The sequence below is a fragment of the Sorangium aterium genome (genome assembly GCF_028368935.1).
Taxonomy (GTDB): Bacteria; Myxococcota_A; Polyangia; order Polyangiales; family Polyangiaceae; genus Sorangium; species Sorangium atrum.
The window spans coordinates 864240-979582 of sequence record NZ_JAQNDK010000005.1 but is presented as its reverse complement, the minus strand read 5'-3'; the positions used below and the strand labels follow the sequence as shown (position 1 = coordinate 979582).

Below are 115343 nucleotides of genomic sequence, written 5' to 3'. Positions count from 1 at the left end.
TCGAGGCCGAGGTGGTTGAGATCGCAGAGCTCCTCGGGGCCGCACTGGGTCCCGCACGGGTTCACGGCAGCATCGCCCCCGCCGCCGTCGTCGTCGCCGGGGGCAGCCCCGCCAAGGCCGTCATCCGGAACGAAATCACCGCTGCCGCTGCCGCCCTCGGACGCGCCGCCGCCGCCCGCGCCGCCTCCGCCGCCCCCGGGCGCGCCGCCGCTCGCGCCGAGCTCGGGGCGCGGGCCCGAGGCATGGCAGCCGACCGCGACGAACACACCCGATGTCGCGGCCCCGAGAAATGCGAGGAGCGCAGAGGAGACGCCGAGATGACGCATGAAACCTCCATGTCTCGCCAGCGCGCGGTGGTGCGGCTCGGGCAGGCAGGCGCGCCCGGCGAGACACCGGCGATGAACAGCGAGGTTCCTGGTTTAGCAGACTTGGCGAGATACCAAAGCTCGCACGAGCGTAATCAAAGCACGCTCGTGAGAACGGATGTCCCGACGCCCTCTCCGGGCATATGTCGCCGGACGGCGGGTGTCAGTCCGTCGCGCGCGGACCCCTCGCGGCCTCGGCCGCGAGCGCCGCCTGCGCCGCGGCGAGGCGGGCGATGGGGACGCGGAACGGGGAGCAAGACACGTAGTCGAGCCCCGCCCTCTCGAAGAACGCAATCGAGCTCGGATCGCCGCCGTGCTCGCCGCAGATACCGAGCTTCAGCCCGGGCCGCGCCGCGCGCCCTCGATCCCGCCCGATCTCGACGAGCTCTCCGACGCCGGGCACGTCCAGCGACTGGAACGGATCCTTCGCGAAGATGCCGGCCTCGACGTACGCGCCGAGGAACCGGCCCGCGTCGTCGCGCGAGATGCCCAGGGCCGTCTGCGTGAGGTCGTTCGTGCCGAAGCTGAAGAACTCGGCCTCCTCGGCCAGCTCGCCGGCCCTGAGCGCGGCGCGCGGGAGCTCGATCATCGTCCCGAACCGGACGTCGACCCGCCGCCCCTTCTCGGCGAAGACCTTCTCCGCGACCCCCTCGACGAGCGCGCGCGTGAGGGCGAGCTCGCGCCGGGTCATGCTGAGCGGGATCATGATCTCCGGCTCCACCTCGATGCCCGCCGCCGCGACCTCGCACGCCGCCTCGAGGATGGCGCGCGCCTGCATCTCGTAGATCTCCGGCGACGTGATCGCCAGCCGGCAGCCGCGGTGGCCGAGCATGGGGTTGTACTCGGCGAGCTCCGCGCTCTTGCGCTGGAGATCCTCCGCGGAGACGCCCGTCGCCCGCGAGAGCTGCTGGAGCTGCGCCTCGTCCTGCGGCAAGAACTCGTGCAGCGGCGGATCGAGCAGCCGGATCGTCACCGGCAGCCCGGCCATCTCCCGGAAGACGCCCACGAAATCGCTGCGCTGGAACGGGAGCAGCTTCGCGAGCGCGCGCCGCCGCCCGAGCTCGCCGTCCGCGAGGATCATCTCCCGCACCGCCTGGATGCGCTCCTCGTCGAAGAACATGTGCTCGGTGCGGCAGAGCCCGATGCCCTCCGCGCCGAAGTTGCGCGCCGTCCTCGCATCGTGCGGCGTGTCGGCGTTCGACCGCACCCTGAGGCGCCGGACCGCGTCGGCCCAGGCCATGAGCTCCTCGAACTCGCCGCTCAGCGCCGCCGGGATGGTCGGCACCGCCCCGAGGTAAACGGTGCCGGTGCCGCCGTCGAGCGTGATCAGGTCGCCGTCCTTCACCGTGATGGTGCCGGTCGCGCGCCCGTGATCGTCGTAGATCGTCACGGCCATACGGCCCTGGCTCACGCTGATGGCCGAGCAGCCGGCGACGCAGCTCTTGCCCATCCCCCGCGCCACCACGGCCGCGTGGCTCGTCATGCCGCCGCGGGCCGTCAGGATGCCGCGCGCCGCCTTCATGCCGTGGATGTCCTCCGGCGACGTCTCGGAGCGCACGAGGATGACCGCCCTGCCCTGGCCGGCGCGCCGCTCCGCCTCGTCCGCGCTGAACACCACCTGCCCCGTCGCCGCCCCGGGGCTCGCCGGCAGGCCGCGCGCGAGCAGCTCCTTCGGCGCGCTCGGGTCGATGCTCGGGTGCAGCAGCTGATCGATCGAGCCCGGATCCACCCGCAGGATCGCCTCCCGCTGGCTGATCAGGCCCTCCTTGGCCATCTCGACCGCGATGCGCACGGCCGCGCGGCCCGTGCGCTTGGCGGTGCGGCACTGGAGCAGGAAGAGCTCGCCCTGCTGGATCGTGAACTCCAGGTCCTGCACGTCGCGGAAGTGCTGCTCGAGCTTGCCCTGCACCTCGACGAGCGCCGCGTACGCCGCGGGCATCCGCGCCTCGAGCGAGCTCTCGTCACCTACACCGCCGCCGCCCTCGCCAGTGCCGATGATCGACAGCGGGTGCGGCGTGCGCACCCCCGCGACGACGTCCTCGCCCTGCGCGTTGGGGAGCCACTCGCCATAGAAGCGCCGCTCTCCGGTCGACGGATCGCGCGTGAACGCGACCCCCGTGCCGGAGTCGTCACCCAGGTTGCCGAACACCATCACCTGGACGGTGCAAGCCGTCCCCCAGGCCTCCGGGATATCGTGCATCTTCCGGTATACCTGGGCCCGGTGGTTCTTCCAGCTATCGAATACGGCGCCGATCGCCCCCCAGAGCTGCGCGTAGGGCTCGTCGGGGAACGGGCGGCCCGTCGCCCCGAGGACGATATCCTTCTGCCGCTGGATCAAGGCCGCGAGCGACTCCGGATCGAGCTGGGAGTCGGGCACCTTGCGCTCGAGCTCGGCCGAGTTCAGGCGCGTCGCGTCGACGCCGAGCTTCGCGGCGGCCTGCCTGCGCGCGCGGCCGAGCGCCTCCTCGAAGCGGTCGCGGGGCACGCCGAGCACGATATCGGCATACGCCAGGATGAACCGCCGATAGGCGTCGAGCGCGAATCGCTCGCTGCCCGTTCGCCGCGCGAGCCCCCGCGCGATCTCGTCGTTCAGGCCGAGGTTCAGGATGGTATCCATCATTCCCGGCATGGACGCGCGCGCGCCCGAGCGGACCGACACGAGCAGCGGCGCCTCGGGGCTGCCGAACCCCGCGCCGCGCAGCGACTCCAGCCGGCCGATCGCCGCCTTGATCTCGTCCTCGACGCCGGCGGGGAGCGCCTTCCCTGAAGCGTAATAGGCGTTGCAGACCTCGGTGGTGACCGTGAAGCCCGGCGGCACGGGGATGCCGAGGCGGGTCATCTCCGCGAGCCCCGCGCCCTTTCCGCCGAGCAGATCCTTCTGCTGAGCGTCCCCGTCCGCCTGCCCTGCGCCGAAGAAATATATCGATCTCCCCATGGCGGGCGCACGCTAGACCGTCCTCGCAGTCAGGTCGAGATCCCTCGAACCGCGGAATGGAGGCCCGACGGACGGCCGGCCGCCGACGTCCCCTGTCGGATCCACATCCGTCGGAACCACGGCGTGCACCTCACAAAAATACCGGCCCTCGACGGCAGACGAGCTATGAAGCCGCGCATGAAGCGCTTTTCCCTCGTCCTCGTTGCGATGCTCGCCGTCCCCCTCACCGCGTGCGACCCGAAGCCTGCCTCACAGGCGACCGCCGACGCGCCGGTGAGCGTCTCGGTCAACCAGGCCCCGCCGCCGCCGCCCACCCCTGAGCCCCCCGCCGCGCCGCAGCAGCCCGAAGAGCCCGCCGGCCTGCCCGCGCCGCCAGACGTCGCGGCGCCGCCCGCCGACGCGCAGAAGACCGCATCGGGCCTCGCGTTCAAGGTGCTGGCGCCGAGCAAGGAGAAGGCGCATCCCGGCCCGGACGACAAGGTGACGGTCCACTACACGGGGTGGACCACGGACGGGAAGATGTTCGACAGCTCCATCGTCCGCAACGAGCCGGCCACCTTCCCGGTGGGCGGCGTGATCAAGGGGTGGACGGAAGCGCTCCAGCTCATGAGCAAGGGCGAGAAGCGCCGCCTCTGGATCCCCGGGGACCTCGCCTATGGCGACAAGCCGACCCGCCCGGGCGCCCCGGCCGGAATGCTGGTGTTCGACGTCGAGCTGCTCGACTTCGCCCCCGCGCCGAAGCCGCCGCCCGCGCCGAAGGACGTGAAGGCGGCGCCGAAGACCGCGACGAAGACCGCCTCCGGGCTCGCCTACCAGGTCCTGCAGAAGGGCACGGGCACCGAGCACCCGAAGCCGACGAGCCGCGCCACCGTCCACTACACGGGCTGGACGACCGACGGGAAGATGTTCGACAGCTCGATCGTCCGCGACGAACCGGCCACCTTCCCGGTGGGTGGCGTGATCAAGGGGTGGACCGAGGGCTTACAGCTGATGGTGAAAGGCGAGAAGGCGCGATTCTGGATACCGGCCGACCTCGCTTACGGCGACAAGCCCACACGCCCCGGCGCGCCCGCCGGCATGCTCGTATTCGACGTCGAGCTCATCGACTTTCGCTGAGCCGTCGGCCGGCGCTTTACAACCGGCCGACTGCCTGGTCACATGATCGCTGCGAGCGGCCAGGCATGCTGACATCTATTCGACTCAGGAACTTCAAGAGCTTCGCCGATCAAACGGTGGAGCTGGCCCCCTTCACGCTGCTGCTCGGGGCCAACGGCTCCGGGAAGAGCAACTTCCTCGACGCCCTGCGTTTCCTGCAGGGCGTCGGGCTGGATCTACCGCTGTGCGACATCTTCCGCGGCCGCGTCGACGGCAAGCGCGAGGTGTGGCCGGGCCTGCGCGGCGGCACGCAAGGGGCCACGCACAGGGGCGCCAAATCGTTCACCATCGAGAGCCGATGGGCGATAGGGAAGGAGGAGCTCACACACAAGATCACGTGTCAGGTCGAGCCTGACGTGATCGTGGAGCACGAGTCGCTCGAGGCGAGGTCGGCCGGGGGCACGCTCTTCGACACGCCGGCGTCGGCGCTGAAGGGGCTGGAGGGGTTCGCCTCGGGCGGAGTGATGAAGGCGGCGTCGAAGAAGGGCCGCTCGATGCGGCTCGCGTCGATGGATCGCAACCCCGCGCGGCGCAGCCTGCTCGGCCAGATAGAGCACCACCGCGGGCGCGGCGACGACGTGAGCCTCTCGGACGTCATCGCGCTCTGCAACGCGCTCCAGGTCGCGATGCGGAGCACGCTGTCGCTCGACATCGATCCTTCGCGGATGAGGGGTTACGTGCCGCACGAGATAGAGAACCTCGGCGCCGGCGGGCAGAACCTCTCCGCCGTGCTCCGCTGGCTCTGCCAGGAGGCCGAGCACAAGGCCGATGTGCTCGGCTGGGTGCGCTCGATCTTCGCGCCCGAGATCGAAGATATCGAGTTCGCGGAGACGGGCCTCGGCGACGTCATGATGGTGCTCGTCGAGAAGGGCGGCGCCCGCGTCCCGGCGCCGAGCCTCCCGGACGGCGCGCTGCGCGCGCTCGGCAAGATCGCCGGCGTGCTCACCGCGCCGGAGGGCTCGCTCCTCCTCGTGGAGGACCCGGACGCCGGCATGCACCCCGAGCGCGCCGGCCTGCTCGCGCAGCTCCTCGAGGGGGCGGCGCGGCCCTCCGTCTGCCAGATCGTGGCGACGACCCACTCGCCCGCGCTGCTCCGGGGGGTGTCGAAGCAGGGCCTCAGCCGCGCGATCGCGTTCCAGCGCGACCCCGAGACCTCCGCCACGACGACGCGCCGCCTCGCCGACCTCCCGCGCTTCGAGGACATGGCCGAGCGCGATCCGGGAGAGCTGCTCTCCTCGAAGGCGTTCTCCGCGTAGAGGCGACGAACCAATCCCTGTACAGCTCTATCATTGCATTGCAGTGTCGCGAGCTCGCGATAACGATAAGCATTTTCATTTTCTGAAATGCGTTGTGGATGGTAACGATGCCATCTAGGGTCCTCCGCGAGTTGACGGCGCGGCTCTCGCCGCGCGAACACAGCGTCAAAGAGGTCCTCACATGCTTTCCCAGAAAACTGCACTTCAACTGGTCCTCTGTCTGACCATCGGGTTCTCGGCGGCTGCCTGCTCTGACGACGGTGGCGAGACGGGCAACAGCACAAGCACCTCGACAAGCACCTCGACCAGCAGCGGCAGCAGCAGCAGCAGCAGCTCGGGCCAGGGCGGCGGCGCCGGCGGGACCGACGGCCAGGGCGGCGCCGGCGGCGCGGATGTCGGCACGGGCGGCCAGGGCGGCGGCACCGGCGGCGCGGATGTCGGCACGGGCGGCCAGGGCGGCGGCACCGGCGGCGCTGGCACCGGCGAAGGCGGCTCCGCCACCCCAGGCGATCCCGCGTGCGGCGCGGACACCGCGACCTTCGCTGATGTGCGGCCGATCCTGCAGACGAACTGCGCGGGGTGCCACGGCAATAACGGCCCTGCGCCCGGCGGCCTCGATCTCCGCGCGAACGCGGCCCACGACGGGCTCGTCGAGCACGACAGCGCGACCTGCGACGGCAGGGTGCTCGTCGTGCCGGGCAAGCCGAGCGAGAGCTACATCATCAACCTGCTGCACGGCCAGAACCTCTGCGCCGAAGGCAAGCGCATGCCCCCGCCCCCGAACCAGGCCCTGTCTGCGGCCAATATCAAGAAGATCAACGACTGGATCTGCGCCGGCGCTCCCGAGTGAGCCCCTCTGCCCAGCGCAGCGCCTGTCCCGACGGCGCAGGCTCTCAGTAGACCTTGCAGCGCGCGCCGCCCGCGGCGCGCGCATACGGGATCTTCGCGCTTCTCCCCTTCACGTAGATCGCCCCGCCCGGAGCGGGCCTCGGGATCACGGCGCCTGTCGCGAGCGGCCGTCCGGTGGGCAGCTCCTCGACCTCGATGACGATATCGTTCCCTTCCTGATCGACCGCCGAGATCGAGGGCCGCCGGCTCTCCTCGTCGGCGGCGCCGCCCGGGCAGGGCACCCCGCGCGCGCTCAGGGCGATGGCCAGCGTATTGGCCGAGGTCTCCGGCGCGCCGGCCGCCCACTGGAACCTGGGGTCGCGCGCCTCCCCCACCTCCACGGCCAGGCAGCTGCAGCGCTCCTTGCGCGACTCGGCGCGCGCGAGCGAGAGATCGTGCCGCACGCCCACCCACGACGAGGGCGCCCGCTCCTCGGGCGTGGACGGGGCGCCACCGAAATCGTCGGGCTCGCCGAAAGCCCTGCGCGGCGCCTTCTTCTTCGCGCCCGCCTGATCCTCCGGCGCGGCGGGATCGACGGCGTTGCCCTCCCAGAACGCCGCGGCGCCCGCGTGCTGGTTGCCGCCGCAGGCGGCGAGGAGGAAGACTCCGGAGAGGAGCGCAGCGAAGCGTGCAATCTGGACGCCCGAGGGGAGCATGCAGTGCGATCTTCGCACCGGCGCCGCCGGCGGCCAAGGTTTGTGCTGAGTCGAAGGGAGAAGAGAGAGAGAAAGGCTAGGCGGGGCGCATCTTCGTGCGCTACGGGCTCATCCGCGTCGTTCGGCTCGCTGCGGCGTACTTACGTACGCCTCACTCACCTGCCTAGCGGCTGAGCCCGTATCACACGAATCTGCCCCCCGCTCTCGGCGGGGACACACACGCTGCGCGCCGGAAGCCCGGCGCGCAGCGCAGCGGCCTTCACTTCGGCTTGATCTCGGTCAGGACGAGCAGGTAGTCCGGCGAGTTGTTCGGCGACAGCTTCGCGTACGGGTTCTCCTTGCTGGGCCACCCGACGAAGCGCTTCGTGCTGTACTCGCCCCAGGACGGGTTCTTGAACAGCGGGATGACCGGCACCTGCTGGGCGTAGATCAGCTGCAGATCGTCGACGATGGCCTTCTGCTCCGCCGGATCCGTCGCGGCCGCGAACTTCTTGAACAGCGGCTCGGCCTCCTTGGCGGCGAAGCGGTGCCAGTTGCGGTTCGAGACCTCGTTGACGGGCTTCACGAACTCCGGGGCCATGAGATCGCGGTAGTAGTTGAACGGCGTGGGCTCGGTGTTGGTCCAGCCCATCGACATGTCGAACGTGCCCTTCTGGAGCGCCTCGAAGAACGCGCTGAAGTCGTAGGTCTTCAGCGTGGCATCGATGCCCACGGCCTTCAGGCTCTGCGCGGTGATCTGGACGGCGCGCACCCAGTCGGACCAGCCGGTCACGACGTTGATGTCGAACTTCAGCGGCTTGCCGTCCTTCGCGCGGATCCCGTCGGCGCCCTTGGCGTAGCCGGCCTCGTCGAGGAGGGCGTTCGCCTTGGCCACGTCGAAGGTCGTCCAGTCGCCGGCCGCGGCAGCCTTGTCGCTGCGCCAGCGCCCGTAGGCGTCGTCGAGCCCGGTCCCGTCCGCGCCGACCGTGTAGCCGTTGACCGCGACCTTCGCGATCTGGGCGCGGTCGATGGCCATGCTGATGGCCTTGCGCAGCTTGATATCGTCGAACGGCTTCTTCGTGGCGTTCGGGTAGAGCGTCACGGTGCCGCCGACGAGCGGGAACCAGTAGTGGTTGTTCTCCGGGTCCTTGGCGACGTAGGTCTTGTCGATGTCGGGCACGAAGTTGCCGGCCCAGTCGACCTCGCCGTTGATGAGCGCCAGGTTCGCCTGGTCGTTGCCCGGGTACGCCGGGAAGCGGAGCCCCTCGACCGCCGGCTTGCCCTTCTGCCAGTAGTTCGGGTTCTTGCCGAGCTCGTAGATCTGGTTCTGGAAGGTCTTCACCTCGGTGAAGGGCCCCGTCGCGACCGGGTTCTCGTTCGTGAACGTGACCGGGTCGGCGACGTCCTTCCACTTGTGCTCCGGCACGATCGGCTGATGGCCGATGTAGGTGAGGCCGGGGACGAACGCCTCCTTGAAGACGAACTCGACCGAGGTGTCGCTCTTGGCCTCGACCGAGTCGATGAGCTTCCACACGCCCGTGAGATCGAGCGCCGGGAACTTCTTGAGGAGCCCGAACGTGAACGCGACGTCCTTCGCCGAGAAGGGTTGTCCGTCAGACCACTTGACTTCGGAGCGGGTCGTGAAGGTGAGCTTCTTGTTCGAGTCGCTCCACTCGTACTTCGTGGCGAGCCACGGGACGTACTCGCCCTTCATCGTGTTGTACACGATCATGGGCTCGTAGATGCCCGCGACGGTGGGGAAGCGCGTGGCCCCCTCGCCGAGCAGGGGGTTGAAGTTACGAACCCAGGACGCCTGCTGCTCCCTGGAGATGGTGACGAACTTCGCGCCGCCCTTCGCGTCGCCCTTCGCGCCCGCAGCCCCGGCAGCGGGCCCGGCCGAGCCAGCGGGCCCCGCGGCACCGGACTCGGGCCCCTTGTTGTCGCAGGCCGCCGTGGCGCCGACAGATAGGACGAGCGCCGAAAGGGCAAAAATGCGGCGCGACATGGATCGACTCTTCATAAGCTTGCTCCCTACGCGGCGACCTCGGTCGCCCACGACGATCCTCTTTCTCGACCGACAGCTCGCAGCGCCGCAGCGCAGCGACAACAGCAGACCGTACGGCGGCGCCACGGATGAGCCGCGACTGCGGCAACCTGACGCCGGCGCACTCTACCGGCCGACGTAGAGAAGTGTCAACCTGACGAATCAAGGGGTTCCCCGGCCCCCACGCCGCCCGCAACCTGATCGGATGCGCACGCCGGGGCCCGCGGCGCACCGCAGCAAGCGGCGCGCGCTCCTTCCTGTGCGCTCCTACCCGAGCGATCCCGCGCGATCCCGCGCGCGCTCAGAACTCGGCCGGATCGCTGTAGGTCCCCAGGACGTCGCGCAGCACGTCGCAGATCTCCTGCTCGGTCGCGTAGGCGCTGGCCGCCGCGATGAGGGGCGGCATCAGGTTATCGCGGCCCCGCGCGGCGCTCCGCACGTCGGCCAGGGCGCGCCGCACGCGGTCCTGGTCGCGCTGGGCCTTGACCCGGGCCAGGTTCTCGCACTGAACGCGCTGCACCTGCTCGTCGATGCGGAGGAGGGGGATCGTCTTCTCGCCCGCCGCGGCGTAGCGGTTGACGCCCACCGTGATCCGCTCGTTCGATTCCAGCTCTCGTTGAAACCTGTAGGCAGAGGCGGCGATCTCGCGCTGCGGATACCCCTTCTCGATGGCGGCCACCATCCCGCCCATCTCGTCGATCCGCTGGATGTAAGCGAGGGCCTCCTTCTCCAGGCGGTCTGTGAGCCACTCCACGTAGTAGCTGCCGCCGAGCGGATCGATGGTGTTCGCGACCCCGCTCTCGTGGGCGATGATCTGCTGGGTCCGGAGGGCGATGGTCACGCTCTCCTCGGTCGGGAGCGCGTACGTCTCGTCGAGCGAGTTCGTGTGGAGCGACTGGGTGCCGCCGAGCACGGCGGCGAGCGCCTGGAGCGAGACGCGGACCACGTTGTTGTACGGCTGCTGCGCCGTCAGCGACACGCCGGCTGTCTGCGCGTGCGTCCGCAGCTTCATGCTCTCGGCCTTCTTCGCCCCGTACCGCACCTTGAGGAACCGCGCCCACATGCGGCGCGCGGCGCGGAACTTGGCGATCTCCTCGAAGAAGTCGCTGTGGACGTCGAAGAAGAACGACAGGCGCGGCGCGAAGGCGTCCACGTCGAGGCCGCGGGCCACGCAGCTCTCGACGTAGGCGAGCCCGTCCGCGAGCGTGAACGCGAGCTCCTGCGCGGCGGTCGAGCCCGCCTCCCGGATGTGGTATCCGCTGATCGACACCGAGTTCCACCGCGGCACCTCGCGCGCGCAGAACTCGATCATGTCGGTCACGATGCGCATCGCCGGGCGCGGGGGGACGAGCCAGGCGTGCTGGGCGATGAACTCCTTGAGGCAGTCGTTCTGCACGGTGCCGCCGACGCGGCTCCGCGGGATCCCGCGCTTGTCGGCGAGCGCGATATAGAACGCGAGCAGCACGGCGGCGGGGCCGTTGATGGTCATCGACGTCGTCACCTGGTCGAGCGGGATACCGTCGAAGAGCACCTCCATGTCGCGGAGCGTGTCGACCGCGACACCGCACATCCCGACCTCGCCGAGCGACCGCGGAGAGTCGGAGTCGTAGCCCATGAGGGTCGGGAAATCGAAGGCGGTCGACAGGCCCGTCTGGCCCTCTGCGAGCAGGTATTTGAACCGCGCGTTCGTCTGCTCCGGCGTGCCGAAGCCCGCGAACATCCGCATCGTCCAGAGCCTGCCGCGGTACATCGTCGGCTGGACCCCCCGCGTGAACGGGTACTCCCCGGGCAGCCCGAGATCCGCCGCGTGGTCGACCGGCGCGTCGGCCGGGGTCGCGAGGTCGGGCACGTCGATGCCGCTCCACGTCGTGAACCGCTCGCTCCGCGGCGGGAAGCGCGCCGACGCCTCGGCGACCGGGCCCGCGCGCCACGCGGCCACCGCGCGCCGGAGCGCCGCGAGCCCTGCCTCGTCGAGCCCGAGCCCCTCTCCGCCCCCGCCGTTCGTGGAACGGAGCGCGTCGCCGCCGCGCTCGCCGGCGTTTTCCGGGGACCCGACCGCGCGATCCGCCGCCGTCTCCGGAGGGGGGGTGAGCTCTCGAGGCGCCATGGCCGGCATTTTAGCGCGGCGCGCGCGCGATGGCGCCCGGCAACGCGCCGGTGCGGCGCATCACGGACAGTCCGCGTGGAACACCGCGGAGGCGACCGGCGTCGCCCCGTCCTCCAGCGAGTCCTCGATCGCGCCCGTGATGCGGATCCCCTCCGCGGCGCAGAGCGCCGCCGCGGCGTCGGCCGGGAGCGTCCCGCCCTGAGCGCCGGTATCGACGGTGAACACCACGGTGACGTCGCTGTCCGGAGCGACCTCGACCGGAAGCGCCGCCGTGGTCTCGGCGGGGAGCGGCTCGACGATCGAGGTCTTCTGATCGGCGCTCGTGATCGCGAAGGTGCGCACCGCGACGCGGCTGGGCCCGCTGGCCCGCGCGCTCAGGTGGAGCTCCAGCGCGAAGCTCGCGGTCAGGCCGGTCCCCAGCGCACTCGAGGAGACGGTCGCCTCGGGCGCCGCGATGGACGGGTCGACGAACACGGCAGCGTCGGTGTTGATGCAGCCGCTCGCCACCATGGCGAGCGCTGCTGTTGCGGCGCTCGACATCATCGACATCATGGCGAGCGCCGCGGCGGCGAGCGTGGTGGCGGCGGAGCGGCTGGCTCGGGCCTTCATGGGCCCACTCTCTCCCGGCCCGACCCGTCCTGTCCAGATCGGCGGCGCCGCCCTTCCGCTCAGGGCGGCGCCGCACCTCCGCTCAGGGAGGCGGCGGGTTGACGCCCTTGGATCGGGCCAGGGCGCAGCCGAGCTCCACGTTGGTCGGCCCCTTGTCGGTCCGCACGACCTTGAACTCGACGCGCCGGTTCTTCTCCCAGGCGGCCGCGTTGTGGGCCGGATCGATCGGGCAGTACTCGCCGTAGCCCATCGAGCGAACGCTGTCCTTGTTGACGCCGCGCTGCGCGAGCGCCGCGGCGACAGCGTCCGCGCGCGCCTGGGTCAGCTTGAGGTTGTACGCGTCGGCCGAGCGCTCGTCGGCGTGCCCCTGCACCTCGATCATCGTGAACTCCGGGTGGTGCTTCAGCGTCTCGGCCACCGCCTGCACGATACCGAACGACTCCGGGAGGATCTCAGCGCTGCCGGTCGCGAACTGGATCTTCTCGAGGATCACGATGTTGTTCTCCTCGATCACGACGCTGCCCTTGTCCGGGCAGCCGTCCTCGTCCTCGAGGCCGTTGAACGTCTCCGGATCGTTCGGGCACTTGTCGGCCACGTCCGGGATGCCGTCCCTGTCGTTGTCGGGCTCCGGGCACCCGTCCTCGTCCTCGAAGTCGTCCTTGTCCTCGGGGTCGTTCGGGCACTGGTCGGACTTGTCCGGGATGCCGTCCTTGTCGTTGTCCGGATCCGGGCAGCCGTCCTTGTCCTGGAAGCCGTCGCGATCCTCCGGGTCGTCCGGGCACTTGTCGCGCGAGTCGAGGATGCCGTCGCCGTCGCGATCGCCGTCGCTCCCCTCCGGGCAGCCGTCGTCGTCCTCGTCGCCGTCGCGGTCCTCCGGGTTGTTCGGGCAGCGGTCGTCGACGTCGAGGATGCCGTCCTCGTCGTTGTCCGGATCCGGGCAGCCATACTTCCCCGGGGGCGAGTCCGCCTTCGTGTCCTGGAAGCCGTCGTAGTCCTCGGGCTCGTCGGGGCAGTCGTCCTGATCGTCCTTGATGCCGTCGCCGTCCCGATCGCCGATCGACGGCTCGAAGACGAACCCGATGGTCCCGCGCTGCGCCGCGGCCTGGAACCCGGGCGTGTACCCGACCCCGAAGCCGAGCATGAGGAAGCTGTTCCGCTCGATGAAGAGCTTGATGCCCCCCATCGCCTCGGCCGACAGCTTCTGCTCGGCGCTGTCGCCGCCGCCGACCTGCTGGGTCAGGTAGGTCTCGACCACGAGGTCGAGCGGCGTGAGGACGCGGTAGCTCATGCCGGCCCCGGCGGTGATCAGGTCGGAGTACTCGAGGTCCCCGTGCTTGAGCTGGAAGGTCGTGCCGTCCTGGCGCAGGCCGAACACGGGGTTCTTCCCGGCGTGGCCGCGGTAGCCGACGTTCGCCGCGATCCGGAACGGGTTGGTCGTGCCGAGCCGCTTCTCCAGCACGAGCTGCGGCCAGAAGAAGAACCCCGGATCCGACGCGAAGTCCTGGGTCCCGCCGACCCCGATCCCGGCCTGGGCGATCACCGCGAGCCCGATCACGTCCTGATCGGGGCGGAGGATGCGCGCCTTCGCGTGGATCGCCAGGTTGCCGAGCGCCTGCGCGTCGAGCGAGTCGTCGTTGTAGTTGGCGCTGCCGCCCGGGCCGATGTCGTCGACCGGCTTGCCCCCGTTGAGCACCACCGGGACCGAGAGCCCGACGACCAGGAAGTTGGCGATGCCGTAATCGAACTGGAACGTCCCCTGGAACGCGTGATTGAGCATCACGTCCGTCCCCCGGTCGTTCTTCGTGAGCGGCAGGATGTTGTGCCCGTAATCGAGCACGAGCCCCAGGCTGATGTCGTTCGCGCCGAGGATGTCTGCCCCGTTGACGGAGAAGAGCCCCTTGGAGTCGACCGCCGGCCTGAACAGGTGCAGGTCCATGCCGTCGCCGTTGGTGCCGTCTCCCGTGCGCGTCTGGGCCGCGGCGTCGCCCGCGGTGGCGGCGGTCATCGCGGCGCCGAGGACGAGGGAGAGCAGCCCGGCGCCCAGGCGGGAGGCTCGGCCGGGGCGCGCCTGGGCCGGGAGCGCCGGGAGCCGGGCGTCGTTCGCCCCAGGAGCGCCTGGGAGCGGTTCGGCGGGGAGCAACGGGGAACGAGGCGTCATGGGAGGGTCCTCGAGATCGTGTGAGGTCGCTATCAGGCCAGCGCGTGGGGCGCCCAGCGCCACGTACCATCGCGCGAATTCCGGTGTCAAACAGACGGCGCGGGGAGCTCGCGGCGCGAGCGACGGCGGCGCCCCGCCGGACCTGGCGCACGCCCGGCGCCGGGCGCCTGGCCCGGGAGCGGCGCGCGCCCGACGCGCCCTCGCGGGGGGCCCGCGATTCGCCGGGAATCCTGAGTCGATGCGCGTCGATGCGCGCTGACGTGCTGCGCGGCCGAACGCCGGGACGTCCGGGTAGGGCGAAGTTGTCCGGACGATCGGAGCGGAGTATTCCGTGGAAGGTTGGGGCAACAGGTGCTCGGCGCGCGCTCGGGGGTCGAGGGGAGGCCCCCGTCGCCCGCGGACCTCGCTCCTGGAGGAACAGATGCTGTTAACGAGGTGGACTGGGGCGGCCGCGGTGATCGCGGCCACGGCGCTGCTCGCGTGCGAACGTGAAGGCGCGAGCGACGGCGACGGCGGGGGCGGCGGATCCGGATCGAGCACGAACGGGTCGAGCGCCGTGTCGAGCACGACGACGGCGGGCTCCGGCGGGGTTTCGGGCGCGGGTGGCGCAGGCCCGGGCGGCGCGGGTGGCGCAGGCGACGGCGGCGAGGGCGGCGGCAGCGGAGGCGGCGAGTGCGGCGACGGCGCGGTGGGCGGCGCGGAGGCCTGCGACGACGGCGGCACCGCGGCAGGAGACGGCTGCGACGCGGGCTGCGCCGTCGAGCCCGGCTACACCTGCGCCGGCGCGCCGAGCACGTGTTCGACGATGTGCGGTGACCGCCTGGTGCGCGGCGCCGAGGCCTGCGACGACGGCAACGTCCGGAACGAGGACGGCTGCAACGCGGTCTGCGTGATCGAGGCCGGCTACGAGTGCAACGGCGAGCCCAGCGCCTGCGGCCCGCTCTGCGGCGACGGCCTGCTCATCGGCAACGAGGGCTGCGACGACGGCAACACCGTCGACGGCGACGGCTGCAGCCCCGATTGCGACGTCGATTACGGCTACCTCTGCACCGGCGAGCCCAGCGTCTGCGCCCCCATCTGCGGCGACGGCGTAGCGGCGGACCCGGAGGAGTGCGACGACGGCAACACAGCCAACGGCGACGGCTGCAGCAGCACGTGCCACGTCGAGAGCGACTGACGTCACGCCCCCGCTGATTCGCCGAGCGGGTGCGCCCCGCTCGCTCAGGGAGTTTTGGTCTTGAGGCTGTCGATCGCGTGGACGGGCGCCTGGTCGCCGGCCATCAGGTGGGCGATCGCCCCGTAGACCAGCCGCTGGCTCTCCAGCATGCTCTTGCCGGCGAACACCGGCGACGTCACGACCAGGTTGAAGTGGCCCCCGCCGCCGGTCACCTCGGCGGTGGAGCCCTCGATTTTCGCTTCGATGGCCTGTTTCAGGGCCTCGGGGATCGACCCCTGAAAGGTCGTCAGGTGGCTCGGCATGGGCCATCTATAGGCCATCGCCCCGCCGCGGGAAAGCCGGAGCGCGGGGCTCGGGCCGCGGCGGGGCGCGCTGTCGACGGGATCGACTCGAAGGGATGGGAGAGGTGGGATCAGGCGCGCGCGGCCGCGCCGGCCAGCTCGATCAGGCCGGCCGCGCCCATGCCGCCGCCGATGCACATCGTCACGACGGCGTACCGGCCGCCGCGCCGGCGCAGCTCGTAGAGCGCGGTCGCGGTGAGCTTCGCGCCGGTGCACCCGAGCGGGTGGCCGAGCGCGATCGCGCCTCCGTTCACGTTGAGCTTCTCCTCGGGGATCTCGAGCGTCCGCTGCACGTAGACGGCCTGCGAGGCGAACGCCTCGTTGACCTCGAAGAGGTCGATGTCGGCCATCTTCAGCCCCGTCCTCGCGAGCAGCTTGCGCACCGCGGGCACCGGGCCGATGCCCATGATGGCGGGGTCGACGCCGACGGTCACGAACGCCCGGAAGTACCCGAGCGGCTTCACGCCGAGCGCGTCCGCCTTCGCCTTGCTCATCACGAGCGCCGCGGCGGCGCCGTCCGACAGCGGCGAGCTGTTGCCCGGCGTGACGCTCCCCTTCGCCGAGAACGCCGGCTTCAGCCCCGCGAGCGCCTCCGCCGTCGTCTCCTTGCGGATCAGCTCATCGGTGCGGAAGTCGAAGGTCGCGCGCTTGCCGTTCTCGAAGCGCACCCCCTTCACGGTGACGATCTCGTCCTCGAAGCGCCCGGCCGCGCGCGCCGCCGCCGCCTTCTGGTGGCTCTTCAGCGCGAACGCGTCCTGGTCGGCGCGGCTCACCTGGAAGCGGTTCGCCACGTTCTCCGCGGTGATGCCCATCGGCGTGTACACCGTCGGACACCGCTCCATCGCCTCCGGCGACGCGCTCAGCTTGTTGCCGGTCATCGGCACCATCGTCATCGACTCGACGCCGCCGGCGACGGCGATGTCGAGCGACCCGATCGCGATGCTGCCCGCCGCGCTCGCGATCGCCTGCAGCCCGCTCGAGCAGAAGCGGTTGATGGTGATCGCGGACGCATCCTGCGCCATCCCGCCGAGGAGCGAGACGACGCGCGCGACGTTGAGCCCCTGCTCGCCTTCCGGCATGGCGCAGCCGAGGACGAGGTCCTCGACGTCCTCCGGCTTCACCTGGGGGACGCGCTGGAGCAGCGCGGCGACGACCTCGCCGGCGAGCTCGTCGGGGCGCTTCAGCGCGAGCGACCCTTTGTGGGCCCGGCCAACGGCCGAGCGGACGGCCTCTGCAATTACGACGTCGACCATGGCGTTCACCTAGTTCCGGAGGGGCTTGTTGTTCATCAGCATGTACTGCATACGCTCGGCGCTCTTGGGCTCGCCGCACAGGCTGACGAACGCCTCGCGCTCGAGCTCGAGGATCTCGTCCTCGGTCACCTCGCGCGCCCCGCCGCCCGCGCCGCCGCAGAGCACCTCGGCGAGCTTGCGCGCGATCTTCGCGTCGTGCTCGCTGGCGTGGCCGCCGGCGACGAGCGTGTCGATCATCATCTGCAGCGTCGCGATCCCGCTCTCGCCCGGCAGCTTGTAGGCGCGCGGCACGGGCGCGTGGTACCCGGCCTCGGCCAGCCCGATCGCGCGCGCCTTCACCTCGTACAGCTGGCGCGCGCGGTCGAACGAGACGCCGTCCGTCTTGCGGAAGAAGCCGAGCGCCTTCGCCTCGTCCGCGCTGGTCGCCACCTTAGCGAGGGCGATGTTCTTGAAGACCTGCGTCACGATGTCGTACGTCGGCACCGTCACGCCCTCGGGGATCCCCTCCAGCGCGCGCCAGAGCATGTTGAGCGTCCCCGCGCCGCCCGGGATCAGGCCGACGCCGACCTCGACGAGCCCCGCGTACGTCTCGGCCGCGGCCTGCACCGCGTCGCAGGCGAAGCAGAGCTCGAGGCCGCCGCCGAGGGTCATCCCGTAGGGCGCGGCCACGACCGGCACGCTCGCGTACTTCAGCCGCTGGGTCGCGTCCTGGTACGCCTTCACCATCTTGCGGATCGCGTCCCAGTCCTTGTTGCCCGCGGCCATGGCCACGAGGAACAGGTTGGCGCCCACGCAGAAGTGCTCGCCCTGGTTGAAGACCACGAGCGCGCGGAAGTCCTGCTCTGCCTTCTCGGCGGCGAGCGAGAGCATCCCGATCGAGTCCGGATCGAGGCTGTTCGCCTTGGTCTTGAAGGTGACGCCGAGCACGCCGTCGCCGAGGTCCCAGGCCTCCGCGCCGTCGTTGGCGAGCACGGCCTTCGCGTCCCTCGCGGTCGCCCGCGCGCCGGCCAGCGTCACGTTGCGCGGATCGACGGGCCGGGCGACGTACTCGCCCTTGAGCAGATCGAACACCGCCCCATCGGCGCGGTAGAACGACGTCGCGCCGCTCTGCTTCATGCGGAGGATCGACTCGGGCAGCTTGATGCCGTCCTTCTGCATGCGCTCGACGGTCTCGGCGAAGCCGAGCGCGTCCCAGGTCTGGAACGGCCCGAGCTCCCAGTTGTACCCCCAGCGCATGGCGTCATCGATCGCCACGATGCTGTCGGCGATCTCGCCGACGCGCCGCGCCGTGTACGCGAGCGAGCGGGAGAGCACCTTCCAGGCGAACTGCCCGGCCTTGCCGGTGTCGCTGGCGAGCTTCTTCACGCGCGCGGCGGGGTCTTCGATCTTCTCGCACGACCTCGTGGCCTTCTTGATCGCCTCGTCGCCGCCGTGGGGGCGGTACTCGAGCTTGGCCGGGTCGAGCGTCTCCAGGCCTTCCTTGGCCTTGCGGTAGAAGCCGCCCTTGGTCTTGTCGCCGAGGAGCTTCGCCTCGATCATCTTCCGGATGTAGGCGGGCACCTTGAAGACGTCGCGGTCCTCGTCGCGCTCGAGCGCCGAGTAACAGTTGTCGGCGACGTGGGCGAAGGTGTCGAGCCCCACGATATCGCCTGTCCTGAAGCTCGCGCTCTTCGGGTGGGCCATGGCGATGCCGGTGATGGCGTCGACGTCTTCGGGCGCGAGGCCGTCCTCGATCATGAGGTGGATGGCGGTCAGCATCGCGTGGGTGCCGATGCGATTGCCGACGAAGTTCGGCGTGTCCTTGCCGAAGACGAGGCCCTTTCCGAGCACGTCCTCGCCGAGCTTCCGCACGCGGGCGACGACGGCGGGATCGGTGTCGGGCCCGACCACGAGCTCGAGGAGCTTCATGTACCGGACCGGGTTGAAGAAGTGCATGACGAGGAATCGCTTGCGGAAGTCCGCGGAGCGCCCTTGCATCATCTCCTCGATGCGCAGCCCGGACGTATTCGACGCCACGACCGCGTCGGGCCGCAAGACCTCTTCGAGCCGCGCGAAGAGGGCGCGCTTGGGCTCCATCTTCTCGATGATGGCCTCGATAACGAGGTCGCATTGGGCGAGCTCGGCGAAGTGGTCTTCGGTGTTGCCGGTGCGCACGAGGCGGGCGTTCGACGGGTGGAAGAACGCGGCGGGCCTGGCCTTGAGGGCCTTCTCGAGCCCGCCTGCGGCGAACCTGCTGCGGGCGGCCGGGTCCTTCTTTTCGGCGTCGGTGAGGTTCGGGGGCACGATATCGAGGAGCAGGACCTCGATGCCGGCGTTCGCGAAGTGGGCGGCGATGCCGCTGCCCATGACGCCCGCGCCGATGACGCCCGCGCGGCGGATTGGTTTCGTCATGCAGATCCTCCGGAGAGATGAATGGGGCGCAAACCATTGACGGAAAGGGCCCCGAGCGCAAGCGTATCCGAGGTGGACGGCCGCGCGGGAGAGCGAGCAAGGTCACGCGTCGCCGTCGAGGGCGCGCGCTGATCGGTGAGGCGCGGCGGGTCGCCGGGCGGACCAGCGCGGGTGTGCGACACGGAGCGACAGCTACAATGAGAGGCGGCGCACGTGGGATACCGCACGGGCCAGCGCGGGTGTGTGGTGCGAACGGCAGCTGCGATCGATGAGGGGCGGCTCACCGGAATGAGGGTGGCGCATCCAGGGCGGACGCGGGAGCGTCCCCTGGACTACCGACGACCCGCGCGTTCCAGAGATTGGCTATCTTCGGTGGGCTTCCGTTTCCGGGCGAGCGGGGGAGATGGGGAGTTGGCTGCTGGGACGACCTGTCCAGGGCGCCCGCCTGCAGCGAGGGCGTGCTCAGGTGAGGCCGCGAGGGCGCATCGGCTGGTGTCGGCCGCTCAGTGCCATGCTTGAGCGGACTGAACTGGCTGTCCGGTGCGGTCGTGCTCGGCGAGGAGGCGCTTCGAGATCTCGACGCACTCGATGCAGGTGGGGAAGCGCGACTTGTGCAGGCACTGGATCCAGGTCGCCGATCCTTGCGCCAGGAACTCCTCCGGATCGAGGTGCTTGCCGCAGGCGACGCAGTGGATGTGCTTGTGCTCGTGAGGCTGCGCCGGGCGCGCGGGCGCGAGCGCCTTCCGCTCGCGCTTGGTCAGTCGCTTCTCTCGCTTCATGGTCTCCTCGATGACGGGTGGCCGCACGGCCTCGTGCGGGCGCGGGTGAAGCTACCACGCGCCGCTGGGCGAGGGTTCCGGACGGCGGCGCGGAGGGCGGCGGCGCGGCGGTGCGGGACGGACCAGCGCGACATCCATCGCGGGCGGCGGCGCCGTGTGGGCGTGTGTAGCTTGACTTCCTTCAGATGGTGTGCGTGCAGCGACAGGCTACGGCGCACCGGGACCCGCGCAGCGATCCGGATGGCGCTGCGAGCGCGGCGCGGACTGCGGGAGCGGCGTGGGTGCTGGGCGGGCGCTTGCGAGGCGCCGCGCGCATCGACGGCGCGAAGAACAGCGGCGAGCGCGGCATGGATTGAGGAGGGGATGCGACGCGGAGTGCCCAGGCTGACCGTCAAGACCATGGGAGGTAGCGGCCGCGGCGATCACTTCCAGAACTCCCACCATCGCTTGGCGGCTGCCGCCATACGAGCTGCCTCCGCGAAGATGACGGAGGGGACACGCTCGACCTCTGGGCCCTCCTCGAAGACCAGCTGTTCGTCGTCCAGACGGTACAGCTGAAATACGTTGTACGACTCCCCCGACACGAGCTCGACCACGACCTGAACCGCGTCGACGTCCTCCAGTGCGCCGCGCGGCCGCACGCGCACGTCCCGGTAGACGGCGGCCGCGCGGAGGTTCTCTGCCACGGCCTTTTGCCTCAGCCGGGTGATCAGCAGGTTCGATCCATCGGAGCCGCCCTGCGCCGCGACCCCGATGTCGTACTTCCCGTTGGGCTGGACCGCAATGAATCCGGGGAGAAACGAGCCCTCTTGAAGAAGCGCACACTTCGCCAAATCGAGCGACCGCTCGACGAGCCGCTGGATCTCGAATCGCTTGGCGTGAGGATCTTTGCTCATGGATCGTGTCTCCTGTCTCCGATGATGGATCCACCTGCCTGCGGATCCGATGGCGCCGCGAGTGAGGCGGGCAGGTCGTTACATCATCATGGATACCCAGCAAGAAGAGGGCGCCGGCTCGGAGCGGCGAGAGCACGCGGTGCGTCTAGATCACCGACGCTCTCACCCATGGCGCCCTACTCCCGGGAGTGTCGTGTTCAGGGGAGAGCGCTCTGCTTCCTCCCAATCGGACGCACTGGCAGCGCTCGTCCCCCCTTCGTCGGGCTGTAGCGGGAAGCTCGTCAGGGGGGCAGCGCGACGGGCGAGCTCTTCCCCCGTGGCGGCGCGGACAGGGCGCGGTGGCCGGAGCTGCGGCAGGGCAGGCGGCGGGAGCTCCGCCCGCGAGCTTCTGGCCGCGAGCTCGGGAGGCGGCACCACGGGCGGAGGAGTGTCGAGCGCGCGGGGAGGTATCGGGGGCGGCGTCGGCGACGCCGAGCGCTCACGCTTGGTGACGGGCTCGCCGACCTGGACCACCACGGTCTCCTCCGCGTCCGTTCGGCGGTCGTCGTGCAACCGCCACAGGCGCTCCCAGTACCGCGCCGGCGTGCCGGTGAAGGTCTCCAGCTGCCGCGCGAGGCCGGGCGTCATGGGCAGGTCGCTCCTCAGCAGCCGCTCCACCTCCCTCGGTTCCAACCCCGTGCACTCGGCCAGCTTTCTCCTCCACGAAGGCGTCGTCGCACAGAACGACTCGAGGACCCTTCCCGGCCAGGGGACGGGGCGCCCTCGGGCGTCTCTCAGCTCGGCGAGCGCCGCATCGACGTGACAGTCCAGGAGGCGCCGGTAAAGGTCCCGCTCCCCCGCTGCCTGCTCCTTCGCATCGGTGAGGGCTGCCTCCTCTTCATCATGCGCCTGCTCGCGCGCCTCACGAAACCCCCGCTCGCGTCCCAGCGCTTCGCGCGCGGTAACCGCGAAGCCAATCGCGACGCACGCGATCATCGCGAGCCCGATCGGCGAGACGAGCCACATTGCACCCAGCATGTCCTCCATGTTCCCTCCTGAAACGTGAGCCTTCTTGTCCGGTGCACCGCGGAGCCCGGCCTTGTGCTGCCCGACCCAAGGCATCTCCTCGAATCCGCCCTTCGTCGCGCCTGCCACAGCGCGCCGTCTCGCCCCGCCTCCCAGGCGCGCCAGCACGCACCTCACCGTGCCCGCCGTGCTCGGCTTCTCCCCGTCCACACCCATCTCTGCGCCATCGCTCATCACGTCACCCGCTTCCCAGGCGTGCCAGCACGCACGTCACGTTGTCCGGCCCGCCGTGCTCGTTGGCGATGTCGACCAGCAGGCTCGCCGTGAGGCTCAGGTCGCGGTGCCTCCCGAGCACGCGCTCAATCCGCGCCTCGGGCACAGGGCCCCACAGCCCGTCTGAGCAGACGAGGAAGACGTCGCCCGGTTGGGTCGGCTCGACGCGCGACTCGATCTCCACGTTCTTGTCGCACCCGAGAGCTCGGGTCACCGCGTCCGCGCGCCCGCTCAGTGCCTTGAGCGCGCGCGCTCTCGCCACCGTGGAGCAGTTCCTCCAGCAGCGTGTGATCCCGGGTCAGCCGCTCCAGCTTGCCGCCGCGCATGCGGTAGACGCGCGTGTCGCCGACGTGCGCGATGTACGCCATCCCCGCTCCGAGCAGCACGCCCGCGAAGGTCGTCGCCATGCCGCGTGTCCGCTCCTGCCGCTGGCTCGCGTCGTAGATCGCGCGGTTGGCGCGGCGGACGCTCATTACCAGCCGCACCTCGTCGCGGTCGTGCGAGCTCCCCGTGCCGTAGGGCCAGGTCTCCTCGAGGTCTTCGGCCACTTCGAAGCAGCTCTTGACGACCTCGATGGCCATGCGCGACGCGACCTCGCCGGCCGCGTTGCCGCCCAGCCCATCGGCCACCATGAAGAGCCCGAGGCAGGGGAGCGCGGCGAAGCTGTCCTCGTTGTGGCTACGGCGCCGGCCCACGTCCGAATGCGCCGCCGCCTCGATGGCGAGCTGTGGATACACCTTCGTCCTCCTCGCGTGCTCGTCGCCAAGACGAGCCGAGCCATGGCGCGCCGCATATCGCGGCTCGCTCAATCCTCCTCACGACCACCTCAGCGCACGAGGCGCTGGCTCCCGCTCAGCGCGCGTGGGCCACGCCGGCGCACGCGCGCACGGCGTTCGCTCGTCCCCGTCAGGCGCCGGGCCCCAAACGGGTCCGCTTCTCCCGAGCTGCTGCCAATGGCCTTTGGATAGATATCCCGACTATAGGCCTAACGAAGCAGTGGAGGATTTCAGCAGACCACCGGCCCACCCGCCCGACACCCACGCTTTCTCAGCAGTGTTGTTAGCCCCGAGCAGCCCACCGACCCGCGTTGCCGCAGCACGCCGGAAAGTACTGCCTGGGCGCTCTCTACGTCCAGCCTCCTGAAGCGATGTTGCCCTTGATTTCTCGGGAGAAGCTCATTGCCTCCAGGGCTCTTCAATTTTCACACGATCGACCTGACCCGAAATCCCAGCAAACCCCGTTCACACCCGGCGCCCCGGCGCTCTCCGGCGGACCGACGGGCGCGGCGCTGCCGCCGTCGCCGGCCGTACCGGGGGTGAACTGCACCGCCGGCGCTTCGCCCGGACCCGCCGCATAGGCGATGCCCACCGCGTGGCCGCCTCGACCGCCGGCGCCGGGGCCACCATCGCCGCCTCGACCGCCTCGACCGCCATCGCAGCCGGGGATTGAGCCCACCTTGCCGGAAGCCTGACCGCCCGTCCCGCCACTGCCTCCAGTGCCACCGGGTACGCCGACCACTCCATCGCCGCCCTTGCCCGCCTTGCCCACGGCGACGGTCACGTCGGTCAGCACCAGCTTCGTGCCCAGGCTGAGGATCCCGACGCTCGACCCGCCCGCCTTGCCTCCGCCTCCTCCTTTACCTCCGCACCCGCCGGCGCCGCCGCCTCCGCCGCTGGCGCCGGGGCCCTCCACGGTGCCCGCGTCGACCGCGCAGAACAGGCCGGCCCTGGCGCCACCGCCGCCACCTCCCCCTTGACCTCGCTTCCCGGATATGCCGTTGCCACCGTCACCGCCGACGATGCCGGTCAGCGTCAGCGTCGTGCCGTTGCCGGCGGCGCCGACCGTGCCGGGATCGCCGCTCTTGCCGTCCTCGCCACGTCTGCACTCCTCAACGGCATCCGTTTGACCGATGCCACCGAGCCCCTTGTTGTTTGGGTTCGGGTCCGGCAACGGCGCGCCGTCCTCCCCGCGTAACCCGTTGCCGTCCTCCAGCCCCGGGGTGCCACCGCGCCCGCCTCGGCCGCCGCTGGTGTCGCCGTCGTCGCACGTGGTCACGCCGGGTTCGCCACCGAGGACGAGGCCGCACGCGTTCCCCACCGCCCCCGCGCTCGCGCCTGCCTGCGGCGCCTCCGCCGGCGTCTCGCCCTTCGCACCGTCCGTCGCGTCGCCCGCGGTCACGTCCACGTGCGCCAGCTCCGCCTCCACATCCGCCACCGCCACGCCGATCGACGACCCGCCCGGCGCCATCGCGCTCGCCGCGCGCACCGCGAAGCTACGCACCTTCGCCCCGCTCGCGCCCTCCGTCAGCGCCAGCGCGATCTTGTCCGCGGGCGCCTCGATCGCGCTTCGCGCCTCTGCGCTCCACGTCCACGCCGCGCCGCAGTCGAAGCCCCCGATCACCTCGACGCCGACCTCGATCGTCACGCTCTCCGCGAACGCTCCGCTCGCGCACGCCAGCACCCGCTTGCCGTTTGCGTTCGCGATCGCCTCCCCGAGCGACGCGTACGGCTTCGCCTTCGTCCCATCCCCACCCGCCTCGGCGCTCGCGCTCGCAAACACCGCGCACTCCTCCGTCACCGTGCTCGCGTCCTCGGTCGGATCCGCCTCGCACACAGCGTTGCCGCCGCCGCCACCTCCCTCACCGCTGCCTACGTCGCACACGAGCGTGAGCGTGCAGTCGTCCGGCATCACATACGGGAAGCATCCCAGCGGCTGGCTGCCCGCAACCATCACCCCCAGAATGAGCACCGAGACACCGCGAGCAGTCCGACGCATGCTTCTCTCTCCTCGATCCCCTACGCCCTGCTCAGAAGCCACCGCGTACTCCAATCCCGAGGCCGTTCGACCCGACGAGAGGCGCTACATGCACGCGCCGCTCGTTCACCGGGGAGCGCGAGATGAGGCCATAGACGAGTGTTCCGACCCCGACCGTCCCCGCACCGACGAAGCTCCAGAACGCCGCGTTGCTGAAGTCGTAGCGAGCGGCGACGGCGTCCTTCAGCTCCGTGCATCGCGGAGGTGCTCCGGGAGCCTTACACGCATCCAAGCCGCCCTCTTGGTGCAGCAGGCTTCGCTGCTCTTCCGCGTCGCTGGCGTTCGCGTTCGCCAGCACCGTGAACACCACCCCCGCCACCACCGCCGCCCCCGCCGTCGCCGCGCCGCCGATCAGCAGCGCCGTCCTTGGATCGCGGGCGTGCTCCTCGGCGCCGCGGGCCAGCGGCGCCATGGTCGTGTCCAGCCGCTTCGGCGGTGGTGCACCCGCCGATCTCTGCCGAAGCTCTACCCCATTCTCGATCTGCCCGCCGGCCACGAGCTGCACCGTCATCTTCTTCGTCTCGTAGTCCTCGTGCTCCACCGAGATCGTGTGCGCCCCCGGCTCGACGAACAGCGGATCCGCCAGCGGCGTCAGCCCCCGCAATGTGCCGTCCACGAACACGCGCGCCCCGTCCACCTTGGTGCGCACCACCAGCGTCCCCACCTTCGCCCGCGCCTCCGCGTACGCCGCTTCCCCTCGGGCGCGCTCCTCCGCCGTGCTCGTCGCGTCCTCCGCCATCTCCCGCACGCACCTCGCCAGGTGCTCCGTCGCGTCTCGATAACGGCCCAGCTTCAGCTCCGCCGCGGCCAGGTTGCCGCGGATCGTGTAGTGGCCGTTCAGCGCCAGCGCCGCCAGGAACGCCGCCCGCGCCTCCGCCCAGCGCGACTGCTCGAACGCTGCCACGCCCTCTTTGAACAGCTTCCGTGCCTGCTCCGTCATCGCCACCGTCTCCGCCTCCCCCGGCTGCGTCCTGCCCGGCGCTGCGCAGCACACCAAGGCCACGAAGCTGGCGATCGGAGCGCCACGACGAAGGATGGATGCCCACCCCCGGTCCGTGCTCGGCGCTTCGCGCCTGCGCGCGGCCCGCCCCTCCCATGTCCCGCGCTCCGCGCGGGACGGGAGGGGTGCGTCCCTCGCAACCACCTCAGCCACCTCCCAGCCGCGCCAGCACACACGTCACGTTGTCCGGCCCTCCGTTCTCGTTCGCGATATCGACAAGCAGGCTCGCGGCGAGGCTCAGGTCACGGTGCCTCCCCAACACCCCCTCGATCCGCGCCTCGGGCACAGGGCCCCATAGCCCGTCCGAGCACACCAGGAACAGATCGCCCGGCTTCGTCGCCTCCACACGCGACTCGATGTCCACGCTCTTCTCGCATCCCAGCGCCCGCGTGACCACGCTCGCACGCTCGCTCAGCGCTTCGACCGCCTCCCGCGCTCCGTCGCTGTCGCCGAGCAGCTCTTCCAGCAACGTGTGATCCCGCGTCAGCCGCTCCAGTCGGCCCCCGCGCATCCGGTAGACGCGCGAGTCGCCCACGTGCGCGATGTACGCCATGCCGCGCCCGAGCAGCACGCCCGCGAAGGTCGTCGCCATGCCGCGCACCTCCTGCTGCTGGCTGGCCTCGTAGATCGCGCGGTTGGCGCGCCGCACGCTCAGCACAAGCCGCACCTCGTCCCGATCGTGCGGCGTCGCTGTGCCGTACGGCCACGTCTCCTCGAGCTCTTCGCCCTCCTCGAAGCAGCTCTTGACGACCTCGATCGCCATGCGGGACGCCACCTCTCCGGCCGCGTTGCCGCCGAGCCCATCGGCCACCATGAACAGCCCCACGCACGGCAGCGCCGCGAAGCTGTCCTCGTTGTGGCTACGGCGCCGGCCCACGTCGGAATGCGCTGCCGCCTCGATGGCGAGCTGTGGATACACCTTCGTCCTCCTCGCGCGCTCGTCTTCGGGACGAGCCGAGCCATGGCGCGCCGTAGACAGCGGCGCGCGTTCGTTCAGATCGGAGAAGGCCGCGCCACACGCGGCCTTCGCTACGTCGCTACCTCAGCGCAGCCGCAGCACCGCCAGCACCACGCCGCACACCACCGCCAGCACGAAGAGCACCGCGCCGAGCAGCGCCAGGCGCGAGCTGCGCCGCTCGGTCTCGCCCTTGTCCGGCACCGCGCTCACCCACGCCTCGTCGTCCGCCTCCTGCATGGTGGCTCGCTCCTCGGTGGCCCACTGCTCCACCTGGCTCGCGAGCCGCACGAGCAGCGCCTCCATCCGGGGGTCCTCGACCCCATAGATCTCCATGACCCGTCGGGCACGCTTCTCCGCGAGCCGCTGCTTCTCCGCCGGCGGCGTCGTCGCGCACCACACCGGATCCATCCACCGGTCGAGAGAGGCGTCCGGGGCCTTCAGAGCGGTTCGGATGTGGTTCGGTGCGCTCATCGTGCTCATCCTCCACACGGCGCTTGCGCCGAGAAATCCCAGCAAACCCCGCTCCCACCCGGTGCGCCGGCGCTTGCGGGCGGACCGCCCGGCGCGGCGGCGCCGCCGTCGCCCGCCGTGCCCGCGGTGAACTGTACCGCGGGCCCTTCGCCCGGCCCCGCCGCATAGGCGATGCCTACGGCGTGGCCGCCTCGACCGCCCGCGCCGAAGCCCCCACGGCCGCCGTCACCGCCATTTCCTCCCTGACAGCCGCGCCTCGAATCGCCTTGTCCGGAGCCTTCCCCACCGGCCGCGCCTGCACCACCAGCCGCACCAGCCTTGCCGGCCGCGCCATCCCCGCCCTTTCCCGCCTTTCCGACCGCCACGGTGACGTCCGTCAGCACCAGCTTCGTGCCCAGGCTGAGGATCCCGACGCTCGACCCGCCGGCCTTACCGCCGCCGCCGCCTTTCCCACCGCACCCACCGGCACCGCCTCCGCCGCCGCTGGCGCCCACGCCATCGACGAGGGTCGTGTTGAGCAAGCAGAACGTCCCCGACTTGGCACCGCCGCCGCCTCCGCCCCCTTGACCACGGCCGCCGGTGATGCCCGCCATCTCCGCCGCTGATCCCGGCGAGCGTCAGCGCCGTGCCGCTGCCGGCCGACCCGGGACCGCCAGGCGCACCCGGCGCGCCCTCCACACCGCTTCGGCAGTTGCCTGAAGGATCTGTTTGCCCGCGCCCCCCGAGCCCGTACTCCTCCGGATTCGGCTCCGGCATCGGCTCTCCATCGCGCCCCGCCTGCCCGTTGCCCTCCTCCGTCCCCGTGATCCCTCCGGTCCCACCGTCTCCGCCGCGCGTCTCGCCGTCCTCGCACGTCGTCGCGCCCGCGGTCCCGCCGATGACCTGGTTCGGCGCCTTGCACGCGTTCGACGCGCTCATCACCGGTGCGCTCGCTCCCGCCACGGGCGCCTCCGTCGGCGTGGTTCCGCTCTCGCCGTCCATCCCGTCGCCCGCGGTCACGTCCACCTGCGCGAGTTCCGCCTCGACGTCGGCTACCGCCACGCCGATCGACGAGCCGCCCGGCTCCGTCGCGCTCGCCGCGCGCACCGCGAAGCTACGCACCTTCGCCCCGCGCGCGCCCTCCGTCAGCGTCAGCGCGATCTTGTCCGCGGGCCCCTCGATCACGCTCCGCGCCTCGGCGCTCCACGTCCAGCCGGCGTCGCAGTCGAAGCCGCCGATCACCTCGGCCTCCGCCCCGATCGTCACGCTCTCCGCGAACGCCCCGCTCGCGCACGCCAGCACCCGCTTGCCGTTCGCGTTCGCCACCGCCTCCGCGAGCGACGCGTACGGCTTCGCCTTGGTGCCGTCGCCGCCCGGCATCGCGCTCGCGCTCGCGAACACCGCGCACTCCTCCGTCAACGTGCTCGCATCCTCCGTCGGATCCGCCTCGCACGCGGCGTTGCTGCCGCCGCCACCTCCCTCGCCGGATGGCAGCGCATCCAGGCACATCCCGAGCATGCAGTCTGGCGCAGCGAAGAAGCAGCCCCCAACGTGAGCTCCGAGCGTTACGCCCGCCACGATCAACATCGCAGAGGTCCACAACCTGTGCTGCATCGTATCTCTCCCCCAGGACGAACAGCCGCCGGCCGTCATCACGTGCCCCTGTCGGCGCTCGGCGCTTCGCGCCTCCGCACCACCGGCCCCTCCCGCATCCCGCAGTTGGCGCAGGACGGGAAGGGAACCCTTGCTGTCCGTCTTGCTGCTCATCGTTCCCATCGCTGCCCTCGTCCCACGCCTTGCCCTCGACACGCCGCACGCTGCCGCACGGCACACCTCACCTGTGCGCGCGCGATCTGCGCCCGCGTCTCCACCTCACCTCACACCACGTCACGCCGCGATGTCGGCGTCGCGCTTCACGGCGCTCGGCATGCCCGCACCAGAGCGCTCACGGAAGCTCTCGCTCCGCAGCCGTCACGCCGTCAGCTCCGCCGTTGCTCGCCACGTTGTTGCTCCCGCCAGGCCCACCCGCCCCCGGCGTACCGGCCATCAGCACCGTCTTGCCTTCCTGCTTCACCGGCTCACCGCGGAACGCGATCGCAAGCGACGGTCCTCCGAGACCTCCGCCGCCAGGGCCGCCGTTGCCGCCTTTGCCTCCCCTGCCGCCATCGCATGCGGGGTTCGAGCCGCCAACGCCCATGCCGCCGAGTCCACCCACGCCGCCGGATCCACCCGGCTGCAGATCGCCGCCCGCGCCTCCCTTGCCTCCGCTGCCCGCCTTCAGCGAGCAATCCGTCAGCGTCACCTTTCCCTCCACGCTCACCAGCGGGATGCTCGCGCCGCCGGCTCCGCCGCCTCGTCCAGGAAGCCCGCCGCAGCCGCCGGCGCCGCCGCTTCCGCCGCTCGCTCCGGCTCCAGTCGCGGCGCCTGGACAGATGGCCCCGCCCTTCGCGCCGCCACCTCCGCCACCGCCCTGTCCGGGCTTGCCTGCGCCACCCGCGCCACCGCTCACGCCCGCATAGCCGGAGGCGCTCAGCGTCCCGTTGCCGCTCGCCCCGACGCCGGCGTCGCCAGCGCCACCGCTCACTCCGGCGTCGCCGCCACCGTTGGGCTCGGCGCCAGCACAATCCCAGGCGCCCGTGACCGATTCGCCGAGCCCGCCGCGTGCGGTCTCCGCGGTGCCTTGACTTGTCGCGCCATCACTTCCGTTGCTCACGTTGCCGACGCCGCCCGCACCGCCTATCGACAGCGCGCCGTCCCCGCATACGCTCTCGACCTGAGCTCCTCCCGCGAGCGTCTCGTCCGGTGCGCCCGACGCATCCAGATCGCTGCACGCGCTGGCTCCGTCCTCTCCTCGCGGCCCCTGCATCGCCGCCTCGCTCGGCGCGTCCTCTCCGTCCGCGCCGTTGGCCCCGTTGCCTGCGATCAGCTCGCACCGCGTCAACTCGACCGTCGCGCCAGCCGCCAGCACCGCGATCGACGAGCTCCCTGCCGCCTGCGCATCCGAGGCGCGCACCGAGAAGTCTTCGATCCGCATCGCGCCCTCGCCTCGCACGAGCTTCAGCGGGATCGCCTCCACCCCCGGCGCCACGATCGTCTTCTTCTCCTCGCCGATCCAGCGCCACCCGTTCGCGCAGTCCAGCCCGCCGAAGAGCGTCGCGCTCGCGGGCACCTCGACCACCTCGGCGAACGCCTCGGCGCATGCGTACACGGCCGTCCTCTGGTCCGCCGCTCGCGCGATCGCCTCGGTCAGCGTCTTGACAGGCTCCGCCTTGGTCCCCGCGCTCCCGTCGTTCCCGCTCGCCGCGACGAACACGCCGCACGCATCGCTCACGGCGTCCGCGCTCTCGCTCGGCACGCACCCTGCGTGTGGCCCGCTACCGCTGCTGGCCGTCGGGCGGAAGTGCTCGCACGTGAGCATCTCCTCGCAGTCTCCGGCGATGTCGCTCCAGAACGACGCGCACCCGCTGCTCAAGATGACAAGAACCACGCCGACCAAGCACCGGTGCCTTCTCCGCATCCTCATGGCATCCTCTCGCAGCGCATCAAAACGCACCGAACACGGTGATCCTCGCGCCGTCCGCGCGCACTTCCGGCAGCACGGTTCCCGATACGAGCGCATCGGCGCGCGGCCACAGCAGATACGTCGCCGCAGCGGCGGCGAGCGCGCCTGAGGCGATGAACGCAACGCGCGCCCCATTGCCGAACGTGTCGGCACGCGATCCCGTGCTGCGCAACGCCTTGCATCGCTCGACGAACGCCGCCGAGGGCTCAACGCACTGCCCACCCTCTCGCAAAATGCCCTTCTTCCGCTCGTCCTTCTCCGCGCTCGCATCGTTCGACGCCACCGTGAATCCCACCGCTACGCCGAGCCCGACCACGCTCGCCGCTCCCAGCGCGATCGCCGGCACCCAGCTCCGCGCTGCCGGCGGCGCTGCGGTGGTCTCCGGCCGCTTCGCTGGAGGCGCGTCGCTCGCCGCCCGCGGCCCCGCCGCTGCCGGCGCGCCCGCTGCGGCGGGCGCCTCCGCATCCCTTCGGGCCAGGTGCAGCGTGATCCCGCCCGCGTGGCCCGCCGCCGGCTCGATCTGCTCCTGCCCCGGCTTGTACCCGTCGAGCTCCGCGCCGATCACGTGCCGTCCTGGCTCCAGGAACACCGGCAGCGCGAGCGGCGTCCGCCCGACCGCGGCCCCGTCGACCTTCACCTCCGCGCCTTCCGGCTCCGTGGTGATCGTGATCGCCGCGACCTTCGCCAGCGCTTCCTTCAACAATATCTCGGCGCGCTGCCGCTGAGCCGTCCTCTCCTCGGGCGCCTCGCGCAGGTACCACGACAGGTGCTCCGCGGCGTCGCGGTGCTTGCCGAGCCGCAGCTCGGCCACGCCGAGGTTCGACGCGATCTGGTAGTGCTGCTTGATGCGCCATGCCGCCAGGAACGCCGCGTGTGCCTCGGCCCATCGCGATCGGTTGAGGGCCGCGAACCCCTCGTCATACAGCTGCCGCGCCTTGTCCGTCAGCGCCTCCGTCTCCGTCGCGCTTCGCGCCTCGGCGCCGGATTGGGCGCTGCTGGCGGGTGCGAGCAGCGCGATCGCCAGGCCGAGCGAGCACAGCAATACAGGCTTCTTCATGGTCAGAACTCCGGGATTCCTTCGACGTAGGATGGCGGTTGCGACGGCGCGGCCGGCGGTGACATGGGCGGTTGCGATGACGCAGGCATCGAGGGCCCCCTCTGCCCCGTGGTGGCGCCCTCGGAGTGCTTGAGCGAAGGCTGCGCGGTCGGCGCCTGCGCTTCGGGCGTCCTCGGCGCCGGTGAGTGCGTCTCGGGAGCGGGCCGCCGGCGCGCGGTGCGCACGGCTTCATCGCGATCGGAAACCACGGCAGGCGCAGCGCGTTCGGCGGACGCCTCGGCCTGCGCTCTCTCGGGCGCGCTCTCCGCGACAGTTGGCGGTGCGCTCTCCGTAGGCGCGCTGCTCGCCGCCGCATCGCTCGCTGCGCCGTGCGCCACGGCCGCATTGCTTACTGCGCCGCTCCGCGCCGCCGCGCTCGCCACGGCCGCGCTCCCCGCCGGCGCCCGCTCCTTCGCCCCGCACATCGCCGCGGCACCGATCCCCGCCGCCAGCGCCAGCATCGCCGCCACCGTCCCGGCGCGCCGCGCCTTCCCCGGCCTGGCGTCGGTCTCGCCGCCGTCCTTCTCCTCCGCCGCCTCGCTCCTCGGCCGGTGCGCCGACGGCAGCGCGCTCTTGTCGATCACCGCCGCCGCTGCCGCCGCATCCGCCGCCCACGGGCTCCCCCCGCCGCTCTTCTCCCCGGCGCTCTCCCCAGCGCCGCTCTTCCCTCCGCCCCGCTTCGCCGCTCCCTTGCGCGGCGCCATCGCCTCGCGCAGCCGCGCCGCCGTGCTCGGCTTCTCCTCGTGGTCCACCCGCACGTTCACGCGCGGCTCCCGCGGCGGCGGCCCGTGCTTCGTCCTCTCCCACGCCGCGTACGCCTTCCAGTACGCCTCCACCTCGTCGCGCAGCTCCGGCTCGATGTAGATCACCCCCGTCCGGAACGCCGGGTGCGACACCAGCTGGTTCGGCATCGGCGCCGGGCTGGCCGGCGCGCCGGCATCCGGCTCGCTCGCCGCGCCTCCCTCCGCCTCGCGCTCCCCGCGCTCGTCCCGGTCCTCGTCCTTCACCGCCTCGCCTCCTGTCCGTGCCGCCGGCCCCTCACCGCGATCCATCGTCCCTGCGCGCGCGACTTCTCATCTTTCTCATCCCCGATCGACCCGCCCGCCCGCCGCCCGCTCACAGCTCGTCCTCGCGCGGCGGCGGCTCGGTCACTCCGGCCGCGCGCAGCAGCTTGCCGAGCCGCACGATCGCCCGGTCGTGGACCCGGTACGCGCCCGGGTGCGGGATCCGGAGCGCGCCGCCGATCTCCGCGAGCGGCCGCCCCTCCACGTAGCGCATCGACAGCACCTCGGCCTCGCGCGGCGTCAGCCGCTCCAGGGTGCGCCGCAGCAGCGCGTGCGCCCGGCCGTGGCGCTCGCGCCGCGACAGCGCCTCCTCTCCGGTCTCCGGCGTCGCCACGCCGGCGGCCGTCGCGAAGACGCTCGCCGCGAGGCCGTCGACATGGTCGAGGAGCCGCTCCTCCGCCTTGCCGTCGACGTCGGTCATCACGTCGCCGGACCGCCGCTGCCGCGCGATGTAGTCGTACCCGCCCTGCAGGCAGAGCGCGACCACCCGGTCCTGCTCCCGCGCCTCCCGGAGGTACCCGTCGAGCATCGCGCCCCGGATACGGTGCCGTGCGAAGCGCGGGAAGCTGTCGTCCCGCGCCGGATCGTAGGCGAGCGCCGCCTCGATGAGCCCCGCACGGCCGAGCGACATCAGCTCGTCGAACGAGAGGTGCCTTCGCAGCCTCGGCGAAAGCCGGCGCGCCGCGCCGCTCACCTCGTGCAGCGCCGACGCCGCGAGCGCCTGCTGCGCCGGCGTGAGCCTCGCCTCGGGGTCAGCCATTGTCGCCGCCCCCCGCCTTGCGCCGGGGCTCCACGGCGCCGTCCCGGGCCGCCACGCCGCTCCCGAGCGGCGCCGCGCGAGGCCGCGCGCGCTCCAGGAGGTCCCGCCCGACCTCGTCCTCGGTGAGCGCCTCCACGAGCAGCTCGCGCATGGTCTCGATCACGTCGTGCGACGCGATCCCGCGGTAGCGCGCGAGCGTCCGCTCGACGACCTCGTCGAGGAAGGGATCGGTCGCGCTGGGCTCGTCGTTCGACATGTCTTCGCTCCTTGGTCGTTGCTCTGCGCTCACCCTCAGAAATTGGGCTTGTTCCCGAACGGCAGCTCCTCGTGTCGTCTCTCCCGGGGCGGTGCCGGCCGGGCCGGCGCCGGGGCGCGCCCGCTCGAGGGCATCGGGTAGATGTCCTCCTCCTCGTCCGGGGAGATGTCCTTCTGCCCGCCCCGCCCCTTCGACGTGAGAAGCCAGTCCCACGGGCGCCGTGCGGGCGCTCGCCCCGCCCCCGCGACCGGACGCGCCCGTGTCGCCGGCGCGCTCGGCGACGCCGGCACGCTCGGCGGCGCCGGCACGCTCGTCTGCGCCGGCGTGCTCGCCTCCGCAGGCGCGCTCGCCTCCGCAGGCGCGCTCGCTCGGGCCGCCGTTCCCGTGGATTCGGCGGGAGGTGACAGCGCGGCCTCGGACGCCTCGACGCCGAGGGGTTCGGCTGCGCTCTCCGGCACGCGCGCCTCCGGCGGCGCCCCGGTCTCGTGGGCGGCGCGCGTGGCGTGCATGGCGTTGGAGCGCGCCGGCGCCGCCGGCGCGCTCGCGACGACCCCGCCGGCGGACGCGGCCGGCACGGCCCCGCTCTCGGAGGCGGCCATCGCAGGGCGCTCGCGGCGCACATGGATGTACAGCGCTGTCGCGGCGCCCGAGACGGCGATCGCCAGCACCGCCGCGACGGCGCAGCGGCGCAGGAGCTGCATTCGCCAGCGCCGGTCGGCGACGCGGTCCGTCGCCGGCAGACCAGGTCCCACGAGGCTCGCTCCCTGGGCTCCCGGGGACGATCGCACCGTGACCGGCCCGGGGGTCACGAGCAGCGGCCAGCCCGGGTCGGCCCCCGGCGGCACGCTCGGCGGCGGGTGCCACGGAGGAGCCGAAGGCTGCGCCGGCCACGCCGTGCCCTCCTCGCGCGCAGCGTGCGCCGCGTCCTCCTCGCGCGCCGCCGGCGCCGTGTCCGCGTCCTCGCGCGCATCGCTCCCGCCGAGCTCGGCCGAGGCTGCCGGCCCGGGGACGATCACCCGACTCTCGTCGGGCTGCGGCGCCGTGATCAGCCGCTCGGGCGATCGCGGACCGTGGTGCTCCCGCCGGGCCCCGGGCGTCCCTGGGTCCGGCCCCGCGGCGAGCCGGCCGGCGCGCACGTCCGACAGGTAGCGCTCCCGGAGCTCGCGCAGCGCGCTCGCCGCCGCGCCGGCGTGCCTGAAGCGCTCGGCCGGCCGCTTCGCCAGGCCGGTCTGGACCACCGGCCAGACGTAGTCCGGGATCGACGGCACGATCTCGTGCACTGGCACCGGCATCCGCAGCATGTGCGCCGCGACGAGCTGGCCCTCGCTGGGCATCCCCGAGAGACCCCGGCCCGTGGCGAACACGTAACGGCCGGCCAGGAGCTCGTAGATCACCAGCGACAGCGCGTAGACGTCGCTCGCCGGCGAGCACGGCTCTCCCCAGCACTCCTCCGGCGCCGTGTACGCCGTCGTGCCGAACCGCTGGCCCGGCCGGGTGCTCGGCAGACCGTCGACCCGGATCTTCGCGATGTTCAGGTCGAGCAGCTTGACCTCGCCGTGCCGGTCGACGAACACGTTCTCCGGCTTCACGTCCCTGTGCACGATCCCGAGGTCGTGCGCCGCCGCGAGGCCGTCGGCGATCTCGATCCCGACGTGGAGCGCCCGCGCGATTGGCAGCGGCGATTCCACCTGGCAGATCCGGCGGAGCGACTGGCCCTCCAGGAGCTCCATGGCGATCCAGACCGTGCCGTCGGGCAGCGCGTCGGCGCTGTGCACGGCGACGATGTTCTTGTGCCGCAGCCGGCAGAGCGCGATGGCCTCCTTGTGGGCGCGCTCGCGCACCTGCTCGGAGCTCGCGTAATGCGGGAGCAACAGCTTGAGCGCGACCCGCCGCTGCGTGAACTCGTGGACCGCCTCGTAGACGACGCCGACGCCGCCCGCGCCGATCATCCGCACGAGCCTGTGGCCCGCGACGGTGCTCCCCGGAAGATAGGTCGCCGGCGGCGAGGACGTCCCGGCGTCGTCGTCTCGCGTGCTGAGCTCGCCCTGACTCATCCAAGCCACCCCCGCATCAAGAGCGCGCCGACCATACCAAAGAACGCCGCGGTCGCGGCGACGGCGAGCCAGCTGGCCACCGGCGCTGGCGGACGCGGAGCGAGCGCCCGCGCGGAGCACGCGCGCCCCTCCGTCGGATCGGAGCGTGGAGCCCGGCGGACCGGAGGACAGGGCACTTCGATCACGATGGGTCGCGTCACGATGGGTCGCGTCACGATGGGTCGCGTCACGATGGGTCGCGTCACGACAGGTCGCGTGACGGCCGCCGGTGCGACCGGCGCGAACGGCGACGGCGCCGTCGCCACGGGCACCGGCGCCGTCGCCACGGAAGCGGGCGGCGCCTGGGACGGCTGCCACGGAAGAGGCGAATCCGGGCGAAACGACACGGGAAGCGGCGCGGTGATCAGCGGGGCCCGAGGGGGCGCGACGCGACCCGGCGGCCCGGCGGCGCCCTCGCCGGCGCGAAGGACCTCGTCCAGGGGCACAGTCGCGAGCGAGCATTCGATCGAGCTGCGGGCGGTCACGGCCAGGTTCCTCTCCAGCAAGCGCGGGCATGAGCGCAGGCATGAGACGGCGGCGGCGACGGATCCCGGGCGTGACATCCGAAGGGGGTCGTCGCTCTCCTGCCGTCCACGGGTACCATCGACCCTGCGCGCCCGATTTCTCAGAAAAGTGATCGGTCTCGAGAAAATCATGGGCGCCTGCGGGTGCGGCTGCGCTCCCCGAGAGCATGGCTGCGCAGGCGGGAGCCGTGGCTGCACGCTCGGGGGCCATGGCTGCAGGAATGGCTTTCTCCGGCCTGGTCCGCCGCGTGTCATCACGTGTCATCACGTGTTATCGCGTGTTATCGTATCGCGCGTCATCGCGTGTTATCGAATCGAGCGCTCTCGTTGATGGTGCCGCCGGATCCATGGAGCGCTGACCATGCCGAGCCGGTAGAGCAAAAAACCGACGGTTGCTCAGCCGCGCGCGCGCAACAATCCTCTTCCAATCGTCGAAACACCCATTGTAGCTTCTGTTCTCATTGCCGCCGTCCGGATCCCCCGGTCGGCAGGGAGGAACTCAGCATGGATTATTCGGACGAAGTCCTCGAGACGACGCCGGAGCGCGTCACCAAGTTCTTGACGGGGCTCGGCGCTGTCGCCGCGATTCGCACGTCGATGGCCGGGGCGGGGATGACCGATGACGATATCGTGGAGGGCCGCACTCTGCTCCTCGATGTCCTCGCCGCTCCCCGCAAGATCGGCGCACCGCCCGATACCGACGATGCCAGGGCGCAGCGCGCCGCCACGGGGGAGCTCGATCAGTGGGACGAGCCCAATTTCACCCGTCATGGCGCCGCGCTCCGCCGGCGTTTCCCCGATGTGAACGCTTATGTCTTCAAGGACCTCGCGCCCTCCACCGGCACCGCCGCTGTCCAGGGAGTGGCCACCTTTCTCGCAAGGCTCGATGCCCTCGAGAATGGCACCGACCCGGGCCGCGCCGGAACGAAGCAGAGCGACAAGAAGGCAGTCGCTTTCCTCGCGACTCGCAGCCTCGACAAGGCCGAGCGCAAGCGCCTCCAGGGGCTCGTCGACGTCGCGCTCGGCCCGACATCCCCGCTGCCCGAGCAGGCCGAGCTCCCGGAGACCGCGCGCCGGCGCGAAGCGCTCGCGAAGCTGCGCTCCTGGTTCGACGAGTGGTCGACGACGGCCCGCGCCGTCATCAAGAAGCGCGGCTACCTCATCCGCCTCGGTCTCGCGAGCCGCAAGGTGCGCCAGCGCAAGCCCACCGCCGCGCCGCCCAAGCCGGGCAAGCCCACGGCCACGCCATCCCAGCCGACCTCGCCGGGCGAAGAGACCCACGAGACTCACATCGAGTAACCCGGCTCACAAACCAACGCCTCCGGCGCGCGTATGAGACCTTCCGACGCGCTCCGGAGGTCTCCGACGCGTTCTGAAAGCTTCCGACGCGCTCCGGAGCACGAAATTTCGCCTACTTGGCAGCGTCCGCTGCGCCCCCCTGCGCCGTCCGACGCGCGCTGGGGGACGAGTTTCCCGGCAAATTCCGCGTCGCGCCTCCGCGCCGGAAGCTTCCGGAGCGCATCGGAAACCTCCGGAGCGCGTCGGAAGCTTTCGTGCCGGCCACGAGCACCTTCGCGAGCGTGACGGCTCCCTCCCGACGCGCGCCAGACGCTTCCCCCAAGCGGTCAACGTGAACGTGAACGTGAACGTGGTCGTGGACGTGAACGTGGTCGTGGTCGTGGTCGTCGACGACACGATCGTAGACGTGAACGTTCTGCCCATCGCGGAGGGCAGCGGAACACCGGAGGGGGACGTTCACGTTCACGACCGAGCCGTTGACGACCACGACCACGACCACGACCACGACCACGACCACGACCACGTTCACGACCACGTTCACGTCCACGTTCACGTCCACGACCGAGCCGTTGACGACCACGTTCACGACCACGACGGCGACTGCTGGGGGCGAGCGTGGGGACCTGAACGCGCTTGGTGAACGCCGACGGGCCTCCCCCTCAGCGCACCGCGGCCGACTCGAACCTGGGCGCGGCGTCGAACGTCTCCGCCAGCGTCCTCCGGTACTCGTCGGCCATCTGCACGAGCCCATCGATGAGCAGCGCCACGTCGTGGTCCGCGCAGCCCTCCAGCGACGCCACGCACGACGCCGACACCTCGTCGCCCGTGAGCGACACGCGGAACTCCCCCGTCGTCTGGTCGTTCATCGTGAGCAGGAACCGGTAGAACGGCTCGTGGTTCGCCGCAGGCAGCCCCACGACCGGCGCGCGCAGCGTGAGCAGGCGCCCCGCCTCGTCGATCTCGATGTCCACCTGCGTCGCCGTCTCCGCCGTGGGGTACGGCCGCTGCGCGATGCGCCACGCCCTCGGACCGACGCGCACCCGGTTGGCGATGAGCCCGAGCGCCGTCAGCCCCTGCCGGATCACCCGCTCGACGCCCGCGCGCGCCGGGCACGGCGGGTACGCGTGCGGCAGCAGGCGGCCGCAGCCCAGGCACCGGTCGCACTCGACGTCGAACGGCTCCTCGCACGCCGGGCAGCGGTACACAGGCGCCCGGTCCCTGAGCTCCGCGAGCGGCCGGTCCCCCAGGGCGAGCAGCGGCTGGAACGCGCCCGCCGGGACCACCACGCAGTGACCCGCGAGCTCCCCGGCCGCGCCGGACGGCGCCGCGACCACGCCGATGACCCGCCCCTCCGGATCGAGCACCGGCGCGCCTAGGGGCGCCGCCACGTCGAGCTCGAACGCCGGGAGCTGCCCGTCGACCTTGCGCGCCACGTGGCAGACCCGCGCGACCGCGAGGCGCAGGCTCTGCCCCGGGAGGCAGCTCAGCACCGCGGCGCGCTCGCCGAGCCGCGGCTCGGCCGCCGCGCGGGCGGCGAGCGCCGCGACGCCGGGCGGCTCGGCCGGCGCGACGAGCGCCACGTCGCGGCCCACGTCCGCGGCGATCACCCGCCCCGCCATGCCCCGCCCGTCCTCGAACGTCAGCGCGACCTCCGTGGGGTAGCCGAGCCCGCGCCGGCTCGCCACGACGACGCCGTTGCCGAGCGCCACCCAGCCGGTCGTCACGAGCGCGCCGGCGCGGATCGCCACCACCGAGCGGCGGGCGCGGGCGACGCGCTCGTGGAGCAGCGCGAGATCGCCGTCGCCGTGCGCCGCCAGCTGCGACGTCATTGCGCGACGATCCTCGAGAGCGCCGTCATCAGGAGCTCGATCGTGCCGGGCTTGGCGCCGTCCCGCTGCGCGTAGGCGACGATGTCGCGCAGCCGCTGCTCGGTCTTGGCGGGCAGCTTCGTGCGCACAAGGAGCTCGGACAGGGCCCCGATCGCGAGGAAGTGGCGGAGCATCGGGTCGGCCGGCGCGCGCTCGATCTCGCGCAGGTAGCGGCCGAGGTGCTCGCGCGCGAGCGCCGCCGTGGTGAGCGGATCGATGTGCAGCGGCTTCTCCTCCGGCACCTGGCCGCGCATCGCCACGAGCCGCTCCATCGCGAGGAGCGCCGGCTCCGCGACGCCGGCGGTGTTCCCGCGGCGCGAGCCGCCCTCGGCCTGGATGAGCTCGCGGGTCGCGGCCGCCGTGCAGCGGTAGAGGTGCGCGACAGCGTCGGGCATCGCCTCGCCGTGCTCGTAGATCGCCCGGAAGACCGTGCACCGGATGAGGAGCACCATGACGCCCGGCCGCTCCTGGAAGCTGAGCGCCGCGCCGAGCACCTGCGCGTCCCGGAGCAGCTGGCAGAACCGATCGGCCGCCGCGTTCGCCGACTCCGGGCGGGACGGGATGCTCCGGCGCGACGGAGGCTCGATCTCGACCTCCGGCAGCGCGGGCGGGCGCACCGACAGCGGCGTCGCCGCCATGGAGGGCGAGCGACGAAAGGGCACGGTGCGCGCGCTGCGGCGATCGCCGACCTGCGCCAGATTGTCCGCGGCCGCCGCCTGTTCGCCCGACAGCGGCGCCGCCGCGCTCGCCGAGACCGGCTTCGCAGCGCCGCCCTCGGACCCCGGCGTCGCGGCGCCGCCGCTGGCCTTCGACGCCGCGCCGGCGTCGTGCGCCGGCGGGAGGATGCCGGCCTTGGGCGCGGGCGCGCCGCCGTTCTTCGACGACGCGACGCTCGCCGCCGGCATCGGCGCCGACGCCAGCGACGGGGACAGGATGTCGGGGATCGCGTCCGCGTCGCGGATGGGGCGCGCGACCGACTCGGGCAGGCGCGGCAAGGGGGGCGCCGCCCACGCCGCCAGCTCCTCGAGCGGCGTCCGCGCCCCCGAGACCGGCGCCGCCGGCGCACCGGCCCGCACCGAGGGAGCGCTCTGCGGGCGGACCGGCGCGGGCGGGACGGTGAGGTTCTTGAGCGGCCGGGCGCGGCCGGCGGAGGCCCACGTGAGGCTCGCCCGCTGCTCCTCGGAGAACGGCGGCCGCGCGTCGAACCACGCGCCCAGCGTCTCGCCGAGCCGCCGCGCCGCCTCGCCGCTCTCGCGCAGCGCCCGGCGCAGCGCCTCCGGCGTGAAGGCGGCGACGCGGCCGACGCGGCGGAGCAGCAGCAGATCCTCCCGCATGCAGAGCCGGAACGGCTCGGGGCCGCCCGACAGCTCCAGCGCCGTCCTGAGCAGCGGCACACGGTGCCGCTCCGCGACGCGCACGACCGGGACGTCGATCGACACCCGCTCGTTCGCCGCGTCGAGCGAGGCGAAGAGCGTCATCGCCCCGAGCGGAACGATCCACCCCACGCCCTCCTGCAGCGTCGTCGCCTGGACGGTCGCCCCGGCCTCCGCGGAGGCGCAGTGCGCGACGAAGCGCACCGGGTCGCGCGTGCGCCAGGCGTCGATCGAGCTCCCGTCCCAGTCGGCGTCCGCGGGCGGCGGCTTGCGCGAGATGGAGAGCGCCGGCGACCGGTCCACCCCGCACGCCTCGCACCGCGGCCCACGCAGCGGGAACCCGCACGCGGAGCAGAAGTCGGAGGCCGGGCTCGAGGGGACCGCCACGCCGACAGCATACCTCAGCGCAAGGCCGAGGTGGCACCGCGGTTTGCGCTCAGAGGAACGGATTCAGGTGGAGCGCGACCTTGGCCTCCCGCAGGTTGTGCTGGACCCTTCGGATGAAGTGGATGAACAGGTACGCCCAGGCGGCGAAGGTGACGACGCTGATGACGAGCTGGACCGTCTTGCTGACGCCGATCACCATCCAGAGCGCCGTCAGGAGGAAGGCCACGAACGACAGCGGGACGAACCACTTCCAGCAGAGGTTCATCATCTGGTCGATGCGGACGCGCGGCAGCGTCCAGCGGATCCAGATGACCACGAAGACGAGCGCCCAGCTCTTCAGCAGGAAGAGGAAGACGCCGACGAGCTGGAGCCCGAAGCTCGCCTCCTGCTGGGCCGGCGAGACGCCGGGGATCTGCCAGCCCCCGAGGAAGAGCGCGCTCGCGATGCCGCACATCACGAAGACGTTCGCCCACTCGGCGAAGAAGAAGAAGAGGTACCGCATGCCGGAGTACTCGGTCGAGTAGCCGGCCACGAGCTCGCTCTCCGCCTCGGGCAGGTCGAACGGCGCGCGGTTGCCCTCCGCGAGCGCCGTCGTGAAATACAGGAAGAACAGCGCGAACGTGATCGGGTTGCGGAAGACGAACCAGTGCCAGGGCCAGCCGCCCACGTCGAGGAGCGAGGGCCCGGCGCCGCCCTGCGCGCCGATGATGTCCTGGAGCCGCAGCGAGCCCGTCATCATCACGATGCACACGATCGCGACCGCGCCGGGGATCTCGTAGCTGATGATCTGGGCCGCCGATCGGATCCCGCCGAGGAGCGACCACTTGTTGTTCGACGCCCAGCCGCCGGTCATGAGGCCGATGGTGACCAGCGACGTCACGGCGATGACGAAGAGGATCCCGATGTCGAGGTCGGCCGCGATGAGGTACTGGCCGAACGGCATGACGACGAACGTGGCCGACACGCCGACGAACACGAGGTAGGGCGCGAGCCGGAACAGCGCCTTGTCGCTCTCGGCCGGGATGACGTCCTCCTTCATGATCGACTTGATCCCGTCGGCGACCCACACGAGAAAGCCCTGCGGCCCCGCGCGGTTCGGCCCGATGCGGGACTGCATGCGCGCAGAGACGCGCCGCTCGACCCAGGTGATGATCCCCGCGGTCGGCGCCATGAAGAGCAGGATGATCGCGGCGGCCACGCCGAGGACGATCCCGGCGCCGAGCAGATCGGTCGGGGCGCTCGCCTGGAACCCCTCCGTCGAGAGCTCGATCTCGGACGGGGTCGCTCCGCCGCCCCGCCGGATCCCGACCGCGGAGCGCCGCTCGTGGCCGCTCGGGATCACGTCGGCCTTCGAGAGGACCTTCACGCCCTCGAAGCGCGTGATCACGTCGCCGGGCTGGAGCCCCGCCTGGCCCGCAGGGCTCCCGTCGCGCACGCCCGTCACGACGAGCCCGCCGGCGGGCGGCGCCTCGGCCGCGACCTCGACGCCGAAGAACGCGAGCGCGCGCGCCCCCTCCTTCACGCGCGCCTCGATGACGGCGCGGCGCGGGGTCGGCGGGAGGAAGTCCATCGTGACGCCCCTCACCGTGCCGTTCACGGGGAGCGCGCCCTGCGCGGTCGCGGGGATCTCGACGACGACGTCGCCGTGGAAGGTCGTGTGCACCGCGTCGTCGCCGCGGCCGGCGAAGCGGGACTGCAGGCCCTCGGAGAAGACCAGCGAGATCTTCGTGCTGCTGACCTGCGCGCCCTCGATCTCGATGCTCTGGCCGGTGAGCGGCGCCTGGCCGGGGCGGCGGAGGGTGCCGCGGAACGTGACGACCGCCTCCTTCGCCTCGGCGGTGGGCAGGTTGGTCCCGAGGATCTCGATGCGGTCGCCGAGGTCGACCTCGCGCGGCACGACGTCGACGACGCTCAGGAGCTCGGGCGCCGTCCTGCTCTCGGCGCAGCCGGCCGCGCCGAGCAGCGCGAGGAGGGCCAGGAGGCACGGCAAGAAGCCTCGAGAGAGAGCTCTCCAGGGTGGAGATCCGCGCATGGCGCCGCTTATAAACCGCGCCGCTCGCGTGGTCGAGAATGCGGAGAAAAGCGCTCGCGCCGTCTACCCACCGGCTGACCTACCCGCCTTCGTGCCGGCCCTCGTGCGCGCCCCGGACGGGGAGGAAGTAACGGCTGCCGTCGAGCTCGTTCACGCCCACGTAGAGCTCCGCCTCGAACACGTCCTTGAGCCGGCGGTAGGTCATCACCTCCTCGACGGTGCCGTGGGCGACCAGCCGCCCGGCCTTGAGGAGCGCCACGCGGTCGGCGTACTGGGCGGCCGCGTTGAGGTCGTGCAGCACCGCGACGCAGGCGAGGCGCCGCTCGGCCACCTCCCTGCGCACGACCTCGTGGACCTCGATCGAGTGGCGGATGTCGAGGTGCGCCCCGGGCTCGTCGAGGATCAGCACCTGCGCCTCCTGCGCGAGCGCGCGGGCGATGGCCACCCGCTTCTGCTCGCCGCCGGAGAGCTCGGCCACCGGCCTCCCCGCGAGCCCCACGAGATCGCAGGCGTCGAGGGCGCGGGCGACCGCCTCCTCGTCCCGGCCGGCGGCGAGCATCCACGCGCCCTGGTGGGGCGCGCGGCCCATCATGACGACCTCGCGCACCGTGAAGCCGGGCGCCGAGGCGATCCCCTGCGGCACGACCGCCACGCGCCGCGCGATCGCCCGCCGGTCCATGCCGGCGAGCGGCCTCCCCAGCAGGGTCGCCTCGCCCCGCGCCGGCCGCAGGGCCCCCGAGAGGACCCGGACCAGCGTCGATTTTCCCGCGCCGTTCGGCCCCAGGACGGCGCAGAGCTCGCCCGCGCGCACCTCCAGGCTGATCCCCTCCAGCGCCAGCCTCCCGGTGGGATAGCTCGCGGCCACGTCACGCAGATCGATCGCCGGCCCCTGCACGCGGTCTCTTTTGTCGAATGATTCGAGTGATATCGAGTGATCTTCCCTTGCGCGAGGTTTCTCGCGGTGGTCCAATCGACTCGAGGCGTAGAGGAGATGGAAACGGCGAAGGAGACTCTGGGAGGCGGCGAGGTACCGCGTCGCGTTATTAAGCGCTACTCCAATCGGAAGCTCTACGACACGAAGGACAGTCGTTACGTCACCCTGCAGCAGATAGGGGAGATGGTCCGGGCTGGCGAAGAGGTCCAGATCATCGACAACGCGACCAAGGAGGACAAGACCGAGGTCACGCTGGCGCTGATCATCTCGGAGGATCTCAAATCGCAGCCGCGCTCGGTACCGCTCGGCACGCTGAGAGATCTGATCCAGGAGCGCGGCGAGCGGCTGCTCTCGCAGCTGCGCGAGGGCCCGATCGGCCGGCTCATCCCCGGCGCGGTCCCGGGCGAGGGCGGCGTGGCGGCGCCTGGAACGGCGCCCGCCCCGGGGACGGAGCAGGCGACGCCCGTGTCGCCATCGTCCCATCCGCCCCCGCCGCTCGACACGGACAGGTCGAGCCACGCGAAGGGGCGCCTGAGCGGGATCGTCGAGAGCTCGAAGCAGACGCTCGATCAGTGGCAGCAGGCCGTCGACGAGCGCATCCGCGCCATCCTCCCGGGCCTCGGGCTGGTCCGCGATCTCCAGGCCGATGTCAAGCGCCTGTCGCAGCGCATTGACGAGCTGGAGGCCAAGCTCCAGGGACGCTCTGGTGAACCCATCGAGGACGCGGCTCCGCTCCAGGCGGGCTCCGGCGCGGACGAACCCGCGGTCGAGGGTTCGGGGGGCGAGAGCAGGCTGGAATAGCCCTGGGCGCTCCTCTGTTCCCCCGAGCGAGCCCATGCCGTTCTTCTTCAGCAAGAAACCTGCGTCCGTAGCGCAGGACCTGTCGTTGGCCAGCGCCGACGGTGGCCGCGCCGACGCCTTCGAGATCGAGCTGCTGGGTCATCTGGACACGCTCTATGGCGTGAGCTGCCGGATGACGAAGAGCTCGACGGAGGCGGAGGATCTGGTCCAGGACACCATCGTCAAGGCGATGCGCGCCCGGGGTCAGTTCGAGCCGGGCACCAACCTCAAGGCCTGGCTGCTTCGGATCCTGACGAACACGTTCATCAACCGGTACCGTCGCGGGGGCCTCGAGCGAGGTATCTTCGACGGCCCCGACGCCGAGCCGCTCACCGATGCGTGGGTCGGCGCGACGACGATGCGCGCGATGCGCGATCCGGAGACCCAGGCGCTCACGCCGCTCGTGGAGGCGGAGGTGCAGCGCGCCCTCGACGCGCTGCCCGAGGAGTTCCGGCTGGCCGTGGTGCTGTCGGACATCGAGGAGCTCTCCTACAAGGAGATCGCCGAGGCGATGGGCTGCCCGATCGGCACGGTGATGTCGCGCCTGCACAGGGGCCGCAAGCTCCTCCAGAAGACGCTGCGCGAGCACGCGGTCCTGATGGGCATCGTCAGCGAAGACGCCGCGAAGGACGCGCCCGCCGACCTGGACGCGTACCGCAAGCGGAAGCGGGGTGCCGCATGAGCGCTGCGAAATCGATCGAGAGCTGTTCGCGGTTCGACTACGCGCTGTCCGCCTACGTCGACGGCGAGCTGGATCCGGATCACGCCGTCGATCTCGAGTCCCACCTCGTCCAGTGCCCTCCGTGCTTCGAGCAGGTGAGGCTCCTGCGCTCGCTGCGGGCGAGCCTGAAGCGGGCGCGGCCGTCGGGGTCGGGGTGCCCGGACGCGCTGCGGGCGCGCGTCGCCGCGGCGGTGGCGCACGAGCAGGCGCGCGACGCGGCGCAGTCGGTCGAGGCGAGGCCGCGCCTCGTGCACAAGGGGTACGCGATCGCGCTCGCCGCGGCGGCGGGCGTCGTCTTCATCGTGGGCGTGGCGCGGCGGCCGGACGCGCCGGCGGACGCCGCGAAGGCGAGCCCCTCGAGGGCGGCGGTCGATCTCGCGGGCGCGGAGAGCGTCGAGGTCCTGCTCGACGATCTCGTCACCCAGCACGCGCAGCCGCTGCCTCCGGAGACGACCAACCCGGAGGACCTCCCGCGCTTCGATCCGTTCGTCGGCGTCCCGGTCCGCAGGCCGCAGTTCCAGTCGATTCCGGCGAACTTCATGGGCGCCCGCGTGCACACGATGCGCGATCGGCGCGCCGCGCTGCTCCAGTTCGTGGTGCGGGGCAACCACCGCGTGACGGTCTACCTGTTCAACTCGCGCGCGGTCCCGGTGCAGAAGGCGCAGCCGATCCTGCAGCCTCGCGTCGTGCGCGAGCGCCCCGTCTACGTGGGCAACATCAACGGCTACTCGGTCGCGGCCGCCGAGCGCAGCGGCGTCGGCTACGCGCTCGCCTCGGATCTCGGCGACGACCTCAGCACGCAGCTCGTCCTCGCTGCGATGCAGTGAGCGCGCCGGCGCTCGCTCCATGGCGGGCGCCGTCCTCTCCCCTCCCTCGATCACCTTTCCGACCAACCCCTACCGCGAGAGACCGCATGCGCTTCGTCTTCGTCATGGATCCGCTGAGCCGCGTGACGCACGACAAGGACACGTCGTTCGCCTTCATCCGAGCGGCGCAGGCGCGCGGCCACGAGAGCTACCACTGCTTGCCGCGCGACCTCTCGATCGACGGCGGCGAGGCGCACGCCTCGGCCTCGCCGCTGCACATCGGCGACGCGCCCCCGTTCATCTCGCTCGCGGCGGGCCCCGAGCGGCTCCGGCTCGCGGACGTGGACGCCATCTTCATCCGCAAGGACCCGCCGTTCGATCGCAGCTACCTGTACGCGACGCTGATCCTGGAGCGCGCGCGGCGCTGCCCGCTCATCGTGAACGACCCCCGCGGGCTGCGCGACGCCAACGAGAAGCTCTACGCGCTGAACTTCCCCGAGTGGACGCCGAGGACGCTGGTGACCGCCGACCGCGAGCAGATCCACGCGTTCGTGCGCGCCCTCGGCGGAACGGCGGTGATCAAGCCGCTCGACGGCGCGGGCGGCCTCGGCGTGCTGCAGATCAGCGAGCGCGACAAGAACGCGCGCGCCATCGCGGACATGATGACGAGCGAGGGGCAGCGCCTCGCCATGGTCCAGGAGTACCTGCCCGCCGTCGTCCACGGCGACAAGCGCGTCCTCTTGCTCGACGGCGAGCCGCTCGGCGCCATCCTCCGGGTGCCCCGCGACGACGATCACCGCTCGAACATCCACGTCGGCGGGCGCGTCGTCTCGACGGAGCTCTCGCCGCGCGAGCTCGATCTCGTCCGCGCTGTCGCGCCTCGCCTCCGCGCCGACGGCCTCTTCTTCGTGGGCCTCGACGTCATCGGCGAGCGCCTGACCGAGGTGAACGTCACGAGCCCGACGGGCATCCAGGAGCTCGGGCGCTTCACCGGCGAGGATCCGGCGGCGAGGGTGATCGCCTGGGCCGAGGAGCGGGCGCGCGGCCGGTCCGCGCGCGCGTGAGCCACCTGGCTCCGGAAAGTTGGCCCGGAGCGCCCGCCTCTGCGAAGGCTCCCCCATGGGCGAGTCATTCGAGCGGTGTGCCGTGTGCAGCGACGGCGAGCAGGGCGATCGGGAGGGCGGCGCGCCCGGGGATCCTCGCGCGAGGACGCGGATGGCGCGCGTGGTCATCCAGGGGCGCTCGCTGAGCCTGTGCCGGACGCACGCGGCGACCGTGGCCGCCGCCATGCCGGAGACGTTCGAGGAGATGCGCGCGCTGTTCGTGGGGCTCCAGCGCAGCGCGCAGCCGGCGCAGCGCGATCCGTCCGTCGAGCGCCGCTCCCCGATCGCGCGCCGCAGCCCCGAGGATCGGCGCGTCTTCCCCCCGCGGCCGGAGGGCCGGCGGATCGGTGGAGGACGCCGCGCCTCGGATCCGGGCGAGTGATCGCGACGGCGCCCTCTTGGCGCGCGCCGGAGCCCACCTCGCGCACGCCGGAGCCCACCTCGCGCGCGCCGGAGCCCACCTCGCGCCGCTCTCCGGAGCGATACCCGCGCTCCGCGCGGAGCGCCGCATGCCGCCGGGTGCGCGCGGCGCATGGTAAGTTCTCGCCATGAGGCCCCGCCGGCGCGTCGTCATCGGGATCGGGTCGAGCCTGGGCGATCGCCTGGCGACCCTCCGCGCCGCCATCGCAGCGCTCGGCGCGGATCCCGATCTCGACGTCATCCGCGAGTCGTCGCGCTACGAGTCGCCGCCCGCAGGCGGCCCTCCGCAAGGCGACTACGTGAACGCCGCGGTGCTCATCGCCACGTCGCTGCCCGCGCGCCAGATCCTCGAGCGCACCCTCGCCGTGGAGCGCTCGCTCGGGCGGACGCGCCCCGATCCTGTGCGATGGGGGCCGCGCACGATCGATCTGGACCTGCTCTGGATCGAGGGCGAGGCCGTCGCAGAGCCGGATCTCGAGGTGCCTCACCCGCGGCTCTGCGGCCGTGTGTTCGCGCTCAGGCCGCTGCTCGACGTCGCCCCCGACGCGCGCGACCCTCGCACGGCCGTCGCCTACGCCGCGCTCCCCGAGGCGAGCGCGCCGATTCGCAAGCTCGATCCGAGCTGATCTGCGCCGCGGCGGCGCGCGGGCGCGGCGCTCAGCGCGAGCGCGGCGGGCCGGAAGCGGCGCGGGCTCGGAGGCCGGCGCTGCCGCCGGCGTACGACGCTGCGCTGCCGATCGTGACCACCACGACCAGGAGCAGCGCCCACCCCAGCGCGCCCGCCGGCGCGCCCTCGGCGAGGGCGAGCGCCCAGGCGAGCGCCGCGACGACGGCGCCGCTCGCGGCGGCCTCGCGCCGCCCGGCGCGCCCGCCGAACCGCCCCACGAGGTAGCCGCCGGCGACCCCGGCGAGCGCGAACGCGATCGCGTTGAGCCCCACCATCGCGAGCCGCACCGAGCCCTCTGCCCCGGCGTCCCCCGTCCGCTCGATCATCTTGCGCAGCAGCGTGTTGACGAGGCCCGCGAGCGGCAGCCACGCGATGAAGATCGCCACCGTCCCGAGCGCGATCCAGTGCCACGGCGGCCGGTCCTCGCCCTCGTCGTCGCCGCTGCTCTGCAGCACGGGGAGCTTGCGCTTCTCCGGCGCTGCCGCGCCGCCGCCGGGAGGCGCCGCGCCGCCGCCGACGACCGGGAGGCGTCGCTTCGGCGCGTCCCCCATGACGTCAGCTGGGCTTCGAGGTCGGGGGCGGCGCGGCGGCAGGAGCCTTCCGCCAGAACTTCCGCGCTTCGTCCTGCTGGCGGACCAGCCGCCGCTGCTCCTGGATCAGGCCGCCATAAGCGCGAGGCACCCGCGGATCCTTCGCGAGCGCGTACAGGACCTGGAGCGCCGCCTCGGCGTCGTCCGTCGCGCGGTGCGCCTTCTCGAGCGAGATCCCGAGCCGAGCGGCCATGTCGCCGAGGGCGCGGCTCTCCTCGTTCTTGTAGAGCTCGCGGGCGAACGTGAGCGGATCGACCCAGTCGACCTCGCGCCGCATGGCGGGCGGCGGCTCTTGCGGGCGCATGCCCACGCGCTCGAGCTCGGCGAGCAGGAACGAGCGGTCGAAGGTGGCGTTGTACGCCGCGGGGATCGCCCCCTTGAAGCAGGCGAGGATCTCCTCCGCGACCTCGGCGAACGACGGCTTGCCCTCGACGTCCGCGTCCTTGATGCCGTGGATGGCGGTGCTCTCCGCGGGGATGGGCCGCCCCGGGTGGATGAGCCAGTTGTAACGCGTCAGGATCTCCCCGGCGCGGCCGATGACGATGCCGAGCTCGATGATCCTGTCACCCGCCGGATCGCGCCCCGTGGTCTCGACGTCGACGAAGGCGATGGGCTGCTCGATCCAGGCGCTGCCCGCGTCGATCTCCGACGCGACGCCGACGGCGCGCACCTTGAGGAGGTGCGCGATCCCAGGGTAGTGCCGGCCCGTCGGGAAGCAGCCGCACGGGTCGGCGACCTTCACGGCGTCCTCGGCTTGGCGGGCTGGGCGGGTGCAGCCGAGGTCGCGGGGCGCGCCGCGCCGCCCGCCGGCGCGCTGGTGCCGGCAGCGGGCGTCGCGCTGGCCGCAGCTGTCGCGCTGGCCGCGGGCGTCGCGCTGGCCGCGGGGATCGCGCTGCCGGAGGGCGGCGCGTCGCCTGCCTTCGGGGGCGCAGGCCGCGGCGTCTTGCCGAGGAGCTCCAGATCGAGCTTGACCCACGCCTCGAGATCCTCGCCGGGGTTCGTGAGGAGCTGGAGGTTGACCTCGCGGCCGTTGATGAAGATGAGGGGCGTCCCCTCGAGCCCGACCCCGTCGGCCTGCAGCTTGTCCTTGTCGATGCGCGCCTTGGTGTCGGTCGAGACGAGATCGGCGCGGAACTTCACCATGTCGAGCTTGAGCCGCTGCGCGTAACGCTCGAGGTCGGCCTGCTCCAGCTTGTCCTGGTTCTCGAAGAGGAGGTGGTGCATCTCCCAGAACTTGCCCTGGTTGAGCGCGGCGGTCGCCGCGCGCGCGGCGGGCTCGCCGTGGACGTGCGCCGAGAGCGGGTAGAACTTGAAGACGAGGCGCACCTGCCCGTCGAAGCGCTTCACGAGCCCCTCGAGCAGCGGCGCCATGAGCCTGCAGAACGGGCACTCGAAGTCGGCCCACTCGACGATCGTGATCGGCGCGTCGGGCGGCCCCATCTCCGGCGAGCCGTCGGTGGCGAGCGTCTTCACCTTGTTCGCGTCGAAGCGCATGTGGAACGCGTCCTCGCGCTCCTTCTTCGACCGGCCGTCCTTGACCTGACCGAGCAGGAGCTGCGCGGCGGGGAGGCACGCCTTGCACGCGCGCTGCTCCTTCACGCACTGCGCGATGCTCACGGGCGTATCCGGGCAAGGGGAGAGGAGCTCGGAGACCTGTGCCCCCCACTCCCGGCGCTCGCGGGGTGTCAGCGAGGAGGTGTCCACGCCCGGCAGCGAGACCGTTACCTCCGGGCTCGCGGCCGGCTTGGGCTCGTTCGAGCTCGGGTTCCCAGGACAGCCCGTGGCGCCGATCGCGAGCAACGGCAACGCGAGGAGCGGCGGCATCCAGCGCAGGAATGACATCGCGGCGCGAGCTTAGTCGGACCCCTTGCGAGATGCTAGCGCGGGTGTAGCGTCAAGAGGTGCGGAGCGTCCTCTACCGCTTCCCGGATCTGCAGCAGTTCGAGCAAATCGTGTGCGATCCGGAGGAGCGTGACCTCGAGCTCGGGTTGCCCGCGGGGGAGGCCGTGGCCGACGGCGAGTGGGTGCTCGCCATCTTCGAGCTGGGCGAAAACCGCCGCGCGACTTCGGCCGCGGCGTGCGCGTCGGTCTCACCGGAGGGGGCGCGGCTCACGTTCGAGCCGCGCGACTGGCATCGCCTGGCCCACTTCGCGCGGACGGAGGCTCCCCGCCCCGGATCCGTGCCCGACACCGACGCCGCGGCGCTCCTCCGCGCCGCGGACGGGGCCGGCGCCGCGCCAGCCGGCGTCCAGGGCGCCGGCCCGGCGGGCCGGGCGCCGCCGCCCCCTGCGCCGCCTCGGCTGAAAGGCAAAGGCTCACGGGTCCTCGTTGTCGACGACGATCCCCACATCCGCGAGCTGCTGTCGGCGATGCTCGAGGCGGTCGAGCTCACCGTCGTCGCCGTCGCCAGCGCGGAAGAGGCGCTGGCGCGGGTCCGCGGCGCGCCGTTTCACCTCGTCGTCCTCGACTGGAACCTCCCGAAGATGACCGGCATCGACCTGTGCCGGACGCTGCGGCAGGAGCCCGGGCTCCGCGATCTTCCGGTCCTCTTCCTGACGGCGCACGCCTCCTCGCAGGACATGGTCGAGGCCTTCGCCAGCGGCGCCGACGACTACATGGTGAAGCCCTTCCGCGCCCCCGAGCTCGGGGCTCGCATCTTCAGCCTGCTCCGCCGGACGCGGCGCTTCACCTCCTGAGGCCCCTCGCCGCGGCGTCCGCCGCGACGCGGGCTCGCGCTCGGTCACCGCACGCAGACTCCGCGCTCGGTCACCGCACGCAGATTCCGCGCTCAGAAGGCGACATCGACGTTGAGGTTGAGCACGCCGATGTTCTGCGTGTAGTGCCCGCCGGAGTCGGGAGCCCTCGAGTTGGGGTGCAGGCCCGCGGTGATGCTGTCCCCCGCGGTGTCGCGGTCGACGTAGAACAGCTGGGTATACGACGCGGCGAGGTGCAGCTGCTCCGCGACATGGAAGCGCCCGCCCAGGGAGAACGAGACGTCGTGGAAATCGACGCCCGATGGATCCAGGGTCTCGTCGGGAACTGAGTTGGAGTCGTACCCGAGGCCGCCGAAGAACTCGATCGCGGGCCGTGGCCAGTGGCTCCAGCCCACGCGCACGCCGAACGTGTCGTTCCAGCGGCGGGCGATGTTCTGGACCACGCGGGCCCCCTCTCCGGCGAAGCCGTCGCGGTCGATCGCGCACGCAGCGCCGACCTGGGTGAGGCACTGGTTTTCCATCGAGCTCCACCGCGTCCAGTCGCCGAAGAGCCGCACCTCGAAGCGCTCCGCCGGGACGAAGCGGGCGCCGAGCCTCACGATGTCCGGCAGGCCCTGGTGCAGCTCCACGTCGCTCGGGGAGCCCGACACGCCGCTGAAGCGGTTGGTGAGCGTGCCCTCGAGCGACTCTCCCCCCGTGACGTTCGGCCGCGACTGGTACGACGCGCCGATCCAGAGCTGCTCCGGCACCGCCTCGACCAGCGCGCCGACGCCGAAGCTCGCGTGGAAGCCGCTCACCTCGAGCAGCGAGCGCCCCTCGGTCGCAAGGAGGTTGTCGCCGGAGGCGTTGCGGGCGCGCACGGTGTTCACCTGGGTCCGAATCAGGTTGCCCGAGACGCCGAGGCTGAGGCGGAGCGACGGGATCTTGTAGGCGGCGGCGAGGGTGAAGAACATCGCCTGGAGCGAAGACTCGATGGAGTGCCAGCGCTGCACGCCGTCCACCGGCCCGGCGAGCTCGCGATTTCCCTCGAACGCCGCGTTCGTGTCCCAGGACGCGGCGCCGCCGAAGGGCACATAGACGCCGGCGCCCAGCGCCAGGTCGCCGAGTTTGGCCGACGCTCCGAGCATCGGCGCGGCAGCCACGTTGAACAGGGTCGCCTTCCCCGTGTTCGCCTGCGGCACCGTCACGTCATCGGTCGCCGCCGCCGCGTGCGTGTAGGACGCGGAGCGCAGCGCGATGGTTCCGTCCAGGAACAGGTGAATCCCCTCGCTCTCGGCGAGGCCTGCGGGGTTGTAGTAGACCGCGGTCGGATTGCTCGTGATCGGGTTGCCGTGCTCGCCGCCAAACCGCGCGGTCGCGAACCCACCGGCGAGCGCGGATCCGGTCCAGGCGAGACCGCCGAGGAGGCCGACGGAGATCGCGAAACAGGGGCGGTTGATGGACATATCCGGTGTTCTCGATTCTGAGGGCGGAGGAATGCGGCGCCTGCGGCGGACCCTGCATGGTAGGGTTGCAACTCCTGCCACGTCGGGGAATGTTCTACCCGCTCAAGTCAAATGTCACCTTTCGAACGGTGTCAAATGCTTTTCTCCCGCACCATCTGGACAACGCTCGCCTCAGCTGCCCTCACCTCCACCGCGCTCCTCATCGGCTGCGCCGACCCGGAAGGCAGATACGATGACTTCGAAGCTCGCGATACAACGATCCGCGAAGACCAGAGCAGCGGCGGCGAGGGTGGTGGTGGTGGTGGTGGCAGCGACGGAAATGGCGGCGCTGGTGGCGGCGGGGACAACTGCCTGCTGCCGGAAGCGGGCGCCGTCGACGGCGATTTCCTCTTCAGCCTCTCGGCCTATCTCAACCCGCGGGCCCCTATCCTCTTCGTGGCCAGCCTGACCACCGAGGCCAGCGACGGCGGCCTGAGCTTCTCGCTCACCTTCCAGCCGCTCACGGCCGCCGATCGGAGGACGCCCACGGGCGAGCCGTTCGATGTGGGTCCCTTCGAGCTGTCCGCCGATGGGAAGTTCACCGCGCAGCTGCCCACGCTCATCGTGCCGGGCGACGCCAACCCCATCTCCGGCAGCGAGCTCGAGGCCACCATCACGCTCACCGGCTCCCTCTGCGCGCCAGCCGACTTCATCTGTGGCGTTGTCACCGGCAGCGCGGCGAGGCCGATCCCCCTGAATCTCAAGGGCTCTACCTTTGCCATGGAGCGAATCGCCGATCCGAGCAGCTACCCGGCGCCGGTGATCAACTGCAAGAAAGACCCGGCGAACCCGCTCCCGTGAGCGCCCGGTCGGGTCACGCCACGGCCTCCGCCGCGGCGGCGCCTTCGAGCTCGATCAGCGAGATCTCGGACGGCGCGCCGACGCGCATCGGCGGCCCCCAGTAGCCCGTGCCGCGGCTCACGTAGATCTGGCTGTCGCCGTGCGAGGACAGCCCGGCCACGTAGGGCTGGTCGAGCCGCACGAAGAAGTTCCACGGGAAGATCTGACCACCGTGGGTGTGGCCGCTGAGCTGCAGGCCCACGCCCCGCTCCGCGGCCTCCAGGATCTGCTTGGGCTGGTGCGCGAGCAGCACGAGCTCCCGGGAAGGGTCCCGCCCCGCGAGCGCGCGCGCGAGGTCGGGGCCATGGCCGCGGCCCATGCCGCGGGAGCTCCAGTCGTCCACGCCGGCCAGGTCGAAGCCGTGCTCGCCGTCGCCGATCGAGACGCGCTCGTTGCGCAGCACCGTCACGCCGAGCCGGCGGAGCTCCGCGATCCACGCCTCGGCGCCGGAGTAGTACTCATGGTTGCCCGTCACGAAGAAGACCCCGTGCTTGGCGCGCAGATCGGCGAGCGGCGCGGTGTGCTCGCGGAGCTCTTCCACGGAGCCGTCGACGAGATCGCCCGTGATGGCGACGAGATCCGGCTCGAGCGCGTTCACGCGCGCGACGACGCGCTCGAGCCACGCCCGGCCGATCGTCGGGCCGATGTGGAGGTCGGTCAGCTGAACCACGCGAAAGCCCGACATGGCCGCGGGGAGGCGGCGGAGGCGGACGCGCACCGGGCGGACGGCGACCTCGCCGAGGGCGCTCGCGGCGCCGGCGACGCCGAAGCCCATGGCGAGCGCTCCGGCCGCGCCCGCGAGGGCGCGCGAGAGGAAGGTGCGGCGCTCGCCGTCGAGCGGCTGGTTCAGGAGCGCGGTGAGGCCGTGGGCGCCGAGGCGGACGAGCTCGGAGGTGAGCAGGAGGAAGAAGAGCAGGACGGCGAGCCCGACCCACGTGTAGACGACGCCGGCCACGACGCCGGCGATGTGCCGGGGCAGCGCGCGGGTGAGCAGGAGGCCGAGGGGCACCAGCGACGCGAGCACCACCAGGGCCACGCTGCCGACGCGGTGCCAGAGCGGGCCGAGCTCGGGCGCGCGGATCAGGCGCTGCCAGAGGTAGTAGTGGACGCCCGCCACGATGGCGCTGAAGACAGCGATGAAGATGACGAAGGAGAGGAGAGGCCGCTGCACGCGTCCAGCATGACCACGGCGGCGCGCGCCCGCCGCTCCGATCCGCGCGGAGCCGGGCTCTACAACATTTCTTAACGGAGCGACGCGGCGGACGGCGGCTACGACGTGCTGACACACACGCCGAACCCGGCGGGGTAGATCGCGCTGCCGCCCTGGCACTTGGCGCCTGCGCCGCAGTCCTGCGCCCTGCTGTCGATCCGGCAGAGCTGCTTGCACTGGTTCGTCAGCATCGAGCACACGAAGCCGGGCGCGCACGGGCATTGCTCGCCGGTCCGCCCCTCGCCGGGGACCACGCAGCTCGTCGTCCCATCCTCGCGGACGATCGTGCAGGTGAGGCCCGTCGGGCACACGCTGTCGTTCAAGAGCTCGCAGTTCATCGCGGGAACGCAGACCGGGATCGGGACCGGAGCGCTCGCCTCGACGACCGACTCGGCCATCGGTCGCTCGTCGCAGTACGTCCCAGCCGCGCAGCTCTCGACGTGACCGCAGCAGTACTGCCGGCACACGCCGCCCTCGCCGTCGGCAGCCACGCACCCCAGGCCAGCCGCGCAATCGGCGCCGCTGTGACAAGGGCCTCCTGCCTCGAAGCGGCCCGCCGGACGGCAGCTCGGGATCGCATCGCCGTCGTCGAGCACGAGCTGACAGTGCAGCGTCTGCGCGGCAGGGAGCCCCGTCCCCGTCCCCGTCCCCGCATCGCCGTCCGACGAGCACTCGGTCGGCTCGCCGCCTGGGGTGCAGCCATCGCCGCACAGGTAAGCGAAGCGGGTGTAGGGATCCTGCGCCTCCGGAGCCGCCGGGATGTTGACGTCCTCGCTCACGACGCCACCGCCGCTGCCGCTGCTGGTACCGCTGGCGCTGCCGCTCCCAGGCGGAGGGCCGCCGCCCGTTTGGGTCGACTCGCTCTCGCCCCCCCCACCCGCGAACAGCCCGCCGCCGTCTTCGTACCCACCCGCCGCATCGAAGTCGCCCATCGAGCACGCGCAAATCGCGAAAATCCAGGTCGCAACGAGGCCAGAAAGCAGACGGGCGTGGTGTGAGCTCATTCCAGGACTACCAGAAAAGCACAAGCGGAATGAGCGTATCATGTCGCCTCCTGCATTCACAGAATGTGCCCATTCGGTGTGTCGTCGCCAGGGCGCCGAGCGCAACCTGGGTGGGGGCGCCACCCTGCGCGGCGCGGACACGGGTGCGCCTCGCCTGCGGGCGCCCCTGGCGCAAGCATGACGCCCATGTCGCGCCGAGCGCCGGGCCTCGCGCGACGGTGTGTGACGGCGCCTACCGCGCCTCGATGTCGCGGGTGACCACGTTGCCCGCGCTGTCATAGGCGCGAACCGCGATCAGGTGCGCGCCAGGCGGCACGATCGCGCCGAGATCCGCTTCGAACGGCTCGACGGCCTCGTCGAAGACGCCGTCGCTCGGGAAGATGGGCCGCCACTCGTCCAGGCCCGCGATCGAGACCTCGATGCGCGCGACAGGGCCGAGGCCGTCCGCGACCTCGCCCGTGAGCCGGCGCCCCTGCAGCGCGAGCGCCCGGAACAGCGGCGGCGTGTTGTCGACAAGGACGGTGCCCGACTCGAGGCTGTGGCGCAGCGTGCGCTCGGGCGGGTTCGCCAGCTCGTCGCTCGCCTCGACGAGGATGCGGTACTCGCCTTCGGGAAGCGCGGTCGTGTCCCATACGTGCTCGGCGCGCGTCACCTTCTCGCCCGGCTTCAGCAGGCTGCGCCAGGTCGACTGCCCCTCCATCCGGTAGGAGAGGCGGTAGCGGAGGTCGTCCTGGTCTGGATTGTCGACCTTCCATGTCAGCTGGAGCGCGCTCACGGGCTTCGGCGCCTCCCCGCCCGAGGGCGGGAGGCTCGAGCGAGAGGGCTTGGTCTGCCCCTTCGGCGCGGCCTCGATCGACGTGACCACGGCGCGCGCGTTGTCGGTGACGAACGAGAGCTTCACCTCGCGGAGCACCGCGCCCGGATCGCGGCGCCAGCGCGCGCGGATCTGCGCGAAGCGCGCCGGCGGGCTCTTCGCGTCGCCCGGCGCGGCGAGCGCTGTGGACCACGGGCTCCAGGTGCCGTCCGGCGCGTCGGTGTTTCCGCTCCGGGTCTCGAGCTCCAGCGCGCCGTCGGAGCGCCACGCCAGGCGCCCGAAACTGGCCCGCAGCCCGGCGTCGAGCACCTTGCTCGTCCACACCGCGTCCGGGCCGCCGACGCCCTTCACCTCGTGGAAGACCGCGGGATCGGTGGTCGCGACGAACCTGCGCTTCCCGGCCATCATGAAGGCGCCGACCTGGCGCTCGTCGGTGTCGGCGACGAGCCGCGCGACGTGGTTGTCGCTCACGGTGTAGAGCTGGCCTTCCGCGCCCGTCCCGACGTACGGCGCCAGGTCGTCGCCGAGGCCGAGCGAGACGTAGTGGGTGTCGTCGTCGCTCATCATCTTCTCGGCGACGCCGCTCCGATCGAAGCGCATGAGCACGCCCTTGCCGGGCTTCTGCGCGCGCGCCGGCTGCGGCGACGGCGGCCCGCTCCGGTTGCGCTTCGGGGGGGCGAACGCCTCGGCGTACTTGTTGGCGATCGCGTAGATCGCGCCGCCCTTCGCGCCCGGCGCGACGGCGATGGCCTTCACGTCGTCGGCGTCGAAGTCGTAGAGCACGGTCGCGCGCCCGGGCGCCGTGAGCTTGTAGAGGAGCGCCTTGCCGTTCGAGCCGGCGTAGACGGCGCCGTCGTCCCCGACGGCGACGCTCACGAGGTGCGGCTCGTCGCTGTCGAAGTACACCTGCGCCTTGCCCGCGGCGTCGACGCGGAAGAGCTTCCCGTCGGAGCCGGTCGCCGCGTAGAGCGCCTTCGCCCTGGGATCGTACGCGAGGCCCCACACGTCTTCGGTGTCGGGGAGCTCGGCGAAGACCTTCGCCGGGCCGCCGTTGCCCGCGCCGCGCGGCAGGCGGAAGAGCTTGCCCTCGGGGAAGGTCCCCGCGATGACGTCGCCGCCTTCCGCCAGCGCGAGCGCGCTGACCGCCATCTGCCCGGTCGTGGCCACGAGCGCGACCCGGCCGCCCGAGACGCTGTAGATCTTGCCCTCGTTGCCCGTGCCGAGCAGCACCGTCCCGTCCGGCAGCACCACGGAGCTCCAGATGGACGTCGCGTCCGGCAGCGGCGTCGCGCCGAGCGTCAGCCCGGCGCGCACGGCGCCGTTCGAGTCCACGCTGACGCCGGTGAGATCCCCGCCCTTCAGGTCCTCGAGCGATCGGAGCTCGAAGCTGCGCGTGCCCACCGCGTGGGCCGGCAGCGCCACGAGCCCCGCGGCGGCGACGGCGGCGGCGAGGAGCCTGCGGGGAGAGGGGATGGTGCGGCGAGGGTGAGGCGATCGGGAATGGGCAGAAGAGCGCTCTGTGCTCATGGGTCGCAAGATGGAGGGGGTCAGGGAGAGGGGGGTCAGGGAAGAGAGGGAGGCGGGAAACCGGCGGGCTCAGCGGAGGATAGGCCGGACCGTGACGCTCACGGAGTCTTTCCCGACCAGGAACCGCTTGAGGGACACCGGCACCTGCACCTGCGCGCCGAAGGTCTCGGGCGCGTCGGACGCGGAGCTCGGGCGCAGCGTGTCCATCGCGCCCGGGGGGAGCCGCGACGCGACCTTGCCGCGGTACGCCGCGCCGTTCTCCCGGAGCCGGAACGTCGCGACGACGCTCTCCGCGTCGTGGGTCTGGTTCGGCAGCATCGCCACGAGCTCGGCGACGTTGTTCGGGGTCGCCATCGGGCGCTCCACCTCGTAGCCGGGCGCGAGATCGATGTCCACCTGGCTGCCGGCGAGCTCGCGCGGCACCGGCACCTCGATGACGCGCGACTCGATGGGGCCCTGATGAGGCTGGAGATCCAGGCGGATCCGCGCGGGCGCGCCCGCCTCGATCTCCGGCTCGAGCACCTTCGCGCCGCGCAGCAGGACGACCTCGCGGTCGAAGGTGACCTTCACGCGGGTGTCGACGCGCTCGATCGAGACGTCCTCCCAGGGGTTGTTGAGCAGGGCGCCCATCGCCCGGACGAGCCGGCTGCGGACGAAATCGTCGCTGCTGAGCGGGGTGCCGTTGCCGGCGCCGAAGTCGACGAGCGAGATGGTGCCGTAGCGCCCGATCTTCACCTGGCTCACCGCGCGCCAGGTCATGTCCCGCCGCTCGGCCGTCGTCGCCTCGACGGCGTTGCCGACGGCCATCGAGACGAAGGCGGGCGCGAGGAACTGATCGTGCGCGACCTCGACGTTCCACGTCGGGTGCGGCGCGCCCTCCACGCCGTCGATCTGGACGCGCATCGGGAAGACCGGCGCCTTCGCCGAGCTGTCGACGACGATCGCGGCCTGCCGATCGTTCACCAGCGTGCCCAGGGGCCGCACCGCCTCGCCGATCTTGAAGCTCCGGTTCTGGCTCGCCAGGATCCAGTGGACGCGCGCGATCGCGGCGGGGAGGTTCGTGACGCCGCCGTTCATCATCGGGTGGCCGAACGCGACCAGCTTGTCGCCCGACACGCGCGTGACCGTGCCGATGCCCATCGCGGAGATGTCGCCGCGCACGAGCTCGACGCCGATCGCCCCCCCGTCGACGTACTTGGTCGGCGCGCCAGGCTCCGGGTTCGCGGACGAGCCTCCGCCAGCCTGCATCGGATCGAGCCCCATGGGGCCGAGCAGATCGCTCGCGATGCGCAGCGACGTCCCGCCGAGCCCGCCGAGCATCACCGGCGTCGAGGCGCGCGCGAGGCCCGTCGACTCGGGCGGGGCGAGCGACGACGCGACGCGCGCGGCGATCTGGCCGGCGTGGCCGGCGAGATCGTAGGCGTCGACGGCCCCCAAAAAGCCGCGGCTCCCGTGCAGGCGGGCCGGCGCGGCGGCGCGCGGCGGCGGCGTCGCACCACCGGCGCGGCTCACCGGGGCGGGCAGCGGGCCGCCGACCTTCGGGGCGATCCCGCGCGGGAGCGGGCGCGCGAGCTCGTCGAGCATCGACTTGATCGGGGTGACGCCGGCGATCGCCTCCGCGCCGAAGAGCCAGCCGTACGCGTAGGCGCCGATCATCTTGCCGTTCAGGTAGATCGGGCTGCCGCTCATCCCCGCCACGGTGCGGGCGACCTCGAGGCGCGGGTGCTGCGTCTTGATGAGGATGAGATCCTGGTTCGGCCGGAAGTTGCGGAGCGTCGAGATGACCTCGACGTCGAACTTCTCGGGCGTGGTGCCGGAGAAGACGGTCAGGCCGTATCCCTTCATCCCCGGCTTCACCTCGGAGATCGGCAACGTGTCGGGCGGGGCGGAGATCGCCTGAGCCGCGCCGACGCCGACGGCGACGCTGCACGCCGCGCCGGCGAGCAGGCTCAGGGGGATGAGGCGGCCGTCGCGGTCGACGAGGGCGCGGGCGGCGCCGGCGATCGCCCTCGCGCCGCGGGTCGCGAGCGGGGCGGCGCGCGCGGTGAGGAAGGAATCCGGACGAAAACACGGCATGTTGCGCAGAGGCACGGCCCAAGCTTAGCCCGGATTTGGTAGCGCGACAGAGCGGGGGCCAGAGGCGCGCCGGGAGGTCGCCGCGCCACCCGGGGTCGCCGTTTTCCAGAGGCGGGGCGCGCCGGCGACGCTAGGCTTCGCCCCGTGAAGGATATCGCGGCGACCGCGACGCTCGTCCTTTCGTTCGCCGCCTGGGTGACCACCCACGTCGCGCTGGCCGCGCGGCTCGCGCTCCGGAGCCAGCCGCGCTGGCGCGGGCTCGTCGCGCTGGTGGTGCCGCCGCTCGCGCCGATGTACGGCTTCCGGCTGGGGTGGCGGCGGACGAGCACCCTGTGGCTCGTATGGCTCATCGTGTACGTGCTCGCGCTCCTCGTCGCGCGGGCGTGAGGAGCGGGGCGTGGCGCCTGACGTGAAGGCTGACGACGTGAGCGCGGGAATGACGGCGAAGCGGCGCCCGGGCGCGCCGCCCGCGATCCTCGTCGGCACGATGAACTTCGGCGGCCGCACGCCGCCCGAGGAGGCCGAGCGCATCACCCTGCGCGCGCTCGATCGAGGGATCACCGCGTTCGACACGGCCAACCTCTACCAGGACGGCGCGTCCGAGCGGATCCTCGGCCGGGCGCTCCGGGGCCGCCGGGCCGAGGCGCAGATCGCCACCAAGGTCGGCCTGCGCCGCCTCCGGGGCAGGCCCGAGGGGCTCGGGCGCGAGCGCGTGATCCGCGCCGTCGAGGAGAGCCTCGCGCGCCTCGGCACCGACCACGTCGACGTCTGCTATCTCCACGCGCCGGACCCGGAGACGCCCATCGAGGAGACGCTGTCGGCGATCGACGCCCTGCTCGAGCAGGGGAAGATCCTGCAGTACGGGGTCTCTAACTTCGCGTCGTGGCAGATCCTCGAGATCATCGCGCGCCGCGACGCCGTCGGGAGGCCGCGCCCCGCCGTCTCTCAGGTGCTCTACAACGCGCTGATCCGTCAGCTCGACGTCGAGTACGCCGCCTTCGCGCGGCGGTACGCGCTGGCCACCGCGGTGTACAACCCGCTCGCCGGCGGGCTCTTGACGGGGCGGCACGCCGGGCCGGAGGCGACGCAGGCGGGCTCGCGCTTCGAGGGCAACGGCCTCTACCAGCGCCGGTACTGGAGCAGGCGCATGTTCGAGCTCGCGGCCGGCTACGCCGCGATCGCGGCGGACGAGGGAACGAGCCTGATCTCGCTGTCGTACGCCTGGCTCGCGGGGCGCGACGTCGTCGACTCCATCCTGGTCGGCCCGGTCCGGGCAGAGCACCTCGATGCGGCGGCCGACGCCGTCGCGCGCCCGCTCTCGAAGGAGGCGGCGCGGCGCATGGACGCGCTCTACCGCGATCACCTGGGCACCGACGCGAGCTACGCGCGATGATCGATCTCCTGCTGCCCGAGGCCAGGGATCTCGATCTCGCGGTCCCCCTGGCCGACTACGCCGCCCGCGGCCACGCCCGCCTCGGGCGCGTGATGACCGACGCGGGGCTCGCGGCCCTGCGCGCGCGCTCGGATGACCTGATGCTCGGGCGCGTCACGTACCCCGGGCTCTTCTTCCAGCACGACGCCGCGTCGGGCCGCTACGAGGATCTGCCGTACGGCAAGGGCTACCAGGGGCCGAGCACGTCGTACCGGAAGCTCGAGAAGCTCGAGAAGGATCCGCTGTTCCTCGCCTGGATCGAGAACCCGCTCTTCGAGAGGATCGCGCGCGCGCTCATCGAGGGAGAGGTCTCCATCTACCGGGCCGTGCTCTTCAACAAGGCCGCGTCGGGAGGGACGCCGCTGCCCTGGCACCAGGACGGCGGCAGCTACTGGGGGCTGGATCGCGACCCCGAGCTGCAGATCTGGACCGCGCTCGACGACGCCCCCACAGGCGGCGGTTGCGTGGAGGTGCTGGAAGGCAGCCACATCGACGGGCTCGCGACGCCGCTCGGCGGCGTCGTTCCGAGCGACCGCGTGCGCGCGGCCGACGCGGACGCCCGCAAGATCGCGCTGCCGGCGCGCGCGGGCGAGGCCCTGCTGATCCACAACTACCTCTGGCACTGCTCCGCCGTGAACCGGAGCGGCCAGCCGCGCCGGGCCTTCACGGTCTGCTACATGAGCAGGGCGACCCGATGCCTCCGGAAGAAGAAGGCCCCACGCACGTTCACGCCGGTGTTCTGAGCTCCCCCGGGCAGGCGGCCCCGGCGCGGTCGGCGGCCCCCGCTCGCCAGCCCTCCCCCTCCCCGGCTTCGCCGGGGGGGTTTTCCGGCCGGCGTCGATGTTTCGAGAATTTTTCGAGCTGGTGTCGCGTCCAGTTTGCACCCGTGTCGTAAGGACGGACGCCTGCAGCCGCGGCAAAGTGCCGCACCCCCGCGGCGGCCTGCCGCGACGTGGACCTTCAGTTATCCACAGCGGCAATCTGCCGCAGTCACGCGGCACTTTGCCGTCTTGTCGCACCCCGCCAGCAAGCCATAACTGCGCCCGCGCGTCCCTCCGACGCCCACCACAACCCTATGGCGCGGTTCCTGTTCCCACGATGGGCCAACAAAGTGGTTCCGTTGGGGCTGCTCTTCGGAGTCCTGCCCCTCGGCGCCGCTGTGATCGGCGGATTCTGGTACTACGGTACCAACAAACATATCGAGGTTGGGTATCAGCCGGATCAACCGGTTGACTATTCCCACAAGCTGCACGCCGGCGACCTCGGTATCGACTGCCGCTACTGTCACAGCACAGTAGAGGTCTCCAGCTTCGCCGCAGTTCCCCCCACCGAGACGTGCATGAACTGTCATGCCAAGGTGCGGCGGGACAGCGAAAAGCTCCTCCTGGTCCAGGAGAGCTGGGCGACGGATCAACCCATCCCCTGGGTGCGCGTCCACAACCTGCCGGACTACGCCTATTTCGACCACTCGGCCCACCTGGCCGCAGGGGTCGGCTGCGTGAGCTGTCACGGCCGCGTGGACCAGATGCACAAGGTCCGGCAGGTCCAGCCGCTCTCGATGGGATGGTGCCTGGACTGCCACCGCAATCCGGGTCCCAACCTCCGCAATCCCGCCGACGTCACCAAGATGGATATGGCACCCGCGACGGCCGCCATGGCGGGCGCCGGCATCCCGGCGAGCCACGAGCCTTACAACGATCGCGTGCCAGCGGTCACTTCCTCCGGGCGGCAGGTGCAGGCGCCGCTTCACTGCTCGGGGTGCCACCGATGAGTAAACGAACTCCTCTCCCCCTCGCCCAGGACCTCTCTGGAAAGACCTACTGGCGCAGCTTGAACGAGCTCTCCGGCTCGCCCGACTTCGTCGACGCGCTCGGGCGCGAGTTCCCGCCGGCCGCGTTCGAGCCGCCGGAGGGCGTCGGGCGGCGCACGTTCCTGAGCCTCATGGGCGCGTCGCTCGCGCTCGGTGGCCTCGTGGGCTGCCGCCGGCCCGTCGAGCAGATCCTGCCGTACTCGCGGACCCCGGAGGAGGTCATCCCGGGCAAGCCACTGTTCTTCGCGACGGCGCTCCCGATGATGGGCACGGCCTTCGGCGTCATCGTCGAGAGCCACGAGGGGCGGCCCACCAAGATCGAGGGCAACCCGAAGCACCCCGAGAGCCTCGGCAGCACCACCCTCTATACCCAGGCCGCGGTCCTCGACCTCTACGATCCCGATCGCAGCAAGTCGCCGCGCGAGGGCGCGAACGAGAAGTCCTGGGACGACGCCGCGGCGTTCCTCCGCACCGAGGGCGACAAGCTCCGCGGCCGCGGCGGCAAGGGGCTCACGATCCTGACCGAGGCGCACCGGTCGCCGACGCTGGCCGCGCGCCTCGCGGATCTCCGCAAGACGCTGCCCGAGGCGCGCGTCGTCCGGTACGAGCCCTTCTCGCGCGACGCCGCGCGGGAGGGCGCGCGGCTCGCGTTCGGCAAGCCGCTCGAGACCACGCTCGACCTGACGAAGGCGCGCGTGATCGTCGCGCTCGACGCCGACCTGTTCGCCTCCGACGGCAGCCCGCTCAAGCAGGCGCGCGCGTTCTCGGCGGGCCGCGCGGTCGACAAGGACCCGAAGGCGATGAACCGCCTCTACGCCGTCGAGAGCACCTTCACGATCACCGGCGCGGCCGCGGATCACCGGCTCCGCATCCAGAGCCGCAAGATCCCCGCCTTCGCCTTCGCCCTCGCGACCGAGCTCGGCAAGCGCGGGGTCGCGCTCGACGCGGAGCTGCTCAAGGCGCTCGAGGGCAAATCGGAGGGGCTCGACGCCAAGGCGACCCGGCACGTCGCCGCCATCGCCGCCGACCTCGCCGCCAACCGGGGCCAGGGCGCGGTCGTGGCCGGGCGCTCGCTGCCGAAGGAGGTCCACGGCCTCGTGCACCTCATCAACCTCGCCCTCGACAACACGGGCAAGGCGGTCCGGCTCGTCGCGCCCTTCGACGACTCGCGCGAGGGCCCCGAGGCGCTCGTCGAGCTCGCGCGCTCCATCGAGAAGAACGAGGTCGAGACGCTGATCATCCTGGGCGGCAACCCGGCCTTCGACGCGCCCGCGGACGCGCGCTTCGCCGACGCGCTCGCCAAGGTGGCCGTGAGCGTGCACGTCTCGACGCACGTCGACGAGACGAGCGAGCGCACCAAATGGCACCTGAACCGCGCCCATCCGCTGGAGTCGTGGAGCGACGTCCGGGCGGAGGACGGGACGGCCAGCGTCGCGCAGCCGCTCATCGCGCCGCTCTTCGGCGGCAGGACGGACGCCGAGGTCATCGAGCTCCTGCTCGGCGGCTCGCGGACGGCGTACGACCTGGTGCGGGCGACCTGGCTGACCGCCGAGGGCGCGAAGCGCACCGAGGACGACTTCCGCCGCGCGCTGCACGACGGCCTCGTCGCGGGCACCCAGCTCGTGGACGAGCAGGTGGCCGCCGCGGCGCAGGGCGCGATCGAGGCGCTGCGCGCGTTCGCGCCCGCCGCGGGCGAGGGCCTGGAGGTGACCTTCCGGCCCGACGTGCACGCGTGGGACGGCCGGTTCGCGAACAACGGGTGGCTCCAGGAGCTGCCCCACCCGATGACGAAGCTCACCTGGGGCAGCGCCGCGAACCTCTCGCCCTCGACGGCGGCGCGGCTCGGCCTGAAGGACGGCGACGTCGTGACGCTGACGGGCAGCGGCGCGTCGGTGCGGATCCCCGTCCTCGTTGCGCCGGGGCAGGCGGACGACTCGGTGGGTATCACCATCGGCCAGGGCCGGCGCGCGCAGCTCCGGGTCGGCCATGGCGTCGGCGTCGACACGACCCCGCTGCGGAAGAGCGACGCCTTCGAGCTCGCCGGCGGCTTCTCGCTGGAGAAGGCCGGCGAGGTGGTGGCGCTGGCGCGCACGCAGGAGCACTTCGTGATGGAGGGCCGCCCGCTCGCGCGCGAGGGGACGCTCGACGAGTTCCAGAAGGACACGGAGTTCGCCCAGAAGCAGGTGCACGTGCCGCCGCTGCTCAGCCTGTTCAAGGAGCCGAACCGGCGGCAGGGGCACGCGTGGGGCATGAGCATCGATCTCAACGCCTGCATCGGGTGCAACGCGTGCGTCGTCGCCTGCCAGGCCGAGAACAACATCCCGGTCGTCGGCGCCGAAGGCGTGCGCATGACGCGCGAGATGCACTGGCTCCGGATCGACCGCTACTTCCAGGGCACGGACCCGAACGAGCCGGAGAGCATCCAGCAGCCGCTCCCCTGCCAGCACTGCGAGAACGCGCCGTGCGAGCAGGTCTGCCCGGTCGCCGCCACGACGCACAGCCCCGAGGGGCTGAACGACATGGCGTACAACCGGTGCGTCGGCACGAAGTACTGCGCCAACAACTGCCCTTACAAGGTCCGTCGCTTCAACTTCCTCGAGTACGGCCAGCCGGACTCGGAGGAGCGGAAGATGCAGTTCAACCCCAACGTCACCGTCCGATCGCGGGGCGTCATGGAGAAGTGCACCTTCTGCGTGCAGCGGATCAACCACGCCAAGATCGACGCCAAGCGAGAGGGTCGGGACCACATCAAGGACGGCGAGATCGTGACCGCGTGCCAGGGCGCTTGCCCGACGCAGGCCATCGTCTTCGGCGACCTCGACGACGCCACGAGCCAGGTGGCCGCCACGTCCGCTAGCCCGCGCGGTTACAGGCTGCTGGACGAGATCAACACCAAGCCGCGGGTCACCTACCTCGCCAAGATTCGCAACAAGAACCCGGAGCTCGCCGACGCATGAGCGCCACAGCACCCCTCCAGGTCGACCACCCCCGGCTCTCGGACCGCGCCGCCCTCTTGGACGAGGCGCCCCTCGTGCAGGGGAAGGACGACTTCCGCTCTCTCACCGACAAGGTCTCGGGCATCATCCTCAGCAAGCGCCCCCCGGGGTGGCTCGTGCTGCTGTGCCTTGCCCTCAGCATCCTCCTTATCCTCGCCGGCTCGCTCGCTCACCTCGTCGGTACCGGTATCGGTATCTGGGGGCTGAACACCACGGTCAACTGGGCGTGGGACATCACCGGCTTCGTGTTCTGGGTCGGTATCGGCCACGCCGGCACGCTGATCAGCGCCATCCTCTTCCTCTTCCGCCAGAAGTGGAGGACGAGCATCAACCGGGCCGCGGAGGCGATGACGATCTTCGCGGTCGCGTGCGCCGCCATCTACCCGGTGGCCCACCTGGGCCGGATCTGGTTCGCCCACTGGCTGTTCCCGATCCCGAACCAGATGAGCATCTGGCCGAACTTCAAGAGCCCGCTGCTCTGGGACGTGTTCGCCGTCTCGACCTACGCGACGGTCTCGACCCTGTTCTGGTTCGTCGGGCTCATCCCTGATCTCGCCACGATCCGCGACCGGGCCACGACCCGGACGAAGCAGATCGTCTTCGGGATCCTCTGTCTCGGCTGGCGCGGCTCGCACCGCCACTGGCTGCACTACGAGAAGGCCTACCTGATCTTCGCCGGGCTCTCGACGCCGCTCGTGCTCAGCGTGCACACGATCGTGTCGTTCGACTTCGCCGTCTCGATCGTCCCCGGCTGGCACACGACGATCTTCCCGCCGTACTTCGTCGCGGGCGCCATCTTCAGCGGGTTCGCGATGGTCGTCACGCTGATGGTGTTCGCGCGGAAGGCGTTCGGCCTCGAGGGCCTCATCACGATGCGGCACCTCGAGAACATGAACAAGGTCATCGTCGCGACCGGCACCATGGTCGGTTACGCGTACGGGATGGAGCTCTTCATCGCCTGGTACAGCGGCAACGGCTACGAGCAGTTCGCCTTCCGGAACCGCATCCTCGGCCCGTACGCCTGGGCCTACTGGACCATGGTGAGCTGCAACGTGATCTTCCCGCAGCTCTTCTGGTTCAAGAAGGTGCGCACCAGCATCCCCGCGATGTTCATCCTCTCGATCCTGGTCAACATCGGGATGTGGTTCGAGCGCTTCGTCATCATCGTGACGAGCCTCCACCGCGACTTCCTCCCCTCGAGCTGGACCTACTTCCGCCCGACCATCTGGGACATCTCGACGTTCTTCGGTTCGTTCGGCCTCTTCTTCACGCTCTTCCTGCTGTTCGTCCGCTACCTGCCGATGGTCGCGATCAGCGAGGTGAAGGGGGTCACGGCGGCGGCCGATCCTCACGGCTCGCACAGCAACGACGAGGCTCATCATGCAGCGTAACAGCGATGCCCGACGCCAGAAGCGCTCCGGGAAGCCCGCCTCGGCCGAGGAGGCACGAGCGCACAAGGGCTCCGCGCGCGACAGCCAGCCCGACATCGAGCCGCAGGGCCACGTGCCCGAGGACGACGCGGAGTACTCCGAGCCCCACGACAGCGGGCCGCACGGTCAGGCCGCGCTCTCGATCGAGCGCAAGCTGGAGCGCAAGGCCGAGCAGGAGGCGGACGGGGAGTCTGCCCTGTTCGGGATCATGGGCTACTTCACGAGCCCGAAGGACATCTATCACGCGTGCGAGGCGCTCCGGGACGCCGGGTACAGCCGCTTCGACGCGCACACGCCGTTCCCCGTGCACGGGCTGGAGAAGGCGATGGGGCTCAAGCCGTCTCCGCTGCCGTGGCTCGTGCTCGGCGGCGGCACGGCGGGGCTCGCCAGCGCCATCGCGCTCGCCTGGTACACGCAGTACTACGACTATCCGCTCATCATCAGCGGCAAGCAGTCTTTCTCGTACCAGGCCTTCATCCCCATCTTCTTCGAGCTCACGGTCCTCTTCGCGGCGCTCACGTGCTTCTTCGGGCTCTTCGCGCTCGGGCGCCTGCCCACCTTGTTCCACCCCACCATGACGCACCCCTCGTTCCCGCGCGCGACCGACGACGCCTTCTTCATCAGCGTCGAGGCGAGCGACCCGAAGTTCGATTCCACGGAGACGCGCAGCCTCCTCCAGCGCCTCGGCGCCCAGAGCATCCGGGAGGTCTCGTCGTGAAGCGCTGGAGCATTCCCCTCCTCCTCGTCCTGGCAGGCTGCCGTGGACAGGCGAGCAGCGATCCGCCGATCCACGTCTTCGGAGACATGGACTGGCAGCCCAAGTTCCAGCCCGAGGAGGGCACGCGCTTGTTCCCCGACGGGCGGGCGATGCGGCCGATCGTCGAGGGCACGGTGGCCCAGGGATCGCTCGACGAGAGCGAGGCCTTCCGCACCGGCAAGGAGAAGGACGGCGAGACGTTCCTGGCGCTTGCGCCCATCACCGTCGATGAGGCGGTGATCCGGCGCGGCCAGGATCGCTTCCACATCTACTGCACCCCGTGCCACGACCACAGCGGGAGCGGCCAGGGCATGGTGGTGAAGCGCGGATACCCGCCCCCCATCGACCTCGCGTCGGACCGGGCCCTCGGCCTGCCCGACGGCGAGATCTTCAACGTCATCACGAACGGCGTGCGCAACATGCCGGCTTATCGGAAGCAGATCCCGGTCAAGGACCGGTGGGCGATCGTCACGTGGGTGCGCGTGCTGCAGCACAGCCAGCACGCGCACATCGACGACGTGCCCGAGGCCCAGCGGGGCAACATCGCGAAGGAGAGCGGAACTCCATGAAGTCCCACGGAAGTGCTCTGGCCGAGGACACGAAGGTCCTCGATCCGGCGGTCGCGAAGCGGCTCGTCTCGGGGAGCATGGCGCTGGCGATCGTCGGCGTGGTGCTCTCGGCGGCGGCGGCGGTGACTGACACGAAGCGCTTTGCGTTCTCGTACCTCACCGGCTTCACGTGGCTCGTGACGATCGCGCTCGGCGCGCTGTTCTTCGTGATCATCCAGCACCTGACCCGCGCGCGCTGGTCGGCGGCCGCGCGCCGCCACATGGAGTGGATGAGCGGCATCCTGCCCGCCTGCATCGTGCTGTTCCTCCCGGTCGCGGTGCTCGCCCACGACATCTACCATCACTGGATGGGGCCCGACGCCGCGAACGATCATGTGCTCCACCAGAAGGCGCCCTACCTGAACCCGACCTTCTTCTACATTCGCGCCGTGGTGTTCCTCGCGGCGTGGGCGGGCCTCGCGCTCTGGTTTATCAAGACCTCCCGCGCGCAGGACAAGAGCGCCGATTTCCGGCCCACCGCGAGGATGCGCGCCGGAGCGGCCCCGGCCGTCATCGTCTTCGCCCTGACCATCTCGTTCGCGGCGTTCGACTGGCTGATGAGCATCGACCCGCACTGGTACTCGACGATCTTCGGCGTCTACGTGTTCGCCGGCTCGGCCACGAGCTCCCTCTCGGCGCTCGCGCTGATCACGATCGCGCTCCACAAGGCGGGGCTCCTGCGCAAGGTGAGCAACGTCGAGCGCCAGCACGACATCGGCAAGCTGCTCTTCGGTTTCACGATCTTCTGGGCCTACATCGCGTTCTCGCAGTTCATCCTGATCTGGTACGCGAACATCCCCGAGGAGACGATCTTCTACCGCCACCGCTGGGAGGGCTCGTGGCACGTCGTGAGCCTGGCCTTGCTGTTCGGGCACTTCGTCATCCCGTTCCTCGTCCTCCTGTCGCGACACGCGAAGCGGAGCCCGCTCGTGCTCGGCGCGGCGTCGGTGCTCCTCCTCGTGATGCACTATGTCGACCTCTACTGGCTCGTCATGCCGAACGTGGATCACCACCTGCACCTGAGCTGGATCGACCTCGCCGGCCTGCTCGGCCCGCTGGGCGTGGGAGCCTGGATGCTCGCGCTCCAGGCGGCCAAGAGCCCGCTGTATCCCCTGAACGACCCTCACCTTGCCGAAGCGGCTCGGATCGACAACCCGTAAGGAGCCGGCCATGAGCGAAGCGACCGACAACACAGCGACCGATCACGACGAGGCCCAGGCCGAGGCGGATCGACCGAACAACTCGCTCATCTTCGTGATCGTGATCGCCACGCTGTTCTCCATCGTGGTGACCGTGCTCTTCGTCAACGAGATCTTCAAGTCGACGATGGAGCACGAGATCTCGAGCAAGGTGCTCGAGCCGCCGAACAGCGCGCTCCGCGGCCTGCGGGCCATGGAGCAGGAGCGGCTCAGCCGCTACCAGTGGGCCGACGAGAAGAAGGGCGTCGTCCGCATCCCGGTCGATCAGGCCGTCGCGCTCACCCTGAAGGACTACCAGGAGAGGCGCGTGAGGAGCGCGGCCGCCCCCCCGGTGGAGATCCACACGATCCCGCACGGCGCTCAGCCCGCGGACGGCGCAGCGAAGCCCGACGAGGGCTCCGCCGCCGGCGAGCCGTCGAAGGCCGAGGACGCAGCGAAGCCGGGCGACAAGGACGCGGCGAAGCCCTCGGACGCCGCCAAGCCTGCTGGTACGGCCACGCCTGCGAAGCCTGCCGAGTCAGCCAAGCCCGCCGAGGCCGTGAAGCCCGCCAAGCCCGCGGACGCGAAGCCCGCCCAGCCTGCAGGCGCGGCGCCCAAGCCCGCGGCCCCGGCGACCCCCGCTCCGGAGCAGTGATGTCCCGCCCGCTGTCTGGCCTGCTCGCCGTTCTCGCGCTCGTGGTGGCCACGGTCACCCCGGCGCGGAGCGCGCGGGCCGCGGACACGACCATCCCCACCGAGCTCACCGGCATCGACATCGACGAGCGGCCGGGAGCCCTGCTCCCGCAGAAGCTCCGGCTCCGCGACCAGTCGGGGCAGGAGGTCGAGCTCGCCAGGTACGCGGCGGGGGACAAGCCCCTCGTCCTGGTGCTCGGTTACTTCGAGTGCCCGATGCTGTGCTCGCTGGTCCTGAACGGCGTGCTCCAGGCCATGAAGGAGAGCGCCTGGAGCGCGGGCAAGGAGTACCGCACCCTCGTCGTGAGCTTCGATCCCCGCGACACGCCCGAAGCCGGGCGCAAGAAGCGGGCGAACTACATCGAGGCGTACGGCAGGCCGGTCACCGGCGACGGCTTCGACTTCCTCGTCGGCGACGAGGCGTCGGTGCGCGCGCTCGCCGACGCGGTGGGCTTCCACTACCGGTGGGACGAGACGACGAAGCAGTACGCGCACGCGGCGGGCGCGTTCGTCTTCACGCCGGATGGACGCCTGTCGCGCACGCTCTACGGCATCTCCTTCCCACAGAAGAACTTCGGCCTCGCGCTGCGCGAAGCGGGCAGCGGGCAGGTCGGGAGCACCTGGGATCGCGTGCTCTTGTTCTGTTTTCACTACGATCCCAACGCCCGAGGGTACGTCCTGGCGACGAAGCGGCTGATGATGGCGTCAGGCGCGGTCACCGTCGTGGTCCTCGGGCTCTGGCTGATTCGCTTCTGGCGGACTGAACGCTCCCGCACGAGGGTGCGCGTAAACGAGGCTTCCTAGGTACAAGGTGGCGGAGCCACAACTATGGTGATGAAAAACCCGATCGAACTCGGCTCCTTCTGGCTGCCCCGCCAGGGCTCGACGCTCGCTGAGCGAATCGACTCCGCGTGGGCCGCGGCTTACTGGGTCTCCGTCCTCTTTTTCATCCTGGTGGCGGGGGCGACGGTCCTCTTCGCCATCAAGTACAAACGGCGCAGCGAGCGCGACAAGACGAGCCCCATCGACCACAGCACGACGGTCGAGGTCGTGTGGACGCTGATCCCGCTCGCCATCGTGATCTCGCTCTTCTTCGTGGGCATGCGCGGCTACGTGCACGCCTCCGTCGCGCCGGCCGAGGCCTACGAGATCAACGCCACGGGCGAGATGTACCTGTGGACGTTCACCTACCCCGACGGGACGACGACCGTGAACGAGCTCGCCGTGCCGCGGGGGCGTCCGGTGCGGATCATCCTGAGCTCGAAGGACATCCTCCACGCCTTCTTCATCCCGGAGTTCCGGGTGAAGCAGGACGTGGTCCCGGGCTCGTACACGTCGGTGTGGTTCGAGGCGACCGAGGCGCGCGAGACGGTGCTCCTGTGCGCCGAGTACTGCGGGTCCGGTCACTCCGACATGATGGCCACCGTCAAGGTGCTGGAGCCGTCGGACTTCGACAAGTGGCTCGAGGGCAACAACAACAGCGACCTGCCCCCCGAGGAGCTCGGCAAGCTGCTCTTCGCCAAGCGGAGCTGCGCGACCTGCCACTCGCTCGACGGGACGCGGATCCAGGGCCCGTCGCTCAAGGCCGTCTTCGGCCGCGAGGAGGAGCTCGCGGACGGGGCCAAGGTCGTCGTGGATGAGAACTACATCCGCGAGAGCCTGTTCAACCCCGGCGGCCAGGTCGTGCGCGGCTATCCGCCGGTGATGCCGTCGTTCAAGGGGCTCCTGAAGGACAAAGAAGTGGACGCGCTCATCGCTTATCTGAAGACGGTGAAGTGAGCGCCGGGGAGAAGCAGTCATGTCGCAGACCGTAACAACCCTCGACGTCAATACGGCACCCGACGGCGGCCACGGAACGGACTACATCCGGGCCCAGAGCGGGATCATGTCGTGGCTCACCACGGTCGATCACAAGCGGATCGGCCTGATGTACCTCATCAGCACGTTCATCGCGTTCGCGATGGGCGGCGTGTTCGCGCTCATCCTCCGGCTCGAGCTCCTGACGCCGAAGCAGACGATCATGAGCGCGAACACCTACAACCAGATGTTCACGCTGCACGGCGCGGTGATGACGTTCCTGTTCATCATCCCGAGCATCCCCGGCGCGCTCGGCAACTTCCTCCTGCCGATCATGATCGGCGCGAAGGACGTCGCCTTCCCCAAGCTGAACCTCCTCAGCCTGTACCTCTACTGGATCGGCGCCCTCTTCACGCTGTCGTCGCTCATCACGGGCGGCATCGACACCGGCTGGACGTTCTACGTGCCGTACTCGAGCACGGTGACCACGACGTCGGTCCTGAGCGTCACGTTCGGCGTGTTCATCCTGGGCTTCTCCAGCGTCCTCACGGGGCTGAACTTCATCGTCACGATGCACAAGCTCCGGGCGCCGGGGATGGGCTGGTACAAGATGCCGCTCATGCTCTGGGCGATCTACGCGACCAGCATCGTCCAGATCCTCGCCACGCCGGTCCTCGGCATCACGCTCCTCCTGCTCATCGCGGAGCGCGCGTTCCACATCGGCATCTTCGACCCGGCGCTCGGCGGCGACCCGGTGCTCTACCAGCACTTCTTCTGGTTCTACAGCCACCCGGCCGTCTACATCATGATCCTTCCGGGCATGGGCATCATCAACGAGCTCATCTCGGTCCACGCGCGGCGCAGGATCTTCGGGTACAAGGCGATCGCGTTCTCCAGCGTCGCCATCGCCCTGGTCGGCTTCCTCGTGTGGGGCCACCACATGTTCACCTCGGGCCAGAGCGAGTTCGCGGCCATCATGTTCTCGTTCCTGACCTTCCTCGTCGCCATCCCCAGCGGCGTGAAGGTCTTCAACTGGATCGCGACGCTGTGGCGCGGATCCATCAGCTACAGCGCGCCGATGCTGTACGCGCTGTCGTTCCTCATCCTCTTCTCGATCGGCGGGCTCACCGGCATCTTCCTCGGGATGCTCAGCGTCGACCTGCACCTGCACGACACGTACTTCGTGGTCGCGCACTTCCACTACGTGATGGTCGGCGGCACGGTCATCGCCTACATCGGCGGGCTCCACCACTGGTGGCCCAAGATCACCGGGAAGATGTACTCGGAGCGGCTCGCGACGATCTCCTGTGCGCTCGTCTTCATCGGCTTCAACGTGACGTTCTTCTCGCAGTTCATCATGGGTAGCCGCGGGATGCCGCGCCGCTACTACAACTACCTGGACCAGTTCCAGCCGCTGCACGCCTTCTCGACCGTGGGCTCGTGGATCCTGGGCCTCGGCTTCCTCGTGATGATCATCTGCTTCATCAAGTCGCTGCGCTCCGGCGCGCCGGCGCCGGCGAACCCCTGGGGCGGGCTCAGCCTCGAGTGGACCACCGCCTCCCCGCCCATCACCGAGAACTTCGTCCGCACCCCGATCGTCACCAAGGGCGCATACGACTTCAACACGGAGAACGCATGAGCGCGCACGCCGAGGCCGCCGACCGGCCGAACAAGGCAGGCCCGATCCTGTCCCCCGACTTCCACGTCGCCCATCATTTCGATTCTGCGGACACGCAGTTCGACGCCGGCAGGATGGGCATCTGGCTCTTCCTCGTCACGGAGATCCTGCTCTTCGGCGGGCTGTTCTGCGCGTTCGCCGTCTTCCGGACCTGGTTCTTCGACTCGTTCGTGGAGGCCCACCATCACCTCGACAAGGTGATGGGCGGCATCAACACGATCGTGCTCATCTGTTCCAGCCTCACGATGGCGCTCGCCGTCCGCTCTGCGCAGAGGAGCGACAAGAAGACCACCACCCGGCTGCTCGTGGTGACCCTGCTCTGCGCGGCCATGTTCCTTGTGATCAAGTACTTCGAGTACCAGCACAAGTTCCACGACGGCCTGCTGCCCGGGAAGTACTTCACCGCCCAGGGCTTCACCACGGCCCACGGGGGGACGTTCTTCGCCATCTACTTCATGATGACGGGCATCCACGGCCTGCACGTCGTCATCGGGATGGGGCTCATCACGTGGATCCTCATCCGCAACACGCGCGGTGAGTTCTCGAGCCGTTACTACTCGCCGGTCGAAGGGGTGGGGCTGTACTGGCACCTCGTCGACCTCATCTGGATCTATCTCTTCCCCCTGCTCTACCTGGTGGGCTGAGGCCTAGAGGACCGCATGTCGACACACGCAGAAGCAGCCGGCGCGCACGGGCACGGGCACGGCCATGGCCATGGCGCCGATCACGTGCCTCACGTCCTGCCGCTCAAGGTCTACATCGCCACGTGGCTCGCGCTGCTCGTGCTCACGGTCGCCACCGTGGGCGCGAGCTACGTCGACCTCGGCGCCGCCAACCTGGCGATCGCGATCATCATCGCGACGACGAAGGCGGGCGTCGTGGCGCTCATCTTCATGCACCTCAAGTGGGACCATAAGTTCCACGCCCTGATCTTCGCGTCGTCGCTCATCTTCCTGGCGATCTTCATCGGCTTCACGATGTTCGACACGGCCAACCGCGGCCGGGCCGAGCAGATCGAGGCCGAGCGGCCGGCGGACATCAAGGCGCCGTTCGACGGCAAGCGCGCCGCCGACGACTGGAGGATGAAGCGCTCGCACAAGGCGCCGCCGCCGCCCGAGCACGGCGCGCACGGCGGCGGAGCCGAAGAGGCCAAGTGACCGGCCCGGGGCCGAGCGCCCCGCCGGCACGAGGTCGGATGTAATCCGGCCAACAATCCCAAGTCACTGTATTTGCTGGGGTTTTTCCTGATAGCCCCAGGATGTGGGCCGGGGCGCACCTCGCGCGTGCTCGCGGCTTTCGTGCGCGGTACAAGGGAGCGGATGCAAGGCAACGTCGGAAGGTTGCTCCGGGATGGACGCCGGACACCTCGACCGCGCCCTGGAAAGCCCCTCTGTCCGCGCGCGGATGCAATCCTCCTTCCAGCCATGGTCGCTTGACGCAGGTCCCGACCCCGCCAAGAGCAGCGCGCCCCCGGCGGCGCGCCGGCGGCTCGCGGTCCTGCTCTCCGGGCCGAAGCCCCCGTCCTGGGACACCGCCGACAGGTGGCTGATCCAGCTGCGGTGGGGGGCGATCGCGGGGATGGTCGCGACCACGGTCGCTGGCAGGAAGCTCGTCCCCGACCTCGGGCTCGCTCCGTTGATCGTCGGCATCGCCGCGATCGCGGCGGCCAACATTGCCTGGACCTTCCGGGTCCAGCGCGCGCGCCGGACGGACGGGGGCGAGCCCTCGGGGCGCGAGCCCGCGCAGGATCACGCGCGCGCCCAGCTCGTGGGCGACGTGCTCGCGAACGCCTGGATGCTCTGGTTCTCGGGCGGGCTGGCGAACCCGTTCGCCGTCTTCCTCGCCTTCCACATCGCCCTCTCCGGCCTCCTCTGCCCGCGGCGCACGACCGTGCTCGTGGGCCTGTTGACGCTGGCCGCGATCGCCGTGCTCACGTACGCGGCGCCGCTGCCGCTCGACGCGGCGCCGCTCGGCGGCGAGCGCATCCGGCGGCTCGGCGACCTCGTGTCGCTCACGTCGCTGACGCTGTTCCTCGGCTTCTTCGTCGTCGTCTACGCGCACAGGCTCGAGGAGCTCCGGCAGCAGAGCCAGCGGAACGAGCGGCTGGCGATGCTCGGCCGCATGGTCGGCGGGATGTCGCACGAGCTCAGCACGCCGCTCGCGACGATCCTCCTCGCGAGCAAGGACCTCGTCGACGTGGCGCGGGAGACGGGCTCCGAGGACGCGGCGCGCATGGCCGAGACCGTGGCCGGCGAGGCGCGGCGCGCGAGCGACATCATCGGGCTGATGCGCGGCCAGATCCGGCTCGATCAGCGGCTGGAGCCGCTGGAGCTCACCCGCTTCGTGCGCGACCTGACGAAGGTCGAGCTCGCGCGGCTCGGCTACCGCGGCGCGCTCGCGTTCGACACGCCGCGGCCGGTGCAGGCGGACGTGCTGCGGCCGGCGCTCTGCCAGGTGCTCGTCAACCTGCTCGCCAACGCCGCCGAGGCGACGGCCGGCTCGGCCGAGCAGCGGATCGAGGTGAGCGTCGTCGAGCGCGGCGACGTCTGCGAGATCGCGGTCTCCGACAACGGGCCGGGGCTCAACCCCGACATCGCCGGGCGGCTCGGGGAGCCGTTCCAGACGACGAAGATGGAGCAGGGGGGCATGGGGCTCGGGCTCTACATCAGCTCGATGATGGCCTCCCGCATGAACGCGGTGCTGCGCATGGAGAGCGTCGAGACCGGCGGCGCGAAGGCGACCTTGCGCCTCCGCCTCGACGGGAGCACGGACCCCATGGACGCGGATCTCCCCGGCGCGCTGAAGCGCTCCGGGGCCGCCTGAGGTGAAGATGACGCGACGGATCGAGACGGCGCTCCTCGTGGACGACGACGACGCGTTCCGCACCACCCTGCAGGGCGCGCTGCGCCGCCGCGGGGTCGTGGCGAGGACCGCGGCGACGATCGACGAGGGGCTCGTGGCGCTCGAGTACGAGCCGGTGGACCTCGTGGTCATCGACTACCGCATGCCGCGCGGCGACGGGCTCAGCGCGCTCGCCCAGTACCGCAAGCTGCAGCCCGACGCGGCGATCGTGATGCTGACCGGGTTCGGGGACATCCCGCTCGCGGTGGCGGCGATGCGCGAGGGCGCCGACACGCTGCTCAGCAAGCCCGTCGACGCGGACAAGCTGCTGCGCGAGGCCGCGAACCTCCGGGACCGCCAGCGCCCCCCGCCCTCGGCGGCGCCGACGCCGCCGCCGGGGAGCCTGAAGCTCGACGATCTCGAGCGCGAGGCGATCCGCGCCGCGCTGAGGGAGTCGGGCGGCGTGGTGGCCACCGCGGCGAAGCTGCTGGGGATCGATCGGCGGACGCTGCAGCGGAAGCTGAAGAAGCTCAGTTAGCTCCGCCCACCAGGAGCCCGGCCGGATGGCCGGACTTCTGCGCCGCTTCGCGGCGGATTCGCGCGGGCGGCCCCGCTGGCGCGGCTAGGGCTTGCCGAGCGCGTCGAGCGCGCCGACGATGTCCCTCACGACGTCCTCGGTCTCCTCGATGCCGACCGACAGGCGGATCAGCGCGGGGGAGATGCCGATCGCCGCGAGCTGCTCGTCGCTGAGCTCGTGGAAGCTCATGATGCAGGGCTGCTCGATGAGCGTCTCGACGCCGCCGAAGCTCGGTGCGATCGCCGCGATGCGCGCGCCGTCCACGACGCGCGACGCCGCCTCTCGCCCGCCGCGCACGATGAAGCTCACGACCCCGCCGAAGCCGCGCATCTGCTCGGCCGCGACCTTGTGATCCGGGTGCGACGGGAGCCCCGGATAGAACACCCGCTCCACCGCGGGGTGCGCCTCGAGCGCGCGCGCCACGGCGAGCCCTGTCGCGTTCTGCCGCTCGACGCGGAGCGCGAGCGTCTTCATCCCGCGCCCGATCAGCGCCGCGGCGTGGGGATCCATGATGCTCCCAAGGACGCTCCGCATGTCGCGGATCAGCGAGATCAGCGCGCTCGATCCGGAGACCGCGCCGCCGAGGACGTCGTTGTGGCCCGACAGGTACTTGCTGGCGCTGTGGACCACGAGGTCGATGCCGCGGCCGATCGGATCGGAGTTGCAGGGGGTCGCGAACGTCGCGTCCACGACCGTCTTCACCCGCGCCTTCTTGCAGATCTCGGCGAAGCGGGACAGGTCGATACAGTGGAGGTAGGGGTTCGTCGGCGACTCGCTCAGCGCGAAGCGCGTGCGCGGCCGGATGGCCGCCTCGAGCTGATCGAACGCGCCCGGGTCGATCAGCGTGTGCTCGACGCCGAGCCGCGAGAGCACGTTGATCACGAACTGCCGTGTGCGGCGGTACACGTCGCGGAACAGGATGACGTGGTCGCCCGCCTTGAGGAGCGCGAACGCCGTGGTCGTCACCGCCGCCATGCCGCTCGCGAAGAGCAGGGCGTCCTCCGCGCGATCGAGCGCCGCGATGCGCTGCTCGACCTCGCGCACCGTGGGATTGCCGTAACGACCGTACTCCTGCCGCTCGGGATCCGCGTCGCCTCCGGCGAAATAGCGCTCGAGGTCCGCCGTGTCCGCAAAGGTGTACGTCGCCGTCTGCGCGATCGCAGGCGCGAGGGTGTGGGAGGGGCGCTGGCGGAGTACGCCCGCGTGCACGGCTTCGGTCGAGTTCGGCAGAGCGGTCTTCATGGTGCTGGAGGCCGGATACCACGTGGAACCGACCGTGATAATTGTCGCACTTGACGCGTCGGAAATATAGGGAATACCATCGGTTATGTCGCAACGAGTCGAGCGCCTTGCGGCGGCCATCGACGTACACGCCGAGAACGTCGCCAAATTCAAACGTGGTGAGCTGACCCCCGACCAGTTCCGTCCTCTACGGCTGGCCATGGGTGTCTACGCGCAGCTCGCGCACGTGAAGCACATGCAGCGGATCAAGATTCCTGGAGGGCAGCTCACGGCTGCGCAGCTGGAAGCCCTCGCGGAAGTCACGGAGCGGTGGGGGCGCGGGCTAGCGCACGTCACGACCCGCCAGGACATCCAGCTCCACTACCTGGAGATCGAAGAGACGATCGACCTGCAGCGCGTGCTCGTGCGCGCGGGGGTGACGACGGTCGGCGCGTGCGCGGACACGCTCCGCAACATCACCGCGTCCCACCTCGCTGGCGTGGTCGAGGACGAGGTGTTCGACGTGACGCCCTACGCGCACGCGGTCACCGAGCACTTCCTCTTCCACGAGCACAACCGGCGGCTACCGCGGAAGTTCAAGGTGGCCTTCTCGGGGAGCGCGCGCGATCACGCGCAGATCATGATCAACGACGTCGGTCTGCTCGCGAAGATCGGCGACCGCGGGCGCGGCTTCGCGGTCTACGTGGCCGGCTCGCTCGGGTCGACGCCCGAGATCGCGCACCTCTGGAAGGAGTTCATCCCGGAGGCCGATCTGCTGCCGGTGTGCGAGGCCGTGGTGAGCGTGTTCCACCGGGACGGAGAGCGGAAGAACCGGAAGAAGGCGCGCCTCAAGTTCCTGCTGCGCAAGATCGGCGAGGCGGAGTTCCTGCGCAGGCTCGACGAGGAGTTCGCTCGCATCAAGGCGGAGCGCGGCGAGGCGCTCGCGGCCGAGCTGACGGAGGAGGTAGCCGGGTACCGGGAGAACGATCCGCCTCCGCTCACGCCGCTGCGGGAGACGCTCGGCGACGGCGCGTTCGCGCGCTGGAAGCGGACCAACACGATCGCGCAGAAGCAGCCCGGCTACCGGGTGGCGACCGTCAAGCTGCCGCTCGGCGACATCACGGCCGAGCAGCTGAGGCGCCTGGCCGACATCTCGCGGCGCTACGGCAACGGCGAGGTGCGGGCGACGAACACCCAGAACTTCGTGCTGCGCTGGGTGCCGGAGGGGCAGCTGCTCAGCCTACACCGCGAGCTCTCGCAGATCGGCCTCGCCGAGGCGGACTCGGGGCACATCACCGACGTGGTGACCTGCCCCGGCGGCGACTACTGCACGCTCGCGATCACGAAGAGCATGGAGGTCGGCACGCGCATCCGGGATCACCTGGTGCCGAACGGCAGCCGCCAGGAGACCGACGACTTCGTCAGCGCCCTCGGCGAGTTCGACATCAAGATCTCGGGGTGCCCGAACTCGTGCGGCCAGCACCACGTCGCGGACATCGGGATGACGGGCCTGATGGTGAAGGGCAAGGACGGCGTGGAGCGCCCGCACTACTCGCTCCGCGTGGGCGGCTGCTGCGGCCCGAGCGCGCGCATCGGCGAGCGCCTCGACGGCCGCATCCCCGAGGAGGAGACGCCCAAGGTCATCGCGGCGATCGCGCGCTTCTACATGGCCGGCCGCGCCGAGGGCGAGAGCTTCCGCGACTTCGTCACGCGCAAGGGCGTGCAGGAGATCACCCGCGCCGGCTTCGCGGCCGCCGAGGGCGCCCTCTGACCGAGCCCCCGCCGTCCCGCGCCCCGCTCAGGAGCGGCGGCGCGGGATGAGGGGGGGATCGCCTGCGAACGGGTTCATCGACAGCGCGGCCAGCACGCCGGCCGCGCCCGCCTTCACCTTCTCCATCCCCGGAGCGACGGGCGCGAGCTCCTCGCGCTCTTCCAGGAGCTCGGGCGGAATTTCGAGCATGAACCGGCTCGGCGTCCTCGGCACCATCTTGCCGCGCGAGCCACGGTGCTTGGCCCGCGTGAGGTAGAGCCGATCGCGGGCCCGCGTGACCGCGACGTAGAAGAGCCGCCGCTCCTCCTCGATGCTGTGACCGCCCGTGTCGCCGCCCTCCGCGCCGCTCGGCGCGGCGTCCGTGGCGCGCTCGTCGAGGCTGCGCTGGTGAGGCATCAACCCCTCCTCCAGGCCGATCACGAACACGTACGGGAACTCGAGCCCCTTCGCGCCGTGCATCGTGGTGAGCGTCACCCGATCGGTGGCCTCCTCTTCCTCGGAGTCCTGCCGCAGGGCGAGCAGCCGCAGGAACTCGGCGAAGCTCGCGCGGTCCCCCTTCCCCTTCTCGTCGCGGCGCGCGAAGACGTTGAGCAGGCCCTCGATGTTGCCCCAGCGGCGCGCCGCGGCGTTGGCCGTGGACGAGCCGGCCATGATGTCTTCCTTGAAGCCGGCATCGGCGAGGAGCGCGCGGGCGACCTCCGCGGAGGGCTCGCCGCGCTCGAACCGCGCGCGCGTGGCCTCGATGATCCGGAGCAGCTGGCGGCAGCCCTCGATCGCGGCGGCGGTCAGCTCGTGCACGGCGTGCGGCCGCGACACCGCCGTCCAGAGCGTCGCGTCGTGCGCCGTCGCGTAGGCGCCGAGCTTGGCCACCGCGACGTCGCCGATGCCCCGCGCCGGGTAGTTCAGGATGCGCCGCAGGCACATCTCGTCGCCCGGGTTGAGCGCGACGCGGAGGTAGGCGATGAGGTCCTTGACCTCCTTGCGCTCGAAGAACTGCTGGCCGCCGATCATCCGGATCGGGATCTGCCGCTCCTTGAGGGCCGACTCGATCGCGGCCGCCTGGAGGTTCGAGCGGTACAGCACCGCGATGTCCTTCGGCCGCGCGGCCTCCCGCTCCAGGAGGCGCTGCGCCTCCGTGGCCACGAAGCTCGCCTCGACGTCGGGGTCCACGCAGATGATGGACCGCACCTTGTCGCCCTCCACGCGGGTGGCGATGAGCGACTTCTTGTGCCGCCGGGCGCCGGACTTGGCGAGCACGGCGTTCGCGACGTCGAGGATCGGCTTGCGGGAGCGGTAGTTGTGCTCGAGCTTGACGACCTTCGCGCCCGAGAAGTGCTCCTCGAAATCGAGGATGTTGCGCACGTCGGCGCCGCGCCAGGCGTAGATCGACTGGTCGTCGTCGCCGACGACGACCACGTTGCGGTGCTCGCCGCAGAGCAGGCGCAGGAGCTCCAGCTGGGCGCGGTTCGTGTCCTGGTACTCGTCGACGATCACGAAGCGGTAGCGCATCCGCCAGCGCTCGAGGACGTCGGCGCGCGACTGCCAGAGGCGGACCACCTCGCAGATGAGATCGTCGAAGTCGAACGCCTGGAACGAGCGCAGCGCCGCCATGTAGCGCGGGTACACGAGCATCGAGATCTCGTCGTACTCGTCGATGCCCTTGCCCTGCCGCTGCGCCTCGGCCCAGGTCTCGGCGTCGAGGAACGCGTTCTTGGCGTTCGAGATGCGCGAGAGGATCGCGCTGACGTCGTAGCTCTTGCCGGCGCGGAGCTCGCGGAGGATCTCGCGGATGACCCCCAGGGCGTCGGACTGGTCGAAGATGGCGAAGGAGCCGCCGCGCAGGCCGAGGGCGCGGGTCTCCGCGCCGAGCACGTCGAGCCCGAAGCGGTGGAAGGTGCAGACCTTGAGCTCGCGCGCGACCTTCGAGCCGACGAGCTTGCCGACGCGCTCGTGCATCTCGGCGGCGGCCTTGTTGGTGAAGGTCATCGCCAACATGGAGCGCGCCGGGATGCCGCGATCGAGGAGGCGGGCGATCCGCGTGGTCACCACGCGCGTCTTGCCGGAACCTGCGCCGGCGAGCACCAGCATGGGCCCGAGCTCGTGCTCGACGGCCGCACGTTGAGACGGGTTCAATAAGTCCGACACCGTGCCGTGGCCTAGCCCGGCGCGCGGCGGAGCGGGAGCTTGATTTTGTCGGAGCGCGGAGGAGGCGCGAGATGCCCGCTGGAAAGGCTCAGATGCCGGGCGGCGTGGCGAACTGCCCCGGGAAGGGGTCCGCCTCCCGGCGGCGCTGGACCTCGTCGAACGTCCAGGGCGTCGTCCCGCGCTCGTTGAAGAGGGCCACGCCGATCACGCCGACGTTCCTCGTGTCGCCGTGCTTCTGGTTCGCGTACGAGCCGCGGACCGAGCCGAAGCGGAACGCGGCGACCGTGTCCACGGACTGGCGGAAGCCGTCGATCTCGAGCTCGCCGTGGGGATCGATCAGGTAACCGCGCTTGCTGAACGCCGCGGCCTGGCCGTCCATGACGTCGAGGCCGTCGACGGAGACGACGCACTCGATCCGGGTCGGCGTGAGGTTGCGCAGCACGATGCTGTAGCGCTGGCCGGCCTCGCCGACGACGTGGGTCTTCTCGCCGGCGACGAAGCCGCTCAGGAAGCCGCCGCCCTCGCCGCGGAGCCCGACCGCGACGGCGCCGCCGGCCAGCGTGAAGGCCTGCGGCGACGTGCGGCGGAAGCCGGACGCGCTCGCCATGGCGCGGGCGCCCTCGGCGTCGTTGTAGAACAGGCTCGCGACGACGAAGGGGCGGTTGACGTCGGCCCGGACGAACGGCGCGGTCGAGATGCGCGACACGCGCGTCTCACCCCACTCGGTGCCGAGGCCCGGGCGATCGATGGGCTCCGGCGCGACCTGGCTGCTCGGCGCCTTGCGCGCCGCCCCCTCGGCGCGCGAGGCGCCGCCCGTGGCGGAGGGCTGCTCCAGCGCGGCCGAAGGCGCCGCGGGCGAGGCGTCGCGCGACGGCGGCGCGGCGGGCGCGCCCGGCTCGAACGCGGCGCCGTCCTCGAACCCCTGTGCGCTGGAGGGCTCGGGAGCGCCCGTGATCGCGCGTCCCCCCTTTGCCGTGGAATCCGCCGGCCGGGCCGCGGTGCTGCCGCCGCAGCCGGCGGTGCCCGCGAGGAGCGATATCGCCAAACAAGCCAGCCCGATTCGTCGCATCCGGTTCATGGTCCCTCCACTCCGCGACTGCGGTGTCGACGCGGTGTCGACCAAGGAACGGGCTCGACGAGGCTACCTTACAGCCGAGCGCGCCTGCGCCGCGGCGGGCGCGGACGGCGGCGCAGGCGCGGCGTGCTCGCTCGCCGCGATCCAGCGCTGTCCGAGCGCGAGCCCGAGCGCGGCCGACGCGACGGCGAGCGCGCCGATGGCGAGCGCGCAGACGGCGAGCGCGGAGGCGCGCGACGCCGCACGGGCGGCGGGCCGCGCCGGAGGTGCGCGCCGCGTCGAGCGCGCCCTCGGGCGGCGCGAGAGGCGCGCGGCGCCGGCCGACGCGGCGAGCAGCGATCGGCGGAGCACCTCGGCGGGCACCTCGCCGCGCGCAGGCGTGCAGGCCGCGACGGCGTCGGCCGTGGTCGGGGTGAGCGCGGTCGCGCTGACCGCCGGCGCGGCGCTCGACGGCGATCCGTCGTGCAACCGGCCGTGCAATCGGCGCACAGCGGCTTCCATGTCGGCGGCCGTCTGGAAGCGATGCTCGGGCGCCTTCGCGATCGCGCGCAGGATCAGCTGCTCGAGCGCCGCCGGGATCGGCTGCGGCGCGAAGCGCGAGGGAGGAGGAGGCTCCCGCTCGCAGTGAGCGAAGCGGAGCGCGTCGCCCCGGCCGCGCAGCTCGTCGAAGGGGCCTCGCCCGGCGACGAGCTCGTAGAGGACGAGGCCCATCGCGTAGATATCCGCGCGCGGATCGATCGGCAGGGCGGCGCACTGCTCGGGCGCCATCGTCCTGGGCGTGCCGATGACGGCGTCCGGGGCGGTCATCGAGGCGCCGGCGTGGAGGAGCTTGGCGACGCCGAAGTCGAGGACCTTGAGCGTGCCGTCATCGCACAGGAACAGGTTCTCGAGCTTGAGATCGCGGTGGACGATGCCCGCCGCGTGCGCGAGCGACAGCGCGGACAGGGCCTGCAGAACCAGGTCGAGCGCTGTCGGGACCGCGACCACGCCGAGGCGCGCGAGCTCGGTCCGGAGATCGCGCCCCTCGAGGAGCTCCATGGCGAAGTAGGGGCGGCCGCCGTCGGTCGCGCCGAGGTCGAACACGCTGGGAAGGCCCGGGTGGCGCAGGCGGGCGATCGAGCGCGCCTCGGCGCGCAGGCGCGCCGAGAGATCGCTGCGGCCGGCGTGGCTGCGGTGCAGCACCTTGACCGCGAACCGGCGGCCGAGCGCCCGGTGCTCGACCTCGTACACCTCGCCCATGCCGCCCTGACCGAGCAGGCGCAGCACGACGTACGGTGTGCCCCGCAGCGGCTCACCCTCGCCCAGCGCGCGGAGCGGCCACCCGTCTTCGAGCGGCTCGCCCTCGCCTCTCGCGCGGAGCGGCCGCGCGAGAGGGGCCCTCGGCGCGAGCGACACCCCGCCCGCGTAGAGCAGCGTGCGCGCCCCGGAGCACTCGGCGGACGCGCCGCTCATCGCGCCCCTCCGGCCGCGAGGCGCGCCCGCGCGCTGCGCTCGCCGTCCGGCGGCGAGGCGCGCCCCGCCCCGCCGAGGGCCGGCGTCTCCCTGCCCCCGTCTTCGCCCTGCGCCTCCGCGAGCGCGGCGGCCATCGCGTCCGCCGTCTGCCAGCGGAGCCCCGGATCCTTCTCGAGCGCGCGCGCGACGGCATGATCGAGCGCCGGAGGCACCCAGAGGAGCGAGCGAAGCCGCGGCGCCGGTGTGCCGAGGTGCGCCCGCATCACCGCCATCGAGTCGACCACCGGAAACGGACCGCGCCCTGTGATCGCCTCGAAGAGCAGGAGGCCCACCGCGTACACGTCGGTGCGAGCGTCGACCTCCTCGCCGCGGATCTGCTCGGGCGACAGGTAGCGCGGCGTGCCGAGGACGTTCGAGCCCATCGACGGCTCCAGCCCCTCGCGGGTCACCTTCGCGATGCCGAAGTCGATGAGCACGGCGTGCTCGGCCTCGGGCGCACCGGACGCGCTGTCCAGATCGGCCAGGCCCTGCTCGGCGCAGCTCGATTGCGCGAGGAAGACGTTCGCCGGCTTGATGTCGCGGTGGACGACGCCGGCGCGGTGCGTCGCCGCGAGCCCGCCGAGCACCTGGATCGCGACGCGCACGGCGGTGGGCGTCGCGAGCGGTCCGCGCGCGTCGAGCCGCTCGCGCATCGTCTCGCCGAAGAGGCGCGGCATGACGAGGAAGGGCCGGCCGTCGCTCGTCACGCCGACCTCCTCGACCTTCACGATGTGGGGATGGCTCAGCGCCGAGAGCGTGCGCCCCTCCTGGACCAGGCGCGCTCCGATCTCGCTCGACCCGTCGTGCATGGCGCGGAGCAGCTTGAGCGCGCGCAGCTGGCCGCGGCGCCCGGTCACCTCGAAGACCTCCGAGCACGAGCCTGCCCCGATCCGACGGAGCACACGGTAGGAAGTCCCCGGCAGCGGCTGTCCGTCTTTCTTTTGCACCATGTCCGTCGACCTCCCTTGCGGGGGCGCGCGGCGGAGCGCCGGCGCCTTCGTTCGGGAAGGGAATCGTCGCTCTCGCGGCGGAAGTTGCGCGAACAAACCGCTCAGATCATCAAAAAACGCGCAATCAACGGATGTGCAGTGCGGCGCGCTGCGAGCCGTTCAGGGCTGTACAAGGGGCGCGCGGCCTTCGCTCAGTGATAGAGGAACCACCGGACGCCCGGCTTGATCTCCATATGATAATGGTCGACGTGCGCCGCATTGAAATTGGGCGTCAGCACATATGTAAAAATCCCGAGATCCGCCGCTTCGCACACGATGGACCGGAGCTCGCGCGCCTCGGGGAGCTCGGGCTGGGGCGCCCCCTCACCGCAGGTCTTGTCCCCGATGCGGCCGTGGAAGTGGCGCGCGACGCTGATCCAGGTGCCGTCGCGCTTCTTGAGCGCGCCGACGTCGATGGCCAGGCCGGCGGGGTGCCGCGTGCCAGGCGGAGCCCACGTACCGCGAGGCTTCTGCGCTGCATCGCTGCGCAGAGCGACGTCGCCACGGTGCTTGACCGCAGACGTCGTGGCCCGGGTCGGCTCCACGGCTTTGCGCCGAGCAGCGCGGCGCGCTCCGACCTTGCCGGCGGCCTTGGCTTGCCCGCTGCGCGCCGCGATCGTGCGCGTGCGCTGGCCAGGAGCCTTGGAGGCGGCGCTTGGCTCGGCTTCCGAGGCGGCCTTCTCCTTCGGCGCGGCCTGCGCTGCGGCCTTCTCCTTCGGCGCAGCCTGCGCTGCGGCCTTCTCCTTGGGCGCGACCCCCGCTGCGGCCTTCTCTTTCGGCGCGGCCCCCGCTGAGGCCTTCTCCTTCGACCCGGCCTCCACCGCCCCTTTCCGCGTCGGCCCGGCCTCCGCTGCGGCCTTCTCCTTCGGCCCGGCCTCGGCGGCCCCCTTCTCCTTCAGGCGTCGCGGTGGCTCATCAGGCGCCTTGGACGCCCCATCGAGCGCGCCCTTCTTGCCGAGCTCCACCGGCGGCGCGGGCTCGACCGGCGAGGCCTGCCTCGTCGATTCCTCGCGGGCAGCGCCGTCCGCAGCCTCTGCCTGTTTCACCGCGCTGTCGGCGGCCTTCGCGTGGGCGATCGGGTGCCCGTGCTCTCCGTCGCCGTCCACGCCCTCGCCGCCGCGCATCGGCACGTTGGGCCGATACATCGTGTAATGGACGACCTCGTCGATATCGTGCCTCGAGAGCACGGCCGCGAAATCGTCGAGGGCGAGCGCGAGGCGCGCGTCCAGGATCTCGAACATGCTCGTCACGCGCTGCTCGGGCGGGAGCACCGAATGAAAGTACACGCCGTTCAGCCGCCCCGTGAGCCGGATCGGAGCGCGCACCCCGGGCGCGTGGTCGACCTTGAGATACAGGATCTTCCGGCGATCCAGCTCCGCCAGCGCCTCTTCGTTCGTCATGTTGGCATAGCGGTACGCCGGGGACGCCTCGGCGACGCTCGCCTCAGGCATCATGAGGAACGGCGACGCGGCCGACGCGGGCGCCGGGCCGAGCGTCGCGACGGACGCAAGCAGCGCGCAGGCCAACGGCTTCATCAGACAGCGAAGTCGGGAAAACGCCACAGCGGCCGCACTCTAACGTGACCGGGCTGGAAGGCTAGAAAATGGGCGGTGGCTGGACCCGTGTGCAGCGCTCGAATCGCGCCGCCGTGACCGCTGACCATCGCGGAGGGACATCCCGGCGGCTAGGCTGAGCGCGCGCGGCCGCGAACCCTGGTCGCCGAGACCCCCGCGTAAGCCCCCGCACCGCGCACTCCAATCCGCGACGAACACGCCTTGCAGCCGCCCACACCCATCGAACCGAGCCGCGACGTCCGCCCACGTGCCGGCGACGAGACACCTGGCGCGCCGGCGGACGCGAACGCCGCCCATGCGAGCGTCGGCGAGCGCGAGCGCGAGCGCCCGCGGGCGCCCGAGCCGACCGCCGCGCGCGCGCTCCTCGCCGCAGGCGTCACGACGGCCGCCGTGACGGCCGTGTCCTACGCGGCGCCGAAGAGCTACGCCGGGACGCTCGTCGGCCTCACCTTCTTCGCGGCGACGTTCTGGCTCGTGCTGAGGTACGACGAGTCGACGATCCGCGCCCACGGCCTGTCGCTCGGGGGGATCCTGGAGCCCGTGCCGCTGTCGCCGAAGCGCCTCGTCCGCGCCGCGCTCCACGCCGTCGCCTGGGCGGCGCTGGTCGCCGCGATCGTCTTTCCGCTCTTCTGGCTGGGCTACCGGCTGTACTGGGGCGCGACCTCGCCGTTCGTGCTGCGCCCGCCGCCATCGCTCGCCGACGAGATCGCCGCGCAGCTGCTCGTGGTCGCGCTGCCCGAGGAGGCGTTCTTCCGGGGCTACCTCCAGAGCGCCCTCGACCGCGTCTTCCCGCCGCGCTTCCGCGTCGCCGGCGCGACGCTCGGCCCGGCGTGGCTCCTCTCGTCGGCGATCTTCGCGCTCGGCCACGTGCTCACGATCCAGCACCCGGCCCGGCTCGCCGTCTTCTTCCCCGCGCTCCTCTTCGGATGGCTGCGAGCGCGCACCGGCGGCATCGGGGCGTCGCTCGTGTTCCACGCGGCGTGCAACCTCCTCTCCCTCACCCTCGCCCGCGGCTACGGCCTGTCGCCGTGAGCGCCTCGCTCCAGGGCGCGGACCGCGCCTTTCGCGGCGCTCCGGCGCGCCGTTGCGTCACACCGGCGGTCGCGAGGCCGGCGGCGGTCGCGACGTCGGCGGCGGTCGCGACGTCGGCGACTTCAGCGAGGGTGGCGGCTGCGACGTGTGCGGGCCCAGCGGGAGGCTCGGACCGGGGATGCCGGCGCGCGTGTCGACCGCCCAGAGGACGATCGCAGCGACGACCGGGCCGATGAAGATCCCCGCCGCGCCGAACAGCTCGAGCCCGCCGAAGATGGCGAGGAGCGCGATGAGCGGGTGCATGCCGCCGTGCGAGCTCTGGACCCACGGCCGGATCACGTTGTCCGAGAGCCCGACGACGACCGCCGCGGCGCACATGCCGACGCCCGCCCCGATGCGCCCGACGACGAACAGGTAGATGGCCGCTCCCAGCGTGACCGGCGTGGTGCCGATCATGGGGACGAGCGAGAGCAGCGTGGCCAGGAGGCCGAAGAGGAACGCGCCCGGCACCTTGCAAGCAAACAGCGCGATCGTCGTCAGCGTCCCCTGGACGGCCGCCGTCGCGAGCAGGCCGAGGACGGCGCCGTGCACCGTGTCCTGGATCGACGCAAAGAGGACGTCCGTCTCCTCGTTCCTGAACGGCGACTGCGTGAGCAACCAGCGCAGCAGCAGGCCCCCGTCGCGGAGCAGGTAGTAGAGCCCGACGATGAACAGGAACGCGTCGACGATCGTCTGCGGCACCGCGGCGACCATGCCGCCCGCGAAGCCGGCGATCGAGCTGCCCACCCGCTCGAACAGGTTGCTCACATACGTGCGGACGTCGTCCCCGGACAGGCCGGCCCTGTTGAGGAGCCCCGTTATCCTCCCGTCGTTCAGGAGGCCTTGGACCCGCTCGATCGTGTTCGACCAGTCCCGCGCGAAGAAGCGGCTTATCGAGGCGGAGGCCTCGATGATGATCACCGCGAGCGGGATGCACACGAGGATGATCACGCCCACCGTCGAGATCGCGGGCGCGAACTTGCGGAAGCGGCCGAGTCGAGGCGCGAGGCGGCCCTGGAGCGGGGAGACGAGGAGCGCGACCAGACCGCCGAGCAGGACGGGGACGAGCAGCCCCTTCACCATCCAGAAGAACAGAGCGATGAGCCCCGCCCGGAGGGCGAACGACAGCCATCGATCGGACTGAAAATCTTGCTGCATCGCCGGGTGCGCTCGCTCCTGGCGCCGCGATCAGCGGCCCATCGCGGGCAAGGTAGGGTGGGCCTCCGGCAACCACCAGCGATTTCCACGTTGCGCAAGCGCGGCGCGCCGGTTCCGGGCTACAGTCAGGCTCGGCGGACGACCGCGGGGGCGCACGGCCGCCTCCACAGCCGCATCCGCTGGAGGGAACGAGGATGAGCACGAGCGGAGGCGGGGTTCCGCCCGGTGGCGGAGGCTGGGGCAACGCAGGCGGCGGCTGGGGAAATGGCGGCTGGGGGTCTAGCCCGCCCGGCGGCCAGGGCGTGGCGCCGGGCGGCGGAGGCGGCGCATCCTCGTCGGGCGGATACCCGCCGCCGCCACCCGGCGGATACCCGCCGCCGGGCGGAACCCCGCCTCCTGGCGCAGGATGGGGCGCGCCCCCAGGCGGCTACGGCGCGCCGCCTGGAGGCGGCTGGGGCCCGCCGCCGGCTCATGGCGGCGGACCGCCTCACGGCGCCCCGGCGCACGCCTATTCCGACAAGGACCAGGCGACAGCCTTCATGCTCGCGGTGTTTCTCGGGACCTTCGGCGTCGATCGCTTCTACCTGGGCCAGACGGGGCTCGGGCTCCTGAAGCTGTTCACGTGTGGTGGCCTCGGCTTCTGGAGCCTCATCGATACGATCCTGATCGGCACCGGATCGATGCGAGACGCCCAGGGGCTCGTGCTCAGGCGCGACGCGCCCGTCGGCCACCCGACCAAGAGCCAGTCCACGCTGTTCTTGCTCTCCTATTTCCTCGGCTACTTTGGCGTAGATCGCTTTTATCTGGGACAGACCGGGCTCGGCATAGCGAAGCTCTTGACGTGCGGCGGGCTCGGCATCTGGTCGCTGATCGACATCCTCATGATCGGCATGGGCCGCTTCCGCGATGCAGAGGGCAACTCGCTGCGGTTCGAGCGCTGATCGAGGGCACACCGGGTCCAGGAGGGGATCGAGCGGAGATAACGAGCCTCGCCGGCCGGCGCAGCGCGCGGCGGCGGGGCTACTCCAGCGCGAGCATCCGCACGGAGCGAGGCACGAGCCGCACCTCGAGCGCCCCGCGCCGCGCCTCGAAGTGCGCGTCGTCCAGCACATCGCGCGCTCGCTGAGCGCTCACGGTGACGCGCGCCACCACGTCCGCGTCCCCGGGGTTCAGCAGGAAGAGCACCCGCGGCGTGCCCGACGCGTCCTCGTGCAGCGTGGCGAACACGCTGTCCGGATCACACGCGAAGGTCGGCAGGCCGAGCGCGTCGATGGCGCGCGACACCGCGGCGTCGGCCGCGGCGGGGTCGTCCTGGAGGAGCGCCGGCAGGTTCTGGCCGGGGGCGAGGAGCCGCTTCAGCTCGTAGGGCCGCGGCAGCTGGCGGAAGGCGCCGTCGAAGGTGGGCTCGCGGGGGCCGAGCGTGATCAGCGTCCCCTGCCTGGACGTCGCCTCGAGCCACGCGAACAGCTCCGGGCTCAGGCCGCCCGAGGTGGCGCAGATGACCCAGCGCGCCCCGACGAGCGAGATGTCGCGATCTTCGCCGCCCACGTGGGCGTAGGGGACGCCGCGCGCGTCGAGCGCCTCCTCGAACGCGCGCACGAACGTGTCGGACTCCACCGCCAGCGGGTAGCCGAGCCCGAGATCGTCCTCGAGGCAGCGATCGCGGGCACCGAAGTTCATGATCGAGAAGAACGCCCCGGTGAGCGGGCCGAAGGCGTGCATCACGCGGGAGAGCCGGCGCTCCGTGCGCGGCGTGACGATGCGCACCGGCGCCGGGCGCCGGAGCTCGTGGAACCTCGTCGCCTCGAGGGCCGCGGAGAGCTTCCGCCAGAAGGCGGCGAAGGGGCGAGGACGGCCGCGCGGATCGATCGGCGCGCCGATCCAGCGGTCGCGCTCGACCGCCATGTAGATGTTGTACCCGCGCAGCCCGTAGGCGAGCGCGGCCATCATCACGAACACGCTGTCGCGCTCCTCGAGCGGCGGGAAGAACGGCGGGAAGCCGGCGCCCATCTCGCACGCGAAGGGCGGCAGCGAGAGCGCCTCGCAGCGCACGGCGAGCTCGCTCGTCCGGCGGGCGATGATCTGCCGGGTGCTCGGGCTCGCGATGCTGTAGTAGTCGAGGCCGACGAGGTCGACGACGCGCGAGATGCGCGCAGGGTTGAGCGGCGTCGCGTCCTGTCCCATCGGGAAATTGTGCATCGTGGGCAGGCCATCGACGCCCGCCGCGGAGAGCGCCCTCGCGAAGCGGCCCATGGCGGTCTCGAGGAGGTGCTCGTGGAACTCGCTCCAGTCGAGGTGGCGCGCGAGATCGCCCGGCGTCTCGGCGTCGAACGCGACCGGCGGCGTGATCGTGGCGAACCGCAGGTCGCCCTCCTCGGCCTGCGCGCGCTCGCGGGCGACCGCGCGCACGAGCGCCGCGCCGACGTCCTCGACCGCGTCGCCCTCCGGCGTGGGCTCCGCCCGCTTCGCGTAAGCGCGCTGGAGCGCCTCGATCGTCCGGTACTTCTCGCGCAAGAAGTCGCGGTACAGGGAGATCGCGTCCGGGTGGTAATCCTGATCGTACGCCCCGTCGCGGAAGTAGAGCGCGCCCTCGTTGTCGATCTGCAAGAGCACGATGGGCCCGTCCGGGTAGAGGTGCGGCGTGAGGACCGGGGCGAGCGCGTTGAAATAGCGGGCGACCTCGTCGTGGAATGCGTTGCTCGCGTAGCTCGGGACCGGGAACCCGTACGGCAACATCGGGAGCACGACCGGGTTGTTCCGCGCCGAGCGGGCCTGGCAGCTCGGGTCCCAGATGACGCGCTCGGGGATGCCGAAGCAGGTGAGCTCGGCGTTGATGTGCGGGCCAGGGCGGGCGATGACGTAAAAACCGAGCTCGTGCGCGAGGCGGAGAAAGGCGCCGACGTCGCGGCGCGGATCGGCCCGGCCGAAATCGAACTGCCCCGGGCCGGTCTCGTGGACGGCCCATGGCACATAGATGTCGATCAGGTGAACGCCGAGCGAGCGCGTGGCCTCGAGGCAGGCGCGCCAGTGCTGCGGGTCGAGCCGCCAGTAGTGCACGCTGCCGGCGTACAGCGGGACCAGCTTGCCGCCGATGTCCAGGCCGCCCGGGGCAAGGCGTACCCCCCGCGCGAAACGTTCCTCTGGAGAGCTCGCGTCCTGCGTCGTGGCCACGCGCGCGCACACTAGCAAGGATCGCAGGGAGATCGATACCGCCGCGTTCGGCCCGGCGCGCGCCGGATGGGGCGACGTCGGTCCTTGACTCAGCACTCAGCGCTCAGCGCTCAGCGCAGGATCGCCACCGAGCGCGCCACGAAATCGTAAACGGGCCCCCAGTAGACCCCGAGCAGCAGGGTCGGAACCGCGAGCGCGCACGTCGTCGCGCCGAGCAGCGGCCGCACCTGCGCGGGCTCGGTGCGATCGCTCTTGTCGAGATACATCGTGCGGAGCAGGCGCGCGTAATAGAAGAGCGAGATCACGCTGTTCAGCACACCGACGACCGCGATGACCCAGCTCCACGCGCCCCCGGCGGCGAGCAGCGCCGAGAAGAGGTAGAATTTGCCGATGAAGCCGGCCATCGGGGGCAGGCCGGTGAGCGAGACCAGGAACACGGCCATCGCCGCGGCGACGAGCGGGGCGCGGCGCCCGAGCCCCCGGAAGGCGGCGAACGTCTCGTCTCCGCCGCTCTCCTCGGCCACGGCCATCACCACCATGAACGCGCCGAGGTTCATGAAGCAGTAGGTGACGATGTAGAACGCGATCGCGGCGACGCCGGCGCCGCTGAACACCGAGAAGCCGAGCAGCATGTACCCCGCGTGCGCGATGCTCGAGTAGGCGAGCATGCGCTTCACGTTCTCCTGCTCGAGCGCCGACAGGTTGCCGACGGTCATGGTCGCCATCGCGAGGCACCCGAAGAGCACCGGCCACGGCGTCGCGACGCCGGGCGACGCGCTCCCGGCGCCGAGCGCGTCCGAGAAGAAGCGGATCAGCACCGCGAAGCCCGCCGCCTTCGGCCCCACCGAGAGGAACGCGGTCACCGGGGTCGGCGCGCCCTCGTACACGTCGGGCGTCCACATGTGGAACGGGGCGGCGCTGATCTTGTAACCGAACCCCGCGAGCATGAAGGCCGTGCCGACGAACACGACCTCCGGCACCTTGCCCTGCTGCGCCGTGAGCGCGGCGATCCGCGCCCCGCACTCGTCGAGCCTCATCGACGCGGTGATGCCGAAGATCCAGCTCATCCCGTAGAGCATGATCCCCGACGCGACGCCGCCGAAGATGACGTACTTGAGCGCCGCCTCGCTCGATTTCGCGTCGTTGATCTTGAAGCCCGCCAGCACGAAGCTGATGACGCTGACGAGCTCGAGCGACAGGTAGATGAGCAGCAGGTGGCGGCTCGCCGCCATCAGGTTCATGCCCAGCGAGAGCACGAGGATCAGCGTGAAGAGCTCGCCCGAGTCGCGGCGGAGCTCGGGCTCGATCCCAGGGGCCCGCGGGGGCACCAAGAAGAGGATGATCGCCCCGGTGACGAGCGCGAAGATCACGCGGAAGAGGTTCGAGAAGCGATCGAACGCGAGCAGGCCGTGGAAGAGCGCGCGAGGGCCGGCGTCCGTCGCCAGGAAGTACGCGCCCAGCCCGCCTGACCAGGCGAGCGCCGCGAGGCTGAGGATCACGAGGCCGGCGAGCTTGAGGCGCGCCGGGGACGCGAGGTCCCACACGACGAGCAGCAGGGCCGCCGCGATGAGGCCGAGCTCCGGCGCGAAGTAGGCGAGGCTCGCCACGTTGTCGAGGGCGCGGGGTTCCACGGCTTACCTGGCGCTGGCGAGGGAGCCCTGGCCCGGCGAGGCGCCCTCGTCCGGGGCGCCCGCGCGGGCGTGCGCGGCGCCACCCACGCTGTCCACGCTTGGCGCGCCGGCGATCTGGGACTGCCCCGGCCTGTCGACGAGGCGGTGCACCTCGAGGGCCCCGCGGTCGATGAGGCTGAGCAGCGGGCGCGGCCAGAAGCCGAGGACGAGGACCAGCGCCGCGAGCGGCGCGATCGACGCGAGCTCTCGCCCGCTGATCTCCGGGAACTTCCCGCCGAACGGCTCGAGGTACTTGCTCTGCCGCCACGACGCGCGGAACGTGCCGAGGAACATCCGCTGGAGGGCCCAGAGGTGGTAGGCCGCGGTGACGATGACGCCGACGGCCGCGAGGATCGTGAGCGCGCGGTAGCGCGGGAAGGCGCCGATGAACGTCATCGCCTCCCCCCAGAAGCCGGACAGGCCGGGCAGGCCGAGCGACGCCATGAACGCGAAGCCGACGAGCGCCGTGTAGAGCGGCATCTCCGAGGCGAGGCCGCCGAACCTGTCGATGTCGCGCGTGTGCACGCGGTCGTAGACCACGCCGACCAGGGTGAAGAGCATCCCGGTGATCAGGCCGTGGTTGAACATCTGGACGAGGCAGGCCTGGATGCCCTGCGGCGTCATCGCGCCGAGCGCCAGCAGCGTGAAGCCCATGTGGCTGACGGAGGAGTAGGCCACGAGCTTCTTCAGGTCGCTCTGCGCCATGGCGCAGAAGGCGCCGTAGAGGATGTTGACCACCCCGAACACCGCCATGGCCGGCGCGGCCCACTGCGTCGCCTCGGGCAGCAGGGTGAAGTTGATGCGGAGGATGCCGTAGGTGCCCATCTTGAGGAGCACCCCCGCGAGGATCACGCTGATCGCCGTGGGCGCCTCCACGTGGGCGTCCGGCAGCCAGGTGTGGAACGGGAACATCGGGATCTTGATCGCGAACCCGACGAACAGCCAGATCCAGACCACCTTCACCGCGGCGGCGCCGAGGATCGTGAGCCCCTGCGCCGCCCAGGCGACCCGCGAGAGCTCCGGGATCGAGAAGATGCGCTCGGTGGCCTGGCCGTCGACCAGGTAGGTGTGGCCGGCGTTCAGGTAGAACCAGATGAACGCGAGCAGCATGAAGACGCTGCCGGCCAGCGTGTAGAGGAAGAACTTGATCGCCGCGTACTCGCGCCGCGGTCCGCCCCAGATGCCGATGAGGAAGTACATCGGCAGGAGCATCACCTCCCAGAAGACGAAGAAGAGGAACAGGTCGAGCGCGATGAAGACGCCGAACATCCCCGTGACGAGGAGGTTGTACATCGCGAAGTAGCCCTTGAGCTGGTCGTGGACGCTGTAGCTCGCGAGGGCGCCCACGAACGAGATCAGCGCCGTGAGCAGGACCATCGAGATCGACACGCCGTCGACGCCGACGAAGTACTCGACGTTCAGCGAGCGGATCCACACGCCGTGCTCGATGAACTGGTAGCCGTCGTTCCCGTCGATCCTGGTGAAGCCCCGGTCGAACTGCGCGTAGAGCCACGCCGCGAGGACGAGGTTCACGCCCATCAGCACGACGGTCATCAGCCGGAGCTTCCTGTCGTCCCGGTAACGAAAGAGGTGCGCGAGGAAGACAGCGACCACGCCGAGCAGCGGCAGGAACGTCAGGATCGAGAGGATGTGGTCGCCGACGAAGCCGAGGCTGCTCCCGCGCTCCGCGTGGATGCCCATCGCGACGGTCCGCGCTACCTCCAGCACGCCGGCCGCGCCGGCCGCCACCGCGTCCGACTCGACGACGACGTGCCCGTAGAGCTCGCGCGCGCGCACGCCCGCGGTCTTCCACCGGACCACGACCTTCCGGCTCGCGCCCGGGGCGAGGGTCGCCGAGGCGCCGCCGCCATCGAGCTCCGCGCTGACGCCCGGCGGGACGCGCGGATCCTCGGGGGACGTCCGCACGATCACCCGCGTCACCTTCAAGGGGCCGTCGCCCTGGTTCTCGATCGTGAACGAGCCGACGTGGTCCGGCCCGCTCGCGGCGAGCTCGACCGGCGCGCCGGGCGGCTCAGCGCGCAGCGCGATCTGGCCGCGCGGCCCGGGCGCCCTCGGCGCATCGAGCGCCTGCGCCAGCGCCGGCGGCGCCGCCCCGAGCACGACGGAGAGCGCGACCAGGAGGGGGATCAGGAGCTTCATCGAGGTGGACCTGGCCGATCTCGCGAGGGCGAATCCACGGCGCATGCTGACGAGGGAGAGGTTCGACATCGGCCGTTCACCGCAGGAAGTAATGAACGATGCTGAACAAGGCGACGCCGCCCAGGAGGAAGTAGACGTAGCTCTGGATGCGCCCGGTCTGCAGGGTGCGGAGCTTCGCCCCGGCGCTCAGCGTGCCCTCGGCGACGAGGTTCACGACCCCGTCGACGAGGTACCGATCGATGGCGCCCGTGACCCAGGCGGCGGCCCGGGCCAGGACCGCGACCCCGTTGACGATGCCGTCGACGATCCAGCGATCCATCTCGGCGAAGAAGAGGCGCAGCGAGAGGGCGGCGCGCACCACGGTCGCGTCGTAGATCTCGTCGACGTAGTACTTGTTCGAGAGGAGCTGGAAGCCCGGGAGCCGCCGCTCCTCTTCGACCCAGCGCGGAGAGCGACGCGCGCCGTAGCGGGCGCGCGCGAGCGAGAAGGCGACGATCGCGCCGCCGACGGAGAGCGCCATGAGCGCGAGCTCGAGCCCCAGCCCGTGGCGCCGGAACGAGACCTCCGCGTGAGCGAACACCGGATGGAGCCACGCCTCCAGCAGGGGCTCGCCGTGGCCGCCGACGAAGTGGCTGGAGAAGCCGAACACGACGCCCGCGAACGCCGACAGGACCGCCAGCACCGCGAGCACCCAGGTGATCGCCGGCGGCGACTCGTGGACCCGGGTCTCGATCTCCTTTCGGGCGTGGGGCCCCTCGAACGTCAGGAAGTAGCTCCGCCACATGTAGAACGAGGTGCCGAGCGCCGCCGCGAGGCCCATCGCATAGAGGAGCAGCCCCGGGATCGGGCCGGTGTTCTCGGCGCCGAACGCCTTCCAGAGGATCTCGTCCTTCGACCAGAAGCCTGCGAAGAACGGGATGGGCGCGGCGGTGATGGCGAGGCACGCCGCCTGGTACGTCCGCGCCGTGAGCGGCATGACGCGGCGGAGGCCGCCCATGTTGCGCATGTCCTGGGCCGCGGCCTCGTCGTGCTCCACCGCGTGCATCCCGTGGATCACCGAGCCCGACCCGAGGAACAGGCACGCCTTGAAGAAGGCGTGTGTCATCAGGTGGAACACGGCGGCCCAGTACGCCCCGACGCCGACCCCGATGAACATGAAGCCGAGCTGGCTCACCGTGCTGTAGGCGAGCACCTTCTTGATGTCGTACTGGAAGAAGCCAATCGTCGCCGCGAGGAGCGCCGTCGAGGCCCCGATCAGCGCGATGACGCCGCCTGCGACGGGGCTCAGCGAGAACAGGAAGCTGAGGCGCGCGACCATGTAAACGCCGGCCGTGACCATGGTGGCGGCGTGGATCAGCGCGGAGACAGGGGTCGGGCCAGCCATCGCGTCGGGCAGCCACACGTGGAGCGGGATCTGGGCGCTCTTGCCGGCGGCGCCGACGAAGAGGAAGAGACAGGCCAGCGTGATCAGCGCGACGCCGCCCCACACCGTCTTCGACTCGAGGGCATCCTTGAGGAACGCCTTGCCGCTCGCGTCCTTGATCACGAGCTGATCGTGGATCTCGCGGAACGTGACCGTCGAGCCCACGGTCGCCACCACGATCTCCTTGCCCGGCTCGACGCGCATCCGCTCGATCGCGGCGATCTCGACGCCGTCGCCCCCGATCACGGCGCCGTCGCCCGGCACGATCACCACGGAGTGCGCCCCGGCGTCGATCTCCTTGCGGATGAAGGGGGACACGCCGAACGGCCGCGGGTTCGAGGCGAGCTGAGCGGCGTCGGCGATACCGAGGTACACGCGCGCGCCGGGATGACCGGTGAAGGTGAGATATCCCTTCGCCCCGGCGAGCGGCTGCGCCCTGCGCTCGCCCGCCTTGCCCCCGGCGCCGTCATGCGCCCCGGCGGAGGCGCCGTGGTCGCCGCGCGCCTCCTCGGCCACCGCGATGAAGCGCGCGCGGTAATCGGAGAGGAACCGGCCGTCGTCGAGCCACCTGGCGCCGAGACCCCAGAAGAGGAGCGCGAGGCCGCACACGAAGCCCCAGTCGCCGATCCGGTTCACGACGAAGGCCTTCATCCCGGCAGAGGCCTTCTTGTAGTCGCTGTACCAGAACCCGATGAGCAGATAGCTGCAGAGGCCGACGCCCTCCCAGCCGAAGAACATCACGATGAAGTTGTCCCCGAGGACGAGGAGCAACATCGAGAAGACGAAGAGGTTCAGGTAGGTAAAGAATCGCCAGTACGCCGGCTCGGCCTCCATGTACGAGGCGGCGTAAACATGGATGAGCGCGCCGACGCCGGTGATGATCAGCGTCATGAGGCAGCTCAGCGGATCCATCACGAACGCGAAGTTCGCGTCGAGCGATCCGATGCGGATCATCTGCCAGGCGAAGCTGTAGAGCGCGCGTTCCCCCGGAGCGAGCCCGACGAGCTGCACGAAGCTCGCGAGCCCTAGAGCGAAGGCGCCCAGCATGGCGCCCACCGCGACGAGCGTGACGCCGAAGCTCCCGATGTGGAGCCGCTTCGACACACCGCGACCGAACGCGCTCCGCTGCAACGCGCGGCCGAACAGCGCGTTGATCACCGCGCCGAGCATCGGCAGGAGCGGAATCCACCAGAGTGGCGTCAGCGCCGTGTGAACGTGCGTGACCTGGCCGAGTAGTCGGGCATCGTTGGGGCAGCCGGTGAGAACATGGGCCGGCACGCGCGTCTTGCTCTGCAACCACCCCGCGACGTGTCAGTCGGCTCTGGTGACTCCCCCGCGGAACCGGAGGAGCCGCACGTTAATGGAGGGCGACAGGGCGGGTCAATACTTCCATCCGCCCTGTTCCACGGCGAGACGCGCCGCCTCTGCGTGCATCTCGCACCTCTGCGAGGTCACCCGTCGGTCGTCCTCGAGGCGTCGTCCTCGCGTCCCGCGTCGCCGCTCGGTGACGGCGCCGCGCCGCCGAGCCGCGTCACGCGACGGATCGCGAGCCACAGATCCCGCCTGCCCTCGCCGGTGATCGACGAGAAGCCGATCGCGCGGCGGAGGGCGCCGCCCGCCGTGCGCGGGGCCGCCGCGGACAGCTGGTCCAGCGCGCGCCGGACCGACGAGCGCGGCACCTTGTCGACCTTCGTCGCGACGAGCAGCAGCTCCACCGGCCGCCGGGCGACGTCGCGGGACGCCTCGATGAAGCGGATGAGCTCGAGATCGTCCTCCTCGAGGCCCCGCCGCGCATCGACAAGGAGCAGCACCGCGGCGAGCGTGACGCGCCCGCGCAGGTACCCCTCGATGAGCGACGCCCACGCCGCTTGCTCCGACTTCGAGCGCCGGGTGAAGCCGTACCCCGGCAGATCCACGAGCTGGAACACCGCGCCGTCGCGGGCCCGCGCCTCATAGAGGTTGATCTGCCGCGTCGAGCCGGGGTTCGAGCTCGTCCGGACGAGCCCTTTGCGCTCGACGAGCGTGTTGATGAGGCTCGACTTGCCGACGTTCGAGCGCCCGCCGAACGCCACCTCCGCGCTGACGGGCGGAGGGAGCGACGCGAGCGAGCCCGCGCCGGCGACGAAGGACGAGTCGACGATCTGGAACGGATCGAGCTGCCGCTCGGCGCGGGCCGTCGGAGCAGATTGAGGCTTGGGGGCGCGGCGGGAGGTGGTCACTTCGAGCGAGGCGGCTGGAACTGCGGCTTGCACTCGTCGCACTGGCAGAGCGAGCGCAGGTACCGGAAGGTGTAGATGCCCGAGTCGTGCCGATCGCCCCACGTGAACTGGAGCGCGTAGTTGCCGACCTGCTCGATCTCGCGGACGTTCAGGTCACCGCCGGGCACGAAGTTGATCGTGCCGCCGTGCCCCTGGCAGTTCGCGCACGGGCAGTACCCGCGCAGGATCTCGTGCGGAAGGACGCTGCGGTGGCCGTCAGCCCAGTGGATCTCCATCACCCGCGCTCCGTGCGGCGCCTTGACCTGAGTGGGAGTGAGCTTCGGATCCTGCGGCATCGTGCCCTTCCAGCCGACGGCAGTACCACGCCGATCCGGCGCTGCAAAGCGCCCCGGCGCGTCGAGCGGGCGCAGCTCCGCTTTTCTCGGATCCGGCGGTGTCTCCGAGGCTTCCAGGGCTCCCGCCGGGCTCGACCGCGCCGGTGCTCTCCGCGCCCTCCCGGGCCTCGGGCTGGCCGAAGCGGGAGCGGACGCGGCTACGGAGTTACGCAGTTACGCACGTTGCGCACGTCACCCTGCAGCGACCACCCGCGCATCGACGGGGGCGAGCGTCGCCTCGACGCGCTCGAGGATCGTCACGACGGCGGCGCCCTCGTCGAGCGGCGTCAGCGGCGGCGCGCGGTCCTCGACGCAGCGGAGGAAGTGCTCGATCTCCACGGAGAGCGGCTCGCGCCACGGGACCTCGAGCTCCCGCCCTGCCGGCGCGAGCTCGAGGTGCGAGGCGCGCTCGCCGGCCGGCGCGCCCGCCGCGGCGCCGCGCGCGTCCAGGAACAGGATGCGGTCGGGCGCGCGCACGTCGTCGAAGACCGCGACGCCCGCGCTGCCGACGAGCCGCAGCCGCCGCTCCTTGGTCGGGCTCGACGAGCAGAGCTCGATCCGCGCCGCGAGGCCGCTCTCGAGGCGCGCCTCGAGCGTGACGAGCTCGCCGCACGGCGAGAGGTGGGCCCGCGCCTCGGCGAGCGGGCTCGAGTCGAGCGCCGAGAGCAACGAGAGGTCGTGCGGCCCGAGCGTCCAGAGCGCCGACCGGGCCCCGCCGACGCCGCCGGCGGCGCTCATCGACAGGCGCGCCGCGCTGAAGCTCACGAGATCGCCGAGGCGCCGCTCGCGCGCGAGCGCGACGAGGCGCACCACGGAGGGGTGGTAGCGGAGCAGGTGGCCGACCATGCCGATCCGGCCGAGCGCCGCGGCGCGGGAAGCGCAGCGATCGGCCTGCGCGGCGGAGAGGGCCAGCGGCTTCTCCACGAAGACGTCCGCCCCGGCCTCGAGGGCCCGCAGCGCGAGCTCGGCGTGGCTCGCCGCGGGGGTCGCGATGACCACCGCGTCCACGCGCGCGGCCAGCGCCTCGTCGATCGTGCGCACGAGCCGCGCCCGCGGGGCGAGCGCGCGCGCCCGCGAGAGGCGGCCGCGGTCGACGTCCGCCACGGCGATCACGCGCGCCCGCGCGTTCTCCGACAGCGCGCGGAGGAGCTTCTCCCCCCAACGCCCGCAGCCCACCAGCGCGACGCGGACGCTCGCGGCGCTCACGGCGCCCCCGGCGCGGCGGCGGACTCGGCAGGCCGGAGCGCGAGCTCGCCGAGGATCGCCTCGCCCTCGGCGTTGCCCGGGTGGATCGAGGGCCCGTTGATGTCGACGAGGAAGTCGTACGGCGCGCGCGCCTCGCCCTCGATCGTCGCGCGCACGCGGACGTGCTGGAAGCAGGCCGACTCGGTCATGGTGCTCCAGTCGGGCGCCTTTCCCGGGTGCCGCGCGCCGATCGCCTCCGGCACGCTCCGGCCGCCCTCGGGGCGGTACTGCTGCACGATGCCGAGCGCCGCCCTGCGGTCCGAGGCGTTGAACCTCGCCTGCGTCCAGAGGACCGCGCCGCCGGCGGCGGCGCTGGTGCCCACGAGCAGCAGCATCCGCACCGCCTTGCCGTAGTCCATCCGCGAGCCGTATAGCCCCGGCGCTCGAGGAGAGCCAGCCGGGGCGGCGCGCCGCCTAACCCACGAACGACCCGAGCCCGCGGAACCTGCGGTACCGGTCGTCGACGAGCTCCTCCGGCCCGAGCCCGTCCATCGACGTGAGCGTCGCCCAGAGCGCCTTGTCGAGCCGCGCCGCGGCGTCGTCGTGGTCCTGGTGCGCGCCGCCGGTCGGCTCGTCGACGATCGTGTCGACGACGCCGAGCTGCAGCAGATCCGGCGCGGTGATCTTGAGCCGGGCCGCGGCCTCGTCGGCGCGGGAGCCGTCCTTCCAGAGGATGGCCGCGCAGCCCTCCGGCGAGATGACCGAGTAGCAGCTGAACTCGAGCACCAGCACCCGGTTGGCGACGCCGAGCGCCAGCGCGCCGCCCGAGCCCCCCTCGCCGATGACGGTCGCCACGATCGGCACCCCGACCCGCGCCATCGCGGCGAGCGCGGCGCCGATCGCCTCGCTCTGGCCGCGCTCCTCGGCGCCGATGCCCGGGTAGGCGCCCATCGTGTCGATGAACGTCAGGATCGGCAGCCCGAACCTGTCGGCCATCTCGTAGAGCCGGATGGCCTTCCGGTATCCCTCCGGGTGCGGCATCCCGAAGTTGCGCTTCACGTTCTCCTTCGCGCCGCGCCCCTTCTGGTGGCCCACCACCACCACGCTCCGCCCGTGGTACGTCGCGAGCCCGCCGACGATGGAGCAGTCGTCGGCGAAGCGCCGATCGCCCTTCAGCTCGACCCAGTCGGTGAAGAGCCGCTTGATGTAGTCGAGCGTGTACGGCCGGTTCGCGTGCCGCGAGAGCAGCACCTTCTGCATCGGCGTGAGGCCCGCGAAGATCTCGCGCGCCAGCCGGCCCGTGTTGTCCTCGAGCTGGGCGAGCTCCGGCTCGAACCGCGGGTCCGCCGCGGCGAGCGCGCGCAGCTCCCGCACCTTCTCGATGAGCTCTGCGACAGGTTTCTCAAAGGGTAGGATCGAAGCAGCCACGGCGCGGACCCTAACGCTGCAGCGGGCGGACGGCTACGGCGCTGTGCTGCCGCGCCGCATCGTCCACGGGATGACGCGCGCGCACGCCCCGGCCGATCGGCCGAGGCGCCGCGTCACCTCGGTCATTCGGGGAGCGCGTTGGTCGGCTCGGCGTGGATGAAGGCGTTCGCCGGGACCTGCGACATCGGCCGGCTCCGGATGACGTTGTAGATCGTGACCGGCTTGTCCTTGCCCTTCACCTTGGCGGGCTGGAGCTCCTCGGTCTCGAACCTTCCGCCGAGCTGCGCGTACGTGCTCTCGCTGATGACGATCTGTCCGGCCAGCGCGATGGAGCAGAGCCGCGCCGACGTGTTCGCCACGTCCCCGATCACCGTGTAGCTGAGCGCCTTCGAGCTCCCGATGTACCCGGCGACGAGCGGGCCGGTGTGGATCCCGATGCCCACAGCGAGCGGCAGCTCGCCCTTCTCGAGCCGCTCGCGGTTGAACTCGCCGAGCACCTCGCCCATCTTCAGGGCGCACTCCACGCTGCGGACCGCGTCGTCCCGGTGGGCGACCGGCGCGCCCCAGAGCGCCATGATCCCGTCGCCCATGAACTTGTCGAGCGTGCCTTCGAACTGGAAGATGGTGTCGACCATCCGCTCGAAGTACTCGTTCAGCATCTCGACGAGCTCCTCGGGCCGCTTGCTCTCGGCCATGCGCGTGAAGCCGCGGATGTCGCTGTTGAAGACGGTGCACTCCTCGACGTGCTGGCCGCCCTGCTTCACGGCGAGCTGGCCGCTCAGGACGCGCTCGGCGATGTTCGGCGAGAGCAGCCGGCGCAGCTGCTCGCGCGTGACGATCTCGTTCTCGATCTTCTTCCCGAGGATGTTGATCTCGATGAACATCGCCGCCTGATAGGCGATGGCCGTGACCAGCTCGAGGTCCTTGGGCTGGAACTGCGCGAGCGTCTCCGAGTCGAGCCAGAGCACGCCGAGCACCTCGCTGTTGTGCTGCAGCGGGGCGACGATCGCCGAGCTGATCCGGTTCAAGATCATGCTCTTGCCCTTCGACGCCGCGAAGTCCATCGCCGCGTCGTGGGTCAGCACCGCCGCCCGCTCGTGGACGACGTGGTTCAGGATCGTCGACGACACGCTGATCGGGGCCGTCGTCCCGTCGCGCCGCTGCATGGCCTGCGGGGTGAGCTCGCCGTTCTCGTTGCGCAGGAAGATCACCCCGCGGTCGGCGCGGATGAACTTGAACACGCTCGTGAGGATCTTCTCGAGCAGCTTCGTCGTGTCGCGCTCGGCGGCGATCTCGCGGGACAGCTCGTGCGACAGGCGCAGCCGCTCGTAGTCGGCGCGCAGCTGGTTCATGTCGTTGGCGATCCGATCGAACGCCAGGAACCCCTTGTCGACAGCGGCGATCTGGGTCCCGATCTGCCGGGCCTGATCGTTCACGTCGATGCGGGTGCCCTGCGCGACGAACGAGCCACCGTGCGCCCCCGAGCGCCCTGGCAGCGGCGCCGTCCCGCCCGGTCCGGCGCCCAGCGGCGGCGGCGGCACGTACGGCTGGCGCGTCACCGGCGGCGCCGCCGGCGTACCCGGGAGCGGCGGCTGCGGCTGGCGCTGGTACTGCGGCGGCTGCGGCGGATACCCGTGGCCCGGCGGCTGCGCCGGCGCCGCGCCCTGGTGGTTGACCACGGGCGGCCAGCCCGGGACGAGCGGCGGCGCGACCGGGGCGCCCGGATCGTCGAAGCGGCCACGCGTGGACCCCAGGGCGATCTCGTCCCCGTGCTTGAGCGGCGCTTCGCCCCGGACACGCTCGCTGTTGATGAACGTGCCGTTCAGGCTCCCCAGATCGCGCAGGACGAAGTGATCGCCCCGCTGCTCGATGATGCAGTGCTCCTTGGAGACGATCTTGTCGAGCAACTGGATGGAGTTGTTCGGGTGGCGCCCCAGCGAGTTCACGGGTCGCAGATCGATCGCCTGCTGGCCCTCGGCGGTCTGCAGGATGAGGCGGGCCATCGGTTCTGGCAGATTACCCAGCCGGGCACGGACCGACAATCTTTCCGGCCGAAGTCCAGCGTCGGCCGAGGGGAGCGACCGTGCCGGGCCGCGCCAAATGCGCCTCGGCCCCGCTGGAAACACCTGCGCCGAGCCCGACCGCCCGGGGCGGCTGCCGTCGGCTGTCGCATGGATACCTGACCGGATGATTAGCCTGCCGGGCCCTGCATCTCATGGAGGCGCCGCCTGGAACGGCTATGCGCCCACATGCCGCCGCGTTAGTCGGCCGCATGGATTCCGCGTACCTCCTCGCGATCGACCAGGGCACCACCGGAACGACGTCTCTCCTCATGGACACGTCGGGCGCGACGCTGGGCCGCGCCACGCGCGAATTTCGCCAGCACTTCCCGGAGCCGGGCCTCGTCGAGCACGACCCGGAGGAGATCTGGCAGAGCGTTCAGGATGCCGTGGGCGAGACGCTCAGGGCGGCGGGCGTGGCCGGCAGCGCGATCAAGGCCATCGGCATCACGAACCAGCGCGAGACGACGCTCGTCTGGGAGCGCGCGACCGGGCGCCCGATCCACCGCGCGATCGTGTGGCAGGACCGCCGCACGGCGGCGCGCTGCGCCGAGCTCCGCGCCGCGGGCCACGAGCAGGCGGTCGAGGAGACCACCGGCCTCGTGCTCGATCCGTACTTCAGCGGCACGAAGCTCGCGTGGCTCCTCGACGACGTGCCCGGCGCGCGCGCGCGCGCCGAGCGCGGCGAGCTCTGCTTCGGCACCATCGACAGCTTCCTCGTCTGGCGGCTCTCGGGCGACGCGGCCGGCGGCTCGCCGGTGCACGCGACCGACGTCACCAACGCGTCGCGCACCCTGCTCATGAGCCTCGCGTCGCTGAGCTGGGACGACGCGATGCTCGCGATGCTCCAGATCCCGCGCCCGCTCTTGCCGCAGATCGTCGGGTCGGCGGGCCGCATCGCGGCGACTCGCGGCTTCCCGCACCTGCCCGACGGCATCCCGATCGCCGGCGTCGCGGGCGACCAGCAGGCGGCCCTCTTCGGCCAGGCCTGCTTCGCCGCGGGCGACGCGAAGTGCACCTATGGCACCGGCGCGTTCGTGCTGGCCAACATCGGCGATCGCCCGCTCAGGAGCCGCTTCGGCCTGCTCACCTCCGTCGGGTGGAAGATCGGCTCCGAGGTGGTCTTTGCGCTCGAAGGAAGCGCCTTTATCGCCGGCGCGGCGGTGCAGTGGCTCCGCGACGGCCTGGGCCTCATCAAGAGCGCGGCGGAGATCGAGGCGCTCGCCCGCAGCGTGCCCTCGAGCGAGGGCGTCACGTTCGTCCCGGCGCTCTCGGGCCTCGGCGCGCCCTACTGGGATCCGGACGCTCGCGGGATCATCTCCGGCGTGACGCGCGGCACGACCGCGGCGCACCTCGCCCGCGCGACGCTCGAGGGAATCGCGCTCTCCGTGACGGATCTCGTGCGGGCCATGGCCGACGACCTGGGCCACCCGCTGCGCCGGATGCGCGTGGACGGCGGCGCCGCCGCGAACGACCTGCTCATGCAGTTCCAGGCGGACGTGGCGAACGTCGCTATCGAGCGCCCCACCGACCTGGAGACGACGGCGCGAGGCGCGGCAATGCTCGCCGGGGTCGGCGCCGGCCTCTTCCTCACAAAGGAGGACGCGGCCCGCATGTCCCGTGTGGGGCAGAGCTTCCAGGTCGCGATGAGCGAAGCGGATCGATCCGCCCACCTCCACCGCTGGGCCGACGCCATCGCCCGCACGCGCTCGAAGCGCAGCTGAGCACTCGCCGATTCCCCTGAATTTCCACGCTGTTTTCCGCTTGAACCAGGACTTCCGAAGCTCTCTCCCGAGCCGTCATCGCGCCGCGGCTCGGCGGCCGAACGGGCTTCCGGATCAAGGAATCAACCCTAGGTTGCGAGAGTTAGGCCCAGAAGCCCCCAACCAGCGTAGAGTGCTATGACGACGGCGCATTTCCGTTCAAACTTGGTGCACTTGAACCGAGGCGCGCGGCCAGCCCACCGCCGCCTCGCTGCTTTCGATGGAGACGAGGAGGACATGCCGACTACCGAGAATGCTTCAGCCGGCGGGACGGCCGTTCGCGACATCCCGATCGACTGGGAGGCGCTGGAGGACGCCTTCGAGAACAACGCCCCAGAGGTGCACTCGTACCTGCACCTCGGCACGGGCGACGTGCTGCGGGTGGTCGACGGCGTGGCGGATCCGCAGATGCACGCGCGCATCGCGGCGGACGCGAACTACCTCCGGATCGATCCCGTGAGCTCGCGCGAGCAGTACCGGTGGATGGAGCGCTACATCCCGATGGTGGAAGACATGGATCTCCAGGCGAAGCTCAGCCAGGCGATCGATGGCAAGGGCGCGTTCCGTCGCTTCAAGGATGTGTTGATGTCCTACGGTCCGGAGCGGGAGCGCTGGTTCGCGTTCCGCAGCGAGCGGCTGCGGATCTTCATGGAGGCGTGGCTGAGCGCTCACGCGCTGAACCCGGTCCCTCGCCCGCTCTGGGTGCCGGAGGTACCAGCTCGCCCGGAGGCGGTCGTCCCGGCGGCCCCTGCGGTGGAGCCGCCGGCGCGCGAGCGCGAGCGTGAAGAGACGCGAGAGCCCCGCCGCGGCAAGAGCGTGGAGAGCCTGCGCAAGAACCTCCGCGACATCGCCGAGGCGCTCGGTCCGCGGGATCTCGACACGCTGACGGCGTTCGCGGAGTTCCTGAAGGCGCGCCGCGCGGCGCGCTCGTTCGCGCACCACTACCACGAGGCCCAGGGGCCGGTGGACGACGACGCCGGGCCTGCTTCGCAGGAGATCGCGAGCGAGTCGCGCAGCGATACGGCGTGAGGGCGCGCCGCCGGCGCCGCGATCGCGGCGCCGGGGCGCTGGCCTGAGGGTGGGTGGGGGAACGGAAGAGAGCGGCGGCTTCGAGGACCGAGCGGTCTAGAAGTACCAGTCGGTGCGGGCACCGATGTACTGGCCGACCTTCGAGCCGACGCCCGGACCGGCGCCAACCCGCTGCAGGTAGCCGGACATCGCCGCATCCCTCGCGACATCGTTGTAGATGGCGAGCGAGTAGATGAGCTTGAAGTGCGGCCGCGCGCCGGCGCTGAGCTCGCCCGTCGGCACGAGGGTCGGGACGACCGAGACCTTGACCGCGGTGCCCAGGTCGCCGTCGCCGTCCTTCCGGCCCTGGAACGAGGCCTCGACGACGGGGTGGAAGTTCTTGTGCGCGAAGATCGTGGCGTTCGCCTGGACCGAGAAGTCCATCTGCTTCTCGAGGGCGGTGGGGGGCGCCGCGCCCTCGGCCTCGTACGCCGCCTTCGTGTAGTGGAAGGTGGCGAGGCCTTCCAGGGCGGCGGCGTCGCCGAGCCGGAAGCCGAGGTGCTCGACCGCCTCGATGGCGAAGGAGCCCGCGAAGGTGCCCTCGTCGTTCGGGGCGCCCCAGGTCTGGTACGTCTTCGCGCCGCCGGCGGCGCCGTTGGCGATGCCGGTGCCGAAGCGCACCGCCGTGTCGCTCCAGTTGCCCTGGCCGAGGCCGAGGTGGAGCTTCGCGCCGATGACGCCGCCGAAGTCCGCCGGCGCGTTGTCGGGCACCGCCCACCCCTCACCGCGCTTCGCGGCCGGCAGGACGTGGAACTCGCCGTGGACCTTGACGTGGTGCTTGGCCTCGCCGCCGAACTCCGCCTTGTAGTTACCGGCGAAGACGGTGCGGAAGCGCTCGACGTCCACACCGCCGTCGCCGTTCACGTCGACGTTGTAGGGGGGGGTGGTGTTGCCAAAGCCGCGATAGCCGAGGATCGCGAGCTGCAGGCCGCCGTACTTGATACCGCCGCCCTGGCCGCTGAGGTCGTCGAGGTAGAAGTAGTCGCCGATCGGCGCGTACTGCTCGCGGAAGAACTTCGCGCCGCCCCAGACGCTGAGGCCCGGGACGAGGAAGTTGCCGGCCTCGATGTACGCCTGGTTGAACTGCACCGTGATCGACTGGCCACCGTTCGAGGACGGCTGCATGAACGGCCCGCCGTACTGGTTCCAGATGGCGAAGGTCATCTCGGACTTGACGTAGAAGTCATCCGGCGTCGCGCCCTTCACCACGTGCGCGACGAACGACGGCTCGGAGTAATCGCCCTCTTCGTAGCGGCCGCCGATGCCGAACCCGAGCAGGTTCAGGGACGCGCCCTGGACGTTCTGCCCGTAGACCGGGGACCACGCCATGCCGAGGCGTGAGTACCAGTGCCACTCAAAATTCTCGCTCCCCACCGCGTGAGCCGACCGCGGCGCCGCCGTGAGGCAAAGGGCGGAGACGGAAAGCAGCCCGAGGGCTCGGACAGCGGCGCGCCGACCCGCGATTCGCTTGCTGGGGACCGACGACCTGTCTCTCATAAGTGATGTCATCGAACGACGCTCCTATCCATTCTCTGGGAGTGTGCTTTGGGGTGATGGGAGGTGATTCGGCCAGATGGCCAAGCGCGGCAGAGGTAGTGGCCTGTCAAGAGAATCTAAGTTGACTCTGTAGGAAAGAGCCACCCGCTGCCACACATGCGGGGCCCGCGGGGGGCACAGTTAACAGGAACGTTCTGTTCATGTCAAAGGTCTCCGAACCGCCTTCGGCAGTTTGTCATCTTCTGCGGCGCGTTATTATTAAGTAATCGAAATCACTTGGTTAAGCAGGACCCGCCCTCTTCTTCGGGCCAGGAACGGGGGCCTGAAATGACGCAACGCACCAAAAACAGGCTCGCGCTGGCTCTCGCGCTGGCTGAAGTGTTGCCAGAAGAATTCACGGGTGCCCCCTGGTGCGTTACCGGGTGCGCGCCGCGCGCGTGACACGGACAGGAAGGCTGCATTGGCCAGCCCCGGCCAGCTGCGCTTTCGCAGCGCGGTGGCGCCGCCGCGCCCGACGATGTGCCGCGTGTTTCGGGACCACGAACCTGGCTTTTCATGTCGACACCTGGCCGGGGCGCCGCCGGGGTGCTCGTCTCTCTCTCCTGGGTTGAACCCAGAGCGACCCCTCGCCCCGGTGAGCTTCATTGACGCTCGCCGGCGCACCGGACGCGCCGCGCCAGCGAGCCGATCCTGCGCGCGCGCGCAGGATCGGCTCGCTGAGCGCAGGCCGCGCAGCCGTATCGCCCTCGGTCGACATGATAACGCATCGCGTCGCAACGGCGCAGATCCAGAGCGGGCCAGTCTCGATTGCAGTGCAGCGCGGGTGGACATGTTCTTGTCCAGGAAGGGCGTTGCGCTGTCGCCCCGAGACATCCCAGGTGCTTCGGCGAGGCCGGGTGTGCCTGGCAGCCCCGGGCGCGGTTGCGGCGAGCGCCGCGATGCCACCGACTCGCCGCACCGAACGCTTGAGTTGAACGAGAGGCCTCCATCCTTCGCGTGGACAGCGGCATGTGGGCCCTCTTCGCGATGTCTGGTGCCGTCCATCGATATCGAGAGGTGGAATCGACCCGCGAGATGGACTTCCGCTCTCTCACCGCTCGGTCATGCCACCACCTGGCGCGCTACCGACCGGCCGCTCGCCACGTCGCGCGGCGCGGCTCAGCGAGCGGGCATGATGCTCAAGGAGACCCGGGCCCGCGCGTTCTGGTAGTACGCGTCGAGCGCCTGGGCGAGCCGCTGCCCGACATACCATCGCTTCAGCGCCGGGGCGACTTCCTCGTAGCGTTGATCCTTGAACGGCGTAGCGCCGGAGCGCAGGACGATCTTGAGCTCGAAATCGGTGGGCTCGAGCATCGGCGCGACCATGCGGTCCAGGTACAAGCTCGCGCGCGCCTGACGGCGCAGCAGCGCGTCGAGCTCGTCGGAGCTCATCCCCTCGGCGGCCGCCGCGGCCAGGAGGCGCGCGCGGCCGCGAGCGCGCTGCTCCAGCGCGATCCGGGCGGCCTCGGCCCGCTGCGCCACCTCGGTCGAGGTCGGCGCCGGCGAGATCGGCAGGCTGGCGAGCAGCGTCTCTGCGATGTGCCTGTCGAGCGCGGCGCGGACGTGCCTGTCCCGGTACAGCCCGGGCTCCGCGTCGGGATCCGCGAGCGCCTCGAGGCGCGCCTCGAAGGCGAGCTCCCGCTCGAAGATGAACTGAGGTCGACGCACACCGCCCGTCTCCGGCGCATGCCAGCGCACGACGACGCGGTCGAGCGGCACCGGCGCCGCCGCCGACGTCGCGGCCTGGCCATGGGCGCTCGGGGTCAACGACGCGAGCGCGAGCGACGCGAGCAGCGTCGTGAGGAGCCCGGAGCGGCGCACACCGGCAGGCTAGCGCAACGGCGCCGCGCATCCCATCCCGGGCTGCGCCGCGCCTCGCGGAGCGTCGGTTCGCGGAGGGTCCGCGCGCGGGCAGCGGGTATAGAATGGCGCCATGTACAGGCAGTTCGCGCTCGAGGGCGAGGTCCACGCCTCGCTCGACTGTGTGCCGCTCTCGGTGCGGCGGAAGCTGGACCTCGCCGAGATCAAGATCTCGCTCGCAGGGTGGCAGGCGCTGTCGCGCGCGGAGCGGCTCGCCCTGTGTCACCTGCCGGTCGACACGGACGAGGATGTCGCCGTCTACGCCGAGGTGCTCCGCGGCTTCGCGGAGCGCGCCGGGGTCGCCCTCGCCCCGCTCGCGGGCGCGCCGGTGCGCCGCGCGGCCTGGGACCGGGACAGCGTCAGCGCGCGGCTGCGCGACCGGCTCGGCCCGGACGGCGCGCTCGACGAGGGCGCGCTCGGCCGCCTGGCGGAGCTGACCGAGGAGGAGCGCTACGCCATCGTCAAGCTTGCGGATCCGAAGCGCGGGCCCGAGAAGCTGCGCGCGCTGCTCGGCGAGCTCGGGCTGTCCCGGGACGCCGGCGGCGAGCGGCCGCCCGGCTGAGCAGCCGAGCGGCGCGCCGCTGTCGCCCGCTCGATCCATGCCCGCCGCGCTGCCCCTCCGCCGTGCCACCGCCGTCGTCGCGGCGCTCGCTGCCCTGTCGCTGCTCCTGCCCGCGCGCGGCGAGGCGCCCCGCGGCGAGGGCGAGCGCGCGTCGGTCCGCGTGGGCCTCGTCTTCGACGTCGGCGGGCGCGGGGACAAGAGCTTCAACGACGCCGCGGATCTCGGGCTCGCCCGCGCCGCGCGCGAGCTCGGCGTGACCACCGAGGTGCTCGAGCCGAGCGGCGCGGAGGATCGCGAAGCGGCGATGCGCCTGTTCGCGGCGCGCGGGTTCGACCTCGTGATCGGCGTCGGCTTCATCTTCTCGACCGACGTCGAGGTCGTCGCGCGCGCGTTCCCGGCCACCCGCTTCGCGTGCCTCGACTACGCGCCGCCGCCGTCCGGCGCGCTGCCGGAGAACCTCGCAGGCATCACCTTCCGCGAAGAAGAGGGGACCTTTCTGGTCGGCGCCGTCGCCGGGCTCACGACGGCGACGGGCCGCGTCGGCTTCATCGGCGGCATGGACATGCCGCTCATCCACAGGTTCGAGGCGGGCTACCGCGCGGGCGTGCGAGAGGTCTGCCCCGCGTGCCACGTCAGCGTCGCCTACGCCGGGACCACGCCCGACGCGTTCCGCGATCCCGTGAAGGGCAAGGCGCTCGCGGTGAGCCAGGCCGCGGCGGGCGCCGATGTCCTCTTCCACGTCTCCGGAGCGACGGGTCACGGCGTGCTCGAGGCGGCGCGCGACATGGGCGTCAAGGCGATCGGCGTCGACAGGGACCAGCACGACGAGATGCCGGGGACGGTGCTCACCAGCATGATCAAGCGCGCCGACGTGGCGGTCTTCGAGGTGATCCGCGCGCTCGTGGAGGGTCGCTTCGAGGGCGGCCTCTCGTCGTTCGGCCTGGCCGAGGGCGGCGTCGGCTACGTGAGCGAAGGCCCGCACGCGGCGGGGATCCCGGACGCGACGAAGGCGCGGGTGA

General features: G+C 71.3%; 95 protein-coding genes (2 of these 95 cut by a window edge). 39 read left to right on the top strand and 56 right to left on the bottom strand.

Annotated elements, in window-relative coordinates; genetic code table 11:
* Together POL72_RS42030 and ppdK are read right to left on the bottom strand one after the other, a co-directional pair.
* Window positions 1–326, bottom strand: partial view of a hypothetical protein gene (locus POL72_RS42030; protein ID WP_272102501.1) — the 5' portion only. The gene continues 1219 nt to the left of window position 1, outside the view; the window shows 326 of its 1545 coding nt (coding positions 1–326); its start codon is at window positions 324–326; its stop codon lies beyond the left edge, outside the window.
* A gap of 202 nt (window positions 327–528) precedes the next feature.
* Window positions 529–3300 (bottom strand): pyruvate, phosphate dikinase, encoded by a 2772-nt coding sequence (gene ppdK / locus POL72_RS42025; protein ID WP_272102500.1) that lies wholly within the window; start codon window positions 3298–3300, stop codon window positions 529–531.
* A gap of 177 nt (window positions 3301–3477) precedes the next feature.
* On the opposite strand from ppdK, the gene POL72_RS42020 reads away from it, so the two are divergent.
* From POL72_RS42020 to POL72_RS42010, 3 genes are all read left to right on the top strand, one after another.
* Entirely contained in the window at window positions 3478–4416 is a 939-nt protein-coding gene (locus POL72_RS42020) for an FKBP-type peptidyl-prolyl cis-trans isomerase (RefSeq protein ID WP_272102499.1), read from the top strand.
* A 65-nt stretch (window positions 4417–4481) separates the two neighbouring features.
* On the top strand, window positions 4482–5711 hold the full coding sequence (locus tag POL72_RS42015; protein WP_272102498.1) for an AAA family ATPase: 1230 nt from the start codon (window positions 4482–4484) through the stop codon (window positions 5709–5711).
* A 181-nt stretch (window positions 5712–5892) separates the two neighbouring features.
* On the top strand, window positions 5893–6561 hold the full coding sequence (locus POL72_RS42010; protein ID WP_272102497.1) for a PE-PGRS family protein: 669 nt from the start codon (window positions 5893–5895) through the stop codon (window positions 6559–6561).
* Window positions 6562–6604: 43 nt separating this feature from the next.
* Here POL72_RS42010 and POL72_RS42005 read toward each other — a convergent pair whose 3' ends face one another.
* The 5 genes from POL72_RS42005 to POL72_RS41985 form a co-directional block, all read right to left on the bottom strand.
* A complete protein-coding gene (locus POL72_RS42005) occupies window positions 6605–7255 on the bottom strand; it encodes a hypothetical protein (protein ID WP_272102496.1) in 651 nt (216 codons plus the stop codon).
* Between the two features lie 259 nt (window positions 7256–7514).
* Window positions 7515–9254, bottom strand: coding sequence for an ABC transporter substrate-binding protein (locus POL72_RS42000; protein WP_272102495.1), 1740 nt, complete (start codon window positions 9252–9254; stop codon window positions 7515–7517).
* A 325-nt stretch (window positions 9255–9579) separates the two neighbouring features.
* A complete protein-coding gene (locus POL72_RS41995; RefSeq protein ID WP_272102494.1) occupies window positions 9580–11385 on the bottom strand; it encodes an acyl-CoA mutase large subunit family protein in 1806 nt (601 codons plus the stop codon).
* 60 nt (window positions 11386–11445) lie between these two features.
* A complete protein-coding gene (locus tag POL72_RS41990; RefSeq protein WP_272102493.1) occupies window positions 11446–11994 on the bottom strand; it encodes a hypothetical protein in 549 nt (182 codons plus the stop codon).
* Window positions 11995–12076: 82 nt separating this feature from the next.
* Window positions 12077–14152 (bottom strand): OmpA family protein, encoded by a 2076-nt coding sequence (locus tag POL72_RS41985; protein ID WP_272102492.1) that lies wholly within the window; start codon window positions 14150–14152, stop codon window positions 12077–12079.
* Between the two features lie 421 nt (window positions 14153–14573).
* On the opposite strand from POL72_RS41985, the gene POL72_RS41980 reads away from it, so the two are divergent.
* A complete protein-coding gene (locus POL72_RS41980; protein ID WP_272102491.1) occupies window positions 14574–15329 on the top strand; it encodes a DUF4215 domain-containing protein in 756 nt (251 codons plus the stop codon).
* Between the two features lie 44 nt (window positions 15330–15373).
* Here the strand turns inward: POL72_RS41980 and POL72_RS41975 are convergent, their stop codons facing one another.
* The 4 genes from POL72_RS41975 to POL72_RS41960 form a co-directional block, all read right to left on the bottom strand.
* A complete protein-coding gene (locus POL72_RS41975) occupies window positions 15374–15631 on the bottom strand; it encodes a BolA/IbaG family iron-sulfur metabolism protein (protein WP_272102490.1) in 258 nt (85 codons plus the stop codon).
* Window positions 15632–15741: 110 nt separating this feature from the next.
* A complete protein-coding gene (locus POL72_RS41970; RefSeq protein WP_272102489.1) occupies window positions 15742–16923 on the bottom strand; it encodes a thiolase family protein in 1182 nt (393 codons plus the stop codon).
* Between the two features lie 9 nt (window positions 16924–16932).
* On the bottom strand, window positions 16933–19314 hold the full coding sequence (locus tag POL72_RS41965) for a 3-hydroxyacyl-CoA dehydrogenase/enoyl-CoA hydratase family protein (protein ID WP_272102488.1): 2382 nt from the start codon (window positions 19312–19314) through the stop codon (window positions 16933–16935).
* A 503-nt stretch (window positions 19315–19817) separates the two neighbouring features.
* Window positions 19818–20093 (bottom strand): hypothetical protein, encoded by a 276-nt coding sequence (locus POL72_RS41960; RefSeq protein ID WP_272102487.1) that lies wholly within the window; start codon window positions 20091–20093, stop codon window positions 19818–19820.
* 194 nt (window positions 20094–20287) lie between these two features.
* Between POL72_RS41960 and POL72_RS41955 the strand changes: the two genes are divergently transcribed.
* The gene (locus POL72_RS41955; RefSeq protein ID WP_272102486.1) at window positions 20288–20449 is read left to right on the top strand and encodes a hypothetical protein; all 162 of its coding nucleotides are present in this window, start codon (window positions 20288–20290) and stop codon (window positions 20447–20449) included.
* Window positions 20450–20515: 66 nt separating this feature from the next.
* Here POL72_RS41955 and POL72_RS41950 read toward each other — a convergent pair whose 3' ends face one another.
* From POL72_RS41950 to POL72_RS41885, 14 genes are all read right to left on the bottom strand, one after another.
* Window positions 20516–20989, bottom strand: a complete 474-nt coding sequence (locus POL72_RS41950) for a hypothetical protein (RefSeq protein ID WP_272102485.1) — start codon at window positions 20987–20989, stop codon at window positions 20516–20518.
* Window positions 20990–21151: 162 nt separating this feature from the next.
* Entirely contained in the window at window positions 21152–22015 is an 864-nt protein-coding gene (locus POL72_RS41945; RefSeq protein ID WP_272102484.1) for a helix-turn-helix transcriptional regulator, read from the bottom strand.
* Between the two features lie 338 nt (window positions 22016–22353).
* Window positions 22354–23004 (bottom strand): PP2C family protein-serine/threonine phosphatase, encoded by a 651-nt coding sequence (locus POL72_RS41940; protein ID WP_272102483.1) that lies wholly within the window; start codon window positions 23002–23004, stop codon window positions 22354–22356.
* A gap of 457 nt (window positions 23005–23461) precedes the next feature.
* A complete protein-coding gene (locus POL72_RS41935) occupies window positions 23462–25042 on the bottom strand; it encodes a hypothetical protein (protein WP_272102482.1) in 1581 nt (526 codons plus the stop codon).
* 31 nt (window positions 25043–25073) lie between these two features.
* Window positions 25074–26021 carry a PEGA domain-containing protein gene (locus POL72_RS41930; RefSeq protein WP_272102481.1) on the bottom strand — a complete coding sequence of 316 codons (948 nt, stop codon included), beginning with the start codon at window positions 26019–26021 and terminating at the stop codon, window positions 25074–25076.
* Between the two features lie 205 nt (window positions 26022–26226).
* Window positions 26227–27000: a PP2C family protein-serine/threonine phosphatase gene (locus POL72_RS41925; RefSeq protein WP_272102480.1), complete on the bottom strand. Its 774-nt coding sequence runs from the start codon at window positions 26998–27000 to the stop codon at window positions 26227–26229.
* 123 nt (window positions 27001–27123) lie between these two features.
* Window positions 27124–27510, bottom strand: coding sequence for a hypothetical protein (locus POL72_RS41920; protein WP_272102479.1), 387 nt, complete (start codon window positions 27508–27510; stop codon window positions 27124–27126).
* Between the two features lie 429 nt (window positions 27511–27939).
* On the bottom strand, window positions 27940–29103 hold the full coding sequence (locus POL72_RS41915; protein WP_272102478.1) for a hypothetical protein: 1164 nt from the start codon (window positions 29101–29103) through the stop codon (window positions 27940–27942).
* Between the two features lie 331 nt (window positions 29104–29434).
* Complete coding sequence (locus tag POL72_RS41910) at window positions 29435–30961, bottom strand: PGRS family protein (RefSeq protein ID WP_272102477.1); 1527 nt, start codon at window positions 30959–30961, stop codon at window positions 29435–29437.
* A gap of 70 nt (window positions 30962–31031) precedes the next feature.
* On the bottom strand, window positions 31032–32108 hold the full coding sequence (locus POL72_RS41905; RefSeq protein WP_272102476.1) for a PEGA domain-containing protein: 1077 nt from the start codon (window positions 32106–32108) through the stop codon (window positions 31032–31034).
* Between the two features lie 2 nt (window positions 32109–32110).
* Entirely contained in the window at window positions 32111–33154 is a 1044-nt protein-coding gene (locus POL72_RS41900) for a hypothetical protein (protein ID WP_272102475.1), read from the bottom strand.
* Between the two features lie 109 nt (window positions 33155–33263).
* Window positions 33264–33971: a sigma-70 family RNA polymerase sigma factor gene (locus tag POL72_RS41895; protein WP_272102474.1), complete on the bottom strand. Its 708-nt coding sequence runs from the start codon at window positions 33969–33971 to the stop codon at window positions 33264–33266.
* The gene (locus POL72_RS41890; protein WP_272102473.1) at window positions 33964–34227 is read right to left on the bottom strand and encodes a hypothetical protein; all 264 of its coding nucleotides are present in this window, start codon (window positions 34225–34227) and stop codon (window positions 33964–33966) included. Before POL72_RS41890 ends, POL72_RS41895 begins: the two co-directional genes overlap by 8 nt.
* A gap of 35 nt (window positions 34228–34262) precedes the next feature.
* Complete coding sequence (locus tag POL72_RS41885; RefSeq protein ID WP_272102472.1) at window positions 34263–36281, bottom strand: serine/threonine-protein kinase; 2019 nt, start codon at window positions 36279–36281, stop codon at window positions 34263–34265.
* Between the two features lie 893 nt (window positions 36282–37174).
* Here POL72_RS41885 and POL72_RS41880 point away from each other — a divergent pair.
* Together POL72_RS41880 and POL72_RS41875 are read left to right on the top strand one after the other, a co-directional pair.
* On the top strand, window positions 37175–38143 hold the full coding sequence (locus tag POL72_RS41880) for a hypothetical protein (RefSeq protein WP_272102470.1): 969 nt from the start codon (window positions 37175–37177) through the stop codon (window positions 38141–38143).
* A 331-nt stretch (window positions 38144–38474) separates the two neighbouring features.
* A complete protein-coding gene (locus POL72_RS41875; RefSeq protein WP_272102468.1) occupies window positions 38475–38783 on the top strand; it encodes a hypothetical protein in 309 nt (102 codons plus the stop codon).
* A 19-nt stretch (window positions 38784–38802) separates the two neighbouring features.
* Here the strand turns inward: POL72_RS41875 and POL72_RS41870 are convergent, their stop codons facing one another.
* The 4 genes from POL72_RS41870 to POL72_RS41855 form a co-directional block, all read right to left on the bottom strand.
* Window positions 38803–39972: a trypsin-like peptidase domain-containing protein gene (locus tag POL72_RS41870; RefSeq protein WP_272102467.1), complete on the bottom strand. Its 1170-nt coding sequence runs from the start codon at window positions 39970–39972 to the stop codon at window positions 38803–38805.
* Window positions 39969–41687 carry a hypothetical protein gene (locus POL72_RS41865; RefSeq protein WP_272102466.1) on the bottom strand — a complete coding sequence of 573 codons (1719 nt, stop codon included), beginning with the start codon at window positions 41685–41687 and terminating at the stop codon, window positions 39969–39971. The genes POL72_RS41870 and POL72_RS41865 overlap by 4 nt, the downstream gene beginning before the upstream one ends.
* Before the next feature lie 133 nt (window positions 41688–41820).
* Window positions 41821–43761, bottom strand: coding sequence for an NADH-quinone oxidoreductase subunit NuoH (gene nuoH / locus POL72_RS41860; protein ID WP_272102465.1), 1941 nt, complete (start codon window positions 43759–43761; stop codon window positions 41821–41823).
* A gap of 121 nt (window positions 43762–43882) precedes the next feature.
* A complete protein-coding gene (locus tag POL72_RS41855; protein WP_272102464.1) occupies window positions 43883–44698 on the bottom strand; it encodes an ABC transporter ATP-binding protein in 816 nt (271 codons plus the stop codon).
* Window positions 44699–44794: 96 nt separating this feature from the next.
* Here POL72_RS41855 and POL72_RS41850 point away from each other — a divergent pair, with 96 nt between their 5' ends.
* The 6 genes from POL72_RS41850 to folK all read left to right on the top strand — a co-directional run bounded on the left by POL72_RS41850 (window position 44795) and on the right by folK (window position 49253).
* Entirely contained in the window at window positions 44795–45538 is a 744-nt protein-coding gene (locus POL72_RS41850) for a polyhydroxyalkanoate synthesis regulator DNA-binding domain-containing protein (protein WP_272102463.1), read from the top strand.
* A 34-nt stretch (window positions 45539–45572) separates the two neighbouring features.
* A complete protein-coding gene (locus tag POL72_RS41845) occupies window positions 45573–46259 on the top strand; it encodes a sigma-70 family RNA polymerase sigma factor (protein ID WP_272102462.1) in 687 nt (228 codons plus the stop codon).
* Complete coding sequence (locus tag POL72_RS41840) at window positions 46256–47125, top strand: anti-sigma factor family protein (protein WP_272102461.1); 870 nt, start codon at window positions 46256–46258, stop codon at window positions 47123–47125. The genes POL72_RS41845 and POL72_RS41840 overlap by 4 nt, the downstream gene beginning before the upstream one ends.
* 86 nt (window positions 47126–47211) lie before the next feature.
* On the top strand, window positions 47212–48168 hold the full coding sequence (gene gshB, locus POL72_RS41835; protein WP_272102460.1) for a glutathione synthase: 957 nt from the start codon (window positions 47212–47214) through the stop codon (window positions 48166–48168).
* A 55-nt stretch (window positions 48169–48223) separates the two neighbouring features.
* Window positions 48224–48589, top strand: coding sequence for a hypothetical protein (locus POL72_RS41830; protein ID WP_272102459.1), 366 nt, complete (start codon window positions 48224–48226; stop codon window positions 48587–48589).
* Between the two features lie 166 nt (window positions 48590–48755).
* Entirely contained in the window at window positions 48756–49253 is a 498-nt protein-coding gene (gene folK, locus POL72_RS41825; RefSeq protein ID WP_272102458.1) for a 2-amino-4-hydroxy-6-hydroxymethyldihydropteridine diphosphokinase, read from the top strand.
* A 31-nt stretch (window positions 49254–49284) separates the two neighbouring features.
* Here folK and POL72_RS41820 read toward each other — a convergent pair whose 3' ends face one another.
* From POL72_RS41820 to POL72_RS41810, 3 genes are read right to left on the bottom strand one after another with little or no spacing between them, the layout of a single operon-like run.
* On the bottom strand, window positions 49285–49845 hold the full coding sequence (locus tag POL72_RS41820) for a hypothetical protein (protein WP_272102457.1): 561 nt from the start codon (window positions 49843–49845) through the stop codon (window positions 49285–49287).
* Window positions 49846–49849: 4 nt separating this feature from the next.
* On the bottom strand, window positions 49850–50626 hold the full coding sequence (locus POL72_RS41815; RefSeq protein ID WP_272102456.1) for a 3'-5' exonuclease: 777 nt from the start codon (window positions 50624–50626) through the stop codon (window positions 49850–49852).
* On the bottom strand, window positions 50623–51726 hold the full coding sequence (locus POL72_RS41810; protein ID WP_272102455.1) for a DsbA family protein: 1104 nt from the start codon (window positions 51724–51726) through the stop codon (window positions 50623–50625). The genes POL72_RS41815 and POL72_RS41810 overlap by 4 nt, the downstream gene beginning before the upstream one ends.
* A gap of 59 nt (window positions 51727–51785) precedes the next feature.
* On the opposite strand from POL72_RS41810, the gene POL72_RS41805 reads away from it, so the two are divergent.
* The gene (locus POL72_RS41805; protein ID WP_272102454.1) at window positions 51786–52580 is read left to right on the top strand and encodes a response regulator transcription factor; all 795 of its coding nucleotides are present in this window, start codon (window positions 51786–51788) and stop codon (window positions 52578–52580) included.
* A 92-nt stretch (window positions 52581–52672) separates the two neighbouring features.
* On the opposite strand, the gene POL72_RS41800 is transcribed toward POL72_RS41805, so the two are convergent.
* The gene (locus POL72_RS41800; RefSeq protein WP_272102453.1) at window positions 52673–54043 is read right to left on the bottom strand and encodes an OmpP1/FadL family transporter; all 1371 of its coding nucleotides are present in this window, start codon (window positions 54041–54043) and stop codon (window positions 52673–52675) included.
* A gap of 135 nt (window positions 54044–54178) precedes the next feature.
* Here POL72_RS41800 and POL72_RS41795 point away from each other — a divergent pair, with 135 nt between their 5' ends.
* Window positions 54179–54883: a hypothetical protein gene (locus POL72_RS41795; protein ID WP_272102452.1), complete on the top strand. Its 705-nt coding sequence runs from the start codon at window positions 54179–54181 to the stop codon at window positions 54881–54883.
* Between the two features lie 13 nt (window positions 54884–54896).
* Here POL72_RS41795 and POL72_RS51445 read toward each other — a convergent pair whose 3' ends face one another.
* The 4 genes from POL72_RS51445 to POL72_RS41775 all read right to left on the bottom strand — a co-directional run bounded on the left by POL72_RS51445 (window position 54897) and on the right by POL72_RS41775 (window position 61553).
* Window positions 54897–56093: a metallophosphoesterase gene (locus tag POL72_RS51445; protein ID WP_272102451.1), complete on the bottom strand. Its 1197-nt coding sequence runs from the start codon at window positions 56091–56093 to the stop codon at window positions 54897–54899.
* Window positions 56094–56191: 98 nt separating this feature from the next.
* A complete protein-coding gene (locus POL72_RS41785; RefSeq protein ID WP_272102450.1) occupies window positions 56192–57064 on the bottom strand; it encodes a hypothetical protein in 873 nt (290 codons plus the stop codon).
* Window positions 57065–57368: 304 nt separating this feature from the next.
* A complete protein-coding gene (locus tag POL72_RS41780) occupies window positions 57369–59477 on the bottom strand; it encodes a hypothetical protein (RefSeq protein WP_272102449.1) in 2109 nt (702 codons plus the stop codon).
* Between the two features lie 69 nt (window positions 59478–59546).
* Window positions 59547–61553, bottom strand: a complete 2007-nt coding sequence (locus POL72_RS41775) for a SpoIVB peptidase S55 domain-containing protein (protein WP_272102448.1) — start codon at window positions 61551–61553, stop codon at window positions 59547–59549.
* Window positions 61554–61697: 144 nt separating this feature from the next.
* Here POL72_RS41775 and POL72_RS41770 point away from each other — a divergent pair, with 144 nt between their 5' ends.
* The 17 genes from POL72_RS41770 to POL72_RS41690 all read left to right on the top strand — a co-directional run bounded on the left by POL72_RS41770 (window position 61698) and on the right by POL72_RS41690 (window position 79311).
* Window positions 61698–61940 carry a hypothetical protein gene (locus POL72_RS41770; protein WP_012240189.1) on the top strand — a complete coding sequence of 81 codons (243 nt, stop codon included), beginning with the start codon at window positions 61698–61700 and terminating at the stop codon, window positions 61938–61940.
* Window positions 61941–61950: 10 nt separating this feature from the next.
* Complete coding sequence (locus POL72_RS41765; RefSeq protein WP_272102447.1) at window positions 61951–62946, top strand: aldo/keto reductase; 996 nt, start codon at window positions 61951–61953, stop codon at window positions 62944–62946.
* On the top strand, window positions 62943–63728 hold the full coding sequence (locus tag POL72_RS41760) for a phytanoyl-CoA dioxygenase family protein (protein WP_272102445.1): 786 nt from the start codon (window positions 62943–62945) through the stop codon (window positions 63726–63728). The genes POL72_RS41765 and POL72_RS41760 overlap by 4 nt, the downstream gene beginning before the upstream one ends.
* Before the next feature lie 596 nt (window positions 63729–64324).
* Window positions 64325–64756 carry a cytochrome c3 family protein gene (locus tag POL72_RS41755; protein ID WP_272102444.1) on the top strand — a complete coding sequence of 144 codons (432 nt, stop codon included), beginning with the start codon at window positions 64325–64327 and terminating at the stop codon, window positions 64754–64756.
* Window positions 64753–67752 (top strand): TAT-variant-translocated molybdopterin oxidoreductase, encoded by a 3000-nt coding sequence (locus tag POL72_RS41750; RefSeq protein ID WP_272102443.1) that lies wholly within the window; start codon window positions 64753–64755, stop codon window positions 67750–67752. Before POL72_RS41755 ends, POL72_RS41750 begins: the two co-directional genes overlap by 4 nt.
* Window positions 67749–69182 (top strand): NrfD/PsrC family molybdoenzyme membrane anchor subunit, encoded by a 1434-nt coding sequence (gene nrfD, locus POL72_RS41745; RefSeq protein ID WP_272102442.1) that lies wholly within the window; start codon window positions 67749–67751, stop codon window positions 69180–69182. Before POL72_RS41750 ends, nrfD begins: the two co-directional genes overlap by 4 nt.
* A complete protein-coding gene (locus POL72_RS41740) occupies window positions 69172–69939 on the top strand; it encodes a DUF3341 domain-containing protein (RefSeq protein WP_272102441.1) in 768 nt (255 codons plus the stop codon). Before nrfD ends, POL72_RS41740 begins: the two co-directional genes overlap by 11 nt.
* Entirely contained in the window at window positions 69936–70547 is a 612-nt protein-coding gene (locus POL72_RS41735; RefSeq protein WP_272102440.1) for a c-type cytochrome, read from the top strand. Before POL72_RS41740 ends, POL72_RS41735 begins: the two co-directional genes overlap by 4 nt.
* Complete coding sequence (locus POL72_RS41730) at window positions 70544–71746, top strand: hypothetical protein (protein ID WP_272102439.1); 1203 nt, start codon at window positions 70544–70546, stop codon at window positions 71744–71746. Before POL72_RS41735 ends, POL72_RS41730 begins: the two co-directional genes overlap by 4 nt.
* Before the next feature lie 10 nt (window positions 71747–71756).
* Complete coding sequence (locus tag POL72_RS41725; RefSeq protein WP_272102438.1) at window positions 71757–72419, top strand: prolipoprotein diacylglyceryl transferase; 663 nt, start codon at window positions 71757–71759, stop codon at window positions 72417–72419.
* Window positions 72419–73261, top strand: a complete 843-nt coding sequence (locus POL72_RS41720) for an SCO family protein (RefSeq protein ID WP_272102437.1) — start codon at window positions 72419–72421, stop codon at window positions 73259–73261. The genes POL72_RS41725 and POL72_RS41720 overlap by 1 nt, the downstream gene beginning before the upstream one ends.
* Window positions 73262–73291: 30 nt before the next feature.
* The gene (coxB, locus tag POL72_RS41715) at window positions 73292–74236 is read left to right on the top strand and encodes a cytochrome c oxidase subunit II (protein ID WP_272102436.1); all 945 of its coding nucleotides are present in this window, start codon (window positions 73292–73294) and stop codon (window positions 74234–74236) included.
* Between the two features lie 19 nt (window positions 74237–74255).
* A complete protein-coding gene (gene ctaD, locus POL72_RS41710) occupies window positions 74256–75893 on the top strand; it encodes a cytochrome c oxidase subunit I (protein ID WP_272102435.1) in 1638 nt (545 codons plus the stop codon).
* Window positions 75890–76576 carry a cytochrome c oxidase subunit 3 family protein gene (locus tag POL72_RS41705; RefSeq protein ID WP_272102434.1) on the top strand — a complete coding sequence of 229 codons (687 nt, stop codon included), beginning with the start codon at window positions 75890–75892 and terminating at the stop codon, window positions 76574–76576. The genes ctaD and POL72_RS41705 overlap by 4 nt, the downstream gene beginning before the upstream one ends.
* Before the next feature lie 15 nt (window positions 76577–76591).
* Window positions 76592–77089 (top strand): cytochrome C oxidase subunit IV family protein, encoded by a 498-nt coding sequence (locus tag POL72_RS41700; RefSeq protein ID WP_272102433.1) that lies wholly within the window; start codon window positions 76592–76594, stop codon window positions 77087–77089.
* Between the two features lie 193 nt (window positions 77090–77282).
* Window positions 77283–78755 carry a sensor histidine kinase gene (locus POL72_RS41695; protein ID WP_272102432.1) on the top strand — a complete coding sequence of 491 codons (1473 nt, stop codon included), beginning with the start codon at window positions 77283–77285 and terminating at the stop codon, window positions 78753–78755.
* A gap of 7 nt (window positions 78756–78762) precedes the next feature.
* Window positions 78763–79311 (top strand): response regulator transcription factor, encoded by a 549-nt coding sequence (locus POL72_RS41690; RefSeq protein WP_272102431.1) that lies wholly within the window; start codon window positions 78763–78765, stop codon window positions 79309–79311.
* A gap of 84 nt (window positions 79312–79395) precedes the next feature.
* On the opposite strand, the gene POL72_RS41685 is transcribed toward POL72_RS41690, so the two are convergent.
* Window positions 79396–80592 carry a trans-sulfuration enzyme family protein gene (locus POL72_RS41685; protein ID WP_272102430.1) on the bottom strand — a complete coding sequence of 399 codons (1197 nt, stop codon included), beginning with the start codon at window positions 80590–80592 and terminating at the stop codon, window positions 79396–79398.
* 85 nt (window positions 80593–80677) lie between these two features.
* Here POL72_RS41685 and POL72_RS41680 point away from each other — a divergent pair, with 85 nt between their 5' ends.
* A complete protein-coding gene (locus POL72_RS41680) occupies window positions 80678–82342 on the top strand; it encodes a nitrite/sulfite reductase (protein ID WP_272102429.1) in 1665 nt (554 codons plus the stop codon).
* 27 nt (window positions 82343–82369) lie between these two features.
* Here the strand turns inward: POL72_RS41680 and POL72_RS41675 are convergent, their stop codons facing one another.
* The 5 genes from POL72_RS41675 to POL72_RS41655 all read right to left on the bottom strand — a co-directional run bounded on the left by POL72_RS41675 (window position 82370) and on the right by POL72_RS41655 (window position 89577).
* Window positions 82370–84487: an ATP-dependent helicase gene (locus POL72_RS41675; RefSeq protein WP_272102428.1), complete on the bottom strand. Its 2118-nt coding sequence runs from the start codon at window positions 84485–84487 to the stop codon at window positions 82370–82372.
* Between the two features lie 88 nt (window positions 84488–84575).
* On the bottom strand, window positions 84576–85565 hold the full coding sequence (locus tag POL72_RS41670; RefSeq protein ID WP_272102427.1) for a hypothetical protein: 990 nt from the start codon (window positions 85563–85565) through the stop codon (window positions 84576–84578).
* Window positions 85566–85628: 63 nt separating this feature from the next.
* Window positions 85629–87014 carry a serine/threonine-protein kinase gene (locus POL72_RS41665; protein ID WP_272102426.1) on the bottom strand — a complete coding sequence of 462 codons (1386 nt, stop codon included), beginning with the start codon at window positions 87012–87014 and terminating at the stop codon, window positions 85629–85631.
* Window positions 87011–88003, bottom strand: coding sequence for a serine/threonine-protein kinase (locus POL72_RS41660; RefSeq protein WP_272102425.1), 993 nt, complete (start codon window positions 88001–88003; stop codon window positions 87011–87013). Before POL72_RS41660 ends, POL72_RS41665 begins: the two co-directional genes overlap by 4 nt.
* 191 nt (window positions 88004–88194) lie before the next feature.
* Window positions 88195–89577: an extensin family protein gene (locus POL72_RS41655; RefSeq protein ID WP_272102424.1), complete on the bottom strand. Its 1383-nt coding sequence runs from the start codon at window positions 89575–89577 to the stop codon at window positions 88195–88197.
* A 240-nt stretch (window positions 89578–89817) separates the two neighbouring features.
* On the opposite strand from POL72_RS41655, the gene mrtC reads away from it, so the two are divergent.
* On the top strand, window positions 89818–90648 hold the full coding sequence (mrtC, locus tag POL72_RS41650) for a myxosortase MrtC (RefSeq protein ID WP_272102423.1): 831 nt from the start codon (window positions 89818–89820) through the stop codon (window positions 90646–90648).
* A 57-nt stretch (window positions 90649–90705) separates the two neighbouring features.
* Here mrtC and POL72_RS41645 read toward each other — a convergent pair whose 3' ends face one another.
* Window positions 90706–91845, bottom strand: a complete 1140-nt coding sequence (locus tag POL72_RS41645; RefSeq protein WP_272102422.1) for an AI-2E family transporter — start codon at window positions 91843–91845, stop codon at window positions 90706–90708.
* Between the two features lie 194 nt (window positions 91846–92039).
* Here POL72_RS41645 and POL72_RS41640 point away from each other — a divergent pair, with 194 nt between their 5' ends.
* Window positions 92040–92786, top strand: a complete 747-nt coding sequence (locus POL72_RS41640; protein ID WP_272102421.1) for a TM2 domain-containing protein — start codon at window positions 92040–92042, stop codon at window positions 92784–92786.
* A 79-nt stretch (window positions 92787–92865) separates the two neighbouring features.
* Here the strand turns inward: POL72_RS41640 and POL72_RS41635 are convergent, their stop codons facing one another.
* The 10 genes from POL72_RS41635 to POL72_RS41590 all read right to left on the bottom strand — a co-directional run bounded on the left by POL72_RS41635 (window position 92866) and on the right by POL72_RS41590 (window position 107478).
* Window positions 92866–95016 (bottom strand): beta-galactosidase, encoded by a 2151-nt coding sequence (locus POL72_RS41635; RefSeq protein WP_272102420.1) that lies wholly within the window; start codon window positions 95014–95016, stop codon window positions 92866–92868.
* Between the two features lie 110 nt (window positions 95017–95126).
* The gene (locus tag POL72_RS41630; protein WP_272102419.1) at window positions 95127–96647 is read right to left on the bottom strand and encodes an NADH-quinone oxidoreductase subunit N; all 1521 of its coding nucleotides are present in this window, start codon (window positions 96645–96647) and stop codon (window positions 95127–95129) included.
* Window positions 96648–96650: 3 nt separating this feature from the next.
* Complete coding sequence (locus POL72_RS41625) at window positions 96651–98846, bottom strand: complex I subunit 4 family protein (RefSeq protein WP_272102418.1); 2196 nt, start codon at window positions 98844–98846, stop codon at window positions 96651–96653.
* Between the two features lie 76 nt (window positions 98847–98922).
* On the bottom strand, window positions 98923–101547 hold the full coding sequence (locus tag POL72_RS41620; RefSeq protein WP_272102417.1) for an NADH-quinone oxidoreductase subunit L: 2625 nt from the start codon (window positions 101545–101547) through the stop codon (window positions 98923–98925).
* Window positions 101548–101720: 173 nt separating this feature from the next.
* Window positions 101721–102488, bottom strand: a complete 768-nt coding sequence (gene yihA, locus POL72_RS41615; RefSeq protein ID WP_272102415.1) for a ribosome biogenesis GTP-binding protein YihA/YsxC — start codon at window positions 102486–102488, stop codon at window positions 101721–101723.
* Window positions 102485–102823: a gamma-butyrobetaine hydroxylase family protein gene (locus tag POL72_RS41610; RefSeq protein WP_044966844.1), complete on the bottom strand. Its 339-nt coding sequence runs from the start codon at window positions 102821–102823 to the stop codon at window positions 102485–102487. Before POL72_RS41610 ends, yihA begins: the two co-directional genes overlap by 4 nt.
* A gap of 231 nt (window positions 102824–103054) precedes the next feature.
* Window positions 103055–104068, bottom strand: coding sequence for a Gfo/Idh/MocA family protein (locus POL72_RS41605; protein ID WP_272102414.1), 1014 nt, complete (start codon window positions 104066–104068; stop codon window positions 103055–103057).
* Window positions 104065–104466 carry a hypothetical protein gene (locus POL72_RS41600; protein WP_272102413.1) on the bottom strand — a complete coding sequence of 134 codons (402 nt, stop codon included), beginning with the start codon at window positions 104464–104466 and terminating at the stop codon, window positions 104065–104067. The genes POL72_RS41605 and POL72_RS41600 overlap by 4 nt, the downstream gene beginning before the upstream one ends.
* A gap of 55 nt (window positions 104467–104521) precedes the next feature.
* Window positions 104522–105475: an acetyl-CoA carboxylase carboxyltransferase subunit alpha gene (locus POL72_RS41595; protein WP_272102412.1), complete on the bottom strand. Its 954-nt coding sequence runs from the start codon at window positions 105473–105475 to the stop codon at window positions 104522–104524.
* Window positions 105476–105597: 122 nt separating this feature from the next.
* The gene (locus tag POL72_RS41590; RefSeq protein ID WP_272102411.1) at window positions 105598–107478 is read right to left on the bottom strand and encodes an adenylate/guanylate cyclase domain-containing protein; all 1881 of its coding nucleotides are present in this window, start codon (window positions 107476–107478) and stop codon (window positions 105598–105600) included.
* A gap of 269 nt (window positions 107479–107747) precedes the next feature.
* On the opposite strand from POL72_RS41590, the gene glpK reads away from it, so the two are divergent.
* Both glpK and POL72_RS41580 read left to right on the top strand, forming a co-directional pair.
* On the top strand, window positions 107748–109259 hold the full coding sequence (glpK, locus tag POL72_RS41585; protein ID WP_272102410.1) for a glycerol kinase GlpK: 1512 nt from the start codon (window positions 107748–107750) through the stop codon (window positions 109257–109259).
* A 276-nt stretch (window positions 109260–109535) separates the two neighbouring features.
* Complete coding sequence (locus POL72_RS41580; protein ID WP_272102409.1) at window positions 109536–110327, top strand: UPF0158 family protein; 792 nt, start codon at window positions 109536–109538, stop codon at window positions 110325–110327.
* 96 nt (window positions 110328–110423) lie between these two features.
* Here the strand turns inward: POL72_RS41580 and POL72_RS41575 are convergent, their stop codons facing one another.
* Window positions 110424–111863 carry a carbohydrate porin gene (locus POL72_RS41575; protein ID WP_272102917.1) on the bottom strand — a complete coding sequence of 480 codons (1440 nt, stop codon included), beginning with the start codon at window positions 111861–111863 and terminating at the stop codon, window positions 110424–110426.
* A 1158-nt stretch (window positions 111864–113021) separates the two neighbouring features.
* Window positions 113022–113723: a hypothetical protein gene (locus POL72_RS41570; protein ID WP_272102408.1), complete on the bottom strand. Its 702-nt coding sequence runs from the start codon at window positions 113721–113723 to the stop codon at window positions 113022–113024.
* 112 nt (window positions 113724–113835) lie between these two features.
* On the opposite strand from POL72_RS41570, the gene POL72_RS41565 reads away from it, so the two are divergent.
* Entirely contained in the window at window positions 113836–114324 is a 489-nt protein-coding gene (locus POL72_RS41565) for a nitrate reductase associated protein (protein WP_272102407.1), read from the top strand.
* Window positions 114325–114361: 37 nt separating this feature from the next.
* Window positions 114362–115343 carry the 5' portion of a BMP family lipoprotein gene (locus POL72_RS41560; RefSeq protein ID WP_272102406.1) on the top strand. Its footprint extends 53 nt past the window's final position, so the window shows 982 of its 1035 coding nt (coding positions 1–982); the start codon lies at window positions 114362–114364; its stop codon lies off the right edge, out of view.

What these genes read in the sequence shown, in the direction of transcription:
- ppdK (WP_272102500.1), bottom strand. Translation starts at nt 3,300, where the DNA reads ATGGGGAGATCGATATATTTCTTCGGCGCAGGGCAGGCGGACGGGGAC.
- POL72_RS42020 (WP_272102499.1), top strand. Translation starts at nt 3,478, where the DNA reads ATGAAGCGCTTTTCCCTCGTCCTCGTTGCGATGCTCGCCGTCCCCCTC.
- POL72_RS42015 (WP_272102498.1), top strand. Translation starts at nt 4,482, where the DNA reads ATGCTGACATCTATTCGACTCAGGAACTTCAAGAGCTTCGCCGATCAA.
- POL72_RS42010 (WP_272102497.1), top strand. Translation starts at nt 5,893, where the DNA reads ATGCTTTCCCAGAAAACTGCACTTCAACTGGTCCTCTGTCTGACCATC.
- POL72_RS42005 (WP_272102496.1), bottom strand. Translation starts at nt 7,255, where the DNA reads ATGCTCCCCTCGGGCGTCCAGATTGCACGCTTCGCTGCGCTCCTCTCC.
- POL72_RS42000 (WP_272102495.1), bottom strand. Translation starts at nt 9,254, where the DNA reads ATGAAGAGTCGATCCATGTCGCGCCGCATTTTTGCCCTTTCGGCGCTC.
- POL72_RS41995 (WP_272102494.1), bottom strand. Translation starts at nt 11,385, where the DNA reads ATGGCGCCTCGAGAGCTCACCCCCCCTCCGGAGACGGCGGCGGATCGC.
- POL72_RS41990 (WP_272102493.1), bottom strand. Translation starts at nt 11,994, where the DNA reads ATGAAGGCCCGAGCCAGCCGCTCCGCCGCCACCACGCTCGCCGCCGCG.
- POL72_RS41985 (WP_272102492.1), bottom strand. Translation starts at nt 14,152, where the DNA reads ATGACGCCTCGTTCCCCGTTGCTCCCCGCCGAACCGCTCCCAGGCGCT.
- POL72_RS41980 (WP_272102491.1), top strand. Translation starts at nt 14,574, where the DNA reads ATGCTGTTAACGAGGTGGACTGGGGCGGCCGCGGTGATCGCGGCCACG.
- POL72_RS41975 (WP_272102490.1), bottom strand. Translation starts at nt 15,631, where the DNA reads ATGCCGAGCCACCTGACGACCTTTCAGGGGTCGATCCCCGAGGCCCTG.
- POL72_RS41970 (WP_272102489.1), bottom strand. Translation starts at nt 16,923, where the DNA reads ATGGTCGACGTCGTAATTGCAGAGGCCGTCCGCTCGGCCGTTGGCCGG.
- POL72_RS41965 (WP_272102488.1), bottom strand. Translation starts at nt 19,314, where the DNA reads ATGACGAAACCAATCCGCCGCGCGGGCGTCATCGGCGCGGGCGTCATG.
- POL72_RS41960 (WP_272102487.1), bottom strand. Translation starts at nt 20,093, where the DNA reads ATGAAGCGAGAGAAGCGACTGACCAAGCGCGAGCGGAAGGCGCTCGCG.
- POL72_RS41950 (WP_272102485.1), bottom strand. Translation starts at nt 20,989, where the DNA reads ATGAGCAAAGATCCTCACGCCAAGCGATTCGAGATCCAGCGGCTCGTC.
- POL72_RS41945 (WP_272102484.1), bottom strand. Translation starts at nt 22,015, where the DNA reads ATGGAGGACATGCTGGGTGCAATGTGGCTCGTCTCGCCGATCGGGCTC.
- POL72_RS41935 (WP_272102482.1), bottom strand. Translation starts at nt 25,042, where the DNA reads ATGCGTCGGACTGCTCGCGGTGTCTCGGTGCTCATTCTGGGGGTGATG.
- POL72_RS41930 (WP_272102481.1), bottom strand. Translation starts at nt 26,021, where the DNA reads ATGACGGAGCAGGCACGGAAGCTGTTCAAAGAGGGCGTGGCAGCGTTC.
- POL72_RS41920 (WP_272102479.1), bottom strand. Translation starts at nt 27,510, where the DNA reads ATGAGCGCACCGAACCACATCCGAACCGCTCTGAAGGCCCCGGACGCC.
- POL72_RS41915 (WP_272102478.1), bottom strand. Translation starts at nt 29,103, where the DNA reads ATGCAGCACAGGTTGTGGACCTCTGCGATGTTGATCGTGGCGGGCGTA.
- POL72_RS41905 (WP_272102476.1), bottom strand. Translation starts at nt 32,108, where the DNA reads ATGAAGAAGCCTGTATTGCTGTGCTCGCTCGGCCTGGCGATCGCGCTG.
- POL72_RS41895 (WP_272102474.1), bottom strand. Translation starts at nt 33,971, where the DNA reads ATGGCTGACCCCGAGGCGAGGCTCACGCCGGCGCAGCAGGCGCTCGCG.
- POL72_RS41890 (WP_272102473.1), bottom strand. Translation starts at nt 34,227, where the DNA reads ATGTCGAACGACGAGCCCAGCGCGACCGATCCCTTCCTCGACGAGGTC.
- POL72_RS41885 (WP_272102472.1), bottom strand. Translation starts at nt 36,281, where the DNA reads ATGAGTCAGGGCGAGCTCAGCACGCGAGACGACGACGCCGGGACGTCC.
- POL72_RS41880 (WP_272102470.1), top strand. Translation starts at nt 37,175, where the DNA reads ATGGTGCCGCCGGATCCATGGAGCGCTGACCATGCCGAGCCGGTAGAG.
- POL72_RS41870 (WP_272102467.1), bottom strand. Translation starts at nt 39,972, where the DNA reads ATGACGTCGCAGCTGGCGGCGCACGGCGACGGCGATCTCGCGCTGCTC.
- POL72_RS41850 (WP_272102463.1), top strand. Translation starts at nt 44,795, where the DNA reads ATGGAAACGGCGAAGGAGACTCTGGGAGGCGGCGAGGTACCGCGTCGC.
- POL72_RS41845 (WP_272102462.1), top strand. Translation starts at nt 45,573, where the DNA reads ATGCCGTTCTTCTTCAGCAAGAAACCTGCGTCCGTAGCGCAGGACCTG.
- POL72_RS41840 (WP_272102461.1), top strand. Translation starts at nt 46,256, where the DNA reads ATGAGCGCTGCGAAATCGATCGAGAGCTGTTCGCGGTTCGACTACGCG.
- gshB (WP_272102460.1), top strand. Translation starts at nt 47,212, where the DNA reads ATGCGCTTCGTCTTCGTCATGGATCCGCTGAGCCGCGTGACGCACGAC.
- POL72_RS41830 (WP_272102459.1), top strand. Translation starts at nt 48,224, where the DNA reads ATGGGCGAGTCATTCGAGCGGTGTGCCGTGTGCAGCGACGGCGAGCAG.
- folK (WP_272102458.1), top strand. Translation starts at nt 48,756, where the DNA reads ATGAGGCCCCGCCGGCGCGTCGTCATCGGGATCGGGTCGAGCCTGGGC.
- POL72_RS41820 (WP_272102457.1), bottom strand. Translation starts at nt 49,845, where the DNA reads ATGGGGGACGCGCCGAAGCGACGCCTCCCGGTCGTCGGCGGCGGCGCG.
- POL72_RS41810 (WP_272102455.1), bottom strand. Translation starts at nt 51,726, where the DNA reads ATGTCATTCCTGCGCTGGATGCCGCCGCTCCTCGCGTTGCCGTTGCTC.
- POL72_RS41800 (WP_272102453.1), bottom strand. Translation starts at nt 54,043, where the DNA reads ATGTCCATCAACCGCCCCTGTTTCGCGATCTCCGTCGGCCTCCTCGGC.
- POL72_RS41795 (WP_272102452.1), top strand. Translation starts at nt 54,179, where the DNA reads ATGCTTTTCTCCCGCACCATCTGGACAACGCTCGCCTCAGCTGCCCTC.
- POL72_RS41785 (WP_272102450.1), bottom strand. Translation starts at nt 57,064, where the DNA reads ATGGGCGACTTCGATGCGGCGGGTGGGTACGAAGACGGCGGCGGGCTG.
- POL72_RS41780 (WP_272102449.1), bottom strand. Translation starts at nt 59,477, where the DNA reads ATGAGCACAGAGCGCTCTTCTGCCCATTCCCGATCGCCTCACCCTCGC.
- POL72_RS41775 (WP_272102448.1), bottom strand. Translation starts at nt 61,553, where the DNA reads ATGCCGTGTTTTCGTCCGGATTCCTTCCTCACCGCGCGCGCCGCCCCG.
- POL72_RS41760 (WP_272102445.1), top strand. Translation starts at nt 62,943, where the DNA reads ATGATCGATCTCCTGCTGCCCGAGGCCAGGGATCTCGATCTCGCGGTC.
- POL72_RS41755 (WP_272102444.1), top strand. Translation starts at nt 64,325, where the DNA reads ATGAACTGTCATGCCAAGGTGCGGCGGGACAGCGAAAAGCTCCTCCTG.
- POL72_RS41750 (WP_272102443.1), top strand. Translation starts at nt 64,753, where the DNA reads ATGAGTAAACGAACTCCTCTCCCCCTCGCCCAGGACCTCTCTGGAAAG.
- nrfD (WP_272102442.1), top strand. Translation starts at nt 67,749, where the DNA reads ATGAGCGCCACAGCACCCCTCCAGGTCGACCACCCCCGGCTCTCGGAC.
- POL72_RS41740 (WP_272102441.1), top strand. Translation starts at nt 69,172, where the DNA reads ATGCAGCGTAACAGCGATGCCCGACGCCAGAAGCGCTCCGGGAAGCCC.
- POL72_RS41730 (WP_272102439.1), top strand. Translation starts at nt 70,544, where the DNA reads ATGAAGTCCCACGGAAGTGCTCTGGCCGAGGACACGAAGGTCCTCGAT.
- POL72_RS41725 (WP_272102438.1), top strand. Translation starts at nt 71,757, where the DNA reads ATGAGCGAAGCGACCGACAACACAGCGACCGATCACGACGAGGCCCAG.
- POL72_RS41720 (WP_272102437.1), top strand. Translation starts at nt 72,419, where the DNA reads ATGTCCCGCCCGCTGTCTGGCCTGCTCGCCGTTCTCGCGCTCGTGGTG.
- coxB (WP_272102436.1), top strand. Translation starts at nt 73,292, where the DNA reads ATGAAAAACCCGATCGAACTCGGCTCCTTCTGGCTGCCCCGCCAGGGC.
- ctaD (WP_272102435.1), top strand. Translation starts at nt 74,256, where the DNA reads ATGTCGCAGACCGTAACAACCCTCGACGTCAATACGGCACCCGACGGC.
- POL72_RS41705 (WP_272102434.1), top strand. Translation starts at nt 75,890, where the DNA reads ATGAGCGCGCACGCCGAGGCCGCCGACCGGCCGAACAAGGCAGGCCCG.
- POL72_RS41700 (WP_272102433.1), top strand. Translation starts at nt 76,592, where the DNA reads ATGTCGACACACGCAGAAGCAGCCGGCGCGCACGGGCACGGGCACGGC.
- POL72_RS41695 (WP_272102432.1), top strand. Translation starts at nt 77,283, where the DNA reads ATGGACGCCGGACACCTCGACCGCGCCCTGGAAAGCCCCTCTGTCCGC.
- POL72_RS41690 (WP_272102431.1), top strand. Translation starts at nt 78,763, where the DNA reads ATGACGCGACGGATCGAGACGGCGCTCCTCGTGGACGACGACGACGCG.
- POL72_RS41685 (WP_272102430.1), bottom strand. Translation starts at nt 80,592, where the DNA reads ATGAAGACCGCTCTGCCGAACTCGACCGAAGCCGTGCACGCGGGCGTA.
- POL72_RS41680 (WP_272102429.1), top strand. Translation starts at nt 80,678, where the DNA reads ATGTCGCAACGAGTCGAGCGCCTTGCGGCGGCCATCGACGTACACGCC.
- POL72_RS41670 (WP_272102427.1), bottom strand. Translation starts at nt 85,565, where the DNA reads ATGAACCGGATGCGACGAATCGGGCTGGCTTGTTTGGCGATATCGCTC.
- POL72_RS41665 (WP_272102426.1), bottom strand. Translation starts at nt 87,014, where the DNA reads ATGAGCGGCGCGTCCGCCGAGTGCTCCGGGGCGCGCACGCTGCTCTAC.
- POL72_RS41660 (WP_272102425.1), bottom strand. Translation starts at nt 88,003, where the DNA reads ATGGTGCAAAAGAAAGACGGACAGCCGCTGCCGGGGACTTCCTACCGT.
- POL72_RS41655 (WP_272102424.1), bottom strand. Translation starts at nt 89,577, where the DNA reads ATGAAGCCGTTGGCCTGCGCGCTGCTTGCGTCCGTCGCGACGCTCGGC.
- POL72_RS41645 (WP_272102422.1), bottom strand. Translation starts at nt 91,845, where the DNA reads ATGCAGCAAGATTTTCAGTCCGATCGATGGCTGTCGTTCGCCCTCCGG.
- POL72_RS41640 (WP_272102421.1), top strand. Translation starts at nt 92,040, where the DNA reads ATGAGCACGAGCGGAGGCGGGGTTCCGCCCGGTGGCGGAGGCTGGGGC.
- POL72_RS41625 (WP_272102418.1), bottom strand. Translation starts at nt 98,846, where the DNA reads ATGAAGCTCCTGATCCCCCTCCTGGTCGCGCTCTCCGTCGTGCTCGGG.
- POL72_RS41610 (WP_044966844.1), bottom strand. Translation starts at nt 102,823, where the DNA reads ATGCCGCAGGATCCGAAGCTCACTCCCACTCAGGTCAAGGCGCCGCAC.
- POL72_RS41600 (WP_272102413.1), bottom strand. Translation starts at nt 104,466, where the DNA reads ATGGACTACGGCAAGGCGGTGCGGATGCTGCTGCTCGTGGGCACCAGC.
- POL72_RS41590 (WP_272102411.1), bottom strand. Translation starts at nt 107,478, where the DNA reads ATGGCCCGCCTCATCCTGCAGACCGCCGAGGGCCAGCAGGCGATCGAT.
- glpK (WP_272102410.1), top strand. Translation starts at nt 107,748, where the DNA reads ATGGATTCCGCGTACCTCCTCGCGATCGACCAGGGCACCACCGGAACG.
- POL72_RS41580 (WP_272102409.1), top strand. Translation starts at nt 109,536, where the DNA reads ATGCCGACTACCGAGAATGCTTCAGCCGGCGGGACGGCCGTTCGCGAC.
- POL72_RS41575 (WP_272102917.1), bottom strand. Translation starts at nt 111,863, where the DNA reads ATGAGAGACAGGTCGTCGGTCCCCAGCAAGCGAATCGCGGGTCGGCGC.
- POL72_RS41565 (WP_272102407.1), top strand. Translation starts at nt 113,836, where the DNA reads ATGTACAGGCAGTTCGCGCTCGAGGGCGAGGTCCACGCCTCGCTCGAC.